This window comes from Citrobacter rodentium NBRC 105723 = DSM 16636, from assembly GCF_021278985.1.
Classification (GTDB): domain Bacteria; phylum Pseudomonadota; class Gammaproteobacteria; order Enterobacterales; family Enterobacteriaceae; genus Citrobacter_A; species Citrobacter_A rodentium.
The window spans coordinates 519045-634387 of the sequence record NZ_CP082833.1 but is presented as its reverse complement, the minus strand read 5'-3'; the positions used below and the strand labels follow the sequence as shown (position 1 = coordinate 634387).

Here is a 115343-nt window from a genome sequence, read left to right as displayed (position 1 = left end):
GGGCGCTGATTGGATCAAATGAACCTTATGCGGCCATTCATCAGTGGGGTGGCCTGCCCGGTATGCCACCGGGACCAGCAGCCATTGGTGCGCGTCCGTATATGGGCTTTGATCAGGTGGCAGAACAGGAGATCATGGACGAAATCAGAAAACGCTTTAAAAAGGCCACAGAAACGCCGTAATGGTTTAAGGTATGCAAACGTATTACCTTACCCCCTTCAGGCGCGTGTCGTGATTTTCTAACCTGTATTTAACGGGCTTTAAAATCTGCGTGAAGCGCCTTTCTCATCCCCCCCTGAAAACACTTTCTGAAGTCCCGCAAAACCGGCCCTGAAAAACACCGGCTTATGCTGCCGGAATGAAGACGAAAAACACGCCCAAACTTGCTTATGCCATTCTGAATGCCATCAGCCTGTCCACAGACGGGGACGGTGACTGGTGTCAGATCATGCCAGCCGGTCGGGTAAAGGCCCGTGACGGTCGCCCGGAAAAACCGGCGGAAGGCTGGCTGATTAACCGTGCGACCGTTGAGCGCATGGTATCCGGGGTCGTGGCACTCAATCAGCCGGTGAAGATTGACTATAACCACCAGTCACTGATTGAGGGGCATGCGGCACCGGCTGCCGGTTTTGTCATGGCATCGCCGGAGAACTTCCGTTTCAGTGAAGAGCGGGGTTTTGAAGTGCGTCCGAAGTGGAACCCTCCAGCCATTGAACATCTGCGCAATAATGAGTTTCCCTGGTTTTCCCCGGTGATTGGTTATGACGAAATCACCGGTGAACCTGTTGAGCTTCGGATGCTGGCTATTACCGGTGACCCCGGTCTGACTGGCATGAATCCTGTCGCCGCACTGTCGGCGGATGACCTTTATAACGCCTTAAACCCTCCTTTAAAGGACACCTCCATGAATGAGCAATTACGCCAGTTGCTGACGGCGCTCGGTCTGACCGTGGCTGACGGTGACGAATTTACGCCGGAACTGGGCACGGCGGCGCTGTCTGCCCTTACCGGATTCAAAACCCGTGCGGATGCGCACGACACCCTGAAAACACAGGTCGCCAGCCTGTCGGCAGAGCTGGAAACCGCAAAAGGCACACCGGCTGGCGGCACTATTGATCTGACGAAATACGTGCCCGTTGAGACGTATAACGCCCTGCGTACCGAATACGTTGCGCTGTCGGCGCAGCACGGCAGCACCACGCTGGAGCAGCTGCTGGACAAGGCCGAATCCGAAGGGCGCATCTTCAAAAGTGAACGCGGCTATCTGGAACAACTGGGCGGGCAGATTGGCGTTGCGGCACTTTCTGCACAGCTTGACGCCCGCCAGCCAGTTGCGGCCCTGACCTCTCTTCAGACCGACACCGTGACCGTGCCGGATAAAAAGACTGCCACCGCTGCGCTGTCGGCTGAAGATATCGCGGCCGCCCATCTGCTGGGTAAAACCGAAGCCGAGTTCCTGAAAATGAAAGAGGAAATGCAATAATGCCTACCCCGATTACACCGGCGATGATCACCGCCCTGATGACGGGCTACCGTTCTGATTTTCAGGCCGGGATGTCCATGGCTCCGTCTCAGTACCAGAAAATTGCGATGACCGTACCGTCCACGTCGAAATCCAACACCTACGGCTGGCTGGGGCAGTTCCCGCAGTTCCGTGAGTGGATTGGCTCCCGCGTCATCGAGAAGATGAAAGCCTATGGCTACGCCATCGTGAACAAAACCTTTGAAGGCACCGTTGCCATTAGCCGCGATGACTTTGAAGACGACAATCTTGGCATCTACTCCCCGTTATTCCAGGAAATGGGGCGCGCTGCGGCGGCACAACCGGATGAACTGGTCTTTGCTGCACTGCGTGACGGGATCAGTGCGGCCTGCTATGACGGCCAGAACTTCTTTGATACCGAACACCCGGTTTACCCCAAAGTGGATGGCTCCGGTGATGCGCAGATGGTCAGCAATATGTTTGTGGCAAAAACCGGCTCTGTCGGTGCACAGGCGGATTACAGTGGCCCGGCCTGGTATCTGCTCGACTGTTCCCGCGCGGTAAAACCGCTGATTTATCAGGATCGCCGCAAGGCCGAACTGGTTGCCCAGACAAAAGTCGATGAAGGCCGTGCGTTTACTGATAACGAGTTTGTGTTCGGTGCTTCCGCCCGTCGCAATGTGGGCTACGGCTTCTGGCAGATGGCCTACATGATGCAGTCACCGCTGACGCTGGATGCGCTGTGGCACGGCTGGTCGGCCATGCGTGACTTTAAGGCTGACGGTGGCCGCAAACTCGGCATCAAACCCACCCATATTGTTGTCCCCACCTCGCTGGAAAAACAGGCGGTGCAGCTGCTGGAGCGTGAACTGTTCGCGGACGGTAACACCACTGTTTCTAACGAGATGAAGGGCAAGCTGGAGCTGGTTGTCGCGGATTATCTGTAAACGGTTAGCCGGGCTTACAGCCCGGCCCCTGCGGAGGGCAAATATGAATGAACATCACACTGTGGCAGCAACAGATGATTCAGGCCTTCAGGTCAGTGGTGACAATCCTGTCACGGTTCTGGCAGAAGTGCGTTGCAGTCGTGCGCAGTTTCGTCGTGCGGGGTTCCTGTTCATGCGGGGACGCCAGCAGGTTGACGTCACCCCGGAGCAGCTTGCCCGACTGGAAGCGGAGCCATGCCTCACTGTACGAATACTACAGACGACTGGTGATGATGCGGGAGCCGTGGCGGGTGTGGTTCATGCAGCGACCGGTGCAGATTTAGCCGAAGCCGAAGCCGAAACCGAAGCCGAAGCCGAAGCCGAAGCCGAAGCCGAAGCCGAAGCCGAAGCCGAAGCCGTACAGGATGCGGCCCGGAAAAAGACCGGCAATAAAGCTAAACAGGAAAAAAAGGCGCGCGCATGAATTACGCCACCGAAACCGATATGCGGGCGCGTTACCGCGAGGATTTGCTCAGGCCATTACTGGCTGTGCCCCGTTCGGATGAACCGGATACGCGCAAGCTGAACCGGGCGCTGACAGATGCGTCAGCCCTTATCGACAGCTACCTGTCTTCCCGTTACACGCTACCGCTGGCGGTGGTTCCGGCGGTCCTTGTTCAGCATTGCTGCACGATTGCCTTTTATTACCTGTGCGATCAGCGGGCATCCGATCAGGCTCGTGACCGTTACCGTGAGGCGCTGGCATGGCTGAAAGATGTCATGAACGGTAACGTGCCGGTCGGCGTGGATACAGACGGTGCGGCCCCTGAATCCGGGGATTTACCGCAGGTGCAGTCTGATGCGGCGGTGTTCGGGCGCAACCAGAAGGGCTTTATATGATTACGGAAACCGAACAGGCATACATCGCCCGCATCCGTGAGTATTTCGGGAATGAACTGGTGTCAGTTGACACGCATCCCGGCGACTGGAGCGACAGTGTGCTGCGCACCATGCTGATTAGCGCCCCGGCGATCTACGTTGCCTGGCTGGGTGCCGGTGAAGGCCGTACCCGTGGGCGTCTGGTCAGCCACTGGGTGTTCTACGTCATCGGCGACATGCTCAATGGCCGTGAGGTCAGCCGTCCCGGGCTTTATCAGATTGTGGCCCGCCTGATTACCGTGCTGGACGGCTTCAGAACCGAAAAAACCTCACCGCTTTACTTTGAAAAGGCGGTTAACGGTTACACCGAAACGCAGGCAGACAGCGGTGCCGTGATGTACGCCCTTTATTTCTCATGCGAGGAAATGATCGACCCGCTGACGGATATCAGCTCGCTGGATGATTTCCTGCGCCATTACGAAACCTTTACCGAACCGGAAGGCACGCCGGAATTTAAGGCACACATCCGTCTGCCTGGTGCAACTGCCGCCGGTGAAAACGCCGGACTGTCAGAGGAATAACAGATGACAACCATTTTTATTAAACCTGCGCCGGGATGCCTGATTCGCGATCCCGACACGATGACTCCGCTCTCTCAGGACGGGGAAGAGAAACCCTTCACCCCGTTCTGGTGCCGCCGTCTTAATGATGGTGACGTCATTGTGGTGGATAAAACGGCGGAGCCTGCCCCGGCTGCCACAACAGGTAATACCGGCGAGGCTGCAAAACCAGCGGGAGCGGCAGCAGAAAAACCTGCGGCGGCGGCTGAAAAACCCGCAGCATCAGATAAGGGGACGTCCTGATGATTAACTTTGATTTTATCGGCGATAACAATCGCATCCCGCTGGTACAGATTGAAATCAATAACTCAATGGCCGTGACCGGCACGCCGCCACAGCGTCAGGCGGTGCTGTTATTTGGTCAGCGAAACCGTAATGCGTTTGGTGTTGTTGATTCTCCTGTCCGTATCACCCGCGCGTCTCAGGCAACAGAACTCTGGGGGCGTGGCTCCATGATTGCGCAGATGGTGGCAGCGTTTATTGCCATTAACCCTGATACGGAGCTGTACGGCATTGCACAGGGGGAAGGCACCGGCACGGCCACACCCGGCACCATCACACTTTCCGGTACAGCAACGGAAGACAATGTGCTGAATCTCTATATCGCCGGACGTCCTTACCGTCTGGCCGTCAGCAAGGGCAAACCGGGTAATCTTCTGGCGGATGCGCTTGCCGCGATGATTAACGCAGACCAGGACTGTCCGGTCAGCGCCACGACCAGCGTCCCCCCGGATAATCAGGATCAGACAAAAAAAGTGATCACCCTGACGGCAAAATTTACCGGCGAATGCTCCGTGCATGATATCCGGCTGAATTATTATTCCGGTGAAGTGACACCCGCCGGGATTGTTGTTTCCACTGCCGGAGGCACCGCGCCGAAAAACCCGGATATTACCAACAGCATCGCTGCCATGGGGACGCGCCAGTATAACTATATTGTGATGCCCTATAAGGATGCGGCGAATCTCAAAATTCTGGCGGATGAACTGCTGAAACGCTGGGGACCGGTAAAAATGTCAGACGGTATGGTCTGGATGGCGCATACCGGCACCTTCGGCACGGCAACCAGTTTTGGTGAGTCCCGTAATGATTTCCTGTTTACCTGTACCTCCATTCCGAAGGCACCGGAGCCGGATTATGTCTGGGCAGCTTCCATTTGTGCGGTCTGTGCGCCGTCACTGTCTGCCGATCCTGCCCGCCCACTCCAGACGCTGGCGTTGCCTGCACGACTGGCACCGGCGGAATCAGATCGCCTGACACGGGAAGAGCGAAACAGCCTGCTTTATACCGGCATGTCCACGGTGACCGTCGCGGCCGCTGATGTGGTGCAGATTGAACGTCAGGTGACGATGTACCGTCAGAATGCATATGGCGAAAGCGATCCCAGCTATCTGGATGTGGAAACCATCTACACCCTGTCATATCTGCGTTATTCCCTGCGCACCTTTATCACGCAGCGTTTCCCGCGCCACAAACTGGCCGATAACGGCACCCCCGTCCGGCCCGGTCAGAATATTGTGACGCCGGAGATTATGACGCTCCAGCTGATTGCGCTGGGGGAAGAATGGGTGGATCTGGGACTGGTCGAAAATCTGGACACCTTTAAAAAGAATCTGCTCGTGGAGCGCAACACAAAAGACCGTAACCGTCTGGATGTGATGTGTACACCGGATCTGGTTAACCAGTTCCGCTTCATGGCCGCGCAGATCCGTTTCATTTTGTGAGGTAAGGCATGAGCGGAAATAAACATCAGGGCACGGCCACCATCCGTGTGAACGGACAGGAGTACGCCACCCTTGAGGGAGCCACGTTCTCCCCGTCCGGCTTTGAGCGTGAAGTGGTGAAAGGCGCGAAAGTTTACGGCTATCGCGAGAAACCCCGTGAGGCGACGCTGGACTGTAAATTTCCGGCTGGCGGAGAAGGTTCACCGGCTGCCGATGAAATCAACACCTGGACTGCGGTCACGATTGAGTTTGTGGCCGATACCGGTGAAGTCCACATGATGACGAAGGCCTGGAGCAGTGAACCGGCCTCGCTTGACGGTGGCGGTGATATCTCCGCGAAGTTCGCCAGCGCCACCAGTACCCGTGTCCAGTAATCAGGAAAAATGTAATGAGCACACGTAAGAAAAAAACGGCGGTTTCTGACGAGGCCGTGATGGAGGCTATCCGGGATGCACTTGAAGACGGCGATCCCCGCACCACCGGACTGGCTGAACAGCTGGCGAACGGCTATGTGGATCTGCTCGACGGCCTGCCGTTCGGTGAATCCCGTGAATACCGCGTCACCTTCCGCGAACTGACGGCGAAAGACAGCATTGACGCGGAAACCGAGGCCGAGCGTCTTATGGAAACCCGAAATGGCGGCCCGGTTCTGATAGCCTCACCGGCACTGCGCGGCATTGCACTGCTGCGCCGTCAGATTGCCGCTGTCGGCCAGATTGAGGGGCCATTGTCTCCGCGTCAGATTGGACAACTCAGCGAGCGCGATCTCTCCCGTCTGATGGCGGCGGTAAGCCTGCTTGATTCCGCGATGGCAGGAAAGCTGGTCGCTGAACGGGGGCGACCAGATGCAGTGCCGGGATCAGATTGAAGAAGCCGCAATTGTGCTGGGGATGGTGACAAAAAGCGGCCCGGAGTGGGCGCTTAACCTCCCCTTATCACAGCTTTACCGGCACTGCCGACAGACCGAAAAAATTCTCAGAACGAAGCAGTAATCCATGGCAAAAAACCTGAAAGCCTCCCTGATTGTCGATTTACTCGGCAATATTTCTGCCAAATCCCGCCAGTGGTCACAGGAGCTGGGGGCGTTCTCCCGTTCCGGCAGGACAGGCCTGGGTGGTCTTGGAAATGCAGCCCGTCGTGCCGGTCAGGAGACAGAACTTGTCGGCTCCCGTATGCAGCGAACGCTTGCCGGTGTTCGTGGCAGCATCCGCACGGTAACGTCAGATTTTGACCGCCTGCAGGGCAGCATTACCGGCACCATCGGGCGGATAAGCAACCTTTACGGGATGCTGGCGGGAGGGGCTGCGGTCTACGGTTTTAATAAAGCCTTTATCCGCCCGGCCGCAGAGATGGAGAACTATATTCTGCGTCTCAACGCCATTAATCATGGCGATACGGCAAAAACGGAAGCAGTGAAAGCCTGGGCAGTACAGAACGCCAAAGACACCACCTGGGGGCTGGCGGGGGTTATGCAGGAATACGCCTCCAGTCGCGGGTTTGGCATGAGTGACAGGGAAGCCCGTCGCTTTATTACCATGCTTCAGGATCAGGGCGGCTATCACGGCTGGTCACTGTCAGATGCACAGGGTGCGTCCCTGCAACTCAAACAGATGTTTGCCCGCCAGAGTATCCAGGCAGCGGACGCCAATATTCTGACCGGATACGGGATTAACGTTTACCAGTTACTGGCCGATAAGCTGGGCGTAAACCAGAAGATCATCCGTGAGAAAGGCGAAAAAGGAAAACTGGGGCCGGACAGCATTCGCCTGTTATTTCAGGTGATGGCCGAACAGGCAAAAGGTGCCCAGAAAAACGCCATGAATTCCTGGACGGGAATGACGTCCATGATGGGCGACGTCTGGGATCAGTTTGCCCGTGAAGTGATGGCAAAGGGACCGTTTGACAGCCTGAAAAAGAGCCTGAAAGGCTTTCTGGATTATGCTGATGCGGCACAGAAAAGCGGCTTACAGGATAAGCTGGCCACACAGACGGCCTCAGCCCTGAATCAGGGATTCGAGTATGCCAGAGACGCTGCAACCGGCTTTTACCGGGCCATTCAGAAAGTCAGGGAAACGCTTCAGGCACTGCGCGACGCCGGTTATGGCGATGCTCTGGATCGCATTGGTCAGGGTGCGCAGACCGCCGCGAAGTACCTGATGTATATGTATCTCGCCTCCCGTGCGCTGAAGGTGCTCAGGTTTGCGGGGATGGGTGCATTACGTCTCGGTGCAACCCCCTTACGCTATGGTATGGCGATGACCTCCGTGCTGACGTCGCCCTTCCGCAAACCGCAGACCACTGTGCCGGGAACGCAGCCCGGACGCGCTGGCCGCTTCCTGAATTTCCTTACCGGGGTGAATCCGGCAGCCGTTCAGCCCGTGCTGGTCACCAACTGGCCTGCTGGGGGCCTGGCATCAGCTGGCGGGGATGTGGTGGTCAGCGGTGACGGCAAAACCGTGCGCGGCCGTAAAAAACGCGGTCCCGGACGCGGGCGGGGTGTCACGACCGTCGTGACCGCCGGTGAGCAGCTGGCGGAGAGCGCCGGTAAACAGGGCTTCTTCGGTCGTATGATGAGCCGTGCCGGTGGTCTGCTAACGGCGGCCGGAAACCGCATGGGGCTGGGGCGTTTTGCCGGGCTGTTCCGTGGTGCCGGTCGGCTGGGTGGTGGTGCCCTGTGGGCCGGTGCCATGGCGGCTCCTGTACTGCTGGACAGCAGTGCCAGCGCAGCCGATAAAGCCGGTGCCGTGGGTTCCCTTGCCGGAAGTATCGCCGGTGGCGCGCTGGGGGCTGCTGCCGGTCCGGTCGGGGTTGCCATTGGTTCCACGGTGGGCAGCTATCTCGGTGATTATCTGGGGGGCTGGCTGACGCAGGCCTGGCAGAAACTGCGTGGCAGCAGTGACGAAAACGGCGGACAGGCCACCGCGAAAACCGCCGCACGGGTGGAGCTTGTGGCCCCTGAAGGCTGGCGGGCACGCAGTATTGATGTGGATGATACCGCACAGCATGGTCTTGATGTGAACGTCTGGAACGGAGGGAACTATGGCCTCTACTGACACGCCGGGGCGTGGCTCCTTCCGTGGTGTGCCGTTCCTGGTTTATCAGGAGCAGCGGGAACGGGGCGGACGTAACATTGTGCGCCGTGAATACCCACTGCGTGAAAGCGGCGGTGCGGATGATCTGGGGCCAAAACTCCCGGAGTTCACATTCACGGTTCTGGTGACCGGAGACGATCTTCAGACACAGCGAAGCCGCCTGCGTGATGCGCTGCGTGCACCCGGTGCCGGTGAACTGATGCACCCGGATTACGGCACGTTAAACGTGCTGATAAACAGCTTTGAAAGCCGTTATAACGCCAGCGAGCAGGGAACGGTTGAGTTCACGATCAACGTGATCCCCGCCAGTGACGATACCGCCCCTTCGGTGGCAGAAGATACGGCAGCTGCGCTGGAGCAGAAAAGCGGCTCAGCAATGAATCAGCTGTTTAACACGCTTTCAGACGGCTGGACGGTGATTTCAGACGGTCTGCATGATGTACAGGCCATGACCGACACCATCAGCGATAAGATTGATGCACTGGAGAATGCCGTTTCGGGGATGGGGATTGTGCAGGATATCAGTGCCTTTACGGCCAGTTTTACTGCCCTGAAAGGCAATGCCGCCGCCCTGATTAATGCGCCCCGTCGCATGGCTGAATCGCTGGCAGGAATGTTTGCCGTGCTGACCGGGCTGCCCGGCGATCCTTCCCTGTCTCTGACCGGAAAAGCCGGAACGCCGTCCGGCAGCCTGACCACAAACCGTGACAGCATGGCAGAGCAGGCCATGCCGCAGCTGTACCGTACACTTTCCTCCCTGCGTTACACCCTCAGCGAACAGGATGATCCACAGCGCCTGATTGGCCTGACGCCTGCGGCACAGAAAAATATCCGTCTGCTGCGGAGCGTGATGCAGAGTGCAACCCTGGTGTCGCAGGCACAGACGGTCGGAAAACTGCTGGATCAGGTCATCCGGCAGAATACGACGCACGTTCAGGATACTGACCGTTCGGGCGGACTGGCATGGCTGGAAAGTTCTGCTGATGTGCAGCGTATCAACCGGGATTTGAGCGATGCCATGGAACAACAGGTGCTGGATCTGTCCGCACAGGGCTATACAGGGACTGCCCTTGCATTACGTGATGCAGGGCTTGCGCTGACAGAAGATTTAACCACACGGAGCGTGCATCTTCCCGGTGCTTTTCAGGTCATGGTTCGCACCACCGAACCGGCACTGGTCACGCTGTACCGTGCCACCGGCAACAGCAGTCGCTGGCAGTATTTTGTCCGCAGAAACAATATCTCCGATCCGGTTTTTGTTCCGGGGGGCCGCAGCGTGGAGGTGATCAGTGAGCAGCAGGATTGAACTGTATATCGGTGGCAGTATTTTTTCCGGCTGGCTGACGGTCAGCGTCCGTCGCTCGCTGGAGCATCTGGCCGGGTCGTTTGAACTGGGGCTGATGCTGCCCGGTGAGCGCATCCCCTCAGCCCTGCGGACCGGTCAGTCCCTGACGCTCAGAATTAACGGGCAGACGGTCATCAGTGGCTGGCTGGATCAGGTCAGTCAGCGGATCAGTGCAACCCGTCATCAGATCAGCATCAGCGGTCGGGATAAAACCGGCGACCTGGTGGACTGTGCCGCCATCCATCCCGGCAGCCAGTGGCGCAACCGGACGCTGGCACAGATTGCCGCAGATTTATGTGCGCCCTTCGGGATAGCTGTGCGCTGGCAGGTTGACGACGACACGGCTGCACGCCCTTTCAGCTCTTTTACGCTGGAAAACTCAGAAACCGTGGCGGATGCGCTGACCCGTGCTGCCCGGCATCGCGGGGTGCTGGTGACCAGTAATGCTGACGGCGATCTGGTGTTCACCCAGGCAGGAAGCCAGCAGACGGACAGACTGGTGCTGGGAGATAACCTGCTTGATGCCGATTACAACACGGACTGGCGAGGACGATACAGTGAATACCGTGTCCGGGGACACGGGCGCGGTGGTGGCAAACGGGGAGACAGCGAGTCCGCCGCCCGGCTGGCAGCACCTGTGGGCGTCATCAGTGATGAGCAGATCGGCCGCTACCGGCCGAAAATCATCCTCGCCGATCAACAGACAGACACCACCGGTGCACGGCAGCGTGCCCTGCGTGAAATGCGCCGTGCGATTGCCCGTTCAGAACGGTTTTCTGCCACCGTGCGTGGCTGGTTCCGGGATGATGGCCGGTTATGGGATGTCAATCTGCTGACCGGTGTTTCAGCCCTGCGTTTCGGTATCGAACAGACTGAACTGCTGGTCTGTCAGGTGGAGTTTTTACTGGATGAACAGAACGGGGAAGTCACCCGGCTGGTTCTGGCACCGCGTGACGGCTTTATCGTTCCGGCAGAGCCGGACAGCAAAGGCCGTGGCGGTGGTTCCGGTGATGATGTTGATGCCTTTATTCGCCAGCAGATGAAAAAACAGGGGATCAGCTTTGATGAATGATGAAGTATTCAGCCGCCTGATTGCCCCGGTAACGCGCGGTATTCGCCTGCTGTTTGGCCGGGGCGTTCTGACCGGCACACATGACGAACTGAAAATGCAGAATGTGCAGCTCACCGGCATGGACGGCGAAACCTTTGATGATGTGGAGCGCCCCCAGCAGTACGGGCAGATCAGCGTTCCCCTGCCGGGCGCAGAAACCTTTTTTGCCTGTCTGGGCGGACAGCGGGATCAGACTGTGGTGCTTGTGGTGGAAGACCGGCGCAGCCGTCCGACCGGACTCACTGCCGGAGATACGGGGGTGTATCACCATGAGGGGCACCGGATACGGTTAACAAAGGATGGTCGCATTATTGTGACATGCAAAATGCTGGAGATTTACGCCGACGATGGGATGCGGGTGGATACGCCGGAAGCCACCTTTACGGGCAATGTGACGGTGGATAAAAACCTGCATGTTAAGGGGAATTTCGCGCTTGATGGTACGGGGAAATCTCAGGGACTGTTCACGATGTCAGATGCCGTTATTGCCGGGATACGGTATTCCGGTCATGTGCATCATGATAACGGCGAAGGCAGTAAGACAGGAGCGCCGGAGAATGGCTGATATTGCAATTGTATGGGATCAGGGATGCGGTTCGCTGCAACTGAACGGTGCCGACCTGCTGACGGATGACAGTCTGCTGACGGCCGTTCTGATTTCGCTGTTTACTGACCGCCGGGCGCTGGCATCGGATGAAATCCCTGACGGTACGCGTGACCGCCGGGGATGGTGGGGAGACAGTTTTCGCCCGCGTCCCATTGGCTCCCGTCTGTGGCTTCTCAGCCGGGAAAAAACGCTGGCCTCCGTGATAAGCCGTGCCCGTGCTTACGCGGATGAGGCGCTGGGCTGGCTCAGTCAGGATGGCGTGGCGTCATCCGTGGTCTGTCATGCAGAACGTGTGGGACACGCGCGGCTGGCGCTTTCGGTGCGCATAACCCTGCCTGATGGTTCAGTGAGACCCATGATTTTTTATGCTGATTTTAAGGGGGAGTAATGCCTTATCAGCCTTTACCGCTGGCACAGTTAATCACGCAGACACAGCAGGATATCAGCCAGCGCCTGCCCGGCTCGCAGCCGGGTGTGAATGAAACCACCCTGAATGCCATTGCTTACGCTCAGGCAGGGTTATCTGCTCAGGAGCATGAGCATCTGGCCTGGATTGCGCGTCAGATCATCCCGACCGAAGCCGATGAAGCCGAGTTACTGAAGCACTGTGCATTCTGGGGCGTTATGCGTAAACCCGCCTCACGGGGTGACGGGCCGGTTCAGCTGATGCTGACCACGGATGCGGGGATCACAGAAGGTGTGCTTCTCCAGCGCAGTGATGGCGTGGTTTACCGTATCACCACCTCACTGACCGGTAAGGCCGGTACGCTGAATGTCAGTGTGGAAGCTGAAAGTGCCGGTCGTGCGGGAAATGCCCCGGCAGGGACAAAACTGACATTTATCACACCGCAGGCGGGGATCAACCAGACGGCCACGGTGACCGGAACGGGGATCACCGGTGGTGCGGATGTGGAAACCGTGCCGGAGCTGCTTTCCCGTCTGGTTTTCAGGGTGCAGAATCCGCCGTCCGGCGGCACGCAGTATGATTTTGAACGCTGGGCGCGTGAAGTGCCGGGCGTGACGCGGGCATGGTGCCGCCCGGAGTGGCCGCAGGCGGGCAGCGTGGGGGTAACGTTCGTTCAGGATAATAACCCGGATATTTTCCCCGGTGACGGTGATGTTCAGCGGGTGGCGGATTATATCCGCAGTCATGATGATCCAGCGACCGGCCAGCCTGTCGGACAGCCTCTGGGGCCGACGGTGACCGTGTTTAAGCTGACCAATAAGCCGGTGCCCTTCAGCATCAGGATCATCCCGAAAACACCGGAGAATCAGGCGGCCGTAAAACAGGCGCTGACCGACCTGTTATACAACGAATCCCGGCCCGGCGGTCTGGTTCTGCCGTCGTCTTTCTGGCGTGCAGTGGCGGGGGTGAAAAATCTGGAGGATTTTGAAGTGCGCAGTCCGCTGACGTCAGTTCAGGCGGGAGACAGTGAGCTGCTGACGGTAGGAGAAATCACATGGCTGTAACCCTGACCCCGCATCAGCGCGCCCTGTTGCAGTTACTGCCTGACGGGCTGGCATGGGACAAGCGTCCGTCATCCGTACTGGCATCATTATGTCTGGGCCTCAGTCATTCGACAGCTCGTGTTTCCTGGACGGGTAAACAGCTGCTTGCCGAGCGTTTCCCTGACACGTCGCGCCTGCTGCTGGAAGACTGGGAGCGTTATCTCGGCCTTCCTGAATGTGATATGGCCGGAGCCACCATAACGGAGCGACAGCGTTATGCCGGAAATAAATACCGGATGAAGCCCTCGCTGAACCGTGAATTTTATATCCGGTTTGCGGCGGAGTTTGGTTATCAGATTGATATTCAGCCATCACCGGATTCGCAGTGGGTCAGTATTGTCACGATTAACAGTGAAACCGGCTACCGGAATATGAATGTGCTGGATGATATTCTCACGCCGCTGCGTATTTATGAAGGCGGTGCGCTGGAATGTATTCTGAATCGTTATAAGCCTGCATGGCAGACGTTTATTTACGTGTATGCAAACAGCCACGAAGAGGAGGATATTTAATGTTTCATGTTGATAATAATTCCGGCGTGGCGAATATGCCTGCGCTGGCACCGGCGCAGAGTAATACCACCACCTGGTTTACCGAAGGTGACGGACAAAAAGGTATCAGCTGGATTGGTCAGGACTGGCTGAATATTCTCCAGGCCGAACTGCTGAATATTCTGGCTGAAGCCAGTATTCAGCCGGATAAGGCGCAGTTAAACCAGCTTACGCTGTCCATTAAAGCCATTATCGCTGCGAATGCTTTTTCCCGGAAAAATAACCTGAAAGAAATTGCTGATGCCGGTGCGGAGGCCCAGCGTCTGGCCCGTGGTTATCTTGGTCTGGGGACGCTTGCCACAAAAAACAGTCTTGGTCCCGGTGACGTGAATGCCCTGGCGAAGGATCAGAATCTCGCAGACCTGGAGAATAAGGGAACCGCCCGTAATAATCTGGATGTTTACAGCAGGAGCGAAGGTGATAACCGTTACCTGCGCAGGGAGCAGCACGGCGCAGACATTCCGGATAAAGGCGCTTTTATCGATAACGTCGGTTTACGGGAAACGGTAAACAAGGCCGCGAACGCCCTGCCATCGAATGGAACGGCCGTTGCCGCGAACAGGCTGGCAAATGCCCGCAGAATTAATGGTGTTGCCTTTGACGGAACCCAGGATATCACTATCTCATCAGGAACAGTAACGGGGATCAGACTGGGTTCAGTGACCAGTTACAGAAAGAATAACTGGGAAACCTGGGATCTGAATCTCGGAGGAGGAAATATTCTGACAGGCATTATTGTGCAGGATGTTGGTAAGAACTCAGCGGATAATATTGCGGGGGTTTACTACCGCTCTGTACAATATCTGTTAAATGGGGCATGGGTGACGGCAGCGAGTATATAATGACATAAAGAAGGCCTTCCGGCCTTCTTCATTACTGTGGCTGCTCAGGCCATTTAATGGCGTTAAATTCAGCTTCAGTTTTAATTGCGGGTAATACCATTTTTTTCACCTGACTGATGTATGCCATCCATCGTGCCAGTGCTGCTCTGTCTTCATCACTGATGGTGCCCAGTTGTAGTTCTGTTCTCCAGTCATTAATTTGTTCATATGCCTGATTAAGATATGACTGGCGGATTGCTTCCAGTTTTTTTGCGTAGTTAACCGGAATACGGGAGATCACGCCATTATCAAACTTCCAGTTTCCTGAAATATCCGTGCCTTCAGGAAGTTCATCGGCCTCAACCACAGAAAACCTCGCAGGATACAGCGCCGAGGCGTCCTGTGATATTGAGCAGATAACGCCGCTGTCAGGTGTTATGCAAAGTTTATATTTTTTGGTGAATAATGGCAGGGACTCGTAGAAATCCTTACCATCTTCACTCTGAAAATACTGAACATCATTACCATATGGCATATTTTCAGGATAATAACGGGTTATATTTTTTAGTTCCATAAAATCCTCCTGGAAATAAATCTGTTTTAAAATATATTATTTACCGACTATTTATAACTGAGATACCGTAATCCATGTACCTCTGACTAATTTTTGCAGGGGTCTGAATGCTATAAAATCGTTTGAAGCATCAACTTTACTGTCAATCTGCAGGCCTGCCATGACATTACCGTACACAGAGTAATATGCCCCACCGTACATTACCTGCCTGTTCTCTGCCCCCAGCCTGATATCCTGGATATATCGGGAATCCGCATCCTGCTGTGTTATACCAGAAGTGATGTTTATATCCTGCGTCCCGTCAAAGGGAACCCCATTAATTGTGTGGGCATTTGCCAGCCTGTTCGCGGCAACGGCCGTTCCGTTCGATGGCAGTGCGTTCGCGGCTCTGTTTACCGTTTCCCGTAAACCGAGGTTTTCAGGAAAGCCCCTGTTCTCCCCGTTTTATTCATCATGCGACAATTCCGGCTTTTTATAATAAGGAGATCGTATGCTGATTGGGTATATCAGGGTGTCAACAAATGACCAGAATACGGCGCTACAGAGAAATGCGCTGGAATGTGCAGGATGTGAGCTGTTTTTCGAAGACAGAATAAGCGGTAAGACAAGGGAACGTCCCGGCCTTAAACGCGCATTAAAGCGACTCCGGCCAGGGGATACCCTGCTGGTCTGGAAACTGGATCGTCTTGGACGTAGTATGCAGCACCTTGTCCTTTTAACAGAAGAACTCCGGCAGCGCGGCGTTAACTTCCGCAGCATTACGGACAATATTGATACATCCACTCCCATGGGACGTTTCTTTTTCCATATAATGGGCGCACTGGCGGAAATGGAGCGGGAACTCATTATTGAACGTACACGCGCGGGTCTTGCTGCTGCCCGTGCTCAGGGGCGTCATGGCGGCAGACCTCAGAAACTGACAGGGAAAGAGCGGGAGCAAATCGCCCGTTTGCTGGCTAATGGCGAGTCCCGTAAACAAATCGCACTGATATTTGATATTGGCCTGTCCACCCTTTATCGTTATTTTCCTGCCTCACCGGCTCCGTCACCAAAAGTACCGTGACGCTTTTTTGAATTTCCGCAAAACACATATTTTTCAGCGGTCGCTATTCTGACTCTGTTTAATTCAGAAACAGGCAGAAAAGACGATGTCAGACTCCCAGTGGAAAATGCTCTCCGCCATGCCCGGAGAGTTTTCAGTCAAGGTTGCCGGTGGCACGGTGGCATTTATTGAAAGTCCTTTCCGGCCTTCGGGTAATAAAGGGGGGATCACCTTCGCAGACTGCGTGATCCGCTTCAGCACGAAAGAGCCATTATGGGTAATGCCGGTATCCGGCAATCCCAGCGCAGAAATCACCAGTTCAGGTGTGACCGGCATTATTCCGATCACATCTGACGTGGCCGGAACACTCACGCCTTCTGACTGGAATGCACCGGATAACGCCGGACCGTCTGGCGGTACAAATGGCAGCAGTACAGAGCCGGAGTATTACTATGTGCTTCCACTGGCCGGGCAGTCCAACGGGATGGCCTACGGTGAAGGGCTTCCGTTGCCGGATTCATTTGACCGTCCTGAACCGCGCATTAAGCAACTGGCACGTCGCAGCACGGTAACGCCCGATGGTACGTCGTGCACATATAACGACATCATTCCCGCAGACCACTGCCTGCATGATGTGCAGGACATGAGCGGGATAAACCACCCGAAAGCTGACCTGAGTAAAGGGCAGTATGGTTGTGTCGGTCAGGGGCTGCATATTGCCAAAAAACTGCTGCCTTATATTCCGCAGAATGCCGGGATACTTCTGGTTCCCTGCTGTCGTGGTGCTTCGGCATTCACCACCGGGGATGACGGCTCATTCAGTGAGGTCAGCGGTGCTTCCGCTGATTCTTCACGCTGGGGAGCCGGTAAACCCCTGTATCAGGACCTGCTCAGCCGCACCAGAGCGGCGCTGGAGAAGAACCCGAAAAACAGATTACTGGCCGTGGTATGGATGCAGGGAGAGGCAGACCTTGCTTCAGGAAGTCAGCAGCATAATGGTTTATTCACAGCCATGGTTCAGCAGTTCAGAACCGACCTGTCTCCACTTGCAGCGCAGTGCGTGAGTGGAAATGCTGGCACGGTGCCGTGGATTTGTGGTGACACCACGTATTACTGGAAAAACACGTATGCCACGCAGTATGAAACAGTCTATGGCGCATATAAAAATCTGACCGCACAGAATATTTTCTTTGTGCCGTTCCTGACGGATGAGAATGGACAGAACACGCCAACGAATGCTCCGGCGGAAGACCCGGATATTGTGGCTGTCGGGTATTACGGTGCGGCATCCCGTACCCAGGGCAGTTTTGTCTCCACACAGCGTGACAGCCATTTCAGCTCATGGGCACGCAGGGGCATCATTTCTGACCGTCTGTCCTCAGCCATTCTGCTCCATGCGGGACGCACGGCTGAAGTTATGGGCGGACATGCCGTGACACCACCGGATGAAAAGCCATCCCCTGACACGCCATCAACACCGTCAACGGACGGGAAATCAATGACGACGCTGTTTTCTTACCGTGCATCGGAGTCAGGCGGAGCACTGACGCCACAGGGCTGGGGGGCAGAAGGCGGTAGTGCTGCTGTTGTGGATGATGCCGGTGCCAGCGGGGGAAAGGCGCTGAAGCTGACAAAACAGACCGGAAAGTCATGGTTTATGCAGTATGATGCCGGTAATGGTGCCGACCTGCTGGAAAAAGGTGGCCTTGTCAGCTGTCGTTTTAAACTTGATGGCGCGCTTACGGCTAATCAGTACGCACTGGCGCCGTACTGGCCGGTTTCTTCGCTGCCTCAGGGTGTCACACTGGAAGGTAATGCCGGTCATAACCTGCTGGCATCGTTTTACGTTCAGAGCGATGCCACAGACCTTAACGTGATGTACCACAAGGGTAATCCAGGCCAGAACACGAAGCTGGGTTCATTCGGTGCATTTAATAACGAATGGCATACGCTGGCATTCCGTTTTGCCGGTAATAACAGCATTCAGGTGACGCCGGTGATTGATGGTAAGGACGGGGAACCGTTCATGCTGTCTCAGTCACCTGTCGGTTCTTTTGCGGCAGACAAGTTACGCCTGACCGATATCACCAGTAATGCAACGTATCCGGTACTGATTGACAGCATTTTGGTGGAAGTGAATAACCCGTCAGCAGGATAAAAAAATGCCGCCGGGAAAGGGAAAACAAGAAACCGGCGGCAAATGTCGTCATATCCAAAGCAAAACATGCAGGACGATTTTTTAACCAACAGGTATTAACGATGTCAACACCATGTCAATAACCGGGAGGGATAATGACATTTTTACAGCTTATTTTATTGTATTTCTGCACGGTGGTATGTGTCTTATATCTGGTGAGCGGTGGTTATAAGGCCATCAGAAATTATGTTCGCCGCAAAATTGATGACGCAGCAGCCGAAAAGCTCAGTAAAACAGCGCAGGCAGCTCCGCTCCCAAAAGACCCGACCCAGCCCTGATTGCAGGGCTTTATTCCCGCATAAGGAGAATATACATGCCAGAAATTAAAGGCACCGTCACTGAAGACCTGGTAAAACAGGCGCTGTATTCCGGTGAAGTAAATAAATTACTGAAAGCGCAGGTCCGCAAGGATTTTGAGGCACAAATCGACACTTACGTTGATGAGGTGCTGGCAAAACTTATTGGCCCGGCTGCTGCGGCCAGTGGTTCCGATAATGAGCCGAAAACCGAAGCACAACCAGAGCAACCAGACCCGGCTCAGCCGGGAACTGACAGTACCATGATGCAGTAATAGTCACCGGCAGGTTTCCCTGCCGGGTTAATTTGTTAATGCACGTTTTGTGTATTTTCCCTCCGGGGAGAACAGGCAGGACATATCAGCATCCTGAAACAGGAAGCATTTTTTGGTTTGTATGTCTTGCCATTTTGAGATCTGGAACGGCGATAGATGAGCTGTAAGGGAGTCTTACAGGCAGGGCAAACAGGCTCTTTATCCATGATAAAGATCTCCTTTTTATGCATCTCTGCTTTACAGGAGACCGGGGAATATCATAGGATACGACACGAGCTCGAAGTAAAGCATTGATGCAAGTTTTTACAGATTGACCCAGCATAGTTCCAGCTATGCTGGGTTTCCCTTTTATGTAGTATCCTGTTGATTTGAAACATACTACATATACGCGCAATCCTACCTTCACTGTATAAAAAGTCAATAAAATGATCATTTTATGATCGTTTTCACCCCCTAAGTCTTCGTTTTCTTTAAGTAAATAATCACCGCTATGAATCATTGTTGATGACTTTTCAATCTATTTGTTGTATCAATTAAACACATCGAATCGATCGTTTTTGTCGATCGATTTGGTGAGAAAGATATCATCAACAAAGCAGGAGGTTATGCGGCCATGTATCGAAACATACGGTGCCGACACTGCAATAAGCTACTGGCACGGGCCAGTTTCAGTTATCTGGAAGTAAAATGTCCGCGCTGTAAAACCCTCAATCAAATCACATCTCCGAGCGCCACAGAGCACCCCACATACACAAGGAAATCCTGTCGTGGGGAACAGAAAGCAAACTACATCCCGCATAATCAGCACGCCTGAGCTTATTCGCTATAACGACAATATCGTTGGTTATGGCTCCCGTGAGTTACGGGTTGAGACTATAAGTTGCTGGCTGGCCCGTCTGGTTATTGTCAATAAACATTACAGCCACCGTTTCGTAAATAACTCCTACCTTCATCTGGGTATATTTTCAGAACGAGAGCTGGTTGGCGTAATGCAATGGGGTTATGCCCTTAATCCAAACAGTGGAGCACGCGTCGTAACCGGTACGCAGAACCGCGAATATATGGAACTTAATCGGTTGTGGTTGCATGACTGTATGCCGAGAAACTCCGAATCAAGGGCCATCAGTTACGCGCTCAAACTAATCAGACAACTTTATCCGCAGGTGCAGTGGGTTCAGTCGTTTGCAGATGAGCGTTGTGGCTGTCTTGGTGTCGTGTACCAGGCAAGCAATTTTGATTATGTAGGCAGCCATGAATCAACATTCTATGAACTTGATGGCGAGTGGTATCACGAAATTTGCAGGAATGCCATCAAACGGGGCGGACAGCGAGGTGAACATCTGAGGGCTAATATCGACAGAGCCAGTGTTCATAAATTCCGCCAGTTTCGTTACATCCGGTTTCTGAACAAGAGGGCCAGAAAACGCCTCAACACAAAGCTATTCAAAGTCCAGCCTTACCCAAAACCACAAACAGTTAAAACCGGTTTGAAAAAGAGTGAATGAGCACTTAAAAACTCATTCTAAAACTCAAAAGAAAAGCGCCGATTTAGTATCAAATAAGTTGCGTATCTGCGTTTTTCGTCGGTATCAAATGAAATGCAAATCGGTATCAAAAAAATCGCCGCGCTATAGTAAGCCCACGGTGATGGGTTCAATAAACGCGCCGTCCGCTACTGGCATATCGGCGGGTAGACGAAACAGGTTCGCCCGTTTCACCACTACGTATTCCGCATTGCCGCCTTCGCTGCGTGAACCGACAAACTGATACCGTTTGCACAACGAATAATAACCGCGCTTGCACTGCGGGCAGTGAAAGCAGGGAAGCAACGGAACGCAGGCGACGGCATCGCCTGGCTGTAGGTCCGTCACGTTTTTGCCCTTTGCTGCCACGTAGCCGCTGAATTCATGCCCGAGGGTGATGGGATAATAGTGCGCCCCGGCGGCGAAAATGCGTGGAATATCAGAACCGCAAAGACCGGAACAGCTCACCTTCACCAGCACATCGTCGTCGGTTTGTAAGCGGGGCCGGGGGCGTTCTTCAACGCGCACGTCGCCCTCAGCGTGAATCACCACTGATTTCATAACACTCTCCAGAAAGATACGGGGAGCGGCCGCTCCCCTGAAATTAAGATGCGGTTTGACGCTCCGCGATAGCCGCAGCTTTTTCCGCCGCAACGAAATGACGCGCCCGACGCCAGGTCAGCAGAACGCCGGTGAAATAGAGGACGCCAATCACCACGAAGCCCACCACGTTCTGCCAGGTAAAGAGCTGGATCAGCAGCCAGGTCACCGGCGAGCCGCCCTGATCCATTGAGGCCACCATGCCTCCGGCTTTCAGCGCGCCCGCGTTGGCGGCAAGCTGGGTATGCAGGCCGATAGTTTGCGTGGCGATCCACAGCGTGATGCCCATAATAATGACGCCGGAAATCAGCGTGCGGAACAGGTTGCCCTGATGTACCGCGACCGCCATCGCGACAAAGAAACCGATGGTGGCAAGGTCGCCGAACGGCAGGACCTGGTTGCCAGGCACCACCACCGCGACCAGAATCGTCAGCGGAATAAAGATCAGGCTGGCGGAAACCACCGCGGTATGGCCGAGCAGCAGCGCCGGATCGAGACCGATCAGAAACTCCTGGCCGCCAAACTTCGCCTGCAGACGTTTACGCGCATGTCTGGCAATCGGCGTTAAGCCATCCATAATCGGCTTGATGACCCGCGGCATCAGCAGCATTACCGCCGCGGTTTTTACCGCCAGTTGTAGTACGGCTTTCAGGTCGTAGCCTGCCAGCAGGCCGATGACCAGCCCCATCACGAAGCCGACGGTAACCGGTTCGCCAAAGGGACCAAAGCGTTTTTGCACATCGTCCGCGCTGAAATGGATGCGCTTCAGTCCCGGCACCTTTTCAATCAGCGTATCCACCAGCACCGCGATGGGGCCCATATAAGCGGAGGTGCCGTGTGGAATGGCAATCCCTTCCAGGCCAAAGAAGTCGCGGGTGTCTCTGGCGAACCAGTCGCCAAGCTTGTAAACGAAGGCGGCGTGGACGATAACGCCCACCATGCCCAGCCAGTAGGAACCGGTCGCTAAATGCAGCATGGCGCCGGTAAAGGTCATATGCCAGATATTCCAGATATCGACATTCACGACCCGCGTCATACGGGTCACCAGCATCACAATGTTCACGCCGATGGCGACGGGGATAGCGATCAGCGCAATCTGCGACGCCCAGGTCATCGGGGAGGAGCCGGGCCAGCCGACATCGATCACGTGCAGGTTGATCTGAAAATGTTCGGCCATCGCTTTTGCCGCCGGACCGATGGAGTCGAGCATCAGGCCAATCACCAGGCCGATCCCCACAAACCCGATGCCGATATGCAGACCGGATTTAAAACACTCCCCGAGCTTCATCCCCAACAGCTTTGAGAAGATGATGATCACCAGCGGCAGCATTACCGTTGGGCCTAAGTCGAGGATATACCGCATGATTTCGCTAAACATGGCGTCACCCCACGAGGATAGTCAGAATTTTTTGCTGTAAGGCTTCGATCCCCACCCCAGAAACGAAAGGCATACCGTGAACGACAGGGATATCGCCAAAGGCGCGGTCAACGCGCGCGGTGGTGCAGATCAGATCGGCGCCATCCATATAGGTTTCGATCTCGGTGACCCGGCACTGCACCAGGTCGAGATCGATATGATTCGCTTCACACAGCTCTTTAATTTCTTCCGCGGCCAGGGTTGAGGTAGCGACAGCGCCGCCACAGGCCACAATCACTTTACGTTTCATAGGGTATTCCTTTTATTATCAGTATATTATCAGGCTTGCGCGCAGTGACCGGACGCAAGGATGGTTTCCTGAAAACGGGCGGCCAGCGCTGTTTCAGGGGCATTCAGTAAGGCGTCGATGATGTCCGGGTTTTGCAGCTCGCTAAACAGACGACGCAGAAGCTTCAGCTGTGCCGCCGGGTTTTCCACAATCAGGGCGATAATCAGCGAAACGGCAATGTCGTGCTCATCATCAGCCTGCTGAAAATTCACCGGCTTATCGGGACGGATGAGATAGATCGCCGGTGATTTGGCGTGCACGGCTTCACAGTGTGGAATCGCCACCGCATGACGCTCCAGCGCAATGCCGGTGGGAAAAGTCGCCTCACGCGCAAGCAGCGCCTGTGGATACGTCTCATGCACCACGCCTTTAGCCAGCATCTCCTCGCCAATATGGGCCAGCGCGTGCTGGCAGGAGGAAAAATTAATACCGGTACGGACAAAAAGTTGGCTCATAGTTTCTCCGGAGTTCAGACGATTTCCGCCGCGCAGCCATAGCGGTAGGCGCGTAAAACGTCCTGAATTTTATCGATAATCAGGTTATGCGGTGTGGCGGCCAGCGCGCCTTCCGCCAGCCGTTCAAACTGCACAGGCATAAACTGGCTGATTAATCCCAGCGGTAATGAGACGCCGCTCAGATTGGCGATCAGTTTTTCCACGCTGTGCCGGATACGCGGGTGCGGCCAGTAGTAGCGAATGCGGTCCGACAGGCTGAAATGAATGTCGACCATCGCCTGACTCCATGTCGGACGGTAATACTTTTTCCAGTAGTCCGGCTCGTTGAGCATCACTTCATCAATCACCTCCAGCACCCGGCTGCGCTGCTCGGGCGAGATCAGTTCGTTTTCCATCTGTGCCAGCGCAAAAATGGCTTCACGCAGGGCAAAGGTCAGGGCAGGGCCGACTTTCAGAATGGCGAAATGGTCGCGGACCAGCGCCCGGTAGGCCTGGCGGGTCTGATAGTCAGTGGAGTGGGCTTCATAGACCATTGGCGTCGCCTCAATCCAGGCGGAAAGCGGCTGCGCGGGCTGCGGTTGATAATGAATGATTCGGGTGTGATCAAACTCAACGCCAGGCTGAACCACAATCGCAATAACGCGCTCCAGCGCGTCTTCCAGCCCCAGAGCGTGAAACGCCGCCTGATGGGTTTGCAGGGTGCGGGCGGCATCTTCGGGGCGGGTGACGTGAACGGCGTCGATGGCGCTGGCCTCGCCGCCCGGCACCGGCACTTCGGTGCCGATCACATAGGTCAGATGGCGCTTTTGCGCGTCGCTGGCGCTGGCTTCCGCAGCCTGACAAAGCACGGCGGCCCGTTCCGCGACGACCTGCGGATCGAGCGGCGTCGGATCGTCCGCGCAGGACATGGAGGCATCAAGGTGGATCTTGCTGAATCCTGCGGCGACGTAGGCCTGAATCAGCGCGCCGGATTTTTTCATGGCTTCCGCCGCAGGTTCATTCTGCCAGCAGTTTGGTCCCAGATGATCGCCGCCAAGAATCAGCCGTTCGCGCGGGAAAGCCACTTCCTGCGCGATGCCATAAACAAAATCGCGAAAATCCGCGGGCTTCATACCGGTATAACCGCCGAACTGATTCACCTGGTTGGAGGTCGCTTCAATAAGCACTTTGTTGCCGGTGTGCAGGTCAAAGCGCAGGGCGGCTTCAATCACCAGCGGATGGGCTGAACAGACAGAACAGATGCCGGTGTGTTCACCGGCTTTATGACGAGAGAGGATTTCTTTCACTTCTGGCTCCGATATCTTTCGTTTATTTTTAAAGCAATGCCAGGCCTGGCGTTAAAGCCTGCCTTCACAGCCGCAGTCAGCGATCACCTTGCGCACCACGGCTCTCATCGCCTCTTTGGCCGGCGCCATGTAATGTCTGGGATCGTTAGCCTGGGCGTGTTCGCTGAGATAGGTTTTCAGGGCGGTGGAAAAGGCGATTTTAAGTTCGGTGGCGACGTTAACTTTGCAGATGCCGAGCGAGATCGCGCGTTTAATATCGTCCGTGGGCAGTCCGGACGCGCCGTGCAGCACCAGCGGGATATCAACCTGCTGGCGAATTTCCGCCAGCCGTTCGAAATCAAGCTGAGGTTCGGCGGTGTACAGGCCGTGAGCCGTTCCGATAGCCACGGCTAAAGAATCGCTCCCCGTTCTGGCGACAAACTCGCGCGCCTGCTGGGGATGGGTATAAAGCGCATCTTTTCCGTCAACCTGCAGATCGTCTTCCTGTCCGCCCAGCCGACCCAGCTCCGCCTCCACGCTGACGTCATAGCGGTGGCAGTAATCAACGACGCTTTTTACCAGCGCGACGTTGTCGGCAAACGGCAAATGGGAACCGTCAATCATCACGGAGCGCACCCCTGCCGCCACTTTGTCCTGGATATCGCTGAGCTGCTCGTGGTGATCGAGATGGATCGCGAGCGGGTGATTCCAGCTTTTCGCCAGTTCTGCGGCGATCGCGACAATATTGTGCACGCCTGCGTAGCGGAAGGTGCCGGGCGTACCGGCGACAATCAGCGGTGCGCGCAGTTCCGCGGCTGTCTCCACCACGACCTGTAAGGTTTCGAGATTGTGGATGTTAAAAGCGGGTACGGCGTAGCCCTCCTGCCGGGCCTTCCTGAGCATCGTTTTGCCTGAGATGATAAACATCCTTCCTCCGAAATCTTTCGTTTATTTTCTTCGAAAGAATGTATAGGCTTTCGTAATGAGTTTTTGTGATTTCGATCTGATAAATAAAAGTTTCGAAAGAAAGAGAAGGTTTGCGAAAGGCAGGGCGAAAAAAAAGCATGCCGGAGAAGCATGCTTTCGTGGAAGAGAGGGGGAGTGGGATCAGGTCACCGGCGCCGGGTTAAATACCGCCAGCTGATTGTGTAGCCCCCACTGGTCAGAGAAGGTTTTCTTGCGCCCGCTGGCGACGTCGAGAATAAACTCGAACAGCTTCTGACCCACCTGCTCAATGGTTTCTTCGCCGGTGGCGATGGTGCCCGCGTTGATGTCCATTAAGTCATACCAGCGGTTCGCCAGTTCGGTGCGGGTGGCCATTTTGATCACCGGTACCGCCATCAGGCCGTAAGGCGTGCCGCGTCCGGTGGTAAAGACCTGAACGGTGATCCCGGACGCCACCTGTTGCGTACCGCAGACAAAGTCGCTGGCCGGTGTTGCGGCGTAAATCAGGCCGCGTTTGGTTGGTCGTTGCCCCGGCGACAGCACTTCGACAATCGCGCTTTTCCCGGATTTCGCAATCGAGCCCAGCGCTTTTTCCACCACGTTCGCCAGACCGCCTTTTTTATTGCCCGGCGACGGGTTGGCGCTGCGGTCGGTTTTTCCCATATCAAGGTAGTTATCGTACCAGGCCATCTCTTCCAGCAGCCGTTTACCCACCTCCTCGTTGATGGCGCGCGGGGTCAGCAGATGGATAGCGTCGCGGACTTCGGTCACTTCCGAGAACATCACCGTCGCGCCGCAGCGGACCAGCAGATCTGAGGCGTAGCCCACCGCCGGGTTGGCCGTCACGCCGGAAAACGCATCACTGCCGCCGCACTGCATACCGACAACCAGCTCCGATGCCGGGCAGGTTTCGCGCTGGCGCTGATTGAGTTTCGCCAGATGGCGCTCAGCCACCTGCAAAATATCATCCACCATCGAGCGGAAACCGACGTGCTTCTCATCCTGCAGACTGACAATGCTGGCGCTCTCCAGCGGTATGCCCTGTACGTCGTCGGTGCCTTCCAGCAGACGCTCCGGCTGGAGCTTTTCGCAGCCGAGGCCGATGACCATGACTTCGCCGCCGAAATTCGGGTTCAGCGAAAGGTTATGAATTGTGCGAATCGGCACTACCGCCGCCGGCGCGTTGATCGCCACGCCGCAGCCGTACAGGTGATTCAGACCGACGACGCCGTCGACGTTGGGGTATTTTGGCAGCAGGTCACGCTCAATGATCTTCACCACGTAATCGACCACGCCCGCCACGCAATGCACGCTGGTGGTAATACCGAGCAGGTTCTTGGTGCCCACGCTGCCGTCGGCGTTGCGGTAGCCTTCAAAGGTATAACCCTCCAGCGGTGGCAGCGGTTCCGGCACTTTGGTCGCCAGCGGCAGAGTGTGCAGCGGCGGCGCTTTCGGTAACTCGACCAGCGATTCGTCAATCCAGCTGCCGCGCGGAATATCGCGGACGGCATAGCCAATTACCTCGCCATAGCGAACGATTTCGCCCAGCGCAGGGATGTCGACCAGCGCTACCTTATGCCCCTGCGGAATATGTTCAACCAGCTCCAGTCCGTCCGGGAAACGCGTCCCGGCTTTCAGGCCCTGGTCATTAACAATAATCGCCACATTATCGCTGTCGTGAACCTTAATATAAAATGCCGTCGGCGATTCCTGTCTGATTTCGATATTGGCCATTGCTCGGTATTCTCCAGCCTGCTGAGGATATTAATTTAATTCATTAAGTGAATTTGAAAAATAAAAAGGCATTAATGAAATAAGGATGTCAGGAGTTCAAAAATATGAATGTGATCGAGATCACTGGCTACGGCTCACGCCCCGCCAGCAGCCGGGGTAAAGCGTAAATCTGTGCATCAGCGCCCAGCATTATGTGCAGATGCTCAAAATAATATTTAACGCCAGCGTGTTTAATGAGCGTTTGCACAATGCCTAATGCACGGTGGCTGATTATACTGAACCACGAACTTTTTGCCTCTGAATTGTTATTTAATAATGGGCGTGGTCATTATTAAATAACAAAAGGTTTGTTTAAATACCGGGCGATAAAATGCCCATGAAGACGAATGAGGAAAAAGAAGAGGATTCATGCCCGGTATTTCATTCTGTCGATGCCCGTCGCAGGCAGAGGGATCCCGACCTCATCGGCGCGAAAACACGCTCTATAACGGTTAAGTGACAAGGTAAACGTGATGAACAACACTATTTTCCCCAACAAATTCAAGGCGGCGCTGGCTGCGCATCAGGTTCAGATTGGCTGCTGGTCGGCGCTGGCAAGCCCAATCAGCACCGAAGTGCTCGGACTGGCAGGCTTCGACTGGCTGGTGCTGGATGGCGAACATGCGCCAAACGATGTCTCGACCTTTATTCCACAGCTGATGGCCCTGAAAGGCAGCGCCAGCGCGCCGGTCGTGCGCGTGCCGACCAACGAGCCGGTGATTATCAAGCGCCTGCTGGATATTGGCTTTTATAACTTCCTGATCCCGTTTGTCGAAACGGAAGAAGAGGCGGTGAACGCCGTGGCCTCCACCCGCTATCCGCCGGAAGGCATTCGCGGCGTCTCTGTCTCCCACCGCGCCAATATGTTCGGGACGGTGCCGGATTACTTCGCGCAGTCGAATAAGAACATCACCATCATCGTGCAGATCGAAAGCCAGCAGGGCGTTGATAACGTGGACGCTATCGCGGCGACTGAAGGCGTTGACGGCATTTTTGTCGGCCCAAGCGATCTGGCTGCCGCGCTGGGCCACCTCGGCAACGCTTCGCATCCTGACGTGCAGAAAGCCATTCAGCACATCTTCAGCCGTGCGAAAGCGCACGGCAAACCGTGCGGCATTCTGGCGCCGGTGGAAGCGGACGCGCGTCGCTATCTCGAATGGGGCGCCACCTTTGTGGCCGTTGGCAGCGACCTGGGCGTGTTCCGTTCCGCCACGCAGAAACTGGCTGACTCCTTTAAAAAATAACCACCACCGCAAACAAGAGAGAAAATTGATATGACTATGAAAGTTGGTTTTATTGGCCTTGGCATCATGGGTAAACCAATGAGTAAAAACCTCCTGAAAGCAGGTTACTCGCTGGTGGTTTCTGACCGTAACCCTGAAGCGATTGCTGAAGTTATTGCTGCCGGGGCAGAAGCCGCCTCCACCGCAAAAGCGATTGCCGAGCAGTGCGATGTCATCATCACCATGCTGCCGAACTCCCCGCACGTGAAAGAGGTCGCGCTGGGCGAAAACGGCATTATTGAAGGGGCGAAGCCGGGCACCGTGCTGATCGACATGAGTTCGATCGCACCGCTGGCGAGCCGCGAAATTAGCGAAGCGCTGAAAGCGAAAGGCATTGATATGCTCGACGCGCCGGTAAGCGGCGGCGAGCCGAAGGCTATCGACGGTACCCTGTCGGTGATGGTCGGCGGCGACAAAGCGATTTTCGATAAATATTACGATCTGCTGAAAGCGATGGCGGGATCGGTGGTGCATACCGGCGAAATCGGTGCGGGCAACGTCACCAAGCTGGCGAATCAGGTCATTGTGGCGCTGAACATTGCCGCGATGTCGGAAGCGCTGACCCTGGCGACAAAAGCGGGCGTTAGTCCGGATCTGGTGTATCAGGCGATTCGCGGCGGCCTGGCGGGCAGCACCGTGCTGGATGCGAAAGCGCCTATGGTAATGGATCGTAACTTCAAGCCGGGTTTCCGTATCGATCTGCACATTAAGGATCTGGCGAACGCGCTGGATACCTCACACGGCGTGGGCGCACAGCTGCCGTTGACCGCGGCGGTGATGGAGATGATGCAGGCGCTGCGTGCTGACGGGCTGGGTACGGCCGATCATAGCGCGCTCGCATGCTATTACGAAAAACTGGCGAAAGTGGAAGTCACTCGCTAATTAACGGCGCGCCCGTGCGGCGCGCAGCAATCCGGGCCTGCTTCGCAGGCCGGATATCAGTGAAACGCCGTCCGGCGTACTGCAGTAACAGGCTACCACTATGAAAATCGTAATTGCCCCAGACTCTTATAAAGAAAGCCTCTCTGCCAGCGAGGTTGCGCAGGCGATAGAAAAAGGATTCCGGGAAATTTTTCCCGATGCGCACTATGTTTCTGTTCCCGTTGCCGATGGCGGAGAAGGGATGGTTGAAGCGATGATTGCCGCAACGCAGGGGACTGAGCACGTTGCCCGGGTGACCGGTCCGTTGGGCGAAAAAGTGAATGCCAGCTGGGGCATGTCAGGGGACGGCAAAACCGCGTTTATCGAAATGGCCGCCGCCAGCGGACTGGCGCTGGTTCCGCCTGAAAAACGTAACCCGCTGATTACCACCTCGCGCGGGACGGGAGAGCTGATTTTGCAGGCGCTGGAAAGCGGGGCAAGGAACATTATTATCGGCATTGGCGGCAGCGCCACCAATGACGGCGGCGCGGGGATGATGCAGGCGCTGGGGGCAAAGCTGTGCGATGCCAGCGGCACGGAGATTGGCTACGGCGGCGGCAGCCTGATGAGCCTTAACTCTATTGATATTACGGGGCTGGATCCGCGGCTGAAAAACTGCACCCTCCGCGTGGCCTGCGATGTGACAAATCCGCTGGTCGGCGAAAAGGGCGCGTCGCGGGTCTTTGGGCCGCAGAAAGGGGCAAACGAGGCGTTAATCGTCGAGCTGGACAGCAATCTGACCCACTACGCCGACGTTATCAAAAAATCGCTGCGTGTGGATGTGAAGGACGCGCCCGGCGCCGGCGCTGCGGGGGGCATGGGAGCGGCGCTAATGGCGTTTCTCGGCGCGGAACTGAAAAGCGGCATTGAAATTGTCACCCAGGCGCTGAATCTGGAAGAGCATATTCACGACTGCACGCTGGTGATCACCGGCGAAGGGCGCATCGACAGCCAAAGTATTCAAGGCAAAGTGCCGGTCGGCGTGGCGAACGTGGCGAAAAAGTACCACAAGCCGGTTATCGGCATTGCGGGCAGTCTGACGCGGGATGTCGGCGTGGTGCATCAGTATGGTATCGACGCGGTGTTCAGCGTACTGACCCGTATCGGTACGCTGGAAGAGGCCTTCCGCGACGCGTTTGACAACATTTACCGCGCCTCGCGAAACATTGCGGCGACGCTGGCGGCAGGAATGCGCAACGCAGGGTGACAAGGGCGCGCAAACCCTCTATACTGCGCGCCGAAGCTGACCAGACAGTCGCCGCTTCGTCGTCGTCCCCTTCGGGGGAGACAGGCGGAGGGGAGGAAAGTCCGGGCTCCATAGGGCAAGGTGCCAGGTAACGCCTGGGGGGCGAGAGCCTACGACCAGTGCAACAGAGAGCAAACCGCCGATGGCCCACGCAAGTGGGATCAGGTAAGGGTGAAAGGGTGCGGTAAGAGCGCACCGCGCGGCTGGTAACAGTCCGTGGCACGGTAAACTCCACCCGGAGCAAGGCCAAATAGGGGTTCATAAGGTACGGCCCGTACTGAACCCGGGTAGGCTGCTTGAGCCAGTGAGCGATTGCTGGCCTAGATGAATGACTGTCCACGACAGAACCCGGCTTATCGGTCAGTTTCACCTCATTCCAGTACAATACGTTGGTGTATCTCATTGAGATACACCAACGGTTGCCATATCTCCCATACGCTCCCCCGTAACGACATTAACTGCGTCTGTTTTCATTTCTCCGTTCGGCAATTTTCCGCTGATCCTCAGCAACCCGATGTGGATATTTCGTCGATAAATGCAGCGCAGCAACCGCGGCTGGTTAATGATTTAAGTCTGAATTTATTGGACGTTATCTCTGAGTCACGTTCGGCAAATCCTTAAAAAAGTTGTTATAGGATTTTTGCTTTTGGGGTTATCATCATGACCACTTTATGAGTAGGGACTTTAATCGGAACGAGTTACGTACCCGTGTAATGGAACGGCAACTGCTCGATTCGTTGTTTAAAGAATCATCATAACGATTTTTGATAACTGCATGTAGGCATCTCCGGTTTGTATTGTATTACCCCTCTAAAATTACCGGCCAGTCGTCCTCAGATAACTGGCCTGGCCAGAAAGTTTTACAAAAATATTAATTACTTAGAAGGTGACACTAATCGTTATAAATTTATTTACATAACGATTGCTGTCTGGCAAGGGCTATCGTGCCTTTCATTTGGGATAAGGGTTAAATAATAAGATGAGCAAAATTTCACTGGAACGCTCAGGCAGGCGAAAAATTATATTTATCGCTTTGCTGATTGGGATCATTGTTGGCGTGGTATTGCTGGCGGGGACCGCGACAATAATGCATAAAACCAGCGATACCGAATTTTGTGTATCGTGTCATACCATGCAGCAGCCTCTCGCGGAATATCAGGGCAGCGTGCATTTTCAAAACAGTAAAGGTATTCGCGCCGAGTGCGCAGACTGCCACGTTCCTCATCAGCCGGGCGATTATGTACTGACCAAAATTGGCGCGCTGAAAGATGTCTGGGGGGAAATGACCGGCAAAATCGATACCCCGGAAAAATACGAAGCGCATAAGCTGACGATGGCCCAGAGCGTCTGGGATGGTCTGAAGAAGAGCGATTCGGCCACCTGCCGCTCCTGCCACGACTACAAAGCGATGGATATCCTGGCGCAAACCCCCGAAGCCCGTAAGCAGCATCCGGTGGCGATTAAAGAGGGGCAAACCTGTATCGATTGTCATAAGGGCGTGGCGCACATTCTGCCGAACATGAGCGGCCTGGCGGCGGCAGGGGCAAACGAACTGGCTAATGCGGCCGCGAAAACGCCGGCCACTGTAAGCACACTGTACACCATTCAGACCCAGCCATTCTGGCTGAGCGAGAAAGCGGGCGACCACAACGACGGTAACCTGATGGCCTCTACCGAAGTAAACGTGGTGAAACGCGAGGGGGATATGGTGCTGGCCGATGTTCACGGCTGGCAGCAGGATGGCGTCACCGAAGCCTTCTACGCCGCCCGCGGCAAACGCATCATGAGCGCCTTGCTGGGCGAAGAGGCGCAAAAGGCGCTGAAAGTTAACAGCACCGTCACTGATGAAGAGACCGGACAGGTCTGGCATGAAGTGGATCTGCAGGTCTGGCTGCCAGCGAAAAATCTGATTGGCGATCAGCAAAAAATCTGGCGCTACGCCTCTGATTTAATGGCCAACAACTGCACGGGTTGCCACGGTCTGACTGAACTGAATCGCTTTAACGCCAACCAGTGGATTGGGGTGGTTAAAGGCATGGCCGGTCGTACGTCACTGACTCAGGAACAGCTTCGTCTCCTGACCCAGTATGTACAGAAACACGCGAGCGACATGCCCGCAGCGGCCGAAGAGAGCAAAAAATAAGGAGCCATGATGAAAAAGAATAATGATTATGACATGGCTGAACAGAGCCAGGAGTCCGGTATCAATGTGACGCGTCGCCGTTTTCTGGCGGGCGCCGGCGCCTTAATGGCAGCGCCGCTGCTGGCGGGAATGTGGCCGCGTTCAGCGCTGGCGGAAGCGATCAGCCAGGCAATGCCGCAGTTTGTGGCGCTGCGTCAGGCGGAAAGCGGCATTCTGACCGGCGCGCACTGGGGCGCGTTTGAGGCGATCGTTCGCGACGGTAAAATGGTTGATGTGCGTCCGGTGAAAGACGATCCGTATCCGAACGAACTGATCACCATGGCGCCATACCAGGTGTACGCCAAAAACCGCATTAAATATCCGATGGTGCGTAAAAGCTGGTTAGAAGGCGGCGCCAAAAACTGCAAACCGGAGCTGCGCGGTCACGATGAGTGGGTGCGCGTAAGCTGGGACAAAGCGCTGCATCTGGTGGCGGGCGAAATCAGCCGTCTGCAAAAAGAGCACGGCCCATCGTCCATTTATGCCGGTTCTTACGGCTGGAAAAGCGTGGGGATGTTCCATAACCCGAGAACGCTGCTGCAGCGCATGATGAACCTGGCGGGCGGTTTTGTCGGCTATTCCGGCGACTATTCGACAGGTGCGGCGCAGGTAATTATGCCGCATGTGGTGGGCTCCATTGAAGTATATGAGCAGCAGACCGCGTGGCCGAACGTCATTGACAATACCGAACTGGTGGTAATGATTGGCTGCAACCCGATGATTACGCTGAAAAACAGCTGGAACCTGCCCGATCACGTCAGCCAGACCGGATTTGAAGCGCTGAAGAAAAAGGGCACCCGGATGATCTGTATCGATCCGGTGCACAGCGATAGCGCGCGCCAGCTGGGGGCCGAGTGGATTGGCCCGCACAGCTACACCGACTGTGCGCTGATGGCGGGGATCGCCCACACGCTGCTGGTAGAAAAACTGCATGACGTCGACTTCCTGAAAACCTATACCGTGGGCTTCGATAAGTTCGAAGATTATCTGCTCGGCAAAGAAGACGGCGTCGTGAAAGATGCCGACTGGGCGGCGGATATCAGCGGCGTCGACGCCGGGGTTATCAGGCAACTGGCGCGCGATATGGCGAAACATCGCACCATGATCATGGGGGGCTGGGGTATTCAGCGTCAGCACCACGGCGAACAGGCGCACTGGATGATGGTGACGCTGGCGTCAATGCTGGGGCAGATTGGCCTGCCGGGCGGCGGTTTCGGCTTTAGTTATCACTACTCATCCGGCGGCAGCCCGACCGCGCGCGGCGGTATTCTGGCGGGGATCTCGGCCGGTAGCCCAACCTCCCCGGCGGCGAAGGACATTACGCCGTTCCCGGTTGCGCGCATCGCGGATGCGCTGGCGAACCCTGGCAAGACTATCGACTTTAACGGCGCGAAAGTCACCTATCCGGATATTAAAATGGTCTACGTGGCGGGAGGGAACACCTTCCACCAGCATCAGGATACCAACAATCTGATTAAGGCCTGGCAAAAACCGGAAACCGTTGTGGTTAACGAACCGTACTGGACGGCGACCGCGAAATACGCCGACATCGTGCTGCCGGTTACCACCACCTATGAACGTAACGATATGGATATGGGCGGCGACTATTCGCAGCTCTATGTCTTCCCGCTGCGTCAGTGCGTACCGCCGCAGCATGAGGCGAAAAATGACTTTGACGTCTTCGCCGGTATTTCCCAGATCCTCGGATTCCATGACGCCTTTACCGAGGGTAAAGACGAAATGCTGTGGCTGAAAGGCATGTACGACGAGATGAAAGCCCAGGCGCGTAACGCCCGCGTGGCGCTGCCGCCGTTTGATATGTTCTGGGCATCCAACAACTACATCCGTTTCCCGATTCCGGAAGAGAACAAACAGTGGGTACGCTTCGCTGATTTCCGTGAAAACCCGCTGCTCAACCCGCTGGGAACACCGTCCGGTAAAATTGAGATCTACTCCGACACCATTGCCAGAATGGGCTACGAGGACTGTAAAGCGATCCCGACCTGGATGCCGCCGCATGAGTGGTATCGCGGAGCGGAAGCCGAAAAATATCCGCTGTCGCTCAATACCGGTCACCCGATCAACCGTCTGCACTCACAGCTCGACAATACGCCGCTGCGTGAGAAGTACGCGGTAGCCGATCGCGAAGCGATCTGGATCCATCCGAAGGATGCGACCGCGCGCGGCATCAGCGATGGCGATCTGGTTCGCGCCTTCAACGATCGCGGGCAGATCCTGGTCGGCGCGGTAGTGACTGATAACGTCCGTGAAGGCGTTGTGCGGATCAGCGAAGGGGCGTGGTTTGACCCGGCCGATCCGGCACAGCCAGGGTCGCTGTGTAAGAACGGCAACGTTAACTGTCTGACTTTTGACATAGGATCATCCAGCCTGGCGCAGGGTAACTGCGGACAAATGTCGCAGTTGCAGATCGAGAAATATGTTGGACAGGTGCTGAAAAATACCGCGCACGATGTTCCGTCAGGCGCGTAACGATAATGCCGGGGCTTCCCCGGCAATCTGAGTCGTCAGTGGTGTGATGCGAAGCGCGTCGGTTTGCTTTGCGTCACATCGCTCCAGGCTGTCTGTTTCCCCTCATACGCAAGAAATTTCTTATTATGTGATCGTCGACGCAAAATGTCGCAGTTTGCGTATTTGTCGATATAAAAGAAAGCAAACTGCGCAACTTCACAAAATTACCCTCCAGAAAATCGCAAAATCTCAGTGTTAATGATTTGTATTAAACGATAATTATTTGTATGCTTATATTTAATTATTGATAAATAAAATGTTTATTTGCGAACAAATAAGCCGGGAAAATGTGACTTACCCCAATATTTAACCCATCTTATGTTTTGAATATAATTATATTTGATAAATTGCGCATTAAATTTAATAGAAAATTCGCACATTAATTGCGCGATAATTGATTGAAATATCGTCATTCGTTACGTTTTGAAATAACCATAAAATACCCTATGTTATTGCCATAAATTATTGTTATCCCCCCCTGTTTTTTTGACTAAAATCAGACTAAAGTGACTTAATATTTATTTAATTCATTGATTTTAAAGTAATTAATAATTTATCCCTGTCCTTTTAAAATAGAGGGTCAGGCAATTTGTGAGTGGTCGCACATATCCTTCTTCTCGTAGTTTGTTACACTTCACGCCGTCAATAAAGTTATTAGCGCGGGTCGATATGAATACGTTTGCTCTGCCAAAAACACAGCAGTTAGTGGTCTTTCAGGAAGTCATCCGAAGTGGTTCTATCGGTTCTGCTGCGAAAGAATTAGGCTTAACGCAACCGGCGGTGAGTAAAATTATTAATGATATAGAGGCTTATTTCGGCGTTGAGCTGGTGGTGCGGAAAAATACCGGCGTCACCTTAACCCAGGCCGGGCAGGTGCTGCTCTCATGGTCGGAATCCATCACCCGCGAGATGAAAAACATGGTGAATGAGATGAACAGCATGACCGACAGCGCGGTGGTCGACGTCTCATTCGGATTTCCATCGCTGATTGGCTTTACCTTTATGTCTGACATGATCCAGAAATTTAAAGAGGTGTACCCCAAAGCGCAGGTCTCCATGTATGAGGCGCAGCTCTCCTCATTTCTGCCGGCGATTCGCGACGGGCGTCTGGACTTCGCCATTGGTACGCTCAGCGCGGAAATGAAATTGCAGGATCTGCACGTGGAGCCGCTTTTCGAGTCGGAGTTTGTGCTGGTGGCGAATAAATCCCGAACATGCACCGGCACCACCACGCTGGAATCGCTACAGAACGAACAGTGGGTGTTGCCGCAAACCAATATGGGCTACTACAGCGAACTCCTTACCACCCTGCAAAGAAATGGCATCAGCATTGAAAACATCGTTAAAACCGACTCCGTCGTCACGATTTATAATCTTGTTCTCAATGCTGATTTTCTGACCGTTATTCCCTGTGACATGACCGCGCCCTTCGGTTCTAATCAGTTTATTACTCTGCCCGTCGAAGAATCGCTGCCGGTTGCGCATTATGCCGCGATATGGTCAAAAAATTATCGGATTAAAAAAGCCGCATCGGTTCTGGTGGAATTAGCCAAAGAGTATTCATCTTATAAGGGATACAGACGCAAGCAATTAATTGAAATCGACTAGCTAAGTAAATTTTAGTTAAGCCCAATTGAACGCCATCGTGCTGAATATCAGCCGTTGGTCACGACCATTTATTACTTAAAATTAAGTAAGAGGTTACAATGCACATTACTTACGATCTTCCGGTTGCTATTGACGATATCCTCGAAGCAAAAAAACGCCTGGCGGGTAAAATATATAAAACGGGTATGCCGCGTTCCAATTATTTTAGTGAACGTTGCAAGGGCGAAATTTTCCTTAAGTTCGAAAATATGCAGCGCACCGGTTCATTTAAAATCCGTGGCGCTTTTAACAAATTAAGTTCACTCACTGACGCGGAAAAACGCAAGGGCGTGGTCGCCTGTTCTGCGGGCAACCACGCGCAGGGGGTATCGCTCTCCTGCGCCATGCTCGGCATTGACGGCAAAGTGGTGATGCCAAAAGGCGCGCCGAAGTCGAAAGTCGCCGCGACCTGCGACTACTCGGCTGAAGTTGTTCTTCATGGCGATAACTTCAACGATACCATTGCCAAAGTCAGCGAAATTGTGGAAACCGAAGGGCGTATTTTTATTCCGCCGTATGACGATCCGAAAGTCATTGCCGGTCAGGGCACCATCGGTCTGGAAATTATGGAAGATCTCTATGACGTCGATAACGTGATTGTGCCAATCGGCGGCGGCGGTTTAATTGCCGGGATTGCTATCGCCATTAAATCCATTAACCCGACGATTAACGTTATTGGCGTGCAGGCGGAAAACGTCCACGGCATGGCTGCTTCTTATCAGGCCGGAGAAATAACCACCCACCGAACGACCGGCACCCTGGCGGATGGTTGCGATGTTTCCCGCCCGGGTAATTTAACTTACGAAATCGTGCGCGAATTAGTCGACGACATTGTGCTGGTAAGCGAAGACGAAATACGCAACAGCATGATCGCCTTAATTCAGCGTAATAAGGTGATAACCGAAGGTGCAGGCGCCCTAGCCTGCGCTGCATTATTAAGCGGGAAATTAGACAACTATATACAGAACAGAAAAACGGTAAGCATTATTTCTGGCGGCAATATCGATCTTTCCCGTGTATCGCAAATTACCGGTTTAGCGGACGCTTAATACCGACTTTTTATCTTTTCGTTGAGGACAGGATATGAGTACTACTGATAGCATGGTCTCCAGCCAGACAAAACAGTCGTCCTGGCGTAAATCGGACACCACCTGGACGCTGGGCTTATTTGGCACCGCCATCGGCGCCGGGGTGCTGTTCTTCCCTATCCGCGCAGGCTTCGGCGGCTTAATCCCCATTCTTATAATGCTGGTGCTGGCCTACCCCATCGCCTTTTATTGCCACCGCGCGCTGGCGCGTCTGTGCCTGTCCGGGTCGAACCCGTCCGGCAACATCACCGAAACGGTAGAGGAGCACTTTGGTAAGACCGGCGGCGTGGTCATTACCTTCCTCTATTTCTTCGCCATCTGCCCGCTGCTGTGGATCTATGGCGTCACCATAACCAACACCTTCATGACCTTCTGGGAAAACCAGTTGCAGCTACCGGCGCTGAACCGTGGCTTTGTCGCCCTGTTCCTGCTGCTGCTGATGGCGTTCGTCATCTGGTTTGGTAAGGATCTGATGGTCAAGGTCATGAGCTACCTGGTATGGCCGTTTATCGCCAGCCTGGTGCTGATATCGCTGTCGCTGATCCCGTACTGGAACTCTGCGGTCATCGATCAGGTGAATCTCAGCGCTATCTCGCTGACCGGACACGATGGCATTCTGGTTACCGTCTGGCTCGGTATTTCGATCATGGTATTCTCCTTCAACTTCTCGCCGATTGTCTCCTCGTTCGTGGTGTCCAAGCGTGAAGAGTACGAGAAAGGCTTTGGTCGCAACTTTACCGAGCAGAAATGTTCGCAGATCATCTCCCGCGCCAGCATGCTGATGGTCGCGGTGGTGATGTTCTTCGCCTTCAGCTGCCTGTTTACCCTCTCTCCGCAAAATATGGCGGATGCAAAAGCGCAGAACATTCCGGTGCTCTCTTATCTGGCGAACCACTTTGCCTCGATGTCCGGCACGAAGTCGACTTTCGCCATTACCCTTGAGTACGGCGCATCGATTATCGCGCTGGTCGCCATCTTCAAGTCATTCTTCGGCCACTATCTGGGCACGCTGGAAGGGCTGAACGGTCTGATCCTCAAGTTTGGTTATAAAGGCGATAAAACCAAAATCTCGCTGGGCAAGCTCAATACCATCAGCATGATCTTCATCATGGGCTCCACCTGGGTCGTGGCTTACGCCAACCCGAACATCCTGGACCTGATTGAAGCGATGGGCGCGCCGATTATCGCCTCGCTGCTCTGCCTGCTGCCGATGTACGCCATCCGTAAAGCGCCTTCGCTGGCGAAATACCGTGGCCGTCTGGATAACGTGTTTGTCACCGTCATTGGTCTGCTGACCATTCTGAACATCGTGTACAAACTGTTTTAATCCTGAGCCTCAGGATGAGCGGAGTAGTGAAATGAAAGAGTTTCCGGTAGTTCTGGTGATCAACTGCGGTTCGTCCTCAGTGAAGTTTTCAGTGCTCGACGCCAATGACTGTGAAGTGTTAATGGCGGGTATTGCCGACGGCATTAATTCTGAAGACGCCTTCCTCGCGGTCAATGGCGGTGAGCCGGTTAAGCTGGCCCACCACAGCTACGAAGGGGCGTTAAAGGCGATCGCCTTTGAACTGGAAAAACGTAATTTAAACGACAGCGTGGCCTTAATTGGCCACCGCATCGCCCACGGCGGCAATATTTTCACCGAATCGGCGGTAATTACCGATGAGGTCATCGACAATATCCGCCGGGTGTCGCCGCTGGCGCCGTTACATAATTACGCCAACCTGAGCGGTATTGAATCCGCGCAGCAACTGTTCCCTGGCGTAACCCAGGTTGCCGTTTTTGATACCAGCTTTCATCAGACAATGGCGCCAGAGGCCTATCTGTACGGCCTGCCGTGGGCCTGGTTTGAAAAACTGGGCGTGCGGCGCTATGGCTTCCACGGTACATCACACCGCTATGTTTCCCGACGCGCGCACGCGCTGCTTGAGCTTGCCGACGACGATTCCGGTCTGGTCGTCGCGCATCTCGGCAACGGCGCTTCCGTCTGCGCCGTTCGCAACGGGAAAAGCGTGGACACCTCAATGGGAATGACGCCGCTGGAGGGGCTGATGATGGGCACCCGCAGCGGCGACGTCGACTTCGGCGCGATGGCGTGGATCGCCAGCGAAACCCACCAGAGCCTGAGCGATCTGGAGCGGGTGGTGAATAAGGAGTCCGGTCTGCTGGGGATCTCCGGTTTGTCGTCTGACTTAAGGGTGCTGGAAAAGGCATGGCATCAGGGGCATGAGCGCGCGCAGCTGGCGATTAAAACCTTCGTTCACCGCATCGCCCGGCACATAGCCGGACATGCGGCGTCGTTACACCGCCTGGACGGCATTATTTTCACCGGCGGCATTGGCGAGAACTCGGTGTTAGTGCGTCAGCTGGTGACTGAGCGTCTGGCCGTGCTGGGGGTGAATATCGACGTCGACAAAAACAGCCTGCCGAATAGTCACGGCGAACGCATTATTTCCGCCAGCGACGCCAGGGTCCGGTGCGCCGTTATTCCAACCAACGAAGAGAAAATGATAGCGCTTGATGCGATTCAATTAGGCCGTATTCACGCGCCGGTGGAATTCGCTTAATTCATTGCTGTTCTGTAGAGAGAAGATTTTCATGAAGGTAAATATCGATACCAGCGATATGCTGTACGCCGACGCCTGGCAGGGCTTTAAAGGAACGGACTGGAAAGAAGAAATTAATGTCCGTGATTTTATTCAGCACAACTATACGCCCTATGAGGGAGACGAATCGTTCCTCGCGGAGGCGACCCCGGCCACCAGCGCATTATGGGAAAAAGTGATGGCGGGCATTCGTACCGAAAACGCCACCCACGCGCCGGTCGATTTCGACACCAATATCGCCACCACCATTACCGCGCACGACGCGGGATATATTGAGCAGTCGCTGGAGAAGATCGTCGGTCTGCAAACGGATAAACCGCTCAAGCGCGCCCTGCATCCGTTTGGCGGCATCAACATGATCAAAAGCTCGTTTGAGGCTTACGGTCGCGAAATGGATCCGAACTTCGAATATCTGTTCACCGATCTGCGCAAAACCCACAATCAGGGCGTTTTTGACGTCTATTCTCCGGACATGCTGCGCTGTCGTAAATCCGGCGTACTGACCGGCCTGCCGGACGGCTATGGCCGCGGGCGTATTATCGGCGACTATCGTCGCGTGGCGCTGTACGGCATCCGCTATCTGGTCCGCGAGCGTGAACTGCAGTTCGCCGATCTCCAGTCAAACCTGGAGTGGGGGCAGAACCTGGAGGCCACCATTCGTCTGCGCGAGGAGCTGGCGGAGCACCGCCGCGCGCTGTTGCAAATGCAGGAGATGGCGGCGAAGTACGGTTTTGATATCTCGCGTCCGGCGCGTAACGCTCAGGAAGCGGTGCAGTGGCTCTACTTCGCCTACCTGGCGGCGGTAAAATCACAGAACGGCGGCGCGATGTCGCTGGGTCGTACCGCGACCTTCCTCGACGTTTACATTGAACGCGACTTTAACGCGGGGATCCTGACCGAGCAGCAGGCGCAGGAGCTGATCGACCACTTCATCATGAAGATCCGCATGGTTCGCTTCCTGCGCACCCCAGAGTTCGACACTCTCTTCTCCGGCGATCCGATCTGGGCGACCGAAGTGATCGGCGGAATGGGACTGGATGGCCGCACGCTGGTGACGAAGAATTCTTTCCGTTACCTGCATACCCTGCACACCATGGGACCGGCGCCGGAGCCGAACCTGACCGTGCTGTGGTCTGAAGCGCTGCCGGTGGCCTTCAAAAAGTATGCCGCGCAGGTGTCCATTACCACCTCGTCGCTGCAATATGAAAACGACGACCTCATGCGCAGCGACTTTAACAGCGACGACTATGCCATCGCCTGCTGCGTCAGTCCGATGGTGATCGGCAAACAGATGCAGTTTTTTGGCGCCCGCGCCAACCTGGCGAAAACCCTGCTGTATGCGATCAACGGCGGCGTGGATGAGAAGCTGAAGATCCAGGTCGGACCGAAAACCGCGCCGTTAATGGATGACGTGCTGGATTACGATACCGTAATGGAGAGCCTCGACCACTTTATGGACTGGCTGGCGGTGCAGTACATCAGCGCGCTGAATATCATTCACTACATGCACGACAAGTACAGCTATGAAGCCTCGCTGATGGCGCTGCACGATCGCGACGTCTATCGCACTATGGCCTGCGGTATCGCCGGGCTGTCGGTGGCGGCGGATTCGCTTTCCGCGATTAAATACGCGAAGGTGAAGCCGGTGCGCGACCATAACGGGCTGGCGGTCGATTTCGTTATCGAAGGCGACTATCCGCAGTACGGCAACAACGACGAGCGCGTGGACAGCATCGCCTGCGACCTGGTTGAACGCTTTATGAAGAAAATTAAGGTGTTGCCAACCTACCGCAATGCGGTGCCGACCCAGTCCATTCTGACCATCACCTCCAACGTGGTCTACGGGCAAAAAACCGGCAATACGCCGGACGGTCGCCGCGCCGGAACGCCGTTCGCGCCGGGGGCAAATCCGATGCATGGGCGCGACCGCAAGGGGGCCGTCGCCTCGCTGACCTCGGTGGCGAAGCTGCCGTTCACCTATGCCAAAGACGGTATTTCGTACACCTTCTCAATTGTCCCCGCGGCGCTGGGCAAAGACGAGCCGGTACGGAAAACCAACCTCGTCGGGCTGCTTGACGGCTACTTCCACCACGAGGCGCATGTGGAAGGCGGGCAGCATCTGAACGTTAACGTAATGAACCGGGAGATGTTGCTGGATGCCATCGAACATCCGGAAAACTACCCGAACCTGACGATCCGCGTCTCCGGCTACGCCGTGCGCTTCAACGCGCTGACCCGTGAGCAGCAGCAGGACGTCATTTCGCGTACTTTCACCCAGGCGATGTAACGTTATCGGGGCGGTCAGCGGATCGCCCCGAATCACAATGCGTGTGTAAACCTGGTCTTCACTGAACGGCATTCCGAGGGGGCAGATATGATTAGCGCATTCGATATTTTTAAGATTGGCATTGGCCCTTCCAGCTCCCATACCGTAGGGCCGATGAATGCAGGCAAATGTTTTATCGATCAACTGGTCAGCAGCGGCAACCTGTCACGCGCAACAAGGATCACGGTGGAGCTGTACGGCTCGCTGTCGCTGACCGGAAAGGGCCATGCCACCGATACCGCCATTATCATGGGGCTGGCGGGGAACAGTCCGCAGAGCGTCAATATTGACGCCATTCCGGCGTTTATTGAGGACGTCGCCCGCACCGGTCGTCTGTCGGTCGCCGAAGGTCGCCATGTGGTGGATTTTCCGCTTGCTGAGAGCATAATTTTTCACGCTGAGGCGCTGCCTCGTCATGAAAACGGCATGAGAATTAACGCCTGGGAAAACCAACAGCCGTTATTAAGCCAAACGTACTATTCCATCGGCGGCGGCTTTATTGTCGAAGAGTCGCGTTTTGGACTGGCGCATGAAGTGGAAACGCCGGTTCCTTACGACTTTCACTCCGCCAGCGAACTGCTGAAGCTGTGCGAACGCAACGGGCTGTCGGTTTCCGGGCTGATGATGCAAAACGAACTGGCGCTGCGCAGTAAAGCGGAAATCGACAGCGGTTTTGCGCGTATCTATGAGGTAATGAGCGCGGGCATTGAGCGCGGGATGAATACCGAAGGCGTCTTGCCCGGTCCGCTTAACGTTCCGCGACGGGCGGTAGCGCTGCGGCGTTTACTGGTTTCCAGCGATAAGCTTTCCAGCGATCCGATGAACGTTATCGACTGGATCAACATGTTTGCGCTGGCGGTCAGCGAAGAGAACGCCGCGGGCGGACGGGTGGTGACCGCGCCGACCAACGGAGCGTGCGGCATTATTCCGGCGGTGCTGGCCTATTACGATAAGTTCCGCCGCCCGGTGAACGCCAACTCTATTGCCCGCTACCTGCTGGCGGCGGGGGCGATTGGCGCGCTGTATAAGATGAATGCCTCGATCTCCGGCGCAGAAGTCGGCTGTCAGGGAGAGGTCGGCGTCGCCGCCTCGATGGCAGCGGCAGGGCTGACGGAGCTGCTCGGCGGCAGTCCGGCGCAGGTGTGCATCGCGGCGGAAATCGCTATGGAGCACAACCTCGGGTTAACCTGCGATCCGGTCGCCGGACAGGTGCAAATTCCCTGCATCGAGCGCAACGCCATTAACGCGGTAAAAGCGGTTAACGCCGCGCGTATGGCCTTACGGCGCACCTCGCAGCCGCGGGTGTCGCTCGATAAAGTCATCGAGACGATGTACGAAACGGGTAAAGACATGAACGATAAATATCGTGAGACGTCGCGCGGCGGGCTGGCGATTAAGGTCGTATGCAGTTAGCGGACGCGCTACCGCTCTTCTGAGCGGTGTTCGCCACCCCAGCGGCATCAATAAAAAAAGCACACTTCGGTGTGCTTTTTTGTTGTGATCGGCCTCAAATTAAGAATATTTAATCATAAAAAACATTTTTAAGAGAAAATTTTTCTTAACCATGCGCAATTATAATGGTTTGTTTGTGAAGTTTTTCTCTGCCTCCGGCGCTATGATTTTTCCATTCTACTAACTCGCCTGCAAAGCCTCATACCGCGTATCGCCCTGATGCGGCATGAAAAAAATATAAAAACTTACCCTACATATTTAGCGAGAATTTTATGGAAACGGCAACGAACAGTAGTGCGATCCTCGACGCTTCCACTCCGGCGCGTCGTGCGGGAATGAGCGAAAGCGAATGGCGCGAAGCCATCAAATTCGACAGTACCGACACCGGCTGGGTGATTATGAGTATCGGGATGGCGATTGGCGCAGGGATCGTTTTTCTTCCGGTGCAGGTCGGTCTGATGGGGCTATGGGTGTTTTTGCTCTCATCGATCATTGGCTACCCGGCAATGTATCTTTTTCAGCGCTTATTTATTAACACCCTTGCGGAATCCCCGGAATGTAAAGACTACCCGAGCGTCATCAGCGGCTACCTCGGGAAAAACTGGGGTATCCTGTTAGGCGCGCTCTATTTTGTCATGCTGGTGATCTGGATGTTCGTTTACTCCACGGCGATCACTAACGACAGCGCCTCGTATCTGCACACCTTCGGCGTCACCGAAGGACTGCTCTCCGACAGCCCGTTCTATGGCCTGGTGCTGATCTGCATTCTGGTGGCTATCTCCTCGCGCGGTGAGAAATTGCTGTTCAAAATCTCCACCGGCATGGTGCTGACCAAACTGCTGGTGGTGGCGGCGCTGGGAGTGTCGATGGTGGGCATGTGGCGTCTGTATAACATTGGCGCGCTTCCGCCGCTGGCGCTGCTGGTGAAAAACGCCATCATCACGCTGCCGTTTACTCTGACCTCGATCCTGTTCATTCAGACCCTGAGCCCGATGGTGATCTCCTATCGCTCCCGCGAGAAGTCCGTTGAGGTGGCGCGCCATAAGGCGCTGCGCGCGATGAACATCGCCTTCGGCATCCTGTTTGTCACCGTTTTCTTCTATGCCGTCTCTTTTACCCTCGCGATGGGGCATGACGAAGCGGTGAAAGCCTACGAACAGAACATTTCCGCGCTGGCGATTGCGGCGCAGTTTATTAACGGCGTGGGCGCGGGCTGGGTGAAAGGGGTCAGCGTGATCCTCAATATTTTCGCGGTAATGACCGCCTTCTTTGGCGTTTACCTCGGCTTTCGTGAAGCGACGCAGGGTATTGTCATGAACCTGCTGCGCCGCAGGCTGCCAGCGGAAAAGATCAACGAAACCCTGGTACAGCGCGGCATCATGCTGTTCGCGATTTTGCTGGCCTGGAGCGCCATCGTGCTGAACGCGCCGGTACTGAGCTTTACCTCTATCTGTAGCCCAATCTTCGGCATGGTGGGATGTCTGATCCCGGCCTGGCTGGTCTACAAAGTTCCCGCACTGCACAAATACAAAGGGGCGTCGTTGTATCTGATTATCGTCACCGGTTTGCTGCTGTGCGTATCCCCATTCCTGGCATTCTCCTGATCTACCCTTAAGGTTGTTGTTATGTTTGAGACTACAGAAAATCCGTTGTGGCAGCGTTTTATCCTCGCAGTGCAGGAGGAGGTGAAGCCAGCGCTGGGCTGTACGGAACCCATCTCTCTGGCGCTGGCGGCAGCGGTGGCCGCCGCTGAGCTGAACGGCGCGGTAGAGCGTATTGACGCCTGGGTCTCGCCAAACCTGATGAAAAACGGTCTGGGCGTGACGGTACCCGGCACCGGCATGGTGGGGCTGCCTATCGCCGCGGCGCTCGGCGCGCTGGGCGGCAACGGCGACGCCGGACTGGAGGTGCTGAAAGACGCTTCCGCCCAGGCCATCAGCGACGCGAAAGCGATGCTGAAAGCCGGGAAGGTGTCGGTGATGTTGCAGCAGCCGTGCGATGAGATCCTCTTTTCCCGGGCGAAGGTCTATAGCCGCGACGGCTGGGCCTGCGTGACGATTGTCGGCGGGCATACCAACATCGTGCGCATTGAAACCCATACCGGCGTGAAGTATGTGAAGGAAGCGCGCGCAGACGGCGAAGCGCAGGCGTCGCCGCTGGATGTGCTGACGGAAACCTCTCTGCAAGAGATTCTGACGTTTGTTAACGCCGTACCGTTTGACGACATCCGCTTCATTCTCGATGCCGCCCGGCTCAACGGCGCGCTGTCGCGGGAAGGGCTGCGGGGAAACTGGGGGCTGCATATCGGCGCGACGCTGGAAAAACAGTGCACGCGCGGGCTGCTGGCTAACGATCTCTCCACGGCGATCCTGATCCGCACCAGCGCGGCGTCCGACGCCCGCATGGGCGGGGCGACGCTGCCTGCCATGAGTAACTCCGGTTCCGGCAACCAGGGCATTACCGCCACGGTGCCGGTGATGGTGGTGGCGGAGCATTTTGGCGCAGATGAAGAGAAGCTGGCGCGCGCGCTGATGCTCTCCCATCTGAGCGCTATCTATATCCACCATCAGCTTCCGCGGTTGTCGGCGCTGTGCGCGGCGACCACCGCGGCGATGGGGGCTGCGGCGGGAATGGCGTGGCTGGTGGACGGGCGTTACAGCACCATCTCAATGGCGATCGGCAGTATGATCGGCGACGTCAGCGGCATGATTTGCGACGGCGCGTCAAACAGCTGCGCGATGAAAGTTTCAACCAGCGCATCGGCGGCGTGGAAAGCGGTGCTTATGGCGCTGGATGACACGGCGGTCACCGGTAACGAAGGAATTGTGGCGCACGATGTGGAACAGTCTATTGCTAACCTGTGCTCGCTGGCCAGTCATGCGATGCAGCAAACGGACAGGCAGATCATTGAGATTATGGCCCGTAAAGCGCACTAAGTAAGCGGAATAAAACACAGGCCGGATAAGGCGCGTAGCGCCGCTATCCGGCAATACGTTGCGGCGGTTTGCGCCTGGTCAGGCGGTCGCCTCTTCCTCGGCCAGCCGTACTTCGGCATCGGCGATAATCGCTTCCAGCTCGCTCAGCATCTCCTCGTAGCCAAAGGAACGGGAAACAACGTTGGTCTCTGGTACCACGCAGGGCTTCGCGGACGCCTGTTTTTTGTTTTTCTTGCTCATATGCAACTCCATTTACCGGCTACACCGGCAAATCTATCAGCAAAGCGCGCAGCGGCGAATCGGCGACGAGCGTTATGTTAGCTTCATCACGAATAAACGCGCCGTCGCCGCAGGACAGCGCCTCACGCGCTTCGTTGTGGGTCACCGCGTGAAACGTACCGTGAATGGATTGCAGGTAGGCGCGGGGGCCGTTCAGCTGAAAGCTCAGGGATTCCCCCAGCGCCAGCGCAATATGATGCACCCAGACCTGCTGGCGTAATTGCAGGCTGCCGTTTTCGCCGTCCGGCGAGGCGATAAGCTGTTGCTGCGCGTTCGCCTGCGCCATCTTCTGGACCAGCGTGTTTTCGCGCTCCGGGCAGGCGTCAAGCCACAGCTGCATCCGCGTCAGCGGTTTGTCCTTGCTGACGTTATGTTCGCTGTAGCTAATCCCTGGCTGGGTGGCAAGCAGCAGCGCTTCGCCCGCTTTTGCCTGGACATGGTTGCCCTCGCTGTCGCGGTATTCAGCAACGCCGTCCAGGATCAGGTTTAAAATATCCACTTTAGGGTAGGTGCGCGGCTGGAAGGCGGCGCCCGGCGCAAGCACTTCCTGATTGAGTACGCGCAGCGAAGCATAGCCCAACAGCTTGGGGTCGAAGTAGTGTCCAAAGGAGAAGGTGTAACGAGCCTGCAACCATCCATAGTCTGCCTGTCCGCACTGTTTGGCTGTTCGGGTAGTAATCATAATTCTTGACCTCTCTTTACTTCCTTTTATGTTAAGGGGCTGGACGCTGCATTGTTAGCCAGATATTCTGCCCGGTATGTTCAAATTTCCTGAATGAGAACGATATGGCCAAAGAGAGGGCATTAACGCTGGAGGCGTTACGCGTGATGGACGCTATCGACCGTCGCGGCAGCTTTGCGGCGGCGGCGGACGAGCTGGGGCGCGTACCATCCGCGCTCAGTTACACCATGCAGAAGCTGGAAGAGGAGCTGGATGTGGTTTTGTTTGACCGCTCCGGGCACCGAACGAAGTTCACCAACGTCGGCCGTATGCTGCTGGAAAGAGGGCGCGTTCTGCTGGAGGCGGCGGACAAGCTGACCACCGATGCCGAAGCGCTGGCCCGCGGCTGGGAAACGCATCTGACCATCGTGACGGAAGCGCTGGTGCCGACGCCCGCCTTTTTCCCGCTTATCGACAAGCTGGCCGCCAAAGCCAGTACGCAGCTTTCCGTTGTCACCGAAGTGCTGGCCGGTGCCTGGGAGCGACTGGAGCAGGGGAAAGCCGACATTGTTATCGCGCCGGATATGCACTTCCGCTCATCGTCCGAAATTAACTCGCGCAAACTGTACACTCTGATGAACGTCTACGTGGCGGCGCCGGATCACCCGATCCATCAGGAACCGGAGCCGCTGTCTGAAGTGACGCGGGTAAAATACCGCGGCGTGGCGGTGGCGGATACCGCCCGCGAGCGCCCGGTGTTAACGGTACAACTGCTGGATAAACAACCGCGTCTGACCGTCAGCACCATTGAGGATAAGCGCCAGGCGCTGCTGGCGGGGTTAGGGGTGGCGACAATGCCGTATCCGCTGGTGGAGCAGGATATTGCCGAAGGGCGTTTGCGGGTGGTCAGCCCGGAATCCACCAGCGAGATTGATATTATTATGGCCTGGCGGCGTGACAGTATGGGCGAAGCGAAAGCCTGGTGCCTGCGTGAAATTCCGAAGCTCTTTCACGGAAAATAATTTTTGCTGCTGCAATAAAAGTCGGGGCAATATGCTTGCCCCGAACCCACTTAATTTATTTCGCCCTGTTTGGGGTCAGCGCCGAAGCGGTTGCTGCCGGCGGTGCCGTGCTGACACAGGAACACAATAATAACTATGGTCCCGATAATCGGAATCAGACTCAGCAATAACCACCAGCCGGAACGCTCGGTATCATGCAGACGACGAACCGCTACGGCAATGCTGGGTAGCAGGACGGCCAGGCTGTAAAGCATCGAAATATAGGGAGCGTCCATACCGACCACCGACTGAATGACATTTATAATCGCGCTGACAATCATGTTGATCAGCACAAACATCCAGTACTCTTTTCTGCGTGCGCGCCCTGTAAATACAGAATATTGTCTTAATACATCTAAATACCAGTTCATTAAACATCCTTATTAAAAAAACAACCTCCACGGCAATATATCATGACATTATCCTTAAATCATTTTCAGCGGTATTATTTAAGATAATTTCATATAATCATTATCAGAGTTAATTATTATCAGCGATCGTAAGCGGAAATAATTATTAGCCCGTAACTTATTAACTCAGCAGGGTATTTTAGCGTTATAAAAAAAGGCAGAGTTTTCTCTGCCTTTAAGTATTTTACGAGAGTGTTTTCGGATCCGGGCCGAAGCGGTTACTTCCCGACGTGCCGTCCTGGCAGTTAAAGATAAGAATGACCAGCCAGCCGATAAAAGGAATCAACAGCAGTAACAGCCACCAGGCAGAACGATCCGTGTCGTGCAGTCGTCGGAACTGTACCGCCCACCACGGCAGAAAGATAAGAATGCCATAAATGGTCGTCAGAACGCCTTCTCCCCCGGCGCGCTGCCAGCCAAGCATTCTGTCCAGTACCCCCAGCACAAACGTCAGGATGATGTTGACCAGAATAAACATCCAGTACTCTTTACGACGGGCGCGACCGCGAAACCCGACATAATTCTTTAAAACTTTTAAATACCAATCCATTTTTTGCCTCAACCTTGGGTCAATCACTTGTTTTTAAAGCAATCAGGGTAAGAATAGCTGTGAATGGTTATGTGGTAAATATTTGTATTTTGAATAATTGCGCCGCCATCCGGCGATGGCGGCAGAGCGTCAGGCGAAACGGGTGTCGCGCCCGTGCGGTTCGTTAAGATCCTGCCACGGACCGATGGAAATGATGCCCGTCGGGTTAATGGTCTTATGGCTGCGGAAATAGTGGTGACGAATATGATCAAAATTCACCGTCTCCGCGATCCCCGGCATCTGATAAATGTCACGCAGGAAGCCGTAAAGATTGAGATAGTCGCTGATGCGGCGCTTATCACATTTGAAATGGGTGACGTATACCGGATCAAAGCGGATCAGAGTGGTCCACAGCCGAATGTCGGCTTCGGTGAGGCGATCGCCCGTCAGATAACGGTGTTGACCGAGTATCTGCTCCAGCCGGGCAAGATGGGTAAACACATTCTCTACGGCCTCGTCATAGGCCTGCTGGCTGGTGGCGAAACCGGCTTTATAAACGCCGTTGTTCACGTTGTCGTAAATCCAGCCGTTCAACTCGTCGATTCTGCCACGTAAATCAGCAGGGTAATAATCTCCGGCTTTTGCGCCCAGCGCATCAAACGCGGTGTTAAACATGCGGATGATCTCTGACATCAACCACCGGCATTTTGGAATAACCCTTTTGCATTACTGCGGGTTTCATCATCAGCGCTGGGAGGAGAGGAGAAATTAGTCTCAGTGCGTTCAGCTGGTACGGCAACAGCCAGACAGCAAACAGGACGGGGCGTAGCGCAGCGTATCCTGACCTGCCAGATAAGCAATGCACTGGCTGAGCATCAGCAGACTGGGTTGCCGTAACAGGCAGAACTGACCGGCAAATACCCCACCAGGGCCGAGAATGCCGCAACGCCATTAAGGCACGGTCGCCGCCTGTAGAAAGCGAGTCACCAGCATAACAACGGCGAAGGCGAACAAGATATTTAGTTGCCACCACATGAGCCCGGCGTCCCTCAGGGCCAGCCAGTAACCCGGCTGGGCCAGAAGGGCCATCAGCCACAGGCGGTTAAGGCGTAAGCGGCTCGCCAGAACCGTATTGATATTTACTGAGAGCTCAGATCAACTTTCCAGGGCAACAGATCGCGTACCCGATTTGCCGGCCAGTCCTGGATATGCTCAATGACGTAACGCAGCCATTTTTCTGGCTCCACATTGTTCAGACGGCATGTGCCGATCAGCGAGTACAACACCGCCGCATGTTCGCCACCGCTGTCAGAACCCGCGAACAGCCAGTTTTTCCGGCCTACGGCCACTCCCCTTAAGGCGTTCTCTGCGATGTTGTTGTCGATTTCCACCCAGCCATTACTGCAGTACACGTTCAGGCTATCCCACTGTTTCAGCAGGTATGCGAACGCTTTTGCCGTATCCGAGTGACGCGACAGTGTTTTCATCTGAGTCTGTATCCAGTCATACAGTGACTGCATCAGTGACGCAGCTCTGGCTTTTCTTGCCGCCAGACGCTGTTCTGCTGAACATCCCCGGACTTCTGCTTCGATGGCATACAGTTCACCGATACGCTGCAGGGCTTCCGTGGTGATATCGGTTGGCGCTCTTGCATGCACATCGTGGATTTTTCTCCGGGCATGGGCCATACACGCGGCTTCCGTTATTCTGCCGGATTCGTATAACGCCCGGTAGCCACCGTAAGCATCGGCCTGAAGCACTCCGCTGTAACCGGACAGGTGATTCTGTGGATGTATGCCTTTCCGGTCCGGGCTGTACGCGAACCAGACCGCCGGGGGCATCTGTGAACCGGCGTTACGGTCATCACGGACGTAGACCCACAGCCGGGCTGTCCGGGTTTTACCGCTGCCCGGCTCCTGGACCGGGACGGGGATATCATCAGCATGGACTTTACCGGGCATCAGCACATACTGGCGCAGGACGTCATACAGCGGCTCCAGCAGTTCAGCAACAGCACCTGTCCAGCGCCCCAGTGTGGCACGGCTCAGCTCCACTCCCTGACGACGGTATATTTCTGACTGGCGGTATAACGGCAGATGGTCTGCATATTTCCCGGTGACAACATGGGCCAGAAGCCCCGCTCCGGCATAACTGCGTGCAATGGGTTTTGAAGGTACTGGTGCCTGCACGATATGGTCGCACCGGCAACAGGCCAGTTTCGGACGTTGTGTTTCGATAACCTTAAAGGCGCTGCTGATAAGCTCCAGTTGCTCTGACACATCACATCCCAGAGAACTGAGTTCACCACCACAGGCAGGACAGCATTCCTCTTCCGGCCGGATAACCCGGGTTTCACGGGGAAGTGAGGCCGGTAACGGTTTACGGGCTGAAGACTGGCGCAGGGCGGATGGCAGTGCCGGGTCATATTGCTCACCCAGCGTTTCAGCCATTTCTTCCTGAAGTGCGCTGATTCTCTCCTGTGCATCCTGTATCTGCCGTTCGGTTTTTGCGCGAAGTTTTTCTGAGCTTTTACCGAACTGCATACGTTGCAGTTTCGCAACCAGCGCCTTCAGCCGGTTGATTTCGGAAGCATAAGCCGCCACCCGCTGTGAGAGCAGGCGGTTGTATTCGGCCATCTGGCGGATGGTGTCCTGTTGCGTCTGCAACAGTGCCCGCAGGCGGGCGTTCTCATGAGCAAGTGAGGTGTCCATATCCTCACTTTACAACGGGTTATATGCGGATTCCAGCGCGTTCCGTTCGTTTCGGGTGCTTCCAGTTGATACCTTCAAGAAGCATGGATAACTGAGCCGGAGTAAGGTGCACCTTGCCGTCACGGGTGACTGGCCAGATGAAGCGGCCCCGCTCCAGGCGTTTGGTGAAGAGGCACAGTCCGTCACTGTCAGCCCACAACACTTTTATCTGGTCACCCCGGCGTCCGCGGAAGATGAACAGGTGTCCGGAGAACGGGTCATCCTTCAGGACGTTCTGAACTTTTGATGCCAGGCCGTTAAAGCCATTTCGCATATCGGTGATACCTGCAACCAGCCAGATACGCGAACCTGCAGGGAGAGATATCATCAGTGGCTGCTCCCTTTTATTTCGCGGATAAGTGTCTGTAATAACGCCGGCGTCAGTTTACCTTTAAGCCTGAGAGTTCCGGCCGGCAGAACCAGCTCACAACACAGACTGTCGGACGGTGTATTTATCTGCTCTGGTTCCTGTGCGGGGGCCGGGATTTTATTATCCGGCTCCGGCGTTAACGTCACGGGAAGCAGTGCCGGCATATTTTTTCCGGAAGGCAGCAGGCCACCTTTCCGGTATTGATGGCGCCAGTTGAAGAGCAGGTTATCGTTGATTCCGTTTTCCCGGGCGATCTGCGCCACACAGGCTCCGGGCTGCAGTGACTGCTCCACTAAGGCGATTTTAAACTCATAAGGGAAGTTGGGCCGCCGGGGACGTTTTTTTACCACGGGGGTTTCGGATATAACGGTGCTTTCAGGACGTACGACTGGTACCGTGGAAAATTGTCCGTAAAGGCAGGCATCAAGTTCCTGCTCCGACATGCCTGCGGGCAAAGGCCACGAAAGGCCAGCTCTCCGAAAGCGCACGAACATACTACAAACTGTTGATTTTGGTACACCCAGGCGACGTCCGGCCACAACCCGAGGTAAATGTTCTTCGAAGTGAAGGCGTAAAGCTTCAGTAATCCAGGTCCGGTATTCCATACGATAGTGTCCACTAAAAATGATGGACATTATTTTTGTGGAGCCGGAGGAAACAGACCAGACGGTTTAAATGAGACGCTTACGTTAAGGCTGTGCTGACGTAAAGTTTTCCTGCCATGTTGCAGTCGCTGACCAGCGCAAAAAGAGGGAATGCACAGCGCCCGGCCATGTTCAGGAAGGGCATATCTATCAGGAAAGCTGTGGCGATGTGGTCCCCCCATCGCCACAAACGCAGCCAGCCGGGTGACATCATGCTGCATGGCGGACAACGGTGATCGTCATCCGTCCATCAGGGTCTGTGCATTGTTGTCAAACATCACGGCACGAACCCAAATCCATCCACATAATACGCTGGCGTATTACCGTACCCGGTTAAACTGCATTGTGAGTGTATTTCCCGTTACCATTTCAGTGGCAATGCCCAACAATGACAGATGGATAGAAGAAATTTAATCAGTTAAAAAAGGCTGTCACCGCCTGGCGTTTTACTTTGCCCTGCGTGGTCTTTGCTACAGGGAGCCAGTAGGACATAAATAATATTCCTTCCATAATGCCTTTCATCCACACCTGTCACTTCAAAACATGTTTCAGGCCTGAGAGTACAGAGGGTTTCACCAGGTTCATTATCCACTATATTCGCACCATAAATGTTGCTTATACGGTAATATACCTGATATCCGGAGCCCTGACGATGAAATACACTGTTCTGCGTGGTGGTCAGGTATACCATTGTATTTTTATCTTCCGGAGTCCGGAGTATCGTGCCTGTTTTTAGCCATCCGTAAGGCCATTCTGACACCGTGGTTCTGACGTATCCCGATGCGTGTCGCAATATTTCAGGGGTGATTTTCCATTCACCGTTTCTTGCCACAGTATCCATCAACCAGCTATCCTGTGCCCGGGCGCTAGGGGCTTCAGATACCCGTTGTTGTAATTCCCACAGCATATATTCTTCTCTGGAACGGAATTGTCTTGCGGAACGCGAGCCATGACTCAGCATCTGTTCACCATCTATGAAAGTTGTATCTGAAAAAGATACTACAGGACTGTTTATATCTGTCCCTCTGTAATCAATGGTGCGCTTCAGCATTGTGGGTCCATTGACCCTGAGGACTGAATGCACAACAGTATTATTGTTCTGAGGGATTTCGGATAAAATACTTAAAGGATATTTTTCCCACTGTTGCCGGTAGTTTGGCAGGGAGACAATCATTGCCTGATTCACCATTTTTTCAGCTACCTGATATGTTATCTGCAGGTCACCTTCTGGTGTCAGGTAATATAAGCTCTCTGCTTTCGGTGTCGCAGGTAAGCTCTCATAGCGTTCAGATAATCCCTCAATGAACCATGAGTGGAAGGACGGAAATTTTTTCCCCGAATCCGTTGTGAAACTGATAGTCGTAATTGCATTTTCCATCAGGGAAAGTCCCTCTGGACTTTTTTGCATGGCACCATGACTTGTATGGATTATTTCTGACGTTTCTTTCTTTTGAATACGGGCGTGCTCCATAACGATTTCCGCCAGATTCAGGTTTCCATCTCCTAACTTTACATTCAGATGCTCTTTATAAATGGAATTAATAAAGCGATGTGTGTCACCTATCAGAATGGGCCTCAGTTCTTTCTCGATTATTTCACTGTCTTCTGTATCCATCACTTCTGTGAAAAAATTCCTGAACGTTATACGCAAACTTCCAATACCGGTCTGTTCACGGTGATAGAAAAGTTTGACAGATAATGTTCTGCGATCGATACGGACCATACCCTGATGGCACATCAGTTTTAAAGAAAATGTTTCATCTGATGAAATACTGAAACGACGAAATTCCTCAAGTATTAATGAGGGGGCATACTTGTCGGGATTGACAATAATACTGTCCTGTTGCTGCCACTGCCTTTCAGATAACCGCATCTCTCCGCCGGATTTTATTTTCAACGGAGCTGCATGTACTTTACTGCGTAGCAACACATTCTTTTCTCCTTCAAAAACCAGATACATCCGTGAATGGGGAGGGATATTCAGTTCCGAGATATTTACCGGAACCGGCGGCTTACCATCGGCTTTCCATGCTCCTTTTAGCGTGCCGGAGAGTAATTCACCTTCCAGTTTTTTCCTGGCGCCACTCAGATTCTCAAGGCACAATACCTGGTCTGCACTTCCGGCTCCCCGGGGCAGGAACGTCATTACATGGTCTGATGTCATCAGCGTTTCCAGCCGGTTTATCGTTGGCCTGTAACCACTCCGGAAAATCCCCACCCAGTTACCATCCTCCGGTAACAGCCGGAGTACGTCACTCAGCAAACGGGTATCCTGGGGCTGAATTGACACACGGGTTGTACCGGGTAACGTGTCTTCGATCCCGGATATTGTCAGCTGAAGGGAATACTGGATCGTAGCAACCGTCAATATCACGCTGTCTTTGTCTTTTTTCCCTTCAACCAGAACAGGACCGGCCTCAAGCAAATCAATTGTTTCCGGGTGGTCATTGTCACCGGCCAGTATGATTTGTACCGGTGATATCTGTGCTGTATCCGGCTCCATGAGAATATACCGGCTTCCGGGGGTTCCGGTTACAGTCGTGGTATAATGGCGGCTGCCGGTCAGCCGGAATTCCGAATAACGCTCCTGAAGCTGGTAAACGAGCTGATGAGTCAGGGGGGCATAGCTGGCGAATGTTTCTCCCCCCCGGAACCGGACTTCCGGTGCCAGACTCCAGCCCATATCATGCAGCCTGTCCAGTATGGCATCCGGTCTGTTGTTTTCTTCCGGATAAACAGCCTGCCAGCGTTGAACATCACATGATGAAACCGCCAGCTGAGTCCCCTTTTCCCGGGAAACAGCCTCCAGAGTTATGCCATCACGGGTATGCCCCCTGAAGTTTCCGGCAAAACGGTTCAGTTGTGTCTCATCCTCCAGCTGAACTTTTATATTGTTCCCGGCCCAGTAAATCAGACTCAGCTCAAAGGCATCAGGTTTTAATTCTGTCAGGGTTGTTTCTGGCAGAAGGATTTCGTGAGAGAGTGAGTGATTAGACAGCGTCAGTGTCAGCGGCGTTTTTAAATCGCGGGGGATAATATAGCGGTTATTCCCTCCACCAGAGATGACAGTACCGCCACCGGAGCTCGTATGGAAGGTATTGTCCTCATCGTTACCTGTTAGTCTGTCTTTACCGGCGGCTGTTCCTACCAGGGTGGTTATCCCCTTCTGGGTGATGGTCATTACCGGCACCTCACCGTCTGTTGTTTTCAGCATGACAGGCTGCGTTTGTTTTGATAAATCAAAGGTGAGCGGAAACTCTTCCGGCAGCCCACGGAAGGAGAGTATATTTTCTTGTGCCGCAGGATTTGCATCAATATCATAATTTCCCGCTCCGCCTACCTGAACAGTCAGTCCACCGCTGCCCCCTTTCAGTATGAATTTATAATCTTTTAACGATATAGCCTGTTCTGTACGTTCTGATGTAAGTTCATCAAGCACCCTCAGGGGAAGGACTGTGGTTTTACGCTCTCCTGCTATCACAGTACACTGGCTGTTAAGCACTTCCAGTGGAGGACGCCGGTCGCGGGAAGTACTGTCCGCTACAGCTTCCCGCCAGACCACTTTGTTGGACAGATACTCTATTTCCGTATTGGCCTTATACTGTTTACCGTAGCCAAGAATAATGGTGTCATACTCTCCGGCAGGGATTTCCGGCAGGGACCGGGGCCATTTACTGTTTGCGTAACCATGTGCCAGGGCGTAGTAGGGGCTGATGCTGTAGGCATAGCCCACCTTCTCACGAATCTGCCAGTCCCCCAGGTCCGGACGATGACCGATTTTTCTGTCAGCGTTAAAAGAGCGTTCACCGGTCAGGAGAGGGGGGGACTGACGCAGATCCAGCACCATTTTTCCAAGTACCTGGTTTGCGGAGAAATCCAGCAAACCTCTTTCCGGAGAGGCCACGACAATGTGTTTACTGCCGTCAGTCAGGAATTTTTTATATTCCAGCCATTGTTCATGGCGTTCTTCTTTCAGTGCCACATTGCGGGCAATACTGGATGCTCCCATACCAATAGCGGCAACAGGCCCGGTGGCAATAATAAGAGGAGGGAAGACCGCGGAAGCAACAGCCAGCCCCAGAGAGAGGGAGTCAAAGGCGACCTGTACCCGGGCAGCCATAATATCAGAATGGCGTGTGGCCTGCTGGAGCTGGGTGACACTGTTGTACAGATTCCAGGTACCGAGAGCGGTTTCCAGTACGGGCAGTTCAAGAACGCGGGCACTGGCGGAGAGTGCTTTGCCCATTGTGCCTCCGGTACGGGTTGCCGCTGAGCGCAGACCTTCAGCCACGGCACTTTCCAGTCTGAATCCCTGAATACCCTCTGTATTGAGAAATTTATTCCCGGCAATCTGAATCATGCTGCCGAGAGTGGCTTCGGAAAGTTGTTTGATATCCATAGCCAGATTGAGCCTGGCCAGGGTGCTGTCTTCCTGCCCCTGCTGTAGCATGCGGGCATACTGAACAATACCGACCACACTCATGCCGAGATCGAAATCCATGACCCCGCTGGCAGGCAGGGCTGAAAGCATGGTAGAGAGTTTCTGAAAACGGGATACCACATCCGGGGCTTCAACAGAAACAGGATGCAATGTTTCTCCGTCCCGAACCTGAAGACTGAATCGCCCGCTTCCGACATCAGTCAGTTCAATCTGTTCCACAGAAAGATGACGACCGGATGAGCGGGTAACACTCTGGAAGCGTTGCTGCAGAGTTTCCAGTACGCCGGCGAGTTGCTGTTTAACCCGCGTTGCCTGCCGTTGCAGGCGAACCTGTGAGGAGGCCATATCATCATACGTCCCGCGAATCATATCCGGATCGATTAGGCGGGTGCCACTATACAGTCCCTGAGTCTGCAGAATTTTTCTTATGTTATTAGCCTGTTCTGTTGTCAGTACTGTGCGGGAGAGGTAATCATGCAGCACCTCACCGTTCAGACGCAGGGAGGGGATTTGCTCCGGAGTGGGGAGAGAAGTGATACGCCGGCCGTCAAGGGTGGCTCCGATATCATAAAGCATTTTTACTGGCAGGGAGACGCCAGCAACCGCGACCGGTTCAGCCAGCTGTGCCAGACGGTCAGCGGTGGTATGCTGAAGACGGTCAGTCAGTATGTTTGTGGCGTCCTGCAGGAGCGTGTAGCGCGCTTCTTCTGAATCTGTATAGTATACCTGTAGTTGCTTTCTGACGTGGCCCACCGACAGGCCGTAATACTGTTGAAGCACAGGGGTTAACTGCACCGATGACTCAATAAAGTGCAGCGCATCCATGAGGGAAGCAAAGTCTGCATGCCCGAAATTCGGATCGGTGACCCGGAAACTGTCTTCAAGTTGTTGCACTACCAATGTATGGGTGGGAGTGGTCACCAGGAGATGTTGAATGCCCTTTTTATAAAACAGTGTCACCAGGGTGTCAGGTTGCCACGAGGCTTTATTAAAAAATGTATTGCTCTGGATGTACTGGTTCCCCTGCACCTGAAGTTTGTCAATCAGCTGGAGGGCATTGTCCAGTAAGCTATTATCGGCTTCTGTGAGAGGCAGGTGGCTACGCTCGCGGGTCTGACGGAGTGCACTGACCGTCATCAGATTCTCCTGTAACACGGCATAGTGAATGCTATCTTCAGCCTGGAGGTAAAGCCAGGCCAGCCCCATACAACGACCTTCCTGTGATATCAGGAGGGACTGCGGATGGAAGTCGGTCGTATCAGCAGCGTGCCCTCTGGCCAGCGAAAACCAGAGTTGTGCATGGTCACGGTAAAACTCAGGCCAGGAGAGCAAGGTATATCGTGGCTGTCCTGAGGGGCCTGCCACAGGAGCTTTGGGGAAAATCCCTAACTGGCTTTCATATATCAGTAACGATGACGAAAGTTCGTGAGCCAGTAGGGTATCTGGCATCAGTTTTTTGAGCAACGGGTACTCTTCCGTTGACCATATCAGTGCTCCCTGTGCAAGAGTAGGGGATTGTGTCAGCAGGGTGTGTATCTGTGTCAGAGACTGATAAGGTTTTGTTGCCATTTTTTCGACAAAGAACTGTACCCTCTCTGATGTGAACCTCTCCGTCATGCCCAGGGACTGTAGCTTCTTTTGAACGCGTTCGGTGGTCAGTTGCCCGGCAATGGCACGCTGGTGAAAATAATAGAGGGCATCCAGATAGAACAGAAAGTTACGTGTGCTGGTACGCAGCGGATTTTCACCAGCAATAATGGCATGGTCTGTCAGTTGATGCTCATCAGCGCTGAAACGAACACCGGTTCCAAGCAGAGGGGTACTCCAGACTGGCATCTGAAACCACTGTTCCGCAGGAAGTAAGGACAGCAATAAAGAAAATGCCTGAAAATTCTCCTGTAAGGACGCCGGTAGAGTCGGCGGTACGGCGATACTGAAAGTTTCCTGTGGGTGAGCCAGATGGTTTTCCATTGCCTTATACAGTTCCTCCCTCAGTGCTGGCATCCGGGTATATTCTTCCCCCAGGTGTTCTGTTATCAACTCGTTTACCGCCTCAGAGAATGGAGGCTGCAGCTCACTGGTAAACAGCCCCTGTTTCCCTTCGGCCGCCAGCAGAAAACGGATGATTGTATCCCGGTCATTAAAGGTGTAATGGTCGGCTTTCAGGCGCTGATAGAGGGAGTTCTCTGTGAAGAAATCACTCAGTTCACGTACTGTCACCTGCTCAGGAAGAGTGGACAACACTACTGCTGGTGCAGAAAGCATTTGCAGATATTGTCTGGCTTGTTGAGAAAGCGTCTGATGATTGTATTTATCAATATAGCGCAGGAAAGCCTGTTGCTGTTCAGGCCGGAGTAGTAGCCCCCATTCTGCAATTTTCTCGGTAAGCAGCTTATGGGTATGAAAGGCCAACGAGGCTTCCACCTGTCGGATATAGCGGTGAAGTTCTGGCTCCAGGCTGATTTGTTGTAACAACCTTTCTCGTTCGTGACGGTCGGGCTGGATCCGGGTCATCAGTTGGCGATAGGCCTGCAATAACTGGATATGCTTTGGACTCAGTTTTTCCTGAACAGGCACGGCTGCCACATCAATTCCCCGCAGCGCATCAATTTTGTCATCAATAAATTTCATTATGACGATACGTCCGAAGATATCTTTGAGACGGGCATCATGCAGGCGCGGGCTGTCTGTCCATATAGTGAGTGAATCTGACACACTTTTAAGTATATGGAGGGGGAGCGTCAGGGCATATTCCGGGGCGCGGTTAAACAGCAGATGAATATCTTTAGCAGTAGGTACCTGGATATTCTGGAAATGACGGAACATAGCCTCTCGGATGGAGTGAACGGTTGCTTTAGCATTATCCCCGGTGAACTGTTCCAGCATCTGTGTCAGTGCAGCATCCATTTTGGTGATGTCCGCCAGGGTGGGCGATGTTTTTTCGGCCAGTTTCTTCAGGCCATACATCAGATGAGGTGCGACCCTGGACTGTACTTTCTTGTCATGAGATGACCAGAGATCCATCATGCTGATATCACGTTGTGTGAAATCGCTCATCAACCAGGGGGCTGGTTGTTTATCCGGTAGTGGTTTCATTTTTAATGTCGCAGGCAGATTATCCTGCAGCTCCCTGTGCAGAATGTATACCTCATTTTTTGCCTGGTCACTGGTCAGATGTTCCCAGAGAGCATGCAATTTATCATCAATCTCCGAGAGATATGTCTGGGAGATATTTGCATGATTACGGATCTGTCTCTTAAGATGATTAATACTGTTGGTTATAGAGGGAAATATCACTTCTACCGCCTGCTGCTCCTTGCTCAGCCAGCGAGACAGATGAAGAACAGAGGTAAAGCTGGATTCTGGTAAATTTACAGCTGGGGCAACAGGAGCGGGAATATATTCCGGCAGTGGTTTCATTTTGAACGATCGATAACCCGCCGCAGTAAGATTTTCCTGTAACTCCCTGAGCAGAGTGTAAACCTCACTTTTTGCCAGTTCACTGGTCAGATGTGTCCAGAGAGCATGCAGTTTATCATCAATCTCCGAGATTTTTTTCTGGGAGATACCTGCATAATAACGGATCTGTCTCTTCAGATAATTAATACTGTCGTTCATATTGGGAAATATCATTTTTACCGCCTGCTGCTCATTGCCCAGCCAGCGAGACACATGAAGAGAAGAGGTAAAGCTGGCTTCTGGTAAATTTACAGCTGGGGCAGCAGCAACAGGAGGGGGAACAGGAGCGGGAACGGCAATATATTCCGGCAACGGTTTCATTTTTAATGATGGATTGCCTGCCGCAGGCAGATTTTTATGCAGATCCCTGAGCAGAGTGTAAACTTCACTTTTTGCCAGGTCACTGGTCAGATGTTCCCAGAGAGCATGCAGTTTATTATCAATATCCATAAGACGTTGTTGGGATATATTACGATGATTGCTGATATCTGCCTTCAATTTGGAAATATTCACCTGTATATGGGGAAGTATTTGCTTTAGTGCCAGTTGATCGCTATCTGACCAGCGAGACACATGAAGAGAAGAGGTAAAGCTGGCTTCTGGAAAATTTACAGCTGGGGCAGCAGCAACAGGAGGGGAACGGGAACAGGAACGGGAACGGCAATATATTCCGGCAACGGTTTCATTTTTAATGATGGATTGCCTGCTGCAGGCAGATTTTTATGCAGATCCCTGAGCAGAGTGTAAACTTCACTTTTTGCCAGGTCACCGGTCAGATGTTTCCAGAGGGCATGCAGTTTATTATCAATATACGTGAGACGTTGTTGGGATATATTACGATGATTGCTGATATCTATCTTCAATTTGGAAATATACACTTGCATATTGGGAAGTATTTGCTTTAGTGCCTGTTGATCGCTATCTGACCAGCGAGATAGGTGTAGAGAAAAGGTAAAGCTGGCTTCCGGCAATGCTGCCCGGGGATCAATAATATACTCCGGCAGGGGGCGCATTTTTAATGATGGATTACCCATTGCAGGCAGACTGTTCTGCAGTTCCCTGAGCAAGGTATAAATCTCATTTTTTGCCAGTTCACCGGTCAGACTCGTCCAGAGTGTGTGAAGTTTACCATCAATCACCGTAAGTCGATCCTGAGAGATATTTTCATTATAGCGGATATCTGTTTTCAGATGATTAATCGTGCTGACCATTGTGGGGAATATAGCCTTTACTGCCTCCTGGTCATTACTCGACCAGTGAAGCAGATGTAGAGGAGCTTCTGGTAATCTAACCGGATGGATTACTACATATTCCGGCAGTGGTTTCATTTTTAACGATGGATTACCCGCCGCAGGGAGATTTTCCTGTAACTCCCTGAGCAGAGTGTAAACCTCAATTTTTGCCCTGTCACTGGTCAGATGTTCCCAGAGAGCATGCAGTTTATTATCAATCTCCGTAAGTCGATCCTGAGAGATATTTTCATGATTGCGAATACTTTCCTTCAGATGACCAACAGTTCTAATCATACGAGGGAATATCTCTTCTACTGCCTTCTGCTCATTGCTTTGCCAGCGGGAAGGATAAAGGAAAGAGGTAAAGCTGGCTTCTGGTAAATTTACTGCTGGGGCTGCAGCAACAGGGGCGGGAATATATACCGGCAGTGGTTTCATTTTTAACGATGGATTACCCGCCGCAGGGAGATTTTCCTGTAACTCCCTGAGCAGAGTGTAAACCTCACTTTTTGCCTTGTCACTGGTCAGACGTTCCCAGAGAGCATGCAGTTTATTATCAATCTCCGTAAGTCGATTCTGAGAGATATTTTCATGACTGCGAAAACTTTCCTTCAGATGACTAACAATTCTAAGCATACGAGGGAATATCTCTTCTACTGCCTTCTGCTCATTGCTCTGCCAGTGGGAAGGATGAAGGGAAGAGGTAAAACTGGCTTTCCGGGAGGAGAGTATTTTTAACGATGGATTACCCTCAGCAGGTAGATTATCCCCCTGATGTCTTGCGCGCTTTTCTGCCAATTCTACATCATTATCTGTCTCAATGGGCCGTTTCCCCCCTCTGGATGATGATGCAACTTCTCCATCTTCCCCTCCTGCACGTTTAACCCGGCGACTTCTTTTTTCAGTATGTGATTCAATGTGAGTAAGTTCGGTTTCCTTGTGTAAAGAGCCTAATACCGGTGAAGGGGGATATTCCCTTGGTGAGAGTGAAGAGGACTCAGTCAATGGGTATTTAGTTGCCTGGTAAATACGGGAAGTAACCAAAAGCAGGTTATGAAGTAAGGAGGATTTCCTGTTTCCTGAGTGTTTGACGAGATGGGAGAGGTTGCTTATTTCTTCCGCATTATGAGGTCGTAGGTCTCGTTGTATCATCGCCCCAATAGCGACGACGTCTTCAGTTGAATTATTTTGGTTAACAAGATAATTATAATATCCCAATCGCGAAGTCGTAAGTGATGCCTGGTTATTTCTCAGTGTCTTAATAATTCTTCCACTGGAAGATGGTCGAGGACTATTATTTTTTTGTTCCTCTGGTATGTAAGTAATAGAGCCTTTTGGGGCAGAAAGTGTGTTAGTGCTTTGTTGTGGTAATCTCATTGCGAATATTATCCTTATACCGTTTTTTTAGTTTTGTAGTGGCCAGCTAAATTGACCACCGTTTTAGAGTGTTCCTGGCCTACTATCTTAAGACTGACTTTGATTTTTAAGTTAATGTTACCAGATGACGCCAATATTCCTTTGATTTGCTTATAGTGCTGGCCAGTTCTGAATCAGGGACAATATCCTCATCTGTAGAAACAGCATTAAGGCTTCCTGAATCGCCACGGATAATCCAGACACTTATGAGCCGTTGATAATATTGATTTTCATATTCCGTCGGTGGCATTTGATCACTCGAACCATGCCGACGCTTACTATTATAAAACATTTCGATGTAATCAAAAATATCGCTTCGGGCTTCTTCCTGCGTTCCGTAGATCTTTTTCTTTATCCGTTCACGCTTCATCAGCCGCAAGACCCGGTTAATCCCACCTTGATGCCCGCTATCTTTCAGGTCAAGATGGATCTTGCGATAGCCATAAACGCAACCGGGCTACAGCCAGAATTGTTTGATTTGTCCTGTCAGCCTGAGATGCGCCTGCTGAAGCCTGGCGTAAAACCCACCCGGATGAACATTCAGCAACCGACAGAGCAGACGAACAGGCCAACAATAGGAGTTGTCACGGATAAAGGCGTACTTCAGTCGGACAGCTTTGCGAAGTATGCCGCAGCTTTTTTTAATATGTCCCGTTCGTCAGTAACCCGCTTCAGCGCCTTCTGGAGTCGGCGGATCTCAGCCTGAGCATCTGACGGTTCTTTGTTGGTGAAAGAGTCCGATCCGTACTTCTTTATCCAGGCATAAAGACTGTGGGTAGTGATATCGGGACGTGTTGCAACACTGTAAACAGAATGACCACAAGCAACAACCTGTTTAACTCCTTCAATTTTAAACACTTCAGGATAACTGTCAACGACGGGTAAAAAGTGAACCACTTACATCTCCACCGACGGTCTAATATTGATCCACCGTTTTACTCAGGATTAGCTTCAGTGATAACCCCGGGCTTTCTTTTCTGTTTAAGTCGATAGCTCTCTCCTTTTATCTGAATAACGTGTGAGTGGTGTAAGATCCGGTCCAGCATCGCCGATGTCAGTGCCGCATCTCCTGCGAACGTTTAATCCCACTGCCCGAACGGCAGGTTAGATGTCAGGATCATCGCTCTCTTCTCGTAACGTTTGGCGATGATCTGGAAGAACAATTTTACTTCTTCCAGGCTGAACGGCAGATAGCCTATTTCATCTATGATGAGCAGCTTCGGCGCCATCCCACCACGGTGAAGCGTTGTTTTATAGCGGTCCTGGCGTTGCGCTGTAGACAGCTGAAGCAACAGATCCGCCGCTGTTGCGGGTGTACTGCACCATCCGCTCCACTTTGCCTTTTGTCTGTGCCCGAACCGGGTAGCCAGTTGGGAAGATGTTCAACGACTGAAGTGTACAAGGCGTTTGCTTTCTGGCTGAAGTATTCTCCGGTGACAGCCTGTACCGCCCCTGCGTGGTGGATATTACCCCGGAATCCATGAAATTCTGTGTTGACTATATCTCTGGCGGAACAGGCAGCGTTGGTTAAATCGGTGGAGCGGGATATGAAGATTGTCGTGGTTCGGTTTAACCGCGAGTACAATAAAAAAGAGGGTGGAGATAAACAGGACATGCCCCGTACGGGAGTGCGGGGCTGTTTAAGAAGTAATGATTGATTGACCATTAACAACCGTAGCTATTAGCATTCAATGTTAGATTAAGTTATGGTTATCTTGTGATTTATGCATATCTTTCGATATGCGATACCGAATGACAAACGTTACTATGATGCATTTGCTTGTTGTATGTTTTCAGGTTGACCATATGTCCTGTCAATTAAACCAACTGGCTCGATGGGAGCGTTTTGGGGAATAATCCAACCACTTTCGCTTATACTGCCTCTTGTAAGATATTTCACCCTTACTTTGACAATAACTAAGTGATGTCCACGGCTAAATCGGTCGGCAACACTAATATCTGTTGTATATTCAGGTTCAATTCTTCCACTTTTTATTTGCAATTTTGCAATATCTTCAGAAACCGGATTTACATTTGGGTTTGCAATTTCGGCTCCTCCAGCGGTACTATAAGAAACAATGTTTTCAGCCTGAGAGGCAATAGTTCCTCGGCATAATGTCACCTCTGTCATTCCCGCCTCAATATCACCACTTTTAAATTTACTGTAAATGTTTTGTACATTCTCTTCTTCGCTAGGGTATAAATCTTCTGATATTGCAGGCAAAGTTTCCTCTAACTCAGGTGAATCATCAGTAATATCCAGAAGTTCCTCATCATATCCTATATCACCTTCTTTCAACTCTGAGTATGGCTTATCCGTATGCCGGATAAGCCCTCCTCCTTTTAATCCTTCTGCTTGATAAAAGCTACCATCGGAACTTTTATAAAACTTTACAATTGAATTTTTTCCGTTGTCGGTAAATGTTCCACAGTAAATTTCTGAGTTTGATTCTTTTATTAATTCTAATTCTCTATTATTGTATGTTATTTTGTTTGGTGTCTCTTTCGATAAAGGCTGGAATGAGTGCTGTTTTCTATAAAAACCATCACCAGATCGTTTGTAGTATCCATAGTTTTCATTGTTAAACCCCGTAGCACTATACAGCTCATTATTTTCTGTGGTCATTAATTCTAAAATTTTTTTAGTGATTTTTTGATAAATAAAATCAGTATTTTCTATTGACTCTATTACTCTATAAGATGAGCCGCGTTGCAGAGGTTCATTAATTAAATTTTTATTAATTTTTTCCTCAACAAAACGAAGACCTATGTATTTGCTATTTGACGATTTTTTTGTGAATTTCGACTCGGCTACCGGAACTGCTTCCATACCAATACGTATTGCATCTTGTATGTAGCTACATACATCCGTAGATTTTTCAACAACAGCGTGGTTTAGTATACTGCTAGTTCCTGCTAAGGCGTTAAATCCAGGGACCGCACTCATTACTATATTCCAGATAGTACCTAATAAATGAAGTCCATTTCTTGATGCAGGACTAAGTGACGATAATGCTCGATGATGCCACTCATCGTCAATGTCAAAACTTAACTCGATTAGTCCTCCAAGCCCTTCCTGAATAACTTTGTTAAAACCATAGACAAATCCCTGACCTCCATTCAGGGTTGATATCTTTGTTTTGAACATCTCGAGAGCCAGAATTTTTTTTGCATGTTGTTCTTCTGATGACATCCAACTGGATTCTGTTATTTCATTAATCTGATGGATAAATCCAGTAATGGCATCTCTGACCATTTTGTTTGTATCCATTAAACCTAATAATTCACAATCCTGAATATGACTTTCAATATGCTTTTGTGCTTTATAGTGAGCCTCCGCCCATGAGAGCTGTTTTTCTGTTGCTAATATCATTAACCATGGGTTGCAGTAGTTTTTTTGTGAGTTTAATTTTAATATTTTTGATTTTATTTGATTCGAAAGGTCATTATTAGTAATTATTGCTAGTGATATTTTTTCTATTATACTTTCATTAATATGTCTCTGGTGATGTTTGCACCGTGTTACAATCTCATTTAATATAAGACGATGATACTTAACTCCATAAGAGGAGCACAGGATTTTATCACCGCCATCTTTTGATAAGTGATGGATTACTAATTGAGCGATTTTAAATAGATGTTCAAAATCTCTTTTGCTTAGTTTTTTATTTGATTTTAGATCATGTAATGCCACTGATAAGAATATAGATTCTTTACCGTATAGATTATCAAAATGTAGTGGTGCACTATGTGAAAACTTCTGTCTCACAGTTTGCATATAATGATTTGCTGGTTCTGACCTTATGATCCCACCTTTTTCAGGAGGAGCATAGTCTAAATCAAATGGTAGCGGGTGCACGATTATATCTCGCGCAAACGTTTCATATATATTGTACTCATACTCTCGGTGTTTTTCTATGAAATCCTGGAAAAAAACAACTCTTCCGCTATTATATTCTATTTCAAATTTGTAAAAGTGTTGTTTCATTATTTCAACTATGTAATTTCTTGCAGCATCTCTGCCATTACGAGTCCAAATCCCTGTTTGAGAAAATGCAAGTAATTCATGATACCCTCTTATGTAATTTTCTAGTTGCAGTTCTAGCTCTAAGTTAGTCAGCAAGTTGTAAAGAGAGGCTGCTTTTTTTAATATAAACTCATTGATTCCTTTTACAATGGAACTGCTTTTGGTTTCAGCAGGTGCAGAATGTTCTTCAGGAAGAGACCTTGAATGCCTGACATTTATTTTATCTAATGAATTCGAATTACCGCTATGTTGGTTATTATTTAATGTTTGAAATAAGCCTGAGGTAAGCAATAATCCATTAAGTGCGATTTTTTTAAACTGAATTCCTTTTTTTTGCGAGGGAATGGGATCAAGTTCTTTATTTTTTATATAACTATCAAAAAACTCTTTCTGAAGGGTGCTTCCCTTTGATATGACTTGTTCAATATTATCTATTTGTTTAGTCGAATTTTCGCAATCGTATAGTTTGTATTTATCTCTCACAGAAGCATGTTGAAATGATTTTGAAGTGTGAGCTATTGCCTGGGGGGATAATTCCTTAAAAATTATATTGGTATATGTGTCAATATCATCATAACCAAGGATGTCTGGGTTGCTGATATGTTTCAAAAAGAAATTCAACAATATTTTTTCTGGTGATATTTCTTCTAATGATTCTGTTTTAGGGACAATAAAATTTCCCTTTTCATCAAGTGCAATGAATAGTTCACTTACACTATCTTCTTTTTTATTGTATGCAAAAGTATTGGTAATGTATATTTGGCATTTATTTATATCGTAGTTTGGTAAATTGTCAGTATGGTAGTTTACCAGGCGTCTGAATGTTGGGCTATTTGAGTATTGAAACTGTAATATTCTTGTTATGTTTTCTTCTATAATGTTACTGCATGGTTGAAAATAAATGTCATACAGATTTAAATTGTAGTAATTTTCATTTGTGGCTGTTTTGTCAAAATCGTATTGTTTCTCTGTTATTTTAGAAATCTGATCGTTAAAAATATTGTCATTATTGAATTTTGATAATGTTTTTAGGTATTTTTCTGTATCCCAGGATTTAATATCTTCAGTTTTTGATAAGGATGTTGGTGCATGCAAAGTATTATACACTATAGGCGGCATTTTGTCCTCGTTTGAAAGTGATCATGTTTGCTATCAAATGTTAGGGCTGAAGGTAAATCGTGCGAAAATATGTATATAAGCCACAAATTATGATATTATATCCCATAGTTGTTTCTCATCTTTAATGATTTTTATATCAGAACAACTTTGATTTGTAAAGAGTATAATTAACATCATTACCTGACAGTTTTTACTGATAATTTATAATTAACTTTAGGATTATTTACAGTAGTAACTTATCATAATCAAAATTAATGGCTTTTTTATTCCTTATTCCTTATTCCTTATTCCTTATTCCTTATTCCTTATTCCTTATTCCTTATTCCTTATTAAATATTTAAATCATTTTCTCCCGACGGGAGGGGTACCTAATCGCTCAAAAACGCTCTATTTCTTTTAATGGGGTAGTTGTTAGTGATTCATCTTGTAGTGGCATACGAATTTGGCCACCTGAACAGAGGTGATATGCTCACCTCAGAACATTACAGGTGCTCCAGTGAAAAGAAGAAATTTCAGCGCAGAATTTAAACGCGAATCCGCTCAACTGGTCCTTGATCAGAACTACACCGTTGCAGATGCAGCCAGTGCTATGGATACCGGCCTTTCCACATTGACGCGATAGATGAAGCAGTTGCGTGATGAGCGACAGGGAAAAACACCAAAAAGATGGGGCGCTGGCTTGCTGGCAGGCTAATGAAAGAACCGGGGCTGGTCAGTTGTCAGCAGCCGGCTCATCGGTATAAACGTGGTGGCTATGAGCACGTCGCAATCCCGAAACACCCTGAGCGGCAGTTCGCAGTGACAGAGCCAGACCAGGTGGGGTGCGGTGATGTGACCGGTATCTGGACAGGTAAGCGCCGGGCGTACCTCGCCGTTGTTCTCGACTTATTCGCAAGAAAAGCAGTGGGCTGGGCAATGTCGTTCTCGCCGGACAGCAGACGCACCATGAAGGCGCTGGAAATGGCATGGGAAACGCGCGGTAAGCCCGTTGGAGTGATGTTCCATAGCGTCCAGGGGAGCCATAACACAAGCAGACAGTTCAGGCAGTTACTGTGACGGAACCGAATCAAACAGAGTATGAGTCGACGTGGAAACCGCCGGGATAACAGCGCGATGGAGCGCTTCTTCAGGAGCCTGAAGAATGAATGGGTACCGGTGACGGGTTACATAAACTTCAGCGATGCAGCCCACGCCATAACGAACTATATCGTTGGGTATTACAGTGCGCTCAGACCGCATAAATATAACGGTGGGTTACCCCCAAACGAATCGGAAAACCGATACCGGAAAAACTCTAAAACAAGAGTGCATGTCAGGCTGTTTGAGGCATCTTCAACCAACTTCGGTAATTGTTGCTGGAGACTCAAGATCCCGACAGGAATAGTGAAGCCATATTCAGCAAGCAGAGAACGCGGCTGGTTAGCCAGCGCCGTTCTCTGCTCAACCATCGGTTGACGAGTGCTCCGAAGCGCCTTGATATCCTGCTGTTCTGTGGTCTTTACAGAAAAAATGAATACCGGGGCGAAATGCTGTCTCGCAAATTGCCAGTGTATCATTGGCATCATTTTTCTGACTACGGACAAAAGCTTTTACGTGTTGTGCTGGGGTGAGTCTGACGCAATAGCCCATAGATGCGAAGGTTCACCACCGGAAATGCGAAGTGGCGCAGGCTTCCATAGCAACAAGAGTTCCAGGTTCAAACTGTCGGATATTATCCGGCAATTAAGAACGAGAGACTTTTTGTGCCATGCGACGGAGCCATAGACCATCCAGACGCAGACCTGAAAATTGATTTGGCGATACCAATACCAACAACTCTAATCGTGCTCATGTGATTTACTCCCGTAGCAAACGCTGAGAGTAAAAGTATGGCACTGGCTGCTTCAGGAAAGGGCGTCCATCACATCACTACAGGCAGCATTAATTGGGCGATCTTGTGAATCAAATAGGAGGTACATATTTTTAAGATGTATGCCATCCTTGTTCCTGGATGTTAAGTTCTCACCATCTTTAGACAGGCTAAGGGCAAGTGTTGCCTCAATAAACATATCTCCGGCGTTTAAATAACGTACAGACATAGTAACCTCCCATCGATCCTAAATTCACTTTGAGGCAGGAGGCTTTGTATCATTACTCGAAATATTTTTGAGAGATCAAATGTGGGTATTATACCAGAGAGAAAAAGTGTGAGGGGCCAGGTGTCATGCCAGACGCCGTCAATTCGTTGCCCCATTTTTCTCTCCTTTATACCTTTTGCCACTCAGGCCGCCCTGAAGCAACGCCAGAACCGTTGGGTATGGATAGCAAAAACGAGGAGATGCCTCCTCGTTTTACGTTCATAAAGTATAGCGTGATTACCACTTTTTATTCAGAACGCGGTCGATACTGAACGCGCCCGGACCGGTGATAGCCAGCAGCAGGAAGCCGCCTGCGATAGTCATGTTTTTCATGAACATCAGCGAGTTAACGCCTTCGGCAAAGTTGCTGTGAAAGATAAACGCGGTCAGCAGAGTGAAGCCTGCGGTAAACAGCGCGGTGGTGCGGGTGAGGAAACCGAACAGAATCGCCAGACCGCCGCCAAACTCAAGCAGGATAACCAGCGGCAATATCATGCCAGGCACGCCCATGGCTTCCATGTATTGTTGGGTACCTGCGTAAGCGGTGATTTTTCCCCAGCCTGCGGTAATAAACAGGACTGGCATCAGAATACGCGCGACCAGGATACCAACATCTTCTAATTTTTTCATTTTACTCTCCAGGAAAACCGTTCCGGCTGCTGTTTTGTTTTTTAGCGCAATTCCGCGGACTTTCACGTCATTGCTGTCGATGGAGAGAATCATAGATGTGAGGAATAAGAATTGTTAGCAAGGAAAACTGTCAAATTTCTTCAAGAATTTTGATGCTAATAAAAGGCGTTGCCAATTGACGACTCACCTTGTAGGCCCGATAAGCGAAGCGCCATCGGGCAGAAAGAAGCCTGCCTACGAATTCAGCGTCTTTTTAAACAAACGCCAGGCGGTCCACGCCCCGAATCCGCGTCTTGCCCAGCGTACCAGCATATTCGGATGACGTACGGTCCAGATCGCCATCACGCTGCTGCCGACCAGCGCCCAGGAGCGCAGGCTCAGCAACGTATTCCAGCCCCGATCGTAAGCGCCCGTGGCTTCCAGCCAGTCGCGGCGGCTGGCCGAAAGATCCAGCCTTTGCTGCTGGATCTCGCTAAGCAGTCGGGCCTTACGCTGCGCACGTTCGACTTTACCGCTCACGGCTCTCCTCCTCGAGAATTTGCCGGTCATTCGCCAGTTCGTGGCGCGTATGACGCAGCAGGCTGGACTGGCGCGCTTTGCGCAGCGACCATATGCCGCCAATCAGCGCCAGCACCAGCAGCACGACCGTGGTGGCGATCATCGCATTAAGCCGATACTGCGGGTCAATTGCCCAGATGATCAGCACCATCAGGCTCATTAAGCCAAATGCAGCGAAAAGCATGGTCAGCCCCAGCATCAGCAGCAGCTGAAAGAGGTTAGCCTTTTCTTCCTCAAGCTCAACCACCGCCAGACGCAGACGGGTTTCCACCATCTCTACCAGAATCGAGACAATCCGCTGCCCGATGCCCAGAACGCTTTTACCGGGCCCTTGCGCGTGTTGAGAATCCGCCATAATCAGCGACGCGACAGCAGCATGCCCAGCACTACGCCAACCGCGGCGCCGATACCTACGCCCGCCCACGGATTCTCGCGCACATAATCATCCGCTCGCGAGGCCGCTTCACGGGTCTGACGGGCAATGGCATCGCCGGTTTCACCCAGACGGTAGCGGCTCTCTTTCAGGGCGCGTTCCGCTTTACTACGAATCTTACTCAACTCTTCTTTCGATTTTTCGCCTGAGGAATTCAGCACCTCTTCCAGCGTATCGGTCAGGGATTTCAACTCAGCGCGCAGATGTTCCGATGTTGTATCTTTCGACATAGTTTTTCTCCAGGTGAGTAAGGGGTTAGGTGACTTAATATTTGCGAGCTTCCAGTTCTTTCAGCTCAGCCTGCGCTTCCGCCAGTTTGCGTTCACGTTTGGCAATTTTGTCCGCATCGCCTTTTTGCTGCGCCTCAATGAGATCCTGTTTGCGTTCAGCGATCTCTTCTTTCTGCTCAGCGATTTTTTCCTGATGATCGGCGCGAAGTTTGCTGTCGCTGCAGTTAGCTTTGACTTCACTTAGCGCTTTCTTCAGCCCATCGATACGGTGTTGATTATTGTGCTTTTCGGCGTAGCTGATTTCCCGCTGAATATCCTGCTCTTTCTCCTGACAGAGCGTGTTAGCGTAGCTGCCTGCACTGAGAGCGAAAAGGGTAATAGCTAAAGCGATGCGGTATTTCATACTTGAACCTTCCATTGTGATTCGATTCCGTGTATTCGGAAACGAGAATCCAGTTTGCAAAAGCGATGGCTGAAGCCACCGCTTTATTAAGCATAGACAGTAACGGTGAAATCACCAAAGCGGGTGATATGATTCGGATTCCTGGAAATTATCCCATCCGGTGAGGGGCGTCGCGTAAACGTGACAGCCACTGGACGGCCTGGCTGGCATTCTCCCGCTGGGCGATGATGTAGCCGCGGGGGAGCGTTTTGTCGAGCACCGCTTTGGCGGCGGCGCTCTGCGCGCTGGAATCGAAAGTGATCAGCAGCGTGTCATTTTCGGGCGTAATACTTTTAAAACGAATGCCGTGGGCATCCAGATGATGCCAGATAGAGAATCCGTCCGGCATGCTGGCGCCCTGATGTATGGAGCGGATCGCCAGCGTCGACTCCTGCTGACGTACGGCAGACCAGAACAGCATCCCGGTACCCAGCACCATCAGCAGCATTGTGCTCCAGGCAAGGTGTCTGAGCGTTACGCGTGGTTTACGCATCCTTTACCCTCGATTTCCATATTTCTTTTTCCATAGCACCACCAGGGAACCGCCGAGGCCAAAAAACAGCAGCACCACCGGCAGCAGCATCAGGCATGACATCAGCTGATCTTCGTATTTCAGAAAGACCGGCGTCTTGCCCAGCAGGTATCCCAGCGTGGTTAAGATCAATACCCACAGCAGCCCGCTCATCCAGTTAAAGAACTGAAAGCGCGCATTATTAAGCCCCGAAAGCCCTGCGATGGTCGGCAGCAGGGTACGGACGAAAGCGATGAAACGGCCAATCAGCAGCGCCGAAAGTCCGTGCTTATGAAACAGATGGTGGGCGCGCTGATGATAGTGCGCAGGCAGATGCGACAACCAGTTTTGCACGATGCGGGTATTGCCCAGCCATCGTCCCTGGATATAGCTCAGCCAGCAGCCGAGGCTGGCCGCAACGGTCAGCAACAGAATGGTTTGCGGGTAGCCCATCGCGCCCTTCGCAATCAGAACGCCGACTAACACCAGCAGACTGTCGCCGGGTAAAAAGGCCGCCGGTAGCAGCCCGTTTTCCAGGAACAGAATCATAAATAAAACAAAATACAGCATGCCAATCATTGAGGGATTGGCCAGAGTTTCAAAATCCTGCGCCCACAGGGCATGCAGTAATTGAGTCAAAAGTTCCATTCAGTATTCCTGGTGAATCGGTTAACGTCACGCCGGTTTCAGGAGTTTACTGCGCCGCATGATTTTTATCTTATTGGTACTGGAGGCGGACAACGCAAACTCACGGCCTGAACTCGTCCCTGTTAAGTTGTGAAGTAAGCAAGCACTAACAAACCTGAATTCGATTTGCATCTAATTGTAACAAAGGTCAACGAAGTCCGTTATAGAAATTACATGTCCCTGAAAGCTGATTTTGCTGATCGACGGGAGGTGAGGCGAGAGGATTTACACAGGCTGACACTTTATATCTTTCGCTTACTGTCGGCAAAACAGGCGCAACGAGGCGCCTGCTGAATCGAGACGGGTTATTTTACCGCGCTGGCGGCGGTATCAAGATGAACTACCGGATTTTCGGCAAAAAGATAGCGGTCGGCGTTAAACTCGAAATCATCGCTGGTTTCATTAAACAGCATGATTTTGGTGTTCTCAAGATGCTGCCACATCGCCAGCTTGGCGGCGTTGGGATCTTTGCGAATCAGCGCTTTGAGGATTTTGTCGTGGTCGTCGCACCAGTTATCGACGGTGCGCGCGTCAATATGCTCGTGCAGTTTTTTCCAGTACGGGTTGTGGCTGCGCTGAGTCCACATCTTTTCCACGATGGCCGCCAGCGCGGTGTTTTGCGTGGCCAGCGCCACCTGAATGTGAAACTGCAAATCCCATTCCGAGTCGCGGAAACACTTTTCATTACGCGCCTGTTCCTGGATCGCCATCAGTTTCATGATGTCCTGTTTGGTCACCTGAGTGGCGGCGAATTCGGCAATGTTGCTTTCAATAAGCTGGCGCGCCTGCAACAGCTCAAAAGGCCCGTAGTTAGCAAACTCCAGCGACTCGTCGGTGGCCTGCTGATAGCGCGGCTGATTCGAGATGACATGAATGCCGGAGCCTTTGCGCACTTCCACAAAGCCTTCGACTTCCAGCATGATGATGGCTTCACGAACCACGGTGCGGCTGACGTTTTTTTCATCGGCGATAAAGCGTTCTGCGGGCAGCTTGTCGCCCACCAGGTAAACGCCCTGTTCAATGCGCTCTTTCAGATCGGCGGCCAGTTGTTGATACAAACGTCGTGGTTCAGTGATTTCCATATGCGCTCCAGGCATGATGCGGCAGACTCTATTTGTTATACCACTTTCGCGAGTTTTGCTCTACTCGCAGGGACGAAAAAGCCGCCCTGAACGGGCGGCCTGGCGTTGCCGGATAGCGTTATTGCGACTTTATCCGGCCTCTGTAGGCCGGGCAAGCGAAGCGCCCCCGGCATATGCGTTTCTCTTTCTCCTGACAGGAGACGCAGTTAGCTCTGAGTCGCAGGCTTATTCATCTGCGGACCGGAGTCCACATCGCTGGCCGATTTGTTTTGCAGCACGGTCCAGATAACCAGCGCGCCTAACAGGTCAAACACCGCCAGCACCGCGAACAGCGGGCTGAAGCCGATGGTGTCGGCCAGCGCGCCGACCACCAGGGCGAACAGGGTGCTCGCCAGCCAGGCGGACATACCGGTCAGACCGTTAGCGGTGGCGACTTCGTTACGGCCAAAGACGTCAGAAGACAGCGTGATCAGCGCACCGGACAGCGCCTGGTGAGCAAAACCGCCGACGCACAGCAGCATGATGGCGACATACGGGCTGGTGAAGAGGCCGATCATGCCCGGGCCAATCATCAGCAGCGCGCCGAGGGTGACCACCATCTTACGTGAAACAATCAGGTTAACGCCGAACCAGCGCTGGAACAGCGGCGGCAGGTAACCGCCGACGATGCAGCCGAGGTCGGCAAACAGCATCGGCATCCAGGCGAACATGGCGATTTCTTTCAGGTTAAAGCCGTACACTTTAAACATGAACAGCGGGATCCAGGCGTTGAAGGTCCCCCAGGCCGGTTCCGCGAGGAAGCGCGGCAGGGCGATGCCCCAGAACTGGCGGTTGCGCAGGATCTGCAGCAGAGACATTTTCTTCGCGCTGTTGGTCTGGTGCTGCGCTTCCTGACCGCTGATAATGTAGTCGCGTTCTTCATCCGTCAGCTTCTTCTGGTCGCGCGGATGTTTGTAGAAAATCAGCCATGCCATCGCCCAGATAAAGCTCAGGGCGCCGGAGATGATAAACGCCATCTGCCAGCTGTGCATGACAATCGCCCACACCACCAGCGGCGGTGCGATCATCGCGCCAATGGAGGAGCCGACGTTAAAGTAACCTACCGCAATGGAGCGCTCTTTCGCCGGGAACCACTCAGAGCTGGCTTTCAGACCTGCCGGGATCATCGCGGCTTCCGCTGCGCCGACCGCGCCGCGCGCCAGCGCCAGTCCGCCCCAGCTGCCTGCCAGCGCCGTTGCGCCGCAGAAAACGGCCCACAAGATGGCAAACATCGCGTAGCCTACTTTGGTGCCCAGTATGTCAAGAACATAGCCGGCCACAGGTTGCATGACAGTGTAAGCAGCAGAGTAGGCTGCGATGATATAGGAATACTGTTGGGTGGAGATGTGTAACTCTTCCATCAGAGTTGGCGCAGCTGCCGCCACAGTGTTACGCGTCAGGTAGCCCAGCACGGTGCCGAGCGTCACCAGTGCGATCATGTACCAACGTAACCCTTTAATTTTACGCATGTAAAACCTCATCGTTTGTTATTTCCGCAAACTCGCGGCCATCATCCTGCCCAGGGCGGAAGATGTTCTTGTAACGAAGGGCGTAACCGAAAAAAAAAGCCGGTACTCCCCCGAACGTTGCCATTAAGTTGTTGTGCTAATTCGGTTTCCGTACCGGTCAATCCGATGATGAATTCATCGGTAATTTGCATTCCGTCGGCTTATAAGTCGCGACGGCAGAAAGATAACTTGTCATACAGCTTTAAAAGGTGAGAGCCATCACAAAAGTGTGATTCTTAGTGTGGACATTCATTCGATTCAGCAACGCCAGTACTGGCGCGGCCTGGCGCTGTGTTTACTCCTTTGAGAGTAAATTATTTGTCAGCATTTATTGATCTATCTCACGAAAATATCTTCGGCCTGTAGAAATTGGTGTGATAACTTTGTCAGCATCGCAACATAAGCAATCAGACGCACTCGTTGAGAGGAAGACGATAATGACTCCGTTTATGACTGAAGATTTTCTGCTGGATACAGAATTTGCCCGCCGCCTGTATCATGATTACGCGAAAGACCAGCCCATTTTCGATTACCACTGCCATCTGCCGCCGCAGCAGATCGCCGATGACTACCGTTTTACTAACCTGTATGACATCTGGCTGAAAGGCGACCATTACAAATGGCGCGCCATGCGCACCAACGGCGTAGCCGAGCGGCTGTGTACCGGCGATGCGTCGGACCGCGAGAAGTTTGACGCGTGGGCGGCCACCGTTCCGCATACCATCGGCAACCCGCTGTACCACTGGACCCACCTGGAACTGCGTCGCCCGTTTGGCATCACCGGTAAGCTGCTGTCGCCGTCTACCGCCGATGAAATCTGGAATCAGTGTAATGAACTGCTGGCGCAGGATGCCTTCTCCGCGCGCGGCATCATGCAGCAAATGAACGTGAAGATGGTCGGCACCACCGACGATCCGATCGACTCGCTGGAGCACCACGCCGCCATCGCGAAAGACGGCTCTTTCAACGTGAAAGTGCTGCCAAGCTGGCGTCCGGATAAAGCCTTCAATATTGAGCTGGCGACCTTCAACGATTACATGGCGAAACTTGGCGAAGTGGCCGATACCGACATCCGTCGTTTCGCCGATCTGCAGACTGCGCTGAGCAAACGTCTGGATCACTTCGCGGCCCACGGCTGTAAAGTGTCCGACCATGCGCTGGACGTGGTGATGTTCGCTGAATCTAACGAAGCCGAACTGGACAGCATCCTGACGCGCCGCCTGGCGGGTGAAACCCTGAGCGAGCATGAAGTGGCGCAGTTCAAAACCGCGGTACTGGTGTTCCTCGGCGCGGAATATGCGCGTCGCGGCTGGGTACAGCAGTACCACATCGGCGCGCTGCGCAACAACAACCTGCGTCAGTTCAAACTGCTGGGGCCGGACGTTGGCTTTGACTCCATCAACGATCGTCCGATGGCGGAAGAGCTGTCAAAACTGCTCAGCAAGCAGAACGAAGAGAATCTGCTGCCGAAAACCATCCTTTACTGTCTGAACCCGCGCGATAACGAAGTGCTGGGCACCATGATCGGCAACTTCCAGGGCGAAGGGATGCCGGGCAAGATGCAGTTCGGTTCCGGCTGGTGGTTCAACGACCAGAAAGACGGTATGGAGCGTCAGATGACGCAGCTGGCGCAGCTCGGTCTGCTGAGCCGCTTTGTAGGGATGCTGACCGACAGCCGCAGCTTCCTCTCCTATACCCGTCACGAATACTTCCGCCGCATTCTGTGCCAGATGATTGGCCGCTGGGTGGAAGCGGGCGAAGCGCCGGCGGATATTCAACTGCTGGGCGAGATGGTAAGAAATATTTGCTTTAACAATGCGCGTGACTACTTCGCCATTGAACTGAACTAAGGTCCGGGGTTGATATGCAATACATCAAGATCCATGCGCTGGATAACGTTGCGGTAGCGCTGGCCGATTTGGCGCAGGGCACTGAAGTGAACGTTGATAACCACACCGTAACGCTACGTCAGGATGTCGCACGTGGTCATAAATTTGCGCTGAGCAATATTGCGCATGATGAATACGTCATTAAGTATGGTCAGCCCATCGGCCATGCTCTGGCGGACATTGCGGCGGGTGAACATATTCACGCCCACAATACTCGCACCAATCTGAGCGATCTGGATGAGTATAGCTATCAACCTGAATTTCAGGACCTGCCGCCGCAGCCGACGGATCGCGAGGTTCAGATCTACCGTCGCGCCAGCGGAGAAGTCGGCGTGCGTAACGAGCTGTGGATCCTGCCGACCGTGGGCTGCGTTAACGGCATCGCGCGGCAGATCCAGAATCGCTTCCTGAAGGAAACCAATAACGCCGAAGGCACCGACGGCGTTTTCCTGTTCAGCCATACCTATGGCTGTTCCCAGCTGGGCGACGATCACATCAACACCCGCACCATGCTGCAAAACATGGTGCGCCACCCGAACGCCGGGGCGGTGCTGGTGATTGGCCTCGGCTGTGAAAACAATCAGGTGGATGCATTCCGCGAAACGCTGGGCGACTTCGACCCCGAGCGCGTTCATTTCATGATCTGTCAGCATCAGGATGATGAAGTGGAAGCCGGGATCGAACATCTGCACCAGCTTTATAACGTGATGCGTCACGACAGGCGCGAGCCGGGTAAACTGAGCGAGCTGAAGTTTGGTCTGGAGTGCGGCGGTTCTGACGGGCTTTCCGGTATTACCGCCAACCCGATGCTGGGCCGTTTCTCCGACTATGTGATCGCCAACGGCGGCACCACTGTGCTGACCGAAGTGCCGGAAATGTTCGGCGCTGAACAACTGCTGATGAGCCACTGCCGCGACGAAGAAACCTTCGGCAAGCTGGTGACGATGGTGAATGACTTTAAACAGTATTTCATTGCCCATGATCAGCCGATTTATGAAAACCCATCGCCGGGCAATAAAGCGGGCGGCATTACCACCCTGGAAGACAAGTCGCTTGGCTGTACGCAGAAAGCGGGTTCCAGTCAGGTAGTGGACGTGCTGCGCTACGGCGAACGTCTGAAAACCCACGGGCTTAACCTGCTGAGCGCGCCGGGCAACGATGCCGTCGCCACCAGCGCGCTGGCGGGGGCAGGCTGCCATATGGTATTGTTCAGCACCGGTCGCGGAACCCCGTACGGCGGTTTCGTGCCGACGGTGAAAATCGCCACCAACAGCGAACTGGCGGCGAAGAAAAAGCACTGGATCGATTTCGATGCCGGACAGCTTATTCACGGTAAAGCAATGCCGCAGCTGCTGGAAGAGTTTGTCGATACCATCGTCGAGTTCGCCAACGGCAAGCAGACCTGTAATGAGCGTAATGATTTCAGGGAACTGGCAATCTTTAAAAGTGGCGTGACATTATAAAGTGTCGGATAAAATGCCGGATGGCGGCTTACGCCTTATCCGGCCTACGATCGAGAGATACATTGTAGGCCGGATAAGCGCAGCGCCATCCGGCGTAACACAGGCACGGCTCGTAGGCCGGATAAGCGTAGCGCCATCCGGCGTAACACAGGGAGTGTAGGTCGTTGATAACCGCGTATTGGCTGGCTCAGGGCGTGGGCGTTATCGCGTTTTTGATCGGCATTACCACCTTCTTTAACCGCGACGAGCGCCGCTTCCGGCTACAGCTTGCGGTCTATAGCGCCACTATCGGCGTACACTTCTTTCTGATGGGCGCCTGGCCGGCGGGCATCAGCGCCGAGCTGAATACCATCCGCACCCTCGTTTCGATGCGTACCCGCAAACTGTGGGTTATGGCGCTGTTTATTTTCCTCACCCTGGCGCTCGGGCTGGCAAAACTTCAGCATGCAATGGAGCTGCTGCCCATTATCGGGACGCTTGCCAGCACCTGGGCGCTGTTTCGCTGCAAAGGGTTAACGGTTCGCTGCGTAATGTGGTGCGCCACCGCCTGTTGGGTGGTACATAACTTCTGGCTGGGATCGATTGGCGGCACGTTAATCGAAGGGAGTTTTCTGCTGATGAACGGCCTTAACATTATCCGCTTCTGGCGCATGAAGCGCCGCGGTATCGACCCGTTCAGAATTGAAAAAAGCGTACAGGGAGAAAACCCTTCCGCCCGATGACGGAAGGGCAGAGGGTTTAGCCACGCAGCGCGTTGTTCGCCAGACGCTCATCTTCCGCCTGGCAGGCCGCCGCGGTAAACAGCACGTCGGTAGAAGAGTTAAGCGCTGTTTCGCAGGAGTCCTGCAGCACGCCGATGATGAAGCCGACCGCCACAACCTGCATGGCGACATCGTTCGGAATGCCAAACATATTACAGGCCAGCGGGATCAGCAGCAGCGAACCGCCCGCCACGCCGGACGCGCCGCAGGCGCAAAGCGAAGCCACCACGCTCAGCAGCAGCGCCGTCGGCAGATCTACCGGGATCCCCAGCGTATGTACCGCCGCCAGCGTCAGCACGGTAATGGTGATCGCCGCGCCGGCCATATTGATGGTCGCGCCCAGCGGAATGGATACTGAATAGGTATCGCGATCCAGATTCAGCTTTTCACACAGCGCCATATTCACCGGAATATTCGCCGCGGAGCTGCGGGTAAAGAAGGCGTACACGCCGCTTTCACGCAGGCAGGCAAAGACCAGCGGAAACGGGTTGCGACGAATTTTCCAGAACACCAGCAGCGGGTTGATCACCAGCGCCACCAGCAGCATACAGCCAATCAGCACCACTAACAGCTGCGCGTAACCCCACAGCGTGGAGAAACCGGTGGTTGCCAGCGTGGAAGCGACCAGACCAAAAATACCAATCGGCGCGAAACGAATCACCAGCTTCACCATAAAGGTAACGGCGTTGGACATATCGTTGACCAGGTTTTTGGTGGTGTCGTTACCGTGACGCAGGGCGAAGCCCAGGCCCACCGCCCATACCAGGATACCGATATAGTTAGCGTTCAGCAGCGCATCGACAGGGTTAGACACCATGCTCATCAGCAGGCCGCGCAGCACTTCGACAATGCCGGACGGCGGCACGATATCACTGGCGCTGCTGGTCAGATGCAGCGTTGACGGGAAGGCGAAGCTGAACACAACGGCCGCGAGCGCCGCTGAGAACGTCCCCAGCAGATAAAGAAACAGAATCGGGCGGATATTGGTTTTTTGTCCATGCTGGTGGTTGGCGATAGAGGCCATCACCAGCATCAGAACCAGAACAGGCGCGACGGCCTTTAATGCGCCGACGAAAAGCGTGCCCAGTAAACCTACGGCTTCCGCTGCCGGTTTAGAAATCCATGCCAGTAGAACCCCCAGTACGAGGCCCACTAAAATTTGTTTTACCAGACTCCCCTGCGCCAGGCGCTGGAACATCCCCGGTGTACGTTGCGTAGTCATTTCTCGATCCTTACAGTGTGATATTGCTCGTCCGCCGTGCGCTCTTATGGCGCATCTTTCCGGATGTAACAAAGTGTTTGCCTGGTCGAGTATAAGGAAAGATAAAACTTCGGGAAGCGAAAAATGCTGGAATTTATGCTGCGATCATATTTTATAACTTCATATTAACAGATGTGTGACATAATGAGCAAAAAATGACCGGGTGGACAACATGCCACCCGGCGCAGGAGAGGATTAAGCCTGTTGCTGCTTATCGCGCTGATGGTTCACCCACGCATTAATAAGCAGCGTCACCACCAGAATGCCGAACACCACGCCCAGCGAGATGGCAATCGGGATGTGGTAGAAGTCGACGATCAGCATCTTAATACCGATAAACACCAGGATCACCGCCAGACCGTATTTGAGCATCGCGAAGCGCTCCGCCACGCCCGCCAGCAGGAAGTACATCGCGCGCAGGCCGAGGATCGCGAACAGGTTCGAGGTCAGCACGATGAACGGGTCGGTGGTCACCGCAAAAATGGCCGGGATACTGTCGACCGCGAAAATGACGTCGCTCAGCTCCACCAGAATAAGCACCAGCATCAGCGGCGTGACGTACAGCAGACCGTTTTTCCGCACGAAGAAATGCTCGTTCTCAATGGTGTCGGTCATGCGCAGATGTCCGCGTAGCCAGCGGACCACCGGCTTGTCGCCAATTCCGGACTCGTCCTCTTTCGCCGTCGCCATCTTAATACCGGTAAACAGCAGGAAAGCGCCGAACACATACAGCATCCATTCAAACTGAGAGATAAGCCAGGTGCCGGCGAAAATCATAATGGTACGCAGGATAATGGCGCCCAGCACGCCGTAGACCAGCACCCGACGCTGTAGCGCAGGCGGCACCGAGAAGTAGCTGAACAGCATCAGCCAGACAAAGACGTTATCGACGGCCAGCGATTTTTCAATCAGATAACCGGTGAGGAAGGCAAGCGCCTGCGGATCGGCGACCGCGCGCCCTTCGGTTTGCGCCAGATACCACCAGAAGGCGGCGTTAAACAGTAACGAGAGAGTAACCCAGACGAGGGACCAGGCTGCCGCTTGCTTCATGGTCATCGTGTGTGCGCCACGACGCCCCTGAAGAAAGAGGTCGATAGCCAGCATGATCACCACAACGACAGCGAATCCGCCCCATAACAACGGTGTGCCGACAGTATTCATAGATATTCCTTACACATAAAAAAACGGCTGACGTCGGAAGACGCCAGCCGCTGCTTTTTACATGCATAGACCTCGCCTTCCGGCAAGGTCTCACTTACAACAAAACAGGAATACGTCATCGCATTCCTGTTTGGTTGCCCGGTGACCGGATGTGGTTTCTCACACATCGTAATGACGATCGACCGACAATGAAGTTACTCCCCTTTGCAGGTAACAAATTATGACAGGCCACGCGATCCGTCAATGGCCTGTAACATCTGTTTTACAAAGTTTTACGCAGGAGTCGCGTGGCTGACGCCATCCGCCGGGAAAACCACGCCGGTCTGACGGCGGATTTCCGTTAACAATTTGGCGGTTACACGACTGACCGACACTCCAGGGTGATTCACTTCATTGGTTTCCACCAGCGCTGCAAAAACCTCTGCCTCATACAGCATAGTATTGATGTGCTGAGGCTGGGTCAGGTCCTGCGGCTTGCCGCCGCGCGGTACGAAGCATACCTTCTGGCATTCAGAGATTTTCTCGATTACCAGCGAACCCGCTTCGCCCTGAATTTCACTGTCGATAACGGAATCGCTGACCTTAGAGTGCTGTAACGTGACGCTGAAATCGCCGTAGTCCAGCACTACCACGCCATGCGCATCAACGCCGCTTTCCAGCAGCGTGGCGGTCGCCTGAACGCGGTGCGGTTCACCCCATAGCGCCACCGCCGACGCCAGACAGTAAAAACCGATGTCCATTATCGAACCGTTAGAGAACGCGGGGTTAAAGGTGTTCGGGTTTTCGCCGTCGAGATAGCGCTGATAGCGTGAAGAGTACTGGCAGTAGTTGAGAAATGCTTTGCGCATTCTGCCGACTTTCGACAGAGACTGCTGCAACCGCAGGAAATTCGGCAGGCTGGCGGTTTTGAACGCCTCAAACAGTACCACCTGATTCTCCCGCGCGCAGGCGATGGCCGCTTCCACCTCCGCCAGGTTCGAGGCCAGCGGTTTTTCACAGATCACATGCTTTTTATGACTCAGGAAAAGCTGCGTCTGCGGGAAGTGCAGGGCGTTCGGGCTGGCGATATACACTGCGTCAATGGCATCGCTCTGCGCCATTGCTTCCAGCGAGGTAAACAGATGCTCGACAGGGTAGTCGTTGGCGAAGGTTTGCGCCTGCTCAAGGCTGCGTGAATAGACGGCGGTCAGCTTATATTTGCCGGTCTCATGGGCGGCATCGACAAACTGGCGGCTGATCCAGTTTGTGCCAATCACTGCGAAACGTATCATAAAAGCGTTCTGGCTCCAGAAAGGGGGACTGCGGGACAATTTATCATGCCATGCCGACAAAGCCAGTGCGCTACTGCGCAGTTTCCCTGATTGACAGCGCCGTCAGCCACAGGCGGGTATCGAACTCCAGTTGATGATACTGTGGTTCCATATGGCAGCAGAGCTGATAAAACGCTTTGTTATGCTCTTTCTCCTTCAGGTGCGCCAGTTCATGCACCACGATCATGCGCAGAAAAGGCTCTGGCGCATTGCGAAACACCGTAGCGACGCGGATCTCCGCTTTGGCTTTCAGCTTGCCGCCCTGTATCCGGGAGACGGCGGTATGCAGCCCCAGCGCATTTTTCAGCACGTGGATTTTATTGTCATACATCACTTTATTAAGCGGCGGGGCGCTGCGCAGGAACTGGCTTTTCAGATCCTGGGTATACTGCCACAGCGCTTTGTCAGTGGCGAAATCGTGAGTGCCCGGATAGCGCTTTTCCAGCACCGCGGCCAGGCGTCGTTCAGCAATCAGCGTGCGCACCTGGGCAAGCAGGTTTTCCGGGTAGCCCTGGAGGTAAGTTAATTGGCTCATATTTACTCACGCAAATCAGAAAAAGTGTATACTCACGCACCCTTTTCAGGGATAAGTCGAAATTTTACCATTCAGGAGGGCCGATGAGCCACACAGACAACGGTTTCCGTTCACTGACGTTAAAACGTTTCCCACAAACGGATGACGTAAACCCACTGCTGGCGTGGGAAGCGGCGGATGAGTATCTGCTGCAACAGTTGGACGACACGGAAATTCGCGGTCCGTTGCTGATCCTGAATGACGCCTTTGGCGCGTTAAGCTGCGCGCTGGCGGCCCACGGGCCGTACAGCATTGGCGACTCTTACCTGAGCGAACTGGCGACGCGGGAAAACCTGCGCCATAACGATCTCGACGAAGCCAGCGTGAAGTTTCTCGACAGCACGGCGGCATACCCGCAGGCGCCGGGCGTGGTGCTGATCAAAGTGCCGAAAACGCTGGCGCTGCTTGAGCAGCAGCTGCGCGCGTTACGCAAGGTTGTCACTCCGCAAACGCGCATCATCGCCGGGGCGAAGGCGCGCGACATTCACACTTCCACCCTGGCGCTGTTTGAAAAGGTGCTGGGACCGACCACCACCACGCTGGCGTGGAAAAAAGCGCGTCTGATCAACTGTACGTTCAGCGAACCCTCTCTGGCCGACGCGCCGGAGACTCTGAGCTGGCAGCTGGACGGTACCGACTGGACCATCCATAACCATGCCAACGTTTTCTCCCGTACCGGACTGGATATTGGCGCGCGCTTCTTTATGCAGCATCTGCCGGAAAATCTGGAAGGGGAGATTGTCGATCTCGGCTGCGGCAACGGGGTGATCGGCTTAACGCTGCTGGCGAAAAATCCGCAGGCGAAGGTGGTGTTTGTGGATGAATCGCCGATGGCGGTGGCCTCCAGCCGCCTGAACGTTGAAACCAACCTGCCGGACGCTGTCGATCGCAGTGAGTTTATGATCAACAACGCGCTCTCCGGCGTTGAACCGTTTCGCTTCAATGCGGTGTTCTGCAACCCGCCGTTCCATCAGAAGCACGCGCTGACCGACAACATCGCCTGGGAGATGTTTCACCATGCCCGCCGCTGCCTGAAGATTAACGGCGAGCTGTATATCGTCGCTAATCGTCATCTCGATTATTTCCACAAGCTGAAGAAAATTTTCGGTAACTGCGCCACCGTCGCCACCAATAATAAGTTTGTGGTGCTCAGGGCAGTGAAACTGGGGCGTCGTCGGTAAGTCCCTGTGCCGGATGGCGACGTAAACGTCTTATCCGGCCTACATTTTGGCTATTGTTCTGTACCGGATGGCGGCCTACGGGATAGCGCTATGTTGTAGGCCGGATAAGGCGTTAGCCGCCATCCGGCAATGCCTGTTAAATCGCCAGCGCTAAACGGGTGCCCTGGGCGATGGCCCGGCGGGCGTCCAGCTCCGTCGCCACGTCGCAGCCGCCAATCAAATGCAGCGTTTTCCCGGCCGCGCGCAGCGGCTCGGCCAGTTCGCGCCGCGGTTCCTGCCCGGCGCAGATAATCACGTTATCCACTTTCAGCGTTTGCGCTTCTCCGTTGATCACCACATGCAGACCCTCGTCGTCGATTTTCTGGTAGCTCACCGCCGGGATCATTTTCACCCCGCGGGCGAGCAGGGTGGCGCGATGGATCCAACCGGTGGTTTTCCCCAGCCCCTCGCCGGGTTTGCTGGCCTTACGCTGGAGCATCACGATCTGGCGCGGGCTGCGCGGCAGATGCGCCCCCTCCGGACGTAATCCGCCAGCCTGCCGCAGAGTGGTGTCGATACCCCATTCCGCGCAGAAACCGGCAATGTTCTGGCTGGTAGCCTCGCCTGGCTGGCTCAGATACATTGCGGTATCAAAACCAATGCCGCCGCAGCCGACGATCGCCACCCTATTCCCAACCGGCGCTTTATCGCGCAATACCTCAAGATAGGTCAATACGCTTGCGTGATCGATACCGTCAATCGGCGGCCTGCGCGGTTCAATGCCGCAGGCCAGGATCACCTCATCAAATGCCAGCAGATCCTCTGCCGTCACAACCTGATTCAACTTCAGCGTGACGCCGGTGACCTCGATCATCCGCCGGTAATAGCGCAGCGTTTCGTAAAACTCCTCTTTGCCGGGGATCTGTTTGGCAATGTTGAACTGCCCGCCAATCTCGCCCAGCGCATCAAACAGCGTGACGTGATGACCGCGCGTCGCGGCGTTAACGGCAAAGGCCAGCCCCGCCGGGCCCGCGCCGACCACCGCCAGATTTTTAGGTCGAGAAGCCGGGATCACCGGCATTTTGCTCTCATGGCAGGCGCGAGGATTGACCAGGCATGAGGTGACTTTGCCAACGAAGATCTGATCGAGACAGGCCTGATTGCAGCCAATGCAGGTGTTGATCTCATCTGCGCGTCCCGACTGCGCTTTCGACAGGATCTCTGCGTCGGCGAGAAACGGACGTGCCATCGACACCATATCGGCATCGCCGCGGGCGAGGATCGCCTCGGCAACCTGTGGATCGTTAATCCGGTTAGTGGTCACCAGCGGAACGGAAACGTGGCCTTTCAGCTTGCGCGTTACCCAACTGAACGCGCCGCGCGGCACCGGCGTGGCGATGGTTGGAATGCGCGCTTCATGCCAGCCTATGCCGGTGTTAATGATCGTTGCCCCAGCGGCTTCAATCGCCTGCGCCAACTGGACGGTTTCCTCGAACGTGCTGCCGTTTTCCACCAGATCGAGCATCGACAGGCGATAGATAATAATAAAGTCATCGCCGACGCGCTGGCGTATCGCGCGCACAACCTCGACGGCAAAACGCATTCGCCTGGCGTAATCGCCGCCCCACCGATCGTCACGCTGGTTGGTGCGTTGGGCGAGAAATTCGTTGATCAGATAGCCCTCCGATCCCATCACCTCCACGCCGTCATAGCCCGCTTCGCGCGCCAGCTGCGCGCAATGGGCAAAGTCGTCAATCAGACCCAGGATCTCGTCATGGGATAACGCGTGCGGGGTGAAGCGGTTGATGGGTGCCTGAATCGCGGAAGGCGCCACCAGCTGCGGCTGATAGCTATAGCGGCCAGTGTGCAAAATTTGCAGGGCGATTTTCCCGCCTTCATCGTGTACCGCATCGGTGACGGTGCGATGATGCGCAACCTGGCTGACGTCGTTAAGCATCGCGCCGCCTGCCACCGCGACGCCAGACGGCGCGGGCGCAATGCCGCCGGTGACAATCAGCGCCACGCCGTGCCGGGCGCGCTCGGCGTAAAAGGCCGCAAGGCGTTCAGCGCCATCGGGATGCTCTTCCAGCCCGGTATGCATCGAGCCCATCAGCACGCGGTTTTTCAGCGTGGTAAAGCCGAGATCGAGCGGGGCGAACAGCGACGGGTAGCTCATAAGATTATCCAGTATGTAAAATAATTGTTATGTGGTCGGATGAGTTACTAATTTAGCCGTCGCCACGCAAAAGGGAAAAGGGGAATGCGATGATTGTGATGGGAATCAAAAAAGCGCTTTCACAGATAAAGAAAGCCGGATGGCGCGACGCGATGAACCGACCTGGCAGGCATTGCGCCCGCAGGCCGGTTCAGGCGGAACCGCCACCCGGCAACGTTGCTTTCTTTACACTTCTTCCACACTGACTCTTAACGCCGCCAGCGCTTTCCGCGTCGCTTTCAGCACCTGCTCGCACTGCTCAACGGTCAGGGTCAGCGGCGGCTCAATGCGGATCGTTTTCGAGTTATTCAGCGTACCGGCAACCAGCACCCGCTGGCGGAACATCTCGCTCGCGAAACTGTAGCCGGTTTCATTATCCACAAACTCGATCGCCATCAGCATCCCTTTGCCGCGGACGTCCTGCACCAGATCGGGATACTCCCGCGCCAGCTGACGGAATCCGTCCAGCAGCATATCGCCTTTCTGCTCCGCCTGGGCCGGCAGGTTTTGCTCCAGCAATACGTTGATGGTCGCCAGCGCCGCGGCGCAGGAGAGCGGGTTGCCGCCGAAGGTGGTGGTGTGAAGGAACGGGTTGTCGAACAGTACCGAAAAGACCTCTTCGGTGGCGATCGTCGCGCCAATCGGCATCACGCCGCCGCCCAGCGCTTTGGCGAGGCAGAGAATGTCGGGCTGTACGTTTTCATGTTCGCAGGCGAACATCTTGCCGGTGCGACCCATGCCGGTCTGGACTTCATCAAGGATCAACAGCGCGTCAAACTCATCGCAGAGTTTACGCACGGCGGTGAGATAACCCTGCGGCGGCAGGATCACGCCGCCTTCTCCCTGAATCGGCTCAAGGATCACCGCCGCCACGTCGTCGCCGGTCTTTTTACACTCGCTCAGTACCGTGCGCATCGCGCTGACGTCGCCGAACGGCACATGGCGGAAGCCCGGCAGCAGCGGCATAAACGGTTTGCGGAAGGCCGATTTCGCCGTGGCGGAAAGGGAACCTAACGACTTGCCGTGGAAGGCGCCGCTGGTGGCGATAAAGGTGAACTTACCGCGCGGCGACTGGTACGCTTTTGCAAGCTTAATCGCCGCTTCGACGGACTCTGTACCACTGTTCGAAAAGAAGCTGTATTTCAGTTTGCCGGGCGTCAGGGCGGCGAGGGTTTTCGCCAGCATGGCCCGCAGCGGGTCAAGCAGCTCCTGACTGTGCAGGGGTTGTTTCGCAAGTTGGTTCTGTACGGCGGAAACCACGACTGGATTACGGTGCCCCACGTTGAAGATGCCAAAACCCCCCAGGCAATCAATAAATTCCTGTCCCTGGGTGTCGACAAGCGTATTCAGACCTCCCGCCTGCCACTCTACGGCTCCGTAATCCCCGCCTGCGGTAACAGATTTGCGATATTCTAAAAAACCAGGATTAACATGCTCTTTAAAGTAATCAATCACCTCTCGGTTAAGTGCTTTCATCTCCTCATGGTCAAGCGTCCGCTTTTCGATGAGATTCAGTGCATGTGCGCTACAGGCTAATGCCGATGCGCTGGAAGGTAACCTGTTCAAAATGTGCTCCCGGGACTCGCGTATCACATGATACCGGTTTAAGTATTGCAGGGATTGCGCCATCACCGAAGAGGCTGGCGAAAATCGGGATAAACGCGATGAGGAAATGATATTGCGCAACATTTAATTATGTCTATTAACATTTGCTGGAATTTTGCACAGATTTTAATCGATTCGCGATCACACCGGACACGGTCATCGCACCGAAATGGTGCGTAAATTGCTCAGAAAGAGGGCAGGTTTTCGCCTCTGAACAGATAGTTCCTCTGCGAAAGTATTCAGAATCAATACATTAGACTTATACCGATCGTGCGGTTTAAGTGCGAATTGCGATCTAAATCAAATTTAACAACTAAAGATAAATCTGTTAGCGCCGAAATAACATCTGATAAGAAGTTAACATCCAGATAACTTGCACAGGACGCTACTATGTCTTCTCATCTCTACGTCAGCCAGCGAAATACACCGCTGGATGACGATACGACCCTTATGTCCACTACCGACCTGCAAAGCTACATCACCCATGCCAACGATTCATTCGTCAACATCAGCGGCTACTCGCTCAGTGAACTGCTGGCGCAGCCGCACAACCTGGTGCGTCATCCGGATATGCCAAAAGCGGCGTTTGCGGATATGTGGTACACCCTGAAGCAGGGCGAGCCGTGGAGCGGCATTGTGAAAAACCGCCGTAAAAATGGCGATCATTACTGGGTTCGCGCGAACGCGGTGCCGATGGTGCGCGGAGGACGGGTGAGCGGCTATATGTCGATCCGCACCCGGGCGACAGAGGAAGAAATCGCCGCGGTGGAGCCATTATATAAAGCGCTCAACGAAAACCGCTGTTCCCGCCGACTGCACAAAGGGCTGGTGGTGCGCAAAGGCTGGCCCGGCAAGCTTCCTTCCATGCCGGTGCGCTGGCGGGTTCGCAGCGTGATGGCGCTGATATTCGCGGCGCTGGCTATCGCGCTTTATGCCACCGGCGCTTCCTGGCAGGCGCAGCTGATGGGCGCGCTGGCGATGCTGCTCGGTACGGCGGCGTTTGAATGGCAGATTATCCGGCCCATTGAGAATGTCGCCAGCCAGGCGCTGAAGGTGGCGACCGGCGAGCGTAACAGCGTTACGCACCTTAATCGCAGCGATGAACTGGGGCTGATGCTGCGCGCCATTGGTCAGCTTGGGCTAATGTGCCGCTGGCTGATTAACGACGTCTCAGGGCAGGTCTCAGGCGTACGAAACGGTAGCGAAACGCTGGCGAAAGGAAACGAGGACTTAAATGAGCATACCCGCCAGACGGTGGAAAATGTTCAGCAAACGGTCTCTACCGTGAATCAGATGGCGGCTTCGGTAAAACAGAACTCAGAAACCGCCTCGCAAGCCGATAAGCTGTCGATAGCCGCCAGCAGCGCGGCGACGCAGGGCGGAGAGGCAATGGATACGGTGATTAAAACAATGAATGACATTGCCGACAGCACACAGCGTATCGGCACTATCACCACGCTGATAAACGACATTGCTTTCCAGACCAACATCCTCGCGCTTAATGCAGCGGTGGAAGCGGCGCGCGCAGGCGAACAGGGGAAAGGGTTTGCTGTCGTGGCGGGGGAAGTGCGTCATCTTGCCAGCCGCAGCGCCAGCGCGGCGAACGACATCCGTAAGCTTATCGACGCCAGCGCGGATAAAGTGCAGTCCGGCTCGCAGCAGGTTCATGCCGCAGGGCATACTATGAATAACATTGTTTCGCAGGTGCAGAACGTCACGCAGCTGATTGCGCAGATCAGCCGTTCGACGGCAGAGCAGGCGGACGGACTGAGCAGCCTCACCTGCGCGGTTGACAGGCTTAACGCTATCACCCAGAAAAATGCCGAGCTGGTTGAAGAGAGCGCGCAGGTTTCGGCGATGGTGAAACACCGCGCCAGCCGTCTGGAAGATGCTGTGACGGTACTGCATTAATCCGCTTTTTTCCCCGCCAACGCTTACCCTGACAGGTAAGCGTTGAGGTAAATTTATTATTCTGTCTCCCCCTCACCTACAAATTTTTTCCTGATTTCGTTAAATATTAAATCATTGTTTAGATAACGTTAGTCTTACGCGTATTTAGCGTAAGAAACTACTTATTAAGGTAGTTATGAAATAAAAAATCACCGATTTCATAAAGTTAGTTGTTTTTTGACCGATAAAAGAGCCTGACTCAGGAAAACCTTCTCCCGGAGAGGAAATATGTTTTTGCGTAACGTGAAGATTCGCTCGAAGTTATTTGCTGCGTTTGGTTTGTTTATTGTACTGGTGACGCTGAGTTCGGGTCTGTCATTACTTAGTCTAGATCGAGCCAACCGCGGAATGCAAAATATCATCACTAATGATTATCTTATTACGGTCAAAGCCAACAAACTCATCGATAATTTTCAGGAGTTTGTCACGACCCAGCAGCAGATGCTGATGGATGAACAAGGACGATGGACGGAGGAGTCACAGGCGAAACTCAATGCCGTAAGCCAGCAGATCTCGCAGCTGCTGGATGAGCTAAACGCGTTGCCGCTGAATGACGACTCGAGAAAACTGCTGGCCGGGATCCGTGAAGTGCGCGAACAGTATCTCGCCTCCCGGACGCGTATCCTTGATGCGTTACGCAACCACGATCGGCAGGCGGCGATGCAGGAGATGTTCAGCACCACGATGAAGATACAGCGGGCTTATAAAGAGAAAGTCCAGGCGTTCATCGCCATTGAGGACGGTCAGATGCGGGAGGCCGGCATTCAGGTTGAAAAGGATTTTAACGCGAATTTATTACTGCTGGTCGGCATGGTGCTGGCAGGCGTTATCGTCAGCTGCATCGCCGGGTTGTATATCGCGCGTTCCATTACCCGTCCACTGGAAGAGGCGGTGCAGTTCGCCAAAGCGATTGCCGGGGGCGATCTCACGCGCAGCATCGCCACCGATCAGCGGGACGAAACCGGCGTGTTGTTGCAGGCGCTGATGGCGATGAAAACGCGCCTGCTGGAAATCGTTCAGCAGGTACAAAATGGCTCGGAGAATATCTCCAGCGCCGCGGCGCAAATCGTCGCGGGTCATAAAGATCTGGCTGCGCGCACGGAAGAACAGGTCAGCTCGGTCGAGCAAACCGCCGCCTCAATGGAGCAAATCACCGCGACGGTGAAAAACACGGCGGAACATACCGCCGAAGCGACGAAGCTTTCGGCGGAAGCGGCGACGGTGGTGAAAAACAACGGCGGGATGATGAATCAGGTGACGCAAAAAATGCGTGTCATTAATGAAACCTCGCAACGGATGACCGATATCATCAATCTGATTGATGCCATTGCTTTTCAGACCAACATTCTGGCGCTTAACGCCGCCGTCGAAGCGGCGCGGGCCGGGGAGCATGGGCGTGGCTTTGCGGTCGTGGCGGGCGAAGTGCGGCAGCTGGCGCAGAAAAGCGCCTCTTCCGCCAGCGAGATCCGTAAACTGATTGAGGATTCCGCCAGCCAGACGCAGGAAGGGATGCAGCTGGTTGAAAAAGCGAACGGGCTGATCAGCGGCATGGTGAGCAACGTCGATGAGATGGATGTGATCCTGCGGGAAATCGGCCAGGCCAGCAGTGAGCAGACCGACGGCATTTCGCAGATTAACAGCGCGGTTGGTCTGATCGACGCCGCCACCCATCAGAACTCCAGCCTGGTGGAGGAGTCGGTTGCGGCGGCAGCGTCGCTGAACGAACAGGCGTTACGCTTAAAAGATATGGTGAAAATGTTCCGCGTCAGTGAAAAAGACGCGCTGGCGGCTTAATCCAGCTGAGTGATTTCCAGCGCCGCGCGGTCGATCACGCCGATGATCTGTTTTAACTGCGCGTCGCTGATATCGCCCTGGTTCACTTTCAAATCCAGTACCGCCTTAAAATTTTCCAGCGCCCGCTTCATCTGCGGGTTTTTGCGCAGCTCAAAGCCGACGTTGCGTGCCCGTACCCGTTCCTGAATATGCCCGAGGTGTTCCCGGTTTTCTTCCAGCCACTGCGCGCCGGAGGGGGTGAGGGTGATTTTTTTCCGGCCGCCGTCCTCTTCGCTGATGCTGATAAGCGACTGATCCTCCAGGTAATCAAGCGTCGGATAGATGACTCCCGGACTTGGCGTGTAGTTTCCCTGGGTCAGCGTTTCGATGGCTTTAATCAGCTCATAGCCGTGGCTGGCCTCGCGGGAGAGAATGTCCAGTATAACCAGCCGCAGCTCGCCGTGACCAAAAAAGCGCTGGCGTCGGCCACCGCCTCTGCCGTGCCGCTGCCCTTCGCCATTGCAGCAACCTTCATGATGATGTCGCACAGGATTCTCCTTTTTCATTAGATATATCTAATTTATATCTAAACTCTGATTTTCCGCAAGTGTGGGTGTGAATTTTTTATAACCAAATGAATTTAAATAATAAATTAAGAAGTAATTATCCGCCTGCTCTATATCAAAAAAATGCTTGCAATCTTTGTGATTAACAATCATTATCATTTAAATCTGTAATTCGATATATCTGATTTTTTCACGAAGGCAAAAAATGACCGACACCACCTCTCGTTATCCTCAGCGCGTGCGCAATGAGCTGCGCTTTCGCGAACTTACCGTACTGCGCGCAGAACGCATCAGCGCGGGCTTTCAGCGTATTGTCCTTGGCGGCGAGGCGCTGGAAGGCTTTAGCTCGCGCGGCTTCGACGATCACTGCAAAGTCTTTTTCCCGCAGCCGGGCACGTCGTTTGTGCCGCCGACCGTAACTGATGAAGGGATTCTCTGGGGCGAGGGCGTGCGTCCGGCCTCCCGCGATTACACGCCGTTATACGATGAGGCGCGCCATGAGCTGGCGCTGGACTTCTTTATCCACGATGGCGGGGTGGCGAGCCGTTGGGCGATGCAGGCGCGCGAAGGTGATAGCCTGACTATCGGTGGGCCGCGTGGTTCGCTGGTGGTGCCGGAGGATTATGCGTATCAGGTGTACGTGTGTGATGAATCCGGGATGCCTGCGCTGCGCCGTCGTCTGGAAGCGTTGAGCCGTTTGCCCGTTAAGCCGTCGGTTACCGCGCTGGTGAGCGTGGAGAGTCCCGCTTGCCAGGATTATCTTGCCCATCTTAACGCTTTCGGCATTGAATGGCTGGAGCACGATGAGCAGGCGATCGACGCGCGTCTGGCACAGCTTGCGGTGCCTGAGACGGATTATTTTATCTGGCTTACCGGCGAAGGAAAGGTGGTTAAAAACCTCAGCCGCCGTTTTGAAACCGAAGCGTTCGACCCGCAGCGGGTGCGTGCGGCGGCCTACTGGCACCGTAAGTAACGTTTAACTGCCCGATAACGGGCCCACGGTATTGATGTTGTCTGTAGGCCGGATAAGGCGTTTACGCCGCCATCCGGCAATGATTGCCCGATGGCGCTGCGCTTATCGGGCCTGGGTGCTACGATATTGTTGTTGTGCGTACGCGGCCATCCGGCAAAAAAATTAATCCGGGAAAAACTTAAGATATTTACAGGTTCACTTCAGATAATAAGAATTAAAGCGGTAAAGTTAGCGTTCTGTTTTATTTGTTTTTTTCGCAACTCTATTTATCTGGAAAATTTAAGACTTTTCAGTTCCAAAAAAACTATTCACTTTAGCCCGCTGTCGCTAGTATAGCTTTTCCAAAATTACAGACTTGCTATATCATGTTTTACACAAAAATATTCGTGTTGCTTTGTTCATTGAGCATTGGCACCTTTCTTTTTGTTTCGGTACGCTACCTCCTGTCGACGCCGTTTGCAGCAAACCGTCTGTCGTCGGAACAACGCGCGCGCGACCAGCGAATCATTGACGAAATACTTCACGTCTGGCCTTATGAAGAAACGGTCGACTGCACACAATACTATTTACATCCGTCGATTATTCATCAGATATCGCACCGTATGGAGCTGGCTGAAAAGTATAACGACGCCCACTATCGCCTTCATGATGAAACCATTGAGCAGGCGAAACGCGAATTCATTTTGTCGATCATTGAACTCAACTATACGATATACGCGTTTCTTCTCTCGGAAGAGACGGAATACAGCGCCTATCGCGACCGGATTGACAGCAAATTGCAGGTGATGATTGAAAAATATGACCGTTTTCTGTTGATCAGCGGGCGGAGAAAAGCCCCCGCTTTACTCCCTTCCTGATGCCTGGAGGGCAGCCCTGCGCACGGTCAGCGAAGGTGAGAGAACGTCACGTTCTGGCTCAACGTAATGTATCAAATCAGTCGGGAAAACTACGACTTTCCTGCTATAGATAGCAGCGGCAGAGATTATAAAAATAGATGTGATTCCCTTATGTTCGTCATCGTCTTTTTACGAGCGGCCCGGTATGGCCCGCGCAATCCCGTTAGCACGAAGGTGAATAATAGATGGACGATCGCACTCTTATTCCTCCGCTGGCATCCTGCCGGGTAAAGCGAATTCAAATCCGCTCGCGCGATAAATGGGTGGAAACCGATTTTTTTGTGGAGCAGGGCGTTCGCTACTTCTTTGCGGCATCCGGTAAATGGCGCGATATGAACCACCGCTGCGATGCCAATGGCTACAGCGTCGGTTATCTGAATTTCGCTAAAGTCTGGCTGCGTTGCCGTTACGATTCCGCGACCTGGTTTACCTTAATCGGCGCCATTGATAAATCAACCGACACGATGTTTGTTATTGGCGACGGCAGACGCTTAAATAATGGCTGGATCGCCCCGCGAAGCGGTGAACTGGTGGTATTTGCCAATGATATAAACGGTATGTACTGGGATAATTTTGGTTCGCTTACTCTGGATGTCTGGCGGTGAAATCCGACGCAGGCACTGTTCGCGATCCGCTCTTTATGTTTATTACTTGAGATTATTTTGTAAAATTTAAGATCTGTTATCGTTTGATATATGCTTTTTTGTGACGCCAGACTGTGCATCACGTTACAGTTAATGCCTGGCGCTTGCCCGCTTTTTGCCCGAAAAAAGGCGGCCGCAGCGCATTTAAGAACTTCAGATAACACGTCAACCTATTGTTTCTATTGCTTTTAATTTTGGTGGTTACATCCCGCAATCATTTAAGAAGAATTAAGGATATTTTGCTTTCTTCGTTACCCGTCACACTTCAGAATATTCCTCAACCAGTGATGCCAGCGTCCTGCTAACGCTTACCGCGATGACCCCGGGTAAGTGTCTTTTCTGGACTCTGACGACTGTAAGGTAAGCGTGGTCATTATTACGCTGAGGTCATTATCGGGCACTGGATTATATATACCATTATCCGTGTGGGCTGTATTAACGCTCAGGGAATGCTGAGCCTTAAATTCGGCCAACAAGCCTCATGCCACGCATTGATAATTGTCTGTTTGATTGTCGCCAGGTTTATATCCGTATTGATCTGTTCAGAACCAATGCGGCTGCATTGTATAGCCTGAAAACCGCCCATTTTATTTAGGATATCTGTTGTGAGTATGCGTTTTGTTTTTTCAATGGTGACTCTGCTCCTCTCATTTGGGGTTGCCTCTGTTCCATGCTTCGCTGCATTAGCCAGTATTGAAGAAACGAATCTGAAAGAAAGTATTTTATTTGCTTTAGATCGTGATCCGGATATTAGCAGCCAGGCGGCGCAAATGGGAATTGGCCAGGCGATGATGAAAGAGGCGAAAAGCGGCTGGATGCCGCAAATTGGTTTAACCGCCAGCGCCGGTCATAGTCAGACGACGGACTCCAGCGGTTCGTTAAATAATTCCGCCGCCTGGGGAATTACCGTCACGCAGTTAGTTTATGACTTCGGTAAAACCAATAGCGCCATTGCCCAGTCTGAAGCGCAGTATGAAAGCTATCGCTATCAGCTGATGGCGACGTTCTCTGAAGTAGCGTCGAAGGCTGCGCAGGGCTACGTTGAGGTGAAGCGCTATAGCGCGCTGACCAGCGCGGCGCGCGAGAACATCGTGGCGCTGGAGAAAATCCAGCACCTGGCCCAGCTTCGCGCCAGCGCCGGCCTGAGTTCAACCTCCGATGATTTACAGACCCAGACCCGTATCGCCGGGATGCGCGCCACCCTGGAGCAGTACGATGCCGCGCTGCAAAAGGCGAAAGCGGTACTGGCGGTCCAGACCGGGGTCAGCGCCAGTCGCTACGCCAGCCTGCCGGAAAATCTGGAAGTGCAACAAGTCTCCGTTGAAAACATCGACTACTCGAAAATTCCTGCCGTGCTGTCAGCGCGGGCAATGGTCACGTCGGCACAGCATGGCGTTGATCGGGCAAAAGCCCAGCATCTGCCGACCTTAAGCCTGAAGGCGGGCCGCACCCGTTATGAATCGGATAACCGCGGCTACTGGGACGATCAAATCCAGCTCAGCGTGGACGCGCCGCTGTACCAGGGCGGGGTGGTTTCCGCTCGCGTCGAGCAGGCGCAAGGGGCGAAGGCGATGGCCGTATCCGAAGTAGAAAAAGCGCGTTACGACATTTTGCAAAAAGCCTCTGCGGCAATGGCGGACTGGAAAGGCGCGCGCGGTCGTGAAGATGCTGGCAAGTTCCAGTTGGTTAACGCGATACAGACCCGCAGCGTTTACAAAAACGAATACACCCTGAGCAAAAAAACCATCAATGACCTGCTGAGCGTCGAACAGGATGTCTGGCAGGCCGAATCATCGAGGATCAACGCGGAATATGACGGCTGGAGCGCCGCCATCCAGTACGCGACGGCACTCGACAACCTGCTCCCCCTGATTGGTATTGAAAAGCAGGCGTCGAAAAAACTGCCCGATCTTTAACCATTTTTACTCGCAGCATCGTTACCTCCGGGTTATTGCCCGCAAGCGTATTACTGATTAACTGACCTTAATGAGCCAGAATATGAACACCTTAAAAACAGCGAATATTATCAACCGTCACACCGCCAAAAAAACCGTCCTGTCGGGAGAAGGGAATCTCTCGGTGGCTGTTTCCGGCGCCTCCGTCATTGAAATTTTAGGTTCCGCTCAGGATGTCGCCCGCTATGTTCGCCAGGGCAACGACTTACTGATTTATCTGAAGGACGGTAGCGTTATTCGTTGCAGCGGCTACTTCACCGAAGACCCGGAGACGAAGCTGCATTCAGAGCTGGTTTTCAGCGATGAAACGGGGCTGACGCACGTGACGTTTGATGAGGTCAGTAATGTCACCAGCCTGGATGCCGTTGAGTTGACGGCGCACGCGACGCCGATTGACAGCATCGAACCGCTGATGGCGGAAGCCGCCAGCGAAGATAACGGCTTTCCGTGGGCGTGGCTGGCCGGCGCGGCGCTGGGCGGCGGCGCGATTGGCGCGCTGTTGGCTAACGATGACGGCGGTGAAACCAAAACGGTCACCGTCACCGAAACTGAAACCGAAGTGGTGGATAACACCAAAAACACGCCAACCTGGACCATCGCCGATAAGAAAGGCGACAAGCAGGGCGGACTGTCCGCCAACGACACCACGGATGACAACACGCCGACCTTCAGCGGCAACGGCCACCCTGGCGCAACGATTCAGATTAAAGACAGCAGCGGTAACACCATTGCCAGCACGATGGTCGATGCCAATGGCGTCTGGACGGTACGGCTGCCGGTGCAGACCGATGGTCAGCACACCTGGTCCGTGGTGCAGATTAACGGTAGCGACACCACCACCGCGGGCAGCATTACGATTAACGTCGATACCACCACAGCTTCGCTGACGCTGGCGACGACCGCAGGTGATAACGTGATTAACGCCAGCGAACAGGCCGCTGGCTTTACCCTCTCTGGCGCCAGCAGCCAGCTGGCGCAGGGGACGGCGTTGACCGTGACGCTGAACGGTAAAACCTATCTCACTACGGTTGGCGCGAATGGCGAATGGCAGGTTAACGTCCCGGCGGCTGATGCGGCTGCGCTGGCGGACGGCAGCTGGACCGTATCCGTAAGCGGTCAGAACGCCGCGGGCAATACGGTGACAGGCAGCCAGCAGATCACCGTCGACACCCAGGCGCCGCTGCTCTCGATGGATAAGATTGCCATCGACCAGATCCTCAATACCACTGAACATAACGCCACGCTGGTGCTGAGCGGAAAAACCACCGCTGAAGCTGGTCAGACGGTCACGCTGACCCTGAATGGCAAAACCTGGACCACGACCGTCGCTGACGACGGCAGCTGGTCGCTGACGCTGGCCGCTGCTGACGTGCAGGCGTTAGCGAACGGCGATCACTCGCTGACGGTGAGCGTCAGCGATAAAGCCGGGAACGTGGCGGATCTCGCCGAGCGGCTGAGCGTCGACACCACCGCGCCAGTTCTGACGGTAAATAGCGTGGCGGGCGATAACATCCTTAATGATGATGAGCAGGATGTCGCTCAGCTTATTTCGGGCCGGGCGGATGGCGCCGCGCCCGGCGACGTGGTGACCGTGCAGTTTGGCAATCAGACCTTTACCGGCGTGGTCCAGGCGGACGGTAGCTGGAGCGTCGGCGTCCCCGCGTCCCTGTTCAATACCATGAGCCACGGCCAGCACACCATCACCGTGACGGTCACCGATGCCGCAGGCAACACCAGCACTGCCACCCATGACGTGACGCTCAACAGCGTTGCCGTCGGGATCACCGTCGATACCATCAGCCAGGACAACGTGGTTAACGCGCTGGAGTCCATGCAGCCGCTGACGCTGAGCGGTACCAGCACTCTGGTTAACGGCAGTACGGTTACCGTAATGCTCAATAACGTCGCCTATAGCGCGACGGTCAACAACGGCATCTGGTCGGTACAGGTGCCGGTTTCTGACGTACTGCACCTCGCCAATACAATCTATCAGGTTACCGTCAGCGGCACTGACGACATTGGCAACAGCGGAACGACCACCGCCTCCTTCCTCGTCGACACGACGTTGCCGCAGGTGATCGTCAATAACTTCGCCGTCGATAACCTGGTCAACAGCGCGGAAACCCACAGCGATCAGATTTTAAGTGGTCGCGTCACCAGCGCCGCGCCGGGCGACACGGTATCCATTCAGGTTGGCGGCAAAAGCTACAGCGCCGTTGTGGAAAGCGATCTGAGCTGGAAAGTGACCATTCCGGCCAGCGACTTGCAAAGCTTTGGCGACGGCGACCTGACCTTTACCGCCTCGGTGACCAACAGCCACGGCAACACCGGCACAGGCGAGCGCGATATCAACATCAACGCATCGCTGCCGGGTCTGCGCATCAACACGCTTTCCGGCGACGACATCGTGAATGCTATCGAACAGCATCAGGATCTGGTGGTGAGCGGCAGCAGCAGCCATCTGGCACCCGGGTCGACCGTTACCGTGACCATCAATAACGTTGATTATCAGGCGGTCGTTGGCAACAACGGCAGCTGGCAGATTGGCGTGCCTGCCGACGATTTACAACACTGGTCTGCGGGGCAACTGACCGTGACGGCCAGTGCGCAGGATAGCTGGGGCAATCCGGTTTCGGTTAACCATCCGGTTGAGCTGGATCTGAACCCGGTGGCGATTACCATCAATACCGTGGCGACGGATAATATGATCAACGCCGCGGAAAAAGGCGCTGACCTGCTGCTTTCCGGTCAGACTCAGGGGGTGGAAGCGGGTCAGACCGTGATAGTGAAATTCGCCGGTCAGACCTTTACCGCACAGGTTCAGGTTGATGGTTCCTGGAGCGTCACCGTACCGCCATCGGCGGTGGCCTCGCTGACCGACAGCCGCGAGCAGATTAGCGTGAGCGTCACCAGCGTCAGCGGCAATACCGCCAGTGCAAGCCATACCGTCACGCTGGACACCGCCGCGCCGACGATCGCCATCAATACTCTTGCCGCTGACGACATCCTTAACGCCAGCGAAGCGCAGGCGGACCTGGTGATTACCGGCACCACCACCGCCCCGCAGGGCCAGACGGTAACTGTTACTATTGGCAGCAACAGCTACACCGCGCAGGTTCAGGCTAATGGTTCATGGAGTGTAACCGTTCCGGCAGCAGACGTGGCGTCCATCAACAGCGGCGCAGTGACCGCAACGGTTTCCGATACCGCCGGTAACAGCGGTTCGGCCAGCCATAACCTGACCGTCGATACCACCGCGCCGGTGGTCACCATCAATACCGTGGCGGGCGACGACATTATCAACGCAGTCGAGCATAGCCAGACGCAGATTGTCAGCGGCTCCGCTACCGGCGCGGCGGCGGGCGATGCGGTCACCGTTACCGTGAACGGTAAAACTTACACCACCGTGATTGATGCGTCCGGTAACTGGAGCGTCGGCGTTCCGGCGGTGGATGTGGCTGCGCTGAACGATGGCACGGCTACCATTGCTGTGACCGTGACCAATGCTTCCGGCAATACTGGCTCCGCCACTCACGATGTGAACGTCGATACCGCAGCGCCGACCGTCACCATCAACTCTGTGACCGCCGACGATGTGATCAATGCCGCAGAGCAGGGCACGGACCTGACGCTCTCCGGCGCGACCACCAGTGTGGAAGCGGGTCAGACTGTGACCGTTTCTTTCGGCGGTAAGTCTTACACCACTACCGTTGACGCCAGCGGCAGCTGGACGCTGAGCGTACCGGTCGCCGATCTGGCTGGCCTGACCGACGGCAACGCCCGTGTGGAAGTCAGCGTCAGCAATGCGGCAGGTAACTCTGCTTCGGCAACGCATGACTACAGCGTGGATACAACCGCACCGGTTATCACCATTAACACTATCGCGGCTGACGATATTCTGAACGCCACGGAAGCGCAGGCGGATCTGGTCATCAGCGGTACCACTAATGCTCCGGCGGGCCAGACGGTGACCGTTACCATTGGCGGCAACAGCTACACCGCCCAGGTGGAAGCTAACGGCAGCTGGAGCATCGTCGTTCCGGCAGCGGACGTGACTTCCATCGCCACAGGCACCGTAGCTGCCAGCGTGGCAGACGCCGCCGGTAACAGCGGTTCGGCCAGCCATAACCTGACCGTCGACACCATCGCGCCGGTGGTATCCATCAATACGGTGGCAACGGACGATATCATCAACGCAGCCGAGCATAGCCAGACGCAGATTGTCAGCGGCTCCGCCACCGGCGCGGCGGCGGGCGATGCGGTCACCGTCACCGTGAACGGTAAAACCTACACCACCGTGATTGATGCGTCCGGCAACTGGAGCGTCGGCGTTCCGGCGGCAGATGTGGCTGCACTGAATGACGGCACGGCTACCATTGCTGTGACCGTCACTAACGCCGCAGGCAACAGCGGCTCGGCTACTCACGACGTCACGGTGGACACCGCAGCGCCGACCGTCACCATTAACTCCGTGACCGCCGACGACGTGATTAACGCTACCGAGCAGGGCGCAGACCTGACGCTCTCCGGCGTGACCACTAACGTGGAAGCGGGCCAGACCGTCAGCGTCTCTTTTGGCGGCAAGTCTTACACCACTACCGTTGACGCCAGCGGCAGCTGGACGCTGAGCGTACCGGCAGCAGATCTGGCTGGTCTGAGCGACGGCAGTGCCCGCGTGGAAGCGAGCGTCAGCAATGCGGCAGGCAACTCTGCTTCGGCAACGCATGACTACAGTGTGGATACGGGCGCGCCGGTTATCATCATCAACACCATCGCGGCTGACGATATCCTGAACGCTACTGAAGCGCAGGCAGATCTGGTCATCAGCGGCACCACTAATGCTCCGGCAGGCCAGACGGTGACCGTTACCGTGGGCGGCGTGGATTACACCGCGCAGGTTCAGGCTAATGGTTCATGGAGCGTGACCGTTCCGGCCGCGGATGTGGCGTCCATTGCCACAGGCACCGTAACGGCCAGCGTGGCAGACGCCGCCGGTAATACCGGCTCGGCCAGCCATAACCTGACTGTGGACACCACCGCACCGGTGGTCACCATCAATACGGTGGCGAGCGACGATATCATCAACAGCGCCGAGCACGGCCAGACACAGATTATCAGCGGCTCCGCCACCGGCGCGGCGGCGGGCGATGCGGTCACCGTCACCGTGAACGGTAAAACCTACACCACCGTGATTGATGCGTCCGGCAACTGGAGCGTCGGCGTTCCGGCGGCAGATGTGGCTGCACTGAATGACGGCACGGCTACCATTGCTGTGACCGTCACTAACGCCGCAGGCAACAGCGGCTCGGCTACTCACGACGTCACGGTGGACACCGCAGCGCCGACCGTCACCATTAACTCCGTGACCGACGACGACGTGATTAACGCTACCGAGCAGGGCGCAGACCTGACGCTCTCCGGCGTGACCACTAACGTGGAAGCGGGCCAGACCGTCAGCGTCTCTTTTGGCGGCAAGTCTTACACCACTACCGTTGACGCCAGCGGCAGCTGGACGCTGAGCGTACCGGCAGCGGATCTGGCTGGTCTGAGCGACGGCAGTGCCCGCGTGGAAGCGAGCGTCAGCAATGCGGCAGGCAACTCTGCTTCGGCAACGCATGACTACAGCGTGGATACGGGCGCACCAGTTATCACCATCAACACTATTGCCGCTGACGATATTTTGAATGCCACCGAAGCGCAGTCGGATCTGGTCATCAGCGGTACCACTAATGCTCCGGCAGGCCAGACGGTAACCGTTACCATTGGCGGCGTGGATTACACCGCGCAGGTTCAGGCTAACGGCAGCTGGAGCGTGACCGTTCCGGCAGCGGACGTGACTTCCATCGCCACAGGCGCTGTAACGGCCAGCGTGGCAGACGCCGCCGGTAATACCGGCTCGGCCAGCCATAACCTGACCGTGGATAACACCGCGCCGGTAGTCACCATCAATACCGTGGCGACGGACGACATCATCAACAGCACCGAGCATAGCCAGACGCAGATTGTCAGCGGCTCCGCCACCGGTGCAGCGGCGGGCGATGCTGTCACCGTCACTGTGAACGGTAAAACCTACACCACCGTAATTGATGCGGCAGGCAACTGGAGCGTCGGCGTTCCGGCGGCAGATGTGGCCGCGCTGAACGACGGCACGGCTACCATTGCTGTGACCGTGACAAATGCTTCCGGCAATACTGGCTCGGCTACCCACGATATGGAAGTGGATACCGCGGCACCGACCGTCACCATTAACCCGGTGACTGCCGATAACGTAATTAACGCGGCCGAGCAGGGTACGGACCTGACGCTCTCCGGCGTGACCACGAATGTGGAAGCGGGTCAGACCGTCAGCGTCTCTTTTGGCGGTAAGACTTACTCCGCCACCGTTGACGCCAGCGGCAACTGGACGCTGGTTGTCCCGGCCGCCGATCTGGCTGGCCTGAGTGACGGCAGTGCCCGCGTGGAAGCGAGCGTCAGCAATACTGCGGGTAACAGCGCGTCAGCAACTCATGACTACAGCGTGGATACGGGCGCTCCGGTTATCACCATCAACATTATTGCGGCTGACGATATCCTCAACTCCACTGAAGCGCAGGCGGATCTGGTCATCAGCGGCACCACTAATGCTCCGGCAGGCCAGACGGTGACCGTTACTGTGGGCGGCAACAGCTACACCGCGCAGGTGGAAGCTAACGGCAGCTGGAGCGTGACCGTTCCGGCAGCGGATGTGGCCTCCATCGCCACTGGCGCAGTGACCGCAACGGTCTCCGATACCGTCGGTAACAGCGGCTCGGCCAGTCATAACCTGACCGTCGACACCACCGCGCCGGTGGTCACCATTAATACGGTGGCGGGCGACGACATTATCAACACAGCCGAGCACGGCCAGACGCAGATTATCAGCGGCTCCGCCACTGGCGCGGCGGCGGGCGATGCTGTCACCGTCACCGTGAATGGTAAAACCTACACCACCGTGATTGATGCGTCCGGCAACTGGAGCGTCGGTGTTCCGGCGGCAGATGTGGCTGCGCTGAACGACGGCACGGCTACCATTGCTGTGACCGTGACAAATGCTTCCGGCAATACTGGCTCGGCTACCCACGATATGGAAGTGGATACCGTGGCACCGACCGTCACCATTAACTCCGTGACCGCCGATGACGTAATTAACGCTACCGAGCAGGGCGCGGACCTGACGCTCTCCGGCGTGACCACGAATGTGGAAGCGGGCCAGAGTGTGACCGTCTCTTTCGGCGGCAAGACTTACACCACTACCGTTGATGCCAGCGGCAACTGGACGCTGAGCGTACCGGCAGCGGATCTGTCTGGTCTGAGCGACGGCAGTGCCCGCGTGGAAGCGAGTGTCAGCAATACTGCGGGTAACAGCGCGTCAGCAACTCATGACTACAGCGTGGATACGGGCGCTCCGGTTATCACCATCAACATTATTGCGGCTGACGATATCCTCAACTCCACTGAAGCGCAGGCGGATCTGGTCATCAGCGGCACCACTAATGCTCCTGCGGGACAGACGGTGACCGTTACTGTGGGCGGCAACAGCTATACCGCGCAGGTGGAAGCTAACGGCAACTGGAGCGTGACCGTTCCGGCAGTGGGTGTACCGGCCATTACAACGGGGGCAGTAACAGCCAGCGTGGCAGATACCGCCGGTAACAGCGGTTCGGCCAGCCATAACCTGACCGTGCACACCACCGCGCCAGTGGTCACCATCAATACCGTGGCAACGGACGACATTATCAACACAGCCGAGCACGGCCAGACGCAGATTGTCAGCGGCTCCGCCACCGGCGCAGCGGCGGGCGATGCGGTCACCGTTACCGTGAACGGTAAAACCTACACCAGCGTGATTGATGCGGCAGGCAACTGGAGCGTCGGCGTTCCGGCGGCGGATGTGACCGCGCTGAATGATGGCACGGCTACCATTGCTGTGACCGTGACCAATGCTTCCGGCAATACTGGCTCCGCCACCCACGATATGGAAGTGGATACAGCAGCACCGACCGTCACCATTAACTCCGTGACTGCCGACGATGTGATCAATGCGGCTGAACAGGGTGCAAACCTGACGCTTTCCGGCGCGACCACGAATGTGGAAGCGGGTCAGACCGTCAGCGTCTCTTTTGGCGGCAAGTCTTACTCCGCCACCGTTGACGCCAGCGGCAACTGGACGCTGGTTGTCCCGGCAGCGGATCTGGCTGGTCTGAGCGACGGCAGTGCCCGCGTGGAAGCGAGCGTCAGCAATGCGGCAGGCAACTCCGCTTCGGCCACTCATGATTACAGCGTGGACACAACCGCCCCGACCATCACCATCAACACCATCGCGGCTGATGACATTCTGAATGCTACCGAAGCGCAGTCGGATCTGGTCATCAGCGGCACCACTAATGCTTCGGCAGGCCAGACGGTAACCGTTACCGTGGGCGGCGTGGACTATTCCGCGCAGGTTCAGGCGAATGGTTCATGGAGCGTGACCGTTCCGGCAGCGGATGTGGCATCCATCGCCACAGGCACCGTAACGGCCAGCGTGGCAGACGCCGCCGGTAATACCGGCTCGGCCAGCCATAACCTGACCGTGGATAACACCGCGCCGGTGGTCACCATCAATACCGTGGCGGGCGACGATATCATCAACGCTGCCGAGCACGGCCAGACGCAGATCGTCAGCGGCTCCGCCACCGGCGCGGCGGCGGGCGATGCTGTCACCGTTACCGTGAACGGCAAAACCTACACTACCGTGATTGATGCGTCCGGCAACTGGAGCGTCGGCGTTCCGGCGGCGGATGTGGCTGCGCTGAACGACGGCACGGCCACCATCAGCGTGACCGTCACTAACGCCGCAGGCACAGGCAACAGCGGTTCGGCTATCCATGATGTGAACGTCGATACCGCGGCACCAACCGTCACCATTAACTCCGTGACCGCCGACGATGTGATCAATGCGGCAGAGCAGGGCGCGGACCTGACGCTTTCCGGCGCAACCACGAATGTGGAAGCGGGCCAGACTGTGACCGTCTCTTTCGGCGGCAAGACTTACACCACTACCGTTGATGCCAGCGGCAACTGGACGCTGAGCGTACCGGCCGCCGATCTGGCTGGTCTGAGCGACGGCAGTGCCCGCGTGGAGGCGAGCGTCAGCAATGCGGCAGGCAACTCTGCCTCGGCCACTCATGATTACAGTGTGGATACGGGCGCCCCGGTCATTACCATCAACACCATCGCGGCGGATGATATTCTGAATGCCACTGAAGCGCAGGCGGATCTGGTCATCAGCGGCACCACTAATGCTCCGGCGGGCCAGACGGTGACCGTTACGGTTGGTGGCGTGGATTACTCCGCGCAGGTTCAGGCTAATGGCAGCTGGAGCGTGACCGTTCCGGCAGCAGATGTGGCATCTGTCACCACTGGCGACGTAACGGCCAGCGTGGCAGATACTGCAGGTAATACCGGCTCGGCCAGCCATAACCTGACCGTCGACACCACCGCGCCGGTGGTCGCCATCAATACCGTGGCAACGGACGATATCATCAACGCAGCCGAGCACGGCCAGACGCAGATCGTCAGTGGTTCCGCCACCGGCGCAGCGGCGGGCGATGCTGTCACCGTCACCGTGAACGGTAAAACCTACACCAGCGTGATTGATGCGTCCGGTAACTGGAGCGTCGGCGTTCCGGCGGCAGATGTGGCCGCGCTGAACGATGGCACAGCCACCATCAGCGTGACCGTCACTAACGCTGCGGGCAACAGCGGTTCCGCCACCCATGATGTGAACGTCAATACCGCCGCACCGACGGTAACCATCAACAGCGTGACCGCTGATGATGTGATTAACACTACCGAGCAGGGCGCAAACCTGACGCTCTCCGGCGCAACCACGAATGTGGAAGCGGGCCAGACCGTCAGCGTCTCTTTTGGCGGTAAGTCTTACACCACTACCGTTGACGCCAGCGGCAGCTGGACGCTGAGCGTACCGGTCGCCGATCTGGCTGGCCTGACCGACGGCAACGCCCGTGTGGAAGTCAGCGTCAGCAATGCCGCGGGTAACAGCGCATCTGCGACTCACGACTACAGCGTGGATACGGGCGCACCGACCATTACCATTAATACTATCGCTGCCGACGATATCCTGAACGCTACTGAAGCGCAGGCGGATCTGCTGATTACCGGCACCACCAGTGCGCCGGCAGGCCAGACGGTGACCGTTACCGTGGGCGGCGTGGACTATTCCGCGCAGGTTCAGGCTAACGGCAGCTGGAGCGTCACCGTTCCGGCAGCGGATGTGGCATCTGTCACCACTGGCGACGTAACGGCCAGCGTGGCAGACGCCGCCGGTAATACCGGCTCGGCCAGCCATAACCTGACCGTCGATAGCACTGCGCCGGTGGTCACCATCAATACGGTGGCGGGCGACGACATCATCAATACAGCCGAACACGGTCAGACGCAGATTGTCAGCGGTTCCGCCACTGGCGCAGCGGCGGGCGATGCTGTCACCGTCACTGTGAACGGTAAAACCTACACCACCGTAATTGATGCGGCAGGCAACTGGAGCGTCGGCGTTCCGGCGGCGGATATGGCCGCGCTGAACGACGGCACTGCTACCATTTCCGTGACCGTGACCAATGTTTCCGGCAATACTGGCTCCGCAACACACGATGTGAAAGTGGATACAGCAGCACCGACCGTCACCATTAACGCAGTGACTGCCGATGACGTAATTAACGCGGCAGAGCAGGGCGCGGACCTGACGCTTTCCGGCGCAACCACTAACGTGGAAGCGGGCCAGACTGTGACTGTCTCTTTTGGCGGCAAGACTTACACCACTACCGTTGACGCCAGCGGCAGCTGGACGCTGAGCGTACCGGCAGCGGATCTGGCTGGTCTGAGCGACGGCAGTGCCCGCGTGGAAGCGAGCGTCAGCAATGCGGCGGGTAACAGCGCGTCTGCGACCCATGACTACAGCGTGGATACGGGCGCACCGGTTATCACCATTAACACTATCGCGGCTGACGATATCCTCAACGCTACTGAGGCGCAGGCGGATCTGGTCATCAGCGGTACCACTAATGCTCCGGCAGGCCAGACGGTGACCGTTACCGTGGGTGGCAACAGCTACACCGCGCAGGTTCAGGCGAATGGTTCATGGAGCGTCACCGTTCCGGCAGCGGATGTGGCATCCATCGCCACTGGCGCAGTGACCGCAACGGTATCCGATACCGCCGGTAACAGCGGTTCGGCCAGCCATAACCTGACCGTGGACACCACCGCGCCGGTGGTCACCATCAATACCGTGGCAACGGACGACATCATCAACAGCACCGAACACGGCCAGACGCAGATTATCAGCGGCTCCGCCACCGGCGCAGCGGCGGGCGATGCTGTCATCGTCACCGTGAACGGTAAAACCTACACCACCGTAATTGATGTGGCAGGCAACTGGAGCGTCGGCGTTCCGGCGGCAGATGTGGCCGCGCTGAACGACGGCACGGCCACCATCAGCGTGACCGTCACTAACGCTGCGGGCAACAGCGGTTCCGCCACCCATGATGTGAACGTCGATACCGCGGCACCGACCGTCACCATTAACCCGGTGACTGCCGATGATGTGATTAATGCGGCTGAGCAGGGCGCGGACCTGACGCTCTCCGGCGTGACCACGAATGTGGAAGCGGGCCAGACTGTCAGCGTCTCTTTTGGCGGCAAGACTTACACCACTACCGTTGATGCCAGCGGCAGCTGGAAGCTGAGCGTACCGGCAGCGGATCTGGCTGGCCTGACTGACGGCAGTGCCCGTGTGGAGATCAGCGTCAGCAATGCGGCGGGTAACTCTGCCTCGGCAATGCATGACTACAGTGTGGATACGGGTGCACCGGTTATCACCATCAACACTATCGCCGCTGACGATATCCTGAACGCCACCGAAGCGCAGGCAGATCTGGTCATCAACGGTACCACTAATGCGCCAGCAGGCCAGACGGTAACCGTTACCATTGGCGGCGTGGATTATACGGCGCAGGTGGAAGCTAACGGCAACTGGAGCGTGACCGTACCGGCAGCGGACGTGACATCTGTCACCACAGGCACCGTAACGGCCAGCGTGGCAGATACCGCCGGTAATACCGGTTCGGCCAGCCATAACCTGACCGTGGACACCACCGCACCGGTGGTCACCATCAATACCGTGGCGGGCGACGACATTATCAACAGCGCCGAGCACGGCCAGACGCAGATTATCAGCGGCTCCGCTACCGGCGCAGCGGCGGGCGATGCTGTCACCGTTACCGTGAACGGCAAAACCTACACCACCGTAATTGATGCGTCCGGCAACTGGAGCGTCGGCGTTCCGGCGGCGGATGTGACCGCGCTGAATGATGGCGTCAGCACCATCAGCGTGACCGTCACTAACGCGGCAGGCAACAGCGGCTCGGCTACGCATGATGTGAACGTCGACACCGCAGCGCCGACGGTGACCATCAACAGCGTCACCGCTGATGATGTGATGAATGCGGCTGAGCAGGGTGCAAACCTGACGCTCTCCGGCGTGACCACGAATGTGGAGGCGGGCCAGACTGTGACTGTCTCTTTTGGCGGCAAGACTTACACCACTACCGTTGATGCCAGCGGCAACTGGACGCTGAGCGTACCGGTCGCCGATCTGGCGACCCTGACCGACGGCAACGCCCGCGTGGAGGTCAGCGTCAGCAACGCCGCAGGCAACAGCGCGTCTGCCACCCGCGACTACAGCGTCGACACCGATGCGCCGGTTATCTCGATCAACACGATCTCCGTGGATGACGTGCTGAACGCGGCGGAACAGCATCAGCCGCTGACCGTGCAGGGTAACACCAGCGCGCAAGCCGGGCAAACCGTAACGGTAACCCTCAACGGCACCGATTACACCGCGCAGGTCCAGGCCAACGGCACCTGGAGTCTCACCGTTCCCGCCGCCGATCTGGCTGAGTTAAGCGACGGTCCACTGGTTGTTTCCGCCGTCGTCAGCGATAAGGCGGGCAACGAAAGCCAGACCAGCCATAACGTGACGGTTGACGCTACCGCGCCGCTGATCGCCGTAAATAACGTGGCGGGCGACAACATCATTAATAACGGCGAGCAGCGAGCTGGACAGACCATCAGCGGCACCACCACCGCAGAGCCGGGTCAGACGATAACCCTGACCTTTAACGGTCACACCTATCAGGCGACGGTAGACGCCAGCGGCAACTGGTCAGTATTCGTTCCGGCGGGTGATTTTACCGGTCTGGCGGACGGTAACTACGCTATCGCCGTCACCGTTAACGATGCGGCGGGTAACGCGGGCCACGTCACGCATATTGTGGCCCTGAACGGGGATGTCCCGACCATCGCCATCGACGTTATCAGCATGGATGATGTGATCAATGCGGCCGAGCACGGTGCCCCGCTGACCCTCAGCGGCACGACGACCGCGCCTGCTGGTCAGACGGTGACCATCACGCTTAACGGCAACAGCTACACTGCGGTGGTCGACAGCAACGGCCAGTGGAGCTGCGTGGTGAGCAGCACCGACGTCGCTGCGCTGGCGGACGGTACGGCGTATACGGTGAATGCGCAGGTCAGCAACACCATTGGCAACAGCGCCAGCGCCGATCGGGTGATGAATGTCGATCTGACCGCGCCCGCTCAGGCTATCTCGATTGATGCGGTGCAGGGCGACAGCGGCCTGAGCAGCAGCGATTTCATTACTAACCACAATCAGGTGGTACTGGATGGCTCGCTTTCCGCGCCGCTCGCCAGTGGTGAAACCGCGCAGATCAGCCTTGATGGCGGTACAACGTGGATCGATCTGCTGGTGAACGGCACCAGCTGGTCGTTTACCGATGGCCGCACTCTGGCGGATGGCGGCTACCTTTACTTTGTTCGCGTGATTGATGCGGCGGGTAACGTCGGATCGGTGGACAGCCAGGCGGTGCGGGTAGACACCACGCCGCCAGCCGTGACGCTGATTTCCATTGACGCCATTAGCCAGGATACCGGGCTGTCGGCGAGTGATTATATTACTCACGACAACCAGATCGCTTTGCAGGGTTCGCTGAACGCCGCGCTGGCCAGCGATGAGCATGTGCAGATCAGTTTTGACGGCGGCAATACATGGACTGACGTCAGCGTCAGCGGCCAGAGCTGGTCCTTCGTCGACGGGCGTACCCTCGCCGACGGCGATTATCACTACCAGCTGCGGGTGATCGACCAGGCGGGCAACGTCAGTGCGACCACCAGCCAGACGGTCACCGTAGATACCCTGGTGCCAGACGCGACGAAAACCATCGCTTTTGACAGCATCACGGACGACAGCGGCCTGAGCGGCAGCGACTTTATCACCAAAGATACTTCGCTTAGCCTGCAGGGTTCGCTGGGGGCGACGCTGTCGCCGGGGGAAATTGTACAGATCAGTCTCGACGGCGGCGCAACCTGGCAGAACGTTACGGTTATTGGCAACAGCTGGTCGTTTGCCGACGGCCGCACGCTGGGCGAAGGCGCTCATGACTACTGGGTGCGGGTGATCGATACCGCCGGTAACATTGGCGCGACCGCGCACCAGCAGGTGATCGTCGACCTGACGCCGCCGGACAGCGCGATTACCGTCAGCATCGACAGTATCTCTACCGATACCGGCTACAACAGCGGCGACTTCCTGACCAATGATAGCTCGCTGACCATCAGCGGCTCCATTGGCGCGCCGCTTGCCGCGGGCGATCGCGTGCAGATTAGCGTCGATAACGGCCTGACCTGGCACGATGTGGTGATGAGCGGCGACAGCTGGAGCTACGTCGACCCGCGCACCCTGGCGGAAGGCGATCAGACCTACCAGGTTCGCGTGGTTGACGTGGCCGGGAACGTCGGGGCGACGACGGATCAAGTTGTCAGCGTCGATCTGACGCCGTCGACAAACGTCGCGACCATCCACAGCTATACCGACGACGTGGCCTCTTCGCGCGGCGAGTTTGCCGCGGGCACCACCACCGATG

Annotated in this window: 84 protein-coding genes, 1 other RNA gene and 11 pseudogenes (2 of these 96 cut by a window edge); 53 read left to right on the top strand and 43 right to left on the bottom strand. The window is 54.3% G+C overall.

The window, feature by feature from the left end:
* The 18 genes from K7R23_RS02850 to K7R23_RS02765 form a co-directional block, all read left to right on the top strand.
* On the top strand, positions 1-182 hold the end of the coding sequence (locus tag K7R23_RS02850; protein ID WP_012908600.1) for a phage virion morphogenesis protein. Its footprint begins 292 nt before the window's first position; only the last 182 of its 474 coding nucleotides appear in the window; its start codon lies off the left edge, out of view; its stop codon occupies positions 180-182.
* Between the two features lie 176 nt (positions 183-358).
* Complete coding sequence (locus K7R23_RS02845) at positions 359-1483, top strand: phage protease (protein ID WP_012908601.1); 1125 nt, start codon at positions 359-361, stop codon at positions 1481-1483.
* Positions 1483-2430: a Mu-like prophage major head subunit gpT family protein gene (locus K7R23_RS02840; RefSeq protein ID WP_012908603.1), complete on the top strand. Its 948-nt coding sequence runs from the start codon at positions 1483-1485 to the stop codon at positions 2428-2430. Before K7R23_RS02845 ends, K7R23_RS02840 begins: the two co-directional genes overlap by 1 nt.
* A 43-nt stretch (positions 2431-2473) precedes the next feature.
* Entirely contained in the window at positions 2474-2893 is a 420-nt protein-coding gene (locus tag K7R23_RS02835; protein ID WP_012908604.1) for an HI1506-related protein, read from the top strand.
* Positions 2890-3309: a gp436 family protein gene (locus K7R23_RS02830; protein WP_001104960.1), complete on the top strand. Its 420-nt coding sequence runs from the start codon at positions 2890-2892 to the stop codon at positions 3307-3309. The genes K7R23_RS02835 and K7R23_RS02830 overlap by 4 nt, the downstream gene beginning before the upstream one ends.
* Positions 3306-3869 (top strand): DUF1834 family protein, encoded by a 564-nt coding sequence (locus tag K7R23_RS02825; RefSeq protein WP_012908605.1) that lies wholly within the window; start codon positions 3306-3308, stop codon positions 3867-3869. Before K7R23_RS02830 ends, K7R23_RS02825 begins: the two co-directional genes overlap by 4 nt.
* Positions 3870-3872: 3 nt before the next feature.
* Positions 3873-4151 carry a DUF2635 domain-containing protein gene (locus K7R23_RS02820; protein WP_000207438.1) on the top strand — a complete coding sequence of 93 codons (279 nt, stop codon included), beginning with the start codon at positions 3873-3875 and terminating at the stop codon, positions 4149-4151.
* A complete protein-coding gene (locus tag K7R23_RS02815; protein ID WP_012908606.1) occupies positions 4151-5632 on the top strand; it encodes a phage tail sheath subtilisin-like domain-containing protein in 1482 nt (493 codons plus the stop codon). Before K7R23_RS02820 ends, K7R23_RS02815 begins: the two co-directional genes overlap by 1 nt.
* Before the next feature lie 8 nt (positions 5633-5640).
* Positions 5641-6006, top strand: coding sequence for a phage tail tube protein (locus tag K7R23_RS02810; RefSeq protein ID WP_012908607.1), 366 nt, complete (start codon positions 5641-5643; stop codon positions 6004-6006).
* A gap of 14 nt (positions 6007-6020) precedes the next feature.
* Positions 6021-6500, top strand: a complete 480-nt coding sequence (locus K7R23_RS02805) for a phage tail assembly protein (RefSeq protein ID WP_012908608.1) — start codon at positions 6021-6023, stop codon at positions 6498-6500.
* A 127-nt stretch (positions 6501-6627) separates the two neighbouring features.
* Complete coding sequence (locus tag K7R23_RS02800) at positions 6628-8685, top strand: tape measure protein (protein WP_012908609.1); 2058 nt, start codon at positions 6628-6630, stop codon at positions 8683-8685.
* A complete protein-coding gene (locus tag K7R23_RS02795; protein WP_012908610.1) occupies positions 8672-10030 on the top strand; it encodes a DNA circularization protein in 1359 nt (452 codons plus the stop codon). Before K7R23_RS02800 ends, K7R23_RS02795 begins: the two co-directional genes overlap by 14 nt.
* On the top strand, positions 10014-11141 hold the full coding sequence (locus K7R23_RS02790) for a phage baseplate assembly protein (RefSeq protein WP_012908611.1): 1128 nt from the start codon (positions 10014-10016) through the stop codon (positions 11139-11141). The genes K7R23_RS02795 and K7R23_RS02790 overlap by 17 nt, the downstream gene beginning before the upstream one ends.
* Positions 11131-11745, top strand: coding sequence for a phage baseplate assembly protein V (locus tag K7R23_RS02785; RefSeq protein ID WP_073520730.1), 615 nt, complete (start codon positions 11131-11133; stop codon positions 11743-11745). Before K7R23_RS02790 ends, K7R23_RS02785 begins: the two co-directional genes overlap by 11 nt.
* Complete coding sequence (locus K7R23_RS02780; protein ID WP_012908613.1) at positions 11738-12175, top strand: phage GP46 family protein; 438 nt, start codon at positions 11738-11740, stop codon at positions 12173-12175. Before K7R23_RS02785 ends, K7R23_RS02780 begins: the two co-directional genes overlap by 8 nt.
* Positions 12175-13257: a baseplate J/gp47 family protein gene (locus K7R23_RS02775; RefSeq protein ID WP_001146843.1), complete on the top strand. Its 1083-nt coding sequence runs from the start codon at positions 12175-12177 to the stop codon at positions 13255-13257. The genes K7R23_RS02780 and K7R23_RS02775 overlap by 1 nt, the downstream gene beginning before the upstream one ends.
* Entirely contained in the window at positions 13248-13808 is a 561-nt protein-coding gene (locus tag K7R23_RS02770) for a YmfQ family protein (RefSeq protein ID WP_012908614.1), read from the top strand. The genes K7R23_RS02775 and K7R23_RS02770 overlap by 10 nt, the downstream gene beginning before the upstream one ends.
* Positions 13808-14689 (top strand): hypothetical protein, encoded by an 882-nt coding sequence (locus K7R23_RS02765; protein WP_042623250.1) that lies wholly within the window; start codon positions 13808-13810, stop codon positions 14687-14689. The genes K7R23_RS02770 and K7R23_RS02765 overlap by 1 nt, the downstream gene beginning before the upstream one ends.
* Positions 14690-14720: 31 nt before the next feature.
* On the opposite strand, the gene K7R23_RS02760 is transcribed toward K7R23_RS02765, so the two are convergent.
* Positions 14721-15242, bottom strand: coding sequence for a tail fiber assembly protein (locus K7R23_RS02760; protein ID WP_012908616.1), 522 nt, complete (start codon positions 15240-15242; stop codon positions 14721-14723).
* 280 nt (positions 15243-15522) lie between these two features.
* Between K7R23_RS02760 and K7R23_RS02755 the strand changes: the two genes are divergently transcribed.
* The 5 genes from K7R23_RS02755 (at position 15523) to K7R23_RS02735 (ending at position 19052) form a co-directional block, all read left to right on the top strand.
* Positions 15523-15720 (top strand): hypothetical protein, encoded by a 198-nt coding sequence (locus tag K7R23_RS02755; RefSeq protein ID WP_072044773.1) that lies wholly within the window; start codon positions 15523-15525, stop codon positions 15718-15720.
* Between the two features lie 12 nt (positions 15721-15732).
* The gene (locus tag K7R23_RS02750) at positions 15733-16305 is read left to right on the top strand and encodes a recombinase family protein (RefSeq protein WP_012908617.1); all 573 of its coding nucleotides are present in this window, start codon (positions 15733-15735) and stop codon (positions 16303-16305) included.
* A gap of 85 nt (positions 16306-16390) precedes the next feature.
* The gene (locus K7R23_RS02745; protein WP_012908618.1) at positions 16391-18442 is read left to right on the top strand and encodes a DUF6645 domain-containing protein; all 2052 of its coding nucleotides are present in this window, start codon (positions 16391-16393) and stop codon (positions 18440-18442) included.
* Between the two features lie 134 nt (positions 18443-18576).
* Positions 18577-18759 carry a DUF1378 family protein gene (locus tag K7R23_RS02740; protein WP_012908619.1) on the top strand — a complete coding sequence of 61 codons (183 nt, stop codon included), beginning with the start codon at positions 18577-18579 and terminating at the stop codon, positions 18757-18759.
* A 35-nt stretch (positions 18760-18794) separates the two neighbouring features.
* The gene (locus K7R23_RS02735) at positions 18795-19052 is read left to right on the top strand and encodes a DUF826 domain-containing protein (protein ID WP_012908620.1); all 258 of its coding nucleotides are present in this window, start codon (positions 18795-18797) and stop codon (positions 19050-19052) included.
* A gap of 35 nt (positions 19053-19087) precedes the next feature.
* Here K7R23_RS02735 and K7R23_RS02730 read toward each other — a convergent pair.
* A pseudogene (locus K7R23_RS02730) lies at positions 19088-19551 on the bottom strand (hypothetical protein).
* Positions 19552-19665: 114 nt separating this feature from the next.
* On the opposite strand from K7R23_RS02730, the gene K7R23_RS02725 reads away from it, so the two are divergent.
* Together K7R23_RS02725 and K7R23_RS02720 are read left to right on the top strand one after the other, a co-directional pair.
* Entirely contained in the window at positions 19666-19866 is a 201-nt protein-coding gene (locus K7R23_RS02725) for a Com family DNA-binding transcriptional regulator (protein ID WP_012908622.1), read from the top strand.
* Positions 19820-20557 carry a Mom family adenine methylcarbamoylation protein gene (locus K7R23_RS02720; protein ID WP_012908623.1) on the top strand — a complete coding sequence of 246 codons (738 nt, stop codon included), beginning with the start codon at positions 19820-19822 and terminating at the stop codon, positions 20555-20557. The genes K7R23_RS02725 and K7R23_RS02720 overlap by 47 nt, the downstream gene beginning before the upstream one ends.
* 129 nt (positions 20558-20686) lie before the next feature.
* Here the strand turns inward: K7R23_RS02720 and K7R23_RS02715 are convergent.
* The 7 genes and pseudogenes from K7R23_RS02715 to garD all read right to left on the bottom strand — a co-directional run.
* A pseudogene (locus K7R23_RS02715) lies at positions 20687-21136 on the bottom strand (alcohol dehydrogenase catalytic domain-containing protein); the annotation flags it as partial.
* Positions 21137-21179: 43 nt separating this feature from the next.
* Positions 21180-22553: a galactitol-specific PTS transporter subunit IIC gene (locus K7R23_RS02710; protein ID WP_012908624.1), complete on the bottom strand. Its 1374-nt coding sequence runs from the start codon at positions 22551-22553 to the stop codon at positions 21180-21182.
* Between the two features lie 4 nt (positions 22554-22557).
* Positions 22558-22842 (bottom strand): PTS galactitol transporter subunit IIB, encoded by a 285-nt coding sequence (gatB, locus tag K7R23_RS02705; protein WP_012908625.1) that lies wholly within the window; start codon positions 22840-22842, stop codon positions 22558-22560.
* A 29-nt stretch (positions 22843-22871) separates the two neighbouring features.
* Positions 22872-23336, bottom strand: coding sequence for a PTS galactitol transporter subunit IIA (gatA, locus tag K7R23_RS02700; RefSeq protein ID WP_012908626.1), 465 nt, complete (start codon positions 23334-23336; stop codon positions 22872-22874).
* A 14-nt stretch (positions 23337-23350) separates the two neighbouring features.
* Positions 23351-24622, bottom strand: coding sequence for a tagatose-bisphosphate aldolase subunit GatZ (gatZ, locus tag K7R23_RS02695; protein WP_012908627.1), 1272 nt, complete (start codon positions 24620-24622; stop codon positions 23351-23353).
* Between the two features lie 51 nt (positions 24623-24673).
* Positions 24674-25528: a tagatose bisphosphate family class II aldolase gene (locus K7R23_RS02690; RefSeq protein ID WP_012908628.1), complete on the bottom strand. Its 855-nt coding sequence runs from the start codon at positions 25526-25528 to the stop codon at positions 24674-24676.
* Positions 25529-25708: 180 nt separating this feature from the next.
* Positions 25709-27280 (bottom strand): galactarate dehydratase, encoded by a 1572-nt coding sequence (gene garD / locus K7R23_RS02685; RefSeq protein ID WP_012908629.1) that lies wholly within the window; start codon positions 27278-27280, stop codon positions 25709-25711.
* 512 nt (positions 27281-27792) lie between these two features.
* On the opposite strand from garD, the gene garL reads away from it, so the two are divergent.
* From garL to K7R23_RS02615, 14 genes are all read left to right on the top strand, one after another.
* Positions 27793-28563, top strand: a complete 771-nt coding sequence (gene garL / locus K7R23_RS02680; RefSeq protein WP_012908630.1) for a 2-dehydro-3-deoxyglucarate aldolase — start codon at positions 27793-27795, stop codon at positions 28561-28563.
* A gap of 30 nt (positions 28564-28593) precedes the next feature.
* The gene (gene garR, locus K7R23_RS02675; protein WP_012908631.1) at positions 28594-29484 is read left to right on the top strand and encodes a 2-hydroxy-3-oxopropionate reductase; all 891 of its coding nucleotides are present in this window, start codon (positions 28594-28596) and stop codon (positions 29482-29484) included.
* A gap of 100 nt (positions 29485-29584) precedes the next feature.
* Positions 29585-30730, top strand: a complete 1146-nt coding sequence (garK, locus tag K7R23_RS02670) for a glycerate 2-kinase (protein WP_012908632.1) — start codon at positions 29585-29587, stop codon at positions 30728-30730.
* A gap of 32 nt (positions 30731-30762) precedes the next feature.
* An RNA gene (gene rnpB, locus K7R23_RS02665) (RNase P RNA component class A) lies at positions 30763-31141 on the top strand.
* 607 nt (positions 31142-31748) lie between these two features.
* Positions 31749-32912, top strand: coding sequence for a NapC/NirT family cytochrome c (locus K7R23_RS02660; protein ID WP_012908633.1), 1164 nt, complete (start codon positions 31749-31751; stop codon positions 32910-32912).
* Between the two features lie 9 nt (positions 32913-32921).
* Positions 32922-35441: a trimethylamine-N-oxide reductase TorA gene (gene torA, locus K7R23_RS02655; RefSeq protein ID WP_148222123.1), complete on the top strand. Its 2520-nt coding sequence runs from the start codon at positions 32922-32924 to the stop codon at positions 35439-35441.
* A gap of 708 nt (positions 35442-36149) precedes the next feature.
* Positions 36150-37088 carry a transcriptional regulator TdcA gene (tdcA, locus tag K7R23_RS02650; protein ID WP_012908635.1) on the top strand — a complete coding sequence of 313 codons (939 nt, stop codon included), beginning with the start codon at positions 36150-36152 and terminating at the stop codon, positions 37086-37088.
* A gap of 98 nt (positions 37089-37186) precedes the next feature.
* Positions 37187-38176 carry a bifunctional threonine ammonia-lyase/L-serine ammonia-lyase TdcB gene (gene tdcB, locus K7R23_RS02645; RefSeq protein WP_012908636.1) on the top strand — a complete coding sequence of 330 codons (990 nt, stop codon included), beginning with the start codon at positions 37187-37189 and terminating at the stop codon, positions 38174-38176.
* A 34-nt stretch (positions 38177-38210) separates the two neighbouring features.
* Positions 38211-39542, top strand: coding sequence for a threonine/serine transporter TdcC (gene tdcC / locus K7R23_RS02640; protein ID WP_012908637.1), 1332 nt, complete (start codon positions 38211-38213; stop codon positions 39540-39542).
* Between the two features lie 31 nt (positions 39543-39573).
* A complete protein-coding gene (gene tdcD / locus K7R23_RS02635; RefSeq protein WP_012908638.1) occupies positions 39574-40782 on the top strand; it encodes a propionate kinase in 1209 nt (402 codons plus the stop codon).
* A 31-nt stretch (positions 40783-40813) separates the two neighbouring features.
* Positions 40814-43108 (top strand): formate C-acetyltransferase, encoded by a 2295-nt coding sequence (gene pflB / locus K7R23_RS02630; RefSeq protein ID WP_012908639.1) that lies wholly within the window; start codon positions 40814-40816, stop codon positions 43106-43108.
* 87 nt (positions 43109-43195) lie between these two features.
* Positions 43196-44560 carry an L-serine ammonia-lyase gene (gene tdcG / locus K7R23_RS02625; protein WP_012908640.1) on the top strand — a complete coding sequence of 455 codons (1365 nt, stop codon included), beginning with the start codon at positions 43196-43198 and terminating at the stop codon, positions 44558-44560.
* 311 nt (positions 44561-44871) lie between these two features.
* Entirely contained in the window at positions 44872-46203 is a 1332-nt protein-coding gene (locus K7R23_RS02620) for an SLC5/6 family protein (RefSeq protein WP_024133075.1), read from the top strand.
* A 21-nt stretch (positions 46204-46224) separates the two neighbouring features.
* Positions 46225-47535 (top strand): L-cysteine desulfidase family protein, encoded by a 1311-nt coding sequence (locus K7R23_RS02615; protein ID WP_012908642.1) that lies wholly within the window; start codon positions 46225-46227, stop codon positions 47533-47535.
* Between the two features lie 78 nt (positions 47536-47613).
* On the opposite strand, the gene K7R23_RS02610 is transcribed toward K7R23_RS02615, so the two are convergent.
* Entirely contained in the window at positions 47614-47775 is a 162-nt protein-coding gene (locus tag K7R23_RS02610; RefSeq protein WP_167321447.1) for a hypothetical protein, read from the bottom strand.
* Between the two features lie 19 nt (positions 47776-47794).
* Positions 47795-48496 carry a pirin family protein gene (locus K7R23_RS02605; RefSeq protein ID WP_012908644.1) on the bottom strand — a complete coding sequence of 234 codons (702 nt, stop codon included), beginning with the start codon at positions 48494-48496 and terminating at the stop codon, positions 47795-47797.
* Positions 48497-48600: 104 nt separating this feature from the next.
* Between K7R23_RS02605 and yhaJ the strand changes: the two genes are divergently transcribed.
* Positions 48601-49497, top strand: a complete 897-nt coding sequence (yhaJ, locus tag K7R23_RS02600; protein WP_012908645.1) for a DNA-binding transcriptional regulator YhaJ — start codon at positions 48601-48603, stop codon at positions 49495-49497.
* 50 nt (positions 49498-49547) lie between these two features.
* Here the strand turns inward: yhaJ and K7R23_RS02595 are convergent, their stop codons facing one another.
* From K7R23_RS02595 to K7R23_RS02540, 13 genes and pseudogenes are all read right to left on the bottom strand, one after another.
* Complete coding sequence (locus K7R23_RS02595; protein ID WP_012908646.1) at positions 49548-49907, bottom strand: DUF805 domain-containing protein; 360 nt, start codon at positions 49905-49907, stop codon at positions 49548-49550.
* Positions 49908-50130: 223 nt separating this feature from the next.
* Positions 50131-50496 carry a DUF805 domain-containing protein gene (locus K7R23_RS02590; protein WP_012908647.1) on the bottom strand — a complete coding sequence of 122 codons (366 nt, stop codon included), beginning with the start codon at positions 50494-50496 and terminating at the stop codon, positions 50131-50133.
* Between the two features lie 129 nt (positions 50497-50625).
* Positions 50626-51165, bottom strand: a pseudogene (locus K7R23_RS02585) (glutathione S-transferase C-terminal domain-containing protein); the annotation flags it as partial.
* A gap of 106 nt (positions 51166-51271) precedes the next feature.
* Positions 51272-51582, bottom strand: a pseudogene (locus K7R23_RS02580) (TraX family protein); the annotation flags it as partial.
* 32 nt (positions 51583-51614) lie between these two features.
* The gene (locus K7R23_RS02575) at positions 51615-53186 is read right to left on the bottom strand and encodes an IS66-like element ISCro1 family transposase (RefSeq protein WP_012904571.1); all 1572 of its coding nucleotides are present in this window, start codon (positions 53184-53186) and stop codon (positions 51615-51617) included.
* Between the two features lie 19 nt (positions 53187-53205).
* Positions 53206-53553 (bottom strand): IS66 family insertion sequence element accessory protein TnpB, encoded by a 348-nt coding sequence (gene tnpB / locus K7R23_RS02570; RefSeq protein WP_012904570.1) that lies wholly within the window; start codon positions 53551-53553, stop codon positions 53206-53208.
* On the bottom strand, positions 53553-54230 hold the full coding sequence (gene tnpA / locus K7R23_RS02565; RefSeq protein ID WP_012904569.1) for an IS66-like element accessory protein TnpA: 678 nt from the start codon (positions 54228-54230) through the stop codon (positions 53553-53555). Before tnpA ends, tnpB begins: the two co-directional genes overlap by 1 nt.
* Positions 54231-54283: 53 nt before the next feature.
* Positions 54284-54460: pseudogene (locus K7R23_RS02560) on the bottom strand (TraX family protein); the annotation flags it as partial.
* Between the two features lie 71 nt (positions 54461-54531).
* Positions 54532-54640 (bottom strand): annotated as a pseudogene (locus tag K7R23_RS25910) (N-6 DNA methylase); the annotation flags it as partial.
* A 17-nt stretch (positions 54641-54657) separates the two neighbouring features.
* Positions 54658-60021, bottom strand: a pseudogene (locus tag K7R23_RS02555) (DUF3491 domain-containing protein); the annotation flags it as partial.
* A 2726-nt stretch (positions 60022-62747) separates the two neighbouring features.
* Positions 62748-64748 (bottom strand): hypothetical protein, encoded by a 2001-nt coding sequence (locus K7R23_RS02550; RefSeq protein ID WP_232796110.1) that lies wholly within the window; start codon positions 64746-64748, stop codon positions 62748-62750.
* A 238-nt stretch (positions 64749-64986) separates the two neighbouring features.
* Positions 64987-65684, bottom strand: a pseudogene (locus K7R23_RS02545) (transposase); the annotation flags it as partial.
* A gap of 38 nt (positions 65685-65722) precedes the next feature.
* Positions 65723-66094: pseudogene (locus tag K7R23_RS02540) on the bottom strand (ATP-binding protein); the annotation flags it as partial.
* 45 nt (positions 66095-66139) lie between these two features.
* Between K7R23_RS02540 and K7R23_RS25905 the strand changes: the two are divergent.
* Positions 66140-66445: pseudogene (locus tag K7R23_RS25905) on the top strand (hypothetical protein); the annotation flags it as partial.
* Positions 66446-66552: 107 nt separating this feature from the next.
* Here K7R23_RS25905 and K7R23_RS02535 read toward each other — a convergent pair.
* Positions 66553-69933, bottom strand: a complete 3381-nt coding sequence (locus tag K7R23_RS02535; protein WP_012908650.1) for a DUF4765 family protein — start codon at positions 69931-69933, stop codon at positions 66553-66555.
* A 496-nt stretch (positions 69934-70429) separates the two neighbouring features.
* Here K7R23_RS02535 and K7R23_RS02530 point away from each other — a divergent pair.
* Positions 70430-71232: pseudogene (locus K7R23_RS02530) on the top strand (IS3 family transposase); the annotation flags it as partial.
* On the opposite strand, the gene K7R23_RS02525 reads toward K7R23_RS02530, so the two are convergent.
* The 11 genes from K7R23_RS02525 to K7R23_RS02475 form a co-directional block, all read right to left on the bottom strand.
* On the bottom strand, positions 71151-71489 hold the full coding sequence (locus K7R23_RS02525) for a hypothetical protein (RefSeq protein WP_231851588.1): 339 nt from the start codon (positions 71487-71489) through the stop codon (positions 71151-71153). The pseudogene K7R23_RS02530 and the gene K7R23_RS02525 sit on opposite strands and share 82 nt — an antisense overlap.
* 327 nt (positions 71490-71816) lie before the next feature.
* A complete protein-coding gene (locus K7R23_RS02520) occupies positions 71817-72011 on the bottom strand; it encodes a hypothetical protein (protein ID WP_012908651.1) in 195 nt (64 codons plus the stop codon).
* A 276-nt stretch (positions 72012-72287) separates the two neighbouring features.
* Positions 72288-72680: a DoxX family protein gene (locus K7R23_RS02515; protein ID WP_024133082.1), complete on the bottom strand. Its 393-nt coding sequence runs from the start codon at positions 72678-72680 to the stop codon at positions 72288-72290.
* 234 nt (positions 72681-72914) lie between these two features.
* Positions 72915-73199 (bottom strand): YqjK-like family protein, encoded by a 285-nt coding sequence (locus tag K7R23_RS02510; protein ID WP_012908653.1) that lies wholly within the window; start codon positions 73197-73199, stop codon positions 72915-72917.
* Positions 73189-73593 carry a phage holin family protein gene (locus K7R23_RS02505; RefSeq protein ID WP_012908654.1) on the bottom strand — a complete coding sequence of 135 codons (405 nt, stop codon included), beginning with the start codon at positions 73591-73593 and terminating at the stop codon, positions 73189-73191. The genes K7R23_RS02510 and K7R23_RS02505 overlap by 11 nt, the downstream gene beginning before the upstream one ends.
* 2 nt (positions 73594-73595) lie before the next feature.
* Complete coding sequence (locus tag K7R23_RS02500) at positions 73596-73901, bottom strand: ElaB/YgaM/YqjD family protein (protein ID WP_012908655.1); 306 nt, start codon at positions 73899-73901, stop codon at positions 73596-73598.
* A gap of 34 nt (positions 73902-73935) precedes the next feature.
* A complete protein-coding gene (locus tag K7R23_RS02495) occupies positions 73936-74304 on the bottom strand; it encodes a DUF1090 domain-containing protein (protein ID WP_012908656.1) in 369 nt (122 codons plus the stop codon).
* Between the two features lie 148 nt (positions 74305-74452).
* Positions 74453-74836 (bottom strand): EnvZ/OmpR regulon moderator MzrA, encoded by a 384-nt coding sequence (gene mzrA, locus K7R23_RS02490; protein ID WP_024133083.1) that lies wholly within the window; start codon positions 74834-74836, stop codon positions 74453-74455.
* A 3-nt stretch (positions 74837-74839) separates the two neighbouring features.
* On the bottom strand, positions 74840-75502 hold the full coding sequence (yqjA, locus tag K7R23_RS02485; protein WP_012908658.1) for a DedA family general envelope maintenance protein YqjA: 663 nt from the start codon (positions 75500-75502) through the stop codon (positions 74840-74842).
* Between the two features lie 344 nt (positions 75503-75846).
* Complete coding sequence (gene exuR / locus K7R23_RS02480) at positions 75847-76623, bottom strand: transcriptional regulator ExuR (protein WP_012908659.1); 777 nt, start codon at positions 76621-76623, stop codon at positions 75847-75849.
* Between the two features lie 206 nt (positions 76624-76829).
* Positions 76830-78131 (bottom strand): MFS transporter, encoded by a 1302-nt coding sequence (locus tag K7R23_RS02475; protein WP_024133084.1) that lies wholly within the window; start codon positions 78129-78131, stop codon positions 76830-76832.
* 476 nt (positions 78132-78607) lie between these two features.
* Between K7R23_RS02475 and uxaC the strand changes: the two genes are divergently transcribed.
* From uxaC to K7R23_RS02460, 3 genes are all read left to right on the top strand, one after another.
* On the top strand, positions 78608-80020 hold the full coding sequence (uxaC, locus tag K7R23_RS02470) for a glucuronate isomerase (protein WP_012908660.1): 1413 nt from the start codon (positions 78608-78610) through the stop codon (positions 80018-80020).
* Positions 80021-80034: 14 nt separating this feature from the next.
* Positions 80035-81522 (top strand): UxaA family hydrolase, encoded by a 1488-nt coding sequence (locus K7R23_RS02465; protein WP_012908661.1) that lies wholly within the window; start codon positions 80035-80037, stop codon positions 81520-81522.
* Positions 81523-81689: 167 nt separating this feature from the next.
* Entirely contained in the window at positions 81690-82244 is a 555-nt protein-coding gene (locus K7R23_RS02460) for a YgjV family protein (protein ID WP_024133085.1), read from the top strand.
* A gap of 16 nt (positions 82245-82260) precedes the next feature.
* Here the strand turns inward: K7R23_RS02460 and sstT are convergent, their stop codons facing one another.
* The 4 genes from sstT to K7R23_RS02440 form a co-directional block, all read right to left on the bottom strand.
* Positions 82261-83505 carry a serine/threonine transporter SstT gene (gene sstT / locus K7R23_RS02455; RefSeq protein WP_012908663.1) on the bottom strand — a complete coding sequence of 415 codons (1245 nt, stop codon included), beginning with the start codon at positions 83503-83505 and terminating at the stop codon, positions 82261-82263.
* A 234-nt stretch (positions 83506-83739) separates the two neighbouring features.
* Complete coding sequence (locus tag K7R23_RS02450) at positions 83740-84705, bottom strand: TerC family protein (RefSeq protein ID WP_012908664.1); 966 nt, start codon at positions 84703-84705, stop codon at positions 83740-83742.
* Between the two features lie 272 nt (positions 84706-84977).
* Positions 84978-85976 carry a Gfo/Idh/MocA family protein gene (locus K7R23_RS02445; RefSeq protein WP_012908665.1) on the bottom strand — a complete coding sequence of 333 codons (999 nt, stop codon included), beginning with the start codon at positions 85974-85976 and terminating at the stop codon, positions 84978-84980.
* A 70-nt stretch (positions 85977-86046) separates the two neighbouring features.
* Positions 86047-86550 carry a M48 metallopeptidase family protein gene (locus K7R23_RS02440; RefSeq protein ID WP_012908666.1) on the bottom strand — a complete coding sequence of 168 codons (504 nt, stop codon included), beginning with the start codon at positions 86548-86550 and terminating at the stop codon, positions 86047-86049.
* An 83-nt stretch (positions 86551-86633) separates the two neighbouring features.
* Between K7R23_RS02440 and rlmG the strand changes: the two genes are divergently transcribed.
* Positions 86634-87770, top strand: coding sequence for a 23S rRNA (guanine(1835)-N(2))-methyltransferase RlmG (gene rlmG / locus K7R23_RS02435; protein WP_012908667.1), 1137 nt, complete (start codon positions 86634-86636; stop codon positions 87768-87770).
* A gap of 136 nt (positions 87771-87906) precedes the next feature.
* On the opposite strand, the gene K7R23_RS02430 is transcribed toward rlmG, so the two are convergent.
* Positions 87907-89925 (bottom strand): NADPH-dependent 2,4-dienoyl-CoA reductase, encoded by a 2019-nt coding sequence (locus tag K7R23_RS02430; RefSeq protein WP_012908668.1) that lies wholly within the window; start codon positions 89923-89925, stop codon positions 87907-87909.
* 225 nt (positions 89926-90150) lie between these two features.
* Positions 90151-91530, bottom strand: a complete 1380-nt coding sequence (gene ygjG, locus K7R23_RS02425) for a putrescine aminotransferase (protein ID WP_167321448.1) — start codon at positions 91528-91530, stop codon at positions 90151-90153.
* A gap of 429 nt (positions 91531-91959) precedes the next feature.
* Here ygjG and K7R23_RS02420 point away from each other — a divergent pair, with 429 nt between their 5' ends.
* Both K7R23_RS02420 and K7R23_RS02415 read left to right on the top strand, forming a co-directional pair.
* A complete protein-coding gene (locus K7R23_RS02420; protein WP_012908670.1) occupies positions 91960-93480 on the top strand; it encodes a methyl-accepting chemotaxis protein in 1521 nt (506 codons plus the stop codon).
* A gap of 267 nt (positions 93481-93747) precedes the next feature.
* The gene (locus K7R23_RS02415) at positions 93748-95313 is read left to right on the top strand and encodes a methyl-accepting chemotaxis protein (protein ID WP_012908671.1); all 1566 of its coding nucleotides are present in this window, start codon (positions 93748-93750) and stop codon (positions 95311-95313) included.
* On the opposite strand, the gene K7R23_RS02410 is transcribed toward K7R23_RS02415, so the two are convergent.
* A complete protein-coding gene (locus tag K7R23_RS02410) occupies positions 95310-95840 on the bottom strand; it encodes a PadR family transcriptional regulator (RefSeq protein ID WP_012908672.1) in 531 nt (176 codons plus the stop codon). The two genes, K7R23_RS02415 and K7R23_RS02410, sit on opposite strands and share 4 nt — an antisense overlap.
* 223 nt (positions 95841-96063) lie before the next feature.
* On the opposite strand from K7R23_RS02410, the gene K7R23_RS02405 reads away from it, so the two are divergent.
* From K7R23_RS02405 to K7R23_RS02385, 5 genes are all read left to right on the top strand, one after another.
* Complete coding sequence (locus tag K7R23_RS02405) at positions 96064-96831, top strand: siderophore-interacting protein (protein ID WP_012908674.1); 768 nt, start codon at positions 96064-96066, stop codon at positions 96829-96831.
* Between the two features lie 401 nt (positions 96832-97232).
* Positions 97233-97688 (top strand): hypothetical protein, encoded by a 456-nt coding sequence (locus K7R23_RS02400; protein ID WP_148222125.1) that lies wholly within the window; start codon positions 97233-97235, stop codon positions 97686-97688.
* A 224-nt stretch (positions 97689-97912) separates the two neighbouring features.
* Entirely contained in the window at positions 97913-98332 is a 420-nt protein-coding gene (locus K7R23_RS02395; RefSeq protein WP_012908676.1) for a hypothetical protein, read from the top strand.
* Positions 98333-99000: 668 nt separating this feature from the next.
* The gene (locus K7R23_RS02390; RefSeq protein WP_231851627.1) at positions 99001-100287 is read left to right on the top strand and encodes a TolC family outer membrane protein; all 1287 of its coding nucleotides are present in this window, start codon (positions 99001-99003) and stop codon (positions 100285-100287) included.
* A gap of 82 nt (positions 100288-100369) precedes the next feature.
* Positions 100370-115343 carry the 5' portion of an Ig-like domain-containing protein gene (locus K7R23_RS02385; protein ID WP_374952010.1) on the top strand. Its footprint extends 2681 nt past the window's final position, so only the first 14974 of its 17655 coding nucleotides appear in the window; it begins with the start codon at positions 100370-100372; its stop codon lies beyond the right edge, outside the window.

Bases quoted from the DNA above. Each gene is read 5' to 3' on its own strand.
- K7R23_RS02845 (WP_012908601.1), top strand. From the start codon at position 359: ATGAAGACGAAAAACACGCCCAAACTTGCTTATGCCATTCTGAATGCC.
- K7R23_RS02840 (WP_012908603.1), top strand. From the start codon at position 1,483: ATGCCTACCCCGATTACACCGGCGATGATCACCGCCCTGATGACGGGC.
- K7R23_RS02835 (WP_012908604.1), top strand. From the start codon at position 2,474: ATGAATGAACATCACACTGTGGCAGCAACAGATGATTCAGGCCTTCAG.
- K7R23_RS02830 (WP_001104960.1), top strand. From the start codon at position 2,890: ATGAATTACGCCACCGAAACCGATATGCGGGCGCGTTACCGCGAGGAT.
- K7R23_RS02825 (WP_012908605.1), top strand. From the start codon at position 3,306: ATGATTACGGAAACCGAACAGGCATACATCGCCCGCATCCGTGAGTAT.
- K7R23_RS02820 (WP_000207438.1), top strand. From the start codon at position 3,873: ATGACAACCATTTTTATTAAACCTGCGCCGGGATGCCTGATTCGCGAT.
- K7R23_RS02815 (WP_012908606.1), top strand. From the start codon at position 4,151: ATGATTAACTTTGATTTTATCGGCGATAACAATCGCATCCCGCTGGTA.
- K7R23_RS02810 (WP_012908607.1), top strand. From the start codon at position 5,641: ATGAGCGGAAATAAACATCAGGGCACGGCCACCATCCGTGTGAACGGA.
- K7R23_RS02805 (WP_012908608.1), top strand. From the start codon at position 6,021: ATGAGCACACGTAAGAAAAAAACGGCGGTTTCTGACGAGGCCGTGATG.
- K7R23_RS02800 (WP_012908609.1), top strand. From the start codon at position 6,628: ATGGCAAAAAACCTGAAAGCCTCCCTGATTGTCGATTTACTCGGCAAT.
- K7R23_RS02795 (WP_012908610.1), top strand. From the start codon at position 8,672: ATGGCCTCTACTGACACGCCGGGGCGTGGCTCCTTCCGTGGTGTGCCG.
- K7R23_RS02780 (WP_012908613.1), top strand. From the start codon at position 11,738: ATGGCTGATATTGCAATTGTATGGGATCAGGGATGCGGTTCGCTGCAA.
- K7R23_RS02775 (WP_001146843.1), top strand. From the start codon at position 12,175: ATGCCTTATCAGCCTTTACCGCTGGCACAGTTAATCACGCAGACACAG.
- K7R23_RS02770 (WP_012908614.1), top strand. From the start codon at position 13,248: ATGGCTGTAACCCTGACCCCGCATCAGCGCGCCCTGTTGCAGTTACTG.
- K7R23_RS02765 (WP_042623250.1), top strand. From the start codon at position 13,808: ATGTTTCATGTTGATAATAATTCCGGCGTGGCGAATATGCCTGCGCTG.
- K7R23_RS02760 (WP_012908616.1), bottom strand. From the start codon at position 15,242: ATGGAACTAAAAAATATAACCCGTTATTATCCTGAAAATATGCCATAT.
- K7R23_RS02755 (WP_072044773.1), top strand. From the start codon at position 15,523: ATGTTTATATCCTGCGTCCCGTCAAAGGGAACCCCATTAATTGTGTGG.
- K7R23_RS02750 (WP_012908617.1), top strand. From the start codon at position 15,733: ATGCTGATTGGGTATATCAGGGTGTCAACAAATGACCAGAATACGGCG.
- K7R23_RS02745 (WP_012908618.1), top strand. From the start codon at position 16,391: ATGTCAGACTCCCAGTGGAAAATGCTCTCCGCCATGCCCGGAGAGTTT.
- K7R23_RS02740 (WP_012908619.1), top strand. From the start codon at position 18,577: ATGACATTTTTACAGCTTATTTTATTGTATTTCTGCACGGTGGTATGT.
- K7R23_RS02735 (WP_012908620.1), top strand. From the start codon at position 18,795: ATGCCAGAAATTAAAGGCACCGTCACTGAAGACCTGGTAAAACAGGCG.
- K7R23_RS02725 (WP_012908622.1), top strand. From the start codon at position 19,666: ATGTATCGAAACATACGGTGCCGACACTGCAATAAGCTACTGGCACGG.
- K7R23_RS02710 (WP_012908624.1), bottom strand. From the start codon at position 22,553: ATGTTTAGCGAAATCATGCGGTATATCCTCGACTTAGGCCCAACGGTA.
- gatB (WP_012908625.1), bottom strand. From the start codon at position 22,842: ATGAAACGTAAAGTGATTGTGGCCTGTGGCGGCGCTGTCGCTACCTCA.
- gatA (WP_012908626.1), bottom strand. From the start codon at position 23,336: ATGAGCCAACTTTTTGTCCGTACCGGTATTAATTTTTCCTCCTGCCAG.
- K7R23_RS02690 (WP_012908628.1), bottom strand. From the start codon at position 25,528: ATGTTTATCATCTCAGGCAAAACGATGCTCAGGAAGGCCCGGCAGGAG.
- garD (WP_012908629.1), bottom strand. From the start codon at position 27,280: ATGGCCAATATCGAAATCAGACAGGAATCGCCGACGGCATTTTATATT.
- garL (WP_012908630.1), top strand. From the start codon at position 27,793: ATGAACAACACTATTTTCCCCAACAAATTCAAGGCGGCGCTGGCTGCG.
- garR (WP_012908631.1), top strand. From the start codon at position 28,594: ATGACTATGAAAGTTGGTTTTATTGGCCTTGGCATCATGGGTAAACCA.
- garK (WP_012908632.1), top strand. From the start codon at position 29,585: ATGAAAATCGTAATTGCCCCAGACTCTTATAAAGAAAGCCTCTCTGCC.
- K7R23_RS02660 (WP_012908633.1), top strand. From the start codon at position 31,749: ATGAGCAAAATTTCACTGGAACGCTCAGGCAGGCGAAAAATTATATTT.
- torA (WP_148222123.1), top strand. From the start codon at position 32,922: ATGAAAAAGAATAATGATTATGACATGGCTGAACAGAGCCAGGAGTCC.
- tdcA (WP_012908635.1), top strand. From the start codon at position 36,150: ATGAATACGTTTGCTCTGCCAAAAACACAGCAGTTAGTGGTCTTTCAG.
- tdcB (WP_012908636.1), top strand. From the start codon at position 37,187: ATGCACATTACTTACGATCTTCCGGTTGCTATTGACGATATCCTCGAA.
- tdcC (WP_012908637.1), top strand. From the start codon at position 38,211: ATGAGTACTACTGATAGCATGGTCTCCAGCCAGACAAAACAGTCGTCC.
- tdcD (WP_012908638.1), top strand. From the start codon at position 39,574: ATGAAAGAGTTTCCGGTAGTTCTGGTGATCAACTGCGGTTCGTCCTCA.
- pflB (WP_012908639.1), top strand. From the start codon at position 40,814: ATGAAGGTAAATATCGATACCAGCGATATGCTGTACGCCGACGCCTGG.
- tdcG (WP_012908640.1), top strand. From the start codon at position 43,196: ATGATTAGCGCATTCGATATTTTTAAGATTGGCATTGGCCCTTCCAGC.
- K7R23_RS02620 (WP_024133075.1), top strand. From the start codon at position 44,872: ATGGAAACGGCAACGAACAGTAGTGCGATCCTCGACGCTTCCACTCCG.
- K7R23_RS02615 (WP_012908642.1), top strand. From the start codon at position 46,225: ATGTTTGAGACTACAGAAAATCCGTTGTGGCAGCGTTTTATCCTCGCA.
- K7R23_RS02610 (WP_167321447.1), bottom strand. From the start codon at position 47,775: ATGAGCAAGAAAAACAAAAAACAGGCGTCCGCGAAGCCCTGCGTGGTA.
- K7R23_RS02605 (WP_012908644.1), bottom strand. From the start codon at position 48,496: ATGATTACTACCCGAACAGCCAAACAGTGCGGACAGGCAGACTATGGA.
- yhaJ (WP_012908645.1), top strand. From the start codon at position 48,601: ATGGCCAAAGAGAGGGCATTAACGCTGGAGGCGTTACGCGTGATGGAC.
- K7R23_RS02595 (WP_012908646.1), bottom strand. From the start codon at position 49,907: ATGAACTGGTATTTAGATGTATTAAGACAATATTCTGTATTTACAGGG.
- K7R23_RS02590 (WP_012908647.1), bottom strand. From the start codon at position 50,496: ATGGATTGGTATTTAAAAGTTTTAAAGAATTATGTCGGGTTTCGCGGT.
- K7R23_RS02575 (WP_012904571.1), bottom strand. From the start codon at position 53,186: ATGGACACCTCACTTGCTCATGAGAACGCCCGCCTGCGGGCACTGTTG.
- tnpB (WP_012904570.1), bottom strand. From the start codon at position 53,553: ATGATATCTCTCCCTGCAGGTTCGCGTATCTGGCTGGTTGCAGGTATC.
- tnpA (WP_012904569.1), bottom strand. From the start codon at position 54,230: ATGTCCATCATTTTTAGTGGACACTATCGTATGGAATACCGGACCTGG.
- K7R23_RS02550 (WP_232796110.1), bottom strand. From the start codon at position 64,748: ATGAGATTACCACAACAAAGCACTAACACACTTTCTGCCCCAAAAGGC.
- K7R23_RS02535 (WP_012908650.1), bottom strand. From the start codon at position 69,933: ATGCCGCCTATAGTGTATAATACTTTGCATGCACCAACATCCTTATCA.
- K7R23_RS02525 (WP_231851588.1), bottom strand. From the start codon at position 71,489: ATGATACACTGGCAATTTGCGAGACAGCATTTCGCCCCGGTATTCATT.
- K7R23_RS02520 (WP_012908651.1), bottom strand. From the start codon at position 72,011: ATGTCTGTACGTTATTTAAACGCCGGAGATATGTTTATTGAGGCAACA.
- K7R23_RS02515 (WP_024133082.1), bottom strand. From the start codon at position 72,680: ATGAAAAAATTAGAAGATGTTGGTATCCTGGTCGCGCGTATTCTGATG.
- K7R23_RS02505 (WP_012908654.1), bottom strand. From the start codon at position 73,593: ATGGCGGATTCTCAACACGCGCAAGGGCCCGGTAAAAGCGTTCTGGGC.
- K7R23_RS02500 (WP_012908655.1), bottom strand. From the start codon at position 73,901: ATGTCGAAAGATACAACATCGGAACATCTGCGCGCTGAGTTGAAATCC.
- K7R23_RS02495 (WP_012908656.1), bottom strand. From the start codon at position 74,304: ATGAAATACCGCATCGCTTTAGCTATTACCCTTTTCGCTCTCAGTGCA.
- mzrA (WP_024133083.1), bottom strand. From the start codon at position 74,836: ATGCGTAAACCACGCGTAACGCTCAGACACCTTGCCTGGAGCACAATG.
- yqjA (WP_012908658.1), bottom strand. From the start codon at position 75,502: ATGGAACTTTTGACTCAATTACTGCATGCCCTGTGGGCGCAGGATTTT.
- exuR (WP_012908659.1), bottom strand. From the start codon at position 76,623: ATGGAAATCACTGAACCACGACGTTTGTATCAACAACTGGCCGCCGAT.
- K7R23_RS02475 (WP_024133084.1), bottom strand. From the start codon at position 78,131: ATGCGTAAAATTAAAGGGTTACGTTGGTACATGATCGCACTGGTGACG.
- uxaC (WP_012908660.1), top strand. From the start codon at position 78,608: ATGACTCCGTTTATGACTGAAGATTTTCTGCTGGATACAGAATTTGCC.
- K7R23_RS02465 (WP_012908661.1), top strand. From the start codon at position 80,035: ATGCAATACATCAAGATCCATGCGCTGGATAACGTTGCGGTAGCGCTG.
- sstT (WP_012908663.1), bottom strand. From the start codon at position 83,505: ATGACTACGCAACGTACACCGGGGATGTTCCAGCGCCTGGCGCAGGGG.
- K7R23_RS02450 (WP_012908664.1), bottom strand. From the start codon at position 84,705: ATGAATACTGTCGGCACACCGTTGTTATGGGGCGGATTCGCTGTCGTT.
- K7R23_RS02445 (WP_012908665.1), bottom strand. From the start codon at position 85,976: ATGATACGTTTCGCAGTGATTGGCACAAACTGGATCAGCCGCCAGTTT.
- K7R23_RS02440 (WP_012908666.1), bottom strand. From the start codon at position 86,550: ATGAGCCAATTAACTTACCTCCAGGGCTACCCGGAAAACCTGCTTGCC.
- rlmG (WP_012908667.1), top strand. From the start codon at position 86,634: ATGAGCCACACAGACAACGGTTTCCGTTCACTGACGTTAAAACGTTTC.
- K7R23_RS02430 (WP_012908668.1), bottom strand. From the start codon at position 89,925: ATGAGCTACCCGTCGCTGTTCGCCCCGCTCGATCTCGGCTTTACCACG.
- K7R23_RS02420 (WP_012908670.1), top strand. From the start codon at position 91,960: ATGTCTTCTCATCTCTACGTCAGCCAGCGAAATACACCGCTGGATGAC.
- K7R23_RS02415 (WP_012908671.1), top strand. From the start codon at position 93,748: ATGTTTTTGCGTAACGTGAAGATTCGCTCGAAGTTATTTGCTGCGTTT.
- K7R23_RS02405 (WP_012908674.1), top strand. From the start codon at position 96,064: ATGACCGACACCACCTCTCGTTATCCTCAGCGCGTGCGCAATGAGCTG.
- K7R23_RS02395 (WP_012908676.1), top strand. From the start codon at position 97,913: ATGGACGATCGCACTCTTATTCCTCCGCTGGCATCCTGCCGGGTAAAG.
- K7R23_RS02390 (WP_231851627.1), top strand. From the start codon at position 99,001: ATGGTGACTCTGCTCCTCTCATTTGGGGTTGCCTCTGTTCCATGCTTC.